Source organism: Curtobacterium sp. Curtsp22 (assembly GCF_059492135.1).
Genome location: NZ_CP168519.1, coordinates 1 through 112,440, shown reverse-complemented (window position 1 = coordinate 112,440; position 112,440 = coordinate 1). Strand labels below are relative to the sequence as shown.

Genomic DNA, 112,440 nt, shown 5'->3' with positions numbered 1-112,440 from the left:
TGCAGGGACTCATCGAGGTCGCGGCGGACATCGTCTCGGGCGACTCGGGCGGTCCGGTGCTCGACAGCGAGGGCGAGGTCGTCGGCATGGCCACCGCGGCGTCCTCGGGCACGGCGGACGTCACCGGGTACGCGATCCCGATCACCACGGCGAAGTCGATCGCGGACAAGATCCTCGCGGGTGAGTCGTCGTCGACGATCACCATCGGACTGCCGGCGTTCCTCGGGGTCGAGGTCAGCGGGACGGCCTCGACGGGCGGCGTCGCGGTCGCCGGCACGGTCGAGGGCTCCGGCGCCGCGTCGGCCGGTCTCGCCGCCGGCGACACCATCACGAGCATCGACGGCACGGGCGTGGCGAGCTCGGACGCGCTGACCTCGGCGATCCAGTCGCACTCGGTCGGGGACAAGGTGACGGTCGGGTACACCGACAGCACCGGTGCCGCGAAGACCGTCACGGTCACCCTCACCGCCGGCCCCGCGGCCTAGCAGAGAACGGCTCAGCCGAGCAGCGCCCGCACCACCGACCGGTACACGTTCGCCGGGGAGTCCGTCGCGAAGACGGTCTCCCCGGCTTCCGTGCGTCCGACGCGCGCGAAGCCCTGCCCCGCCGCGTGCACGACGACGATCGGGTTCGGCTTCCCCGGACGACGCAGCGACGACACCGTCCACGGAGCCGCCCAGAAGCGCGCGAGCCGCGGGTCCGCCTCGGCGATCGCCGTCGGCAGGTCGGGGGCGGCGTCCGCCCCGGAGGTCCGACGCCCGAGCAGGTCCGCCCGGAGCGACCCCGTGCGGAACGGGAAGGTCCATGCCGGACCGATGCCGAGCCTCCCGGCCACGAGCGCGACCACGCGCTCGACCGGCAGCTGCGCGATCACCGCGCCCGCCTCGTCCGTCCCGTCCACGACGGTCTCCGACCAGGCCTGGAGGCGCGTGGTGCGCCCGTCGGGCAGCCGCTGTTCCAGGGTGACGGGCTGGGCATCGCCCTCCCACGGCGCGAGGAGCGCCTGCGTCGACTCGGGAAGGGTGCCGAGCCGGCCGACCAGGCCGGACTCGATGAGCTCGCGTCCGGCGGGCGTGCGGAGGAGCGTGGGGTTCCAGCGACGGCCGGCGAGTGAGCGCAGGGTGGCGAGGGCTTCGGAGCCGAGGTGGGTGCCCTCGAGGTCGGCGGCGGGTGCGGGCTCCGGCAGAGCCTCGAGGTCGCGCTGCACCCGCGACGGCGCGGGCTCGGTGGCGCGGACGCTGTCGAGCACGGCGAACACGAGGTCGTCGGTGGCGAGCATCCGGGCGAGGGGCCGCTCGATGGTGAGGTCGACGCGGTGCCGCCCGGTGACGAAGAGCAGGTGCGCTCCCGCGACGTCGCCGCCCTCGTCGGGCCGGACGTACTCGACGAGGCGCGCCGGCGCTCCCGCGGTCCTCCACGGGTCCGAGCCGATGAGTCGGAGCCCCTCGACCGAACCGGGGAGGCGTTCGAGCAGACTCGTGTGCTCCTCTGCGACGGTCCGGTCGCTCGGACGGGATCGGACGGTGAGCACGACGTCGTCGCCGGTGACGCGCAGGTCCGCCTGTGCCGAGTCCTCACGGCGCCACGCGTCGGGGCGGCGGAGGGTCAGGCGGGCGGTGCGGTCCTCGGTGCCGAGTGGGACGGGGACGGCCATGGCACGAGGCTACGTCGGGGCCGGTGCGGGGGCCGTGGCGGCTCGCCGGGCGCGCGCGCTTCCGGTGCGCGCGAGGTCGGACCGGCGGACTCAGGGGCGGCGCGGGCGTGGTGGGGGCGGCGGCGGGACCGGCTTCGCGGCGACGACGTCGGCGAGCGCCACCTCGACCGGGCCCCGGCGGGTGTCGATCGTCACGGACGACGAGGTCCGGGCGACGAGGACCCCGAGCGCGTCCTGCGCTCCCCCGCCGTGGTGCGCCCGCACGACCAAGCGGTCCCCGACCGCGGCGTCCCGGAGGACCCCGAGCGCGAGTGCCCGGGCGATCGCGTCCTGCCCGGTGCCCTCCACGCCCCCAGCGTAGGGCGCGCCTAGAGTGTGGGGATGGCCAAGGCGCGCGTGGACAGCTGGATCTGGGCGGTGCGGATCACGAAGACCCGCTCCGCCGCGACCGCCGCGTGCAAGGCCGGCCACGTCCGGGTCAACGGGGAGCGTGCGAAGCCCGCGCAGCCGATCGGCCCCGGGGACGAGGTCCGGGTCCGGCAGAACGGGTTCGACCGGATCGTCGTCGTCACGGGGATCATCCTCAAGCGGACGAGCGCGCCCGAGGCCGCGAAGCACTTCGAGGACAAGACCCCGCCGCGGCTCCCCAAGGAGGAGGCCGGCTTCGTCCCGATGCGCGACCGCGGTGCCGGACGTCCGAGCAAGCGGGAGCGCCGCGACCTCGAGAAGCTCCGCGGCTACTGACCCCGCCGTCCCGCTTTGCCGTCAGACGAAGCGGACGGTCTGCTGCAGGCGGTCGCGGACCTCGAACACGTCGACGCTCCCCTCGGGCGACCACACGCCACCCAGCACCTGGCCGAGCGCACTGCGCCGGACGACGAGCGCGGTGGGCTTCCGGGGCGAGCCGACGACCTGCACGTCCTCGTCCACCGCGGAGTCCGGCACGACGAGCAGCCGGCCGGTGAACCGCACCCGGGTCTGCTTCTGCACGGCGCGGGCGGCTCGGACGAGCTCCTTCACGGGGCGTTCCCCTGGCGCCAGGGTCTCCCCCGTGATCTCGCCGTGCTCGACGCGGACCGGGGCACCCCAGTCGATCGACTCGACGGCCCACAGGCCGCTCGGGGTGAGGACCGCGTGGTCGAGCTTGCCCTCAGCCCCCGCGTCGAGGTCGTGCCACACCGTCACGCCGATGCCCATCTCGGAGACGATCGACGCGGTCGCCTCCTCGGCGAGCGCCTCGGCCAGCAGCCGTCGGATGTGCCGGGGAGCGGAGCGGATGAGCGTGGGGTCGTAGGGGTCCTCGATGGGGTCCCCGAGGCCGACCCACTCGCGCTCGGCCTGCAGGAAGACCTCGCGCGATCGCCCGCCGGGGTGTCCGTGGGACCGGGCCCGCGGACGTGCATCGCGACGCGCTGCCGGGGGTGCGTAGGCGTCGCGGCCGGTGTCGCTCCTCCAGGCGGAGGAACCGGACGGGCCGGACGCGCTCTGCTGGCTGCCGCGCTGGGATCCCGCGTCGTAGGCGCGGCGTGCGGCGGGGGTGCCGATGCGTTCCCAGGCGATCTGGACCTGGCGGAAGCGGCGGGCGTCGCCGCCGAGGTCGGGGTGGGACTCGCGGGCGGCGCGGCGGTAGGCGCGGCGGAGTTCGTCGTCGTCGGCGGTCGCTCGGACGCCGAGGACTTCGTACGGGGTGGCGTCGGCCGGGCTGTCGGTCATGGCCCTGCGACATTACCCGAGGGAGCGTCGGAGTCCGCCGCGTGGCTGCTGGGTGCTGCCTGGGCCCACGCCGCCGGTTCCGGGGCGACGCGCCAGCGGCGGACCGGCCGTGCCGGTGGGGAGAGGAACGGGTCGGGTCCGGTGCGTCGGCGCCGGGTCTGCGACGAGACACCTGTCGATCGACCGGTGCGGTGTCGCGGGCGGCGTGCGGGACAGGATGGTCAGGCGGCGGCGAAGGTGACGGGGGCCGCGAGGAACGATCCGTACCGGTCGGCGGCGGCTTCGAGGGCGCGGACCGCACCGGCGTCGAGCGGCTCGAAGGGCGTGACGGCGACCCGGACGTCGCGGGTGCGCTCGGTGCGGCTCCAGGTCCCGACGACCCGAGCCCGCACGACGGCCATCGGCAGGAACATGCCGTTGGCGCCGGGGACGACCCGGTCGGCGTGCACGGGGTCGAGCTGGACGGAGCGGTCGGCGTACCCGAGGAGGTACTCGTCGAACCCGGGCAGGAGGTGCCCGGTCGGCACACCCCCGGGGTCGGGTCGGTCGGCGAGGGCGAGGAGTCCGTCGCCGAGGTCCTCCACGGCGTCGCCGGCCACTGATCGGGCACGCCGGACGTCGCCGAGCGGCAACTTCGTCCACGAGGCGGTGTCGGCCTCGGTCACCGGGCCCCTCCCGCGCAGGTGACCGATCAACACCCGCCGCAGGGCCTCGTCGCGGTCGGGCAGGTCGGCCGCCGCAGGTGCCCACTCGTCGAGGAGCACGAGCCCCTGGCCGACGCGGGCGGTGGGCCCCCAGGCGACCATCCCCTCGAGCGCGAGGCGGAGCAGCACGTGGTACCCCAGCCCTCGCGTCGGGTCGATGCCGGCGCCTCGGTAGACGTCGAAGAGGTCGTCGCGCACGAGCGACCGACCGCCGGACAGTGCGTCGGCCGTGGCGTCCCGGGCGGTGCGGAGGACGTCGTCGTCGATGCCGAGCTCGGTCGCACGGCGGGCGATGGAGCGGATCGTCCGATCGGCGGTGAGGGAGAGCAGCAGTCGGAGGTCGTCGGGGCGCATCGCGTGGAGGGTGCCGCGCATCGGCCACGAACGGACGACCTCGCCGCGGTCGAACGCGGCGCGGACGTCGTCTCGGGTGGACCCGGGCGCGCGGACGCCGATGGCCCAGGTGACCTGCCCGAGGTCCTGCCCCTGGACGGCGAGCATGCGTTCCACCACCGCGGTCGGTCCGAGCCCGGGCACGGCGATCCCCTGGGCGGCGAGGCGCATCGCGCGCAGCTGGGCCGGCGTGGTCGTCATGGCACCAGCATCGCCGCCGCGGTCAGGCGACGGCTGCGGTGATCTCGTCGGCGTGCTGCTCGATGTACGCCACGTCGGCCCGGTAGAGGTCGGCGTGCCCGTGCTGCAGGTCGCTGACGAACTTCGGGTTCCCGGCCGCCGCCTCGGTCTCCATGGTCGTGACCAACGCGACGAGGGAGCCGAGGATCGTCTCGGCGAGGACCTCGCGCGACCGGGCGTCCAGCTCGTAGGCGCGGCAGAACTCGGCGGCGCGGTCGAGCCGTTCGTCGAGCGACGGCGCGGTCGACCCCTCGACGACGCCGGTGGTGAACGGTGCGAACCGGTACACGGCACTGGCCACGTCCCAGACCCGTGGCCCGGGGTGCGCGGTGTCGAAGTCGATGAGCCCGACCGCGGCGATGCCGTCGTAGACGCAGTTGTACGGTGCGAAGTCGCCGTGCACGATCGTCTCGGCGGGGTACCGCTCCGCCTGGGACCAGACGTCGCGGTCGTCGTCGCGCGTGAAGGTGGCGGCGGCGTCGTGGTAGTGCCGCAGCAGCCGGGCGGTCGTGACGAGGGCGGCCTCGCTCGCGACGTCCGCCGTCCACGGGTACTCCCCCGCTTCGCCGGGGACGAACGAGACGGTCTCGAGCGTGTGCCCGAGCTCGATCGGTTCCGGTGCTGCGACGAACCCCTGTTCGTGCAGGTGGGCGAGCAGCCGGTGCACGGTCGGCGTCCACGGCCCTGCCGGGCGGTGCACGCGATCGTCGGCCCTGGTGATCCGCTCCATCGGAACCTCCTGTTGTACGTCTCCGTTGACGTGGTGGCCCAGCGTATCCGCCCGTGCACCCCGATGTCGCGGTCCACGTGTGAACAGCGCGTGACACGACCGCATGCATCGTTGCATGCAAGGGGATAGGATCGTCGACCGTGAGCACACCGAGCACGAACACCACCGCCCAGGCAGCGTCCGACCGGGCGTACGACCACGTGAAGCGCGCGATCATCCGCGGCGACCTGCCCGGCGGCACGGCGATCAGCGAGAACGCGCTCTGCCAGGAGATCGGCGTGTCGCGGACGCCCGTCCACGAGGCGTTCCTGCGTCTCGCCGCCGAGGACCTGCTCACCCTCGAGTCCCGGAAGGGCGCCGTCGTCCGGCCGATGTCCCCGAGCGAGGCGGCGGACGTGCTCGAGATGCGGGAGGCGATCGAGTCGACCGCGGCGACCCGCGTCGTCACCGACGGGCGCGTGGCGGACGTCACCCCGTTCCTCCAGGCGATGCTCGCGGAACAGGAGCAGGCGGTCGCGACCGGCGACGTCGACCGGTTCATCGAGGTCGACGCGGAGTTCCACGGTGCCGTCATCGGGGCGTCGCGGAACGCGATCGCCGTCATGTTCGCCCGGACCCTGCGCGACCGGCAGCAGCGGCTGCGGCACCACCTGATGCGGCTCCAGCCGTCCCAGTTGCAGGCGTCCCTCGAGGACCACCGCGCACTGGCCGCCGCGCTCGAGGCCGGCGACGCCCTCCGCTACGCCGAGGTGCTCCGCGCCCACGTCGCGTCGCACCGGGGCGCCCTGTGAGCGCCACCACCGGCAGCGTCCCGACCACCGGCTCGCTCGCGGTCCCGAACGCCCGCGTCCTGCCGTGGGTCGCCATCTGGGGTGCGGTGTTCGTGTGCTCGTGGGGCGGGAACCAGTTCTCGCCCCTGCTGCTCATGTACGAGGAGCGCGCGCACTACTCGTCGCTGCTCGTGAACGTCTTCCTCGGCGTGTACGTGCTCGGGCTCGCGCCGGCGCTCCTCGTCGCCGGGTCCCTGTCCGACCGGCATGGCCGCCGCCCGCTCATGCTCGCCGGGATCGTCTCGGCCGTCGTCGGCAGCGGGCTGCTGGCGTTCGGCCCGCTCGGCGCGGGGTTCCTCATGGCCGGACGCCTGTTCTCCGGGGTCACCGTCGGGATCGCGATGGCGGTCGGCAACAGCTGGGTGAAGGAGCTCTCGCAGGGACGCTTCGACCCCTCGGCCGACGCTGGGTCCGGTGCACGCCGGGCGTCACTGGCGTTCACCCTCGGGTCGGCGTCGGGTGCCCTCGTCGCCGGGCTCATCGCCCAGTGGGGGCCGATCCCGGAGGTCCTGCCCTTCCTCGTGCACATCTGCGTCGCCGTCCCCTTCGCCGTGATCGTCTGGCGCACGCCGGAGACGAGCCGCTCCGGCGGGCTGCCCGGACCCTGGTGGAAGCAGCTCGCCGTGCCGAGCGCCGGGCACCGCCGGTTCACCCGTGTCGTGCTCGTCGCCGCGCCGTGGATCTTCGGGTCCGCCGCGATCGGGTACGGGTACCTGCCGACGAAGCTCGCCGGGGCGACCGGAACATGGGGGCTCGTGTTCGCCACCGCCGCCACCGTCGTCGCCCTCGGGGTGTCGAGTGCCGTGCAGCCCCTCGCCGGGCGGGTCACCTCGCTCCTGTCGGCACGCGGGCTGCTGACCGCCGTGGCGCTCATGACCGCGGGCATCGCCGTGGTCGTCGTGGCGGTCCAGCTGCAGTCCGTCGCGATCGGGCTCGTGGCGAACGTCGTGATCGGCCTCGGCATCGGACTGGCGCTCGTGTCGAGCCTGCTCGAGGTCCAGCGGATCGCGGGGACACGCGACCTGGCCGGACTCACCGGGGTGTTCTACGCGGCGGCGTACGCCGGGTTCCTGGCGCCGGCGGTCATCGCCGCGGTGGCGAACGTCGTGGCGGTGCCGACGATCCTGTGGGTGGTCGTCGGGCTCGGGGTGCTGTCGTGGGTGGCGATCCTCGTGTCGTCGCGGAAGCACATCCCCGCGTAGCTGGAACCGCGCGGTCAGAACTGGTCGCGCAGCCAGCCCGGCCCGTGCACCGCGGCGCCGAGCTCCTCGACACGGGCCCGGAGCTCGCGGTCGGCGGTCACCACGACGACCGGCGTGTGCCCGGCGTCCACCGCGGCCCGGGCAGCCTCGACGATCGCGTCGTCGCCCGGCCCCGGCGCGCGCACGACGGACACCGGCTCGTCCGCGCCCACGGCGTCCCGCGCCGCACCCTCGAGCACCACGGTCCACCGCGGCCACCACCGGTCGAACGGCAGCGCGAGCACCTCGGCCGACACACCCGCCGCGGCGAGCGCCCCCACCGACCCGAGCAGCCGCGACGCAGCCCCCGCGCGGTCCTTCCACCACCCGTCCGGCACACTGCCGACCACGTTCGCCGCGTCCACCACGACGTGCGGTGTCGTCTCGATCCGTGCCCGCAGCGCCGGCCACGACGCCCCGAACCCGGGGTGCAGGGGCAGGTCCTCGACGTCGCCGACGGGCACCCAGGCCAGTTCGAGGCTCTCGCGGTCCGCGATCACCGGTTCGAAGGCCCTGGAGGCGCGCCCCACCACCGTCGTGTACGTCCAGAACCCGAGGTCCAGCACGGCGGTGTGCCGGAGGTCCACGCCGTCCTCGGGTACGCCGGCTTCCTCCGCCGACTCCCGGAGCGCCCCGGTCACGGCGTCCTCGCCGAGGTGGCGGGCTCCGCCCGGGATCCCCCAGGTGCCGCCGTGGTGGCTCCACTCGACGCGGTGCTGCAGGAGCACGCGCCCGGAGCCGTCGTCGACGAGGAGTCCGGCCGCGCCGAACCGCCCCCAGGCCTTGGTGCCGTCGGGGCCGACCGCCCAGGCGTCGCCGGGATCGCGGGGGCCGGGAGGCGGCCCGGGATGCGTGGTGTCTGGCACCCGTCAACCCTGTCACACGGGACCCGTCATGTGACCGGAGACGTCGGAGCCGCTCGTGTACGGTGTCGGTCGAGACACGGGGTGCCGCAACCAGCGGCTGAGATCACACCCGTCGAACCTGCTCGAGCTCGTACTCGCGAAGGGATCGTCCATGCACACTGCTGCGCCCGCCCCCGACTGGGCCCGTCGGACCGCCGAACTCCTCGAGGCCGTCCGCGCCCGGAGTCCCCTGGTGCACTGCATCACGAACACCGTGGTGCAGAACGTCACCGCGAACGTGCTGCTCGCGCTCGGCGCCTCGGCCGCGATGGTCGACGTCGTCACCGAGGCTGGGCCGTTCGCCCGGGTCGCCGACGCCCTGCTGGTGAACACCGGCACGCCGCACGCCGAACCCCGGGCCGCGTCGCTCGAAGCCGCCTCGGCGGCGGTCGACGCCGGCACGCCCTGGGTGCTCGACCCGGTCGCCGTCGGCTCCCTGCCGGTGCGGACGGCCCTCGCCCGGAACCTGCTGGCGCTCGGTCCGACGGTGCTGCGGGGCAACGCCTCAGAGGTGCTCGCGGTGCTCGGTGCCTCGGCCGGTGGTCGTGGCGTCGACAGCACGGTCGGCACCGACGACGCGCGAGCCGCTGCGGTCGACGCAGTGGCCGCCAGGCGCGTGGCCGCGGTGGCCGTGTCGGGTCCGGTCGACCTGCTGGTCGCGCCCGGCATCGGCGTGGTGCGGGTCGCGAACGGCACGGCGCTGCTCACGCGGATCACCGGCGGTGGGTGCGCGCTCGGTGCCGTCGTCGCCGCGTTCACCGCCGTCTCCCCCGAGCACCCAGGCGCGGCCGCCGTCGCCGCGACCGCGGTGCACACGATCGCGGCCGAGCTCGCCGCGCGCGAGGCCGGCGGACCGGGCACGTTCCAGCCGCTGTTCCTCGACCGGCTGGCGACGCTCTCGCCGGACGAGGTCGTGCGCACGGCGCGCATCACCGTGGAGTCCCCGGCGGTGTCGGCGTGAGCGCCGGTGGGTTCGGCGTGTACCTCGTGACCGACCCGGCGCTGTCGGACCGGCACGGCATCGGCGTGCTCGGGGTCGTCCGTGCCGCGGTGCACGGCGGGGTGCGGATCGTGCAGGTGCGCGACAAGGACGCCTCGGCCCGTGACCTGCTGGCGCTGACCGCCGCGGTGGGCGACGCCGTGGGCGACCGCGCGACCGTGGTGGTCGACGACCGGTTGGACGTCGCCCTGGCCGCGCGGCACGCCGGGCACCGGGTCGCGGGCGTGCACCTCGGTCAATCCGACGTCCCCGTCACCGCTGCCCGCGCTCTGCTCGGACCGGACGCGCACGTCGGGCTGACCGCGAACACCCCGGAGCACCTCGCTGCCGTCGCCGCACTCCCCCGCGACACGGTCGACCTGCTCGGGGTCGGCGTGGTGCACCCGACCGCGACGAAGGCGGACCACCCGCCGGCCCTGGGCCACGACGGGTTCGGCCGGCTCGCACGCGCGACGGACGTGCCGTGCGTGGCGATCGGCGGGGTGACGCTCGACGACGTCCTGCCGCTCCGGGCAGCCGGTGCCGCGGGTGTGGCGGTCGTGTCGGGCATCTGCGCGGCTGCCGACCCCGGGTCCGCCGCCGCCGCACTCGTCGCGGCCTGGTCCGGTACCGACGGCCGACGTGCCGGGGGCGACCCGCGCCTCCCGTCAGACGCGAAACACCACGGGGTGGACGCATGAGCATCCCGCGCGTCCTGAGCATCGCCGGGACCGACCCGACGGGTGGGGCGGGGATGCAGGCGGACCTCAAGGCCATCGCGGCGCACGACGGCTACGGCATGGGCGTCGTGACCGCGCTCGTCGCGCAGAACACGCACGGGGTGCGCTCGGTGCACGTGCCGGACGTCGCCTTCCTGCGCGAACAGCTCGACGCGGTCTCGGACGACGTCGTGGTCGACGCCGTGAAGGTCGGGATGCTCGGCACCGCCGAGGTCGTGCGGGTCGTGACCGAGTGGCTCCGCGAGCACCGCCCACCCGTCGTGGTGGTCGACCCCGTGATGGTCGCGACGAGCGGGGACCGGTTGCTCGACGAGGACGCCTCACGGGCGATGACGACGCTGCTCGGGCTCGCCGACCTCGTGACGCCGAACCGGGCGGAACTCGCGGTGCTCGCCGAGCTGGCCACCCTGCACGGACGGGCCCCGGACAGCGCGGAGGACCAGGCGCTCGCCATCGCCCGCACCTGGGACGTGCTCGTGCTCGCGAAGGGCGGCCACGACGACGGCGACACCTCGGACGACGTGCTCGTCGGGCCCGACGGGGTGCTCCGGACGTTCAGCGCGCCACGCGTCCGGACCACGAACACGCACGGCACCGGGTGCTCGCTGTCGAGTGCGATCGCGACCCTCGCGGCCCGCGACGGCGACTGGGAACTGGCCGTCGGCACGGCGAAGCGCTGGCTGACCGCGGCCCTCCGCGGCGCCGACGCCCTGCACGTCGGCACCGGGAACGGTCCGGTCGACCACGGCGCGCTCGTGCGTGCGGAGCGGCCGGAGCCGAGGTGGACCGACCGCTGGTGGGACGACGTCGCCGAGGTCCTGCACGAGACGATCGCGTGCGACTTCCTCGCCGGGATGCGCGCCGGGACGCTCGACCCCGAGGTGTTCGCCGCGTACCTGGCGCAGGACGTCCACTACCTCCGCGCGTACGAGCGGCACCTGGCGCTGCTCGGCTCGTGGACGACCGGGGCCGAGGCCGCGTTCTGGCAGGCATCGGCCCAGGGCTGCGCCGACGAGGCCCGCGACCTGCACCACCGACGCCTCGCCGGCACGCACGCCGAGGACCCCGTCCACCCCGTCTGCGTCGGCTACCTCGCCCACCTGCACGCCGCCGCCGACTCCGGGTCCGTCGGGGTCCTCGCCGCGGCGGTGCTGCCGTGCTTCCGCGTGTACGCGTGGGTCGGGACGCAGATCGGCACGGTCGGGTCGGACCACCCGTTCGCGGACTGGATCGGCGCGTACGGCGACCCGGGGTTCGCCGAGGCCTCCGCGGACGCGACCGCCCGGGTCGAGCGGCTCGCCGCGGCGGCGACGCCGGCCGAGCGCGGCGCGATGACGCGCGCGTTCCGCGCGTCGACGGCGTGGGAGCTCGCGTTCTTCCGGATGCCGACCGCGGTGGCGGACCCGGAGTGTGCCGCCGGAACGACACGCTCCCGCTGAGCGCCGCGGTCCCTGGCGCGGAAGCGACCGGGTGCCGTCACGATTCGACGGCACCCTCTCGCTTTCGCGGGCGGGGGCGGGCGAGGCGCGCGGACGGGCCGACGGGTCGGGCGCGGCGCGCGGACGCGTCGGGCGGGCCGCGCGGACGCGTCGGGCGGGGCGGGCAGCGGCGCGGCCAGGGACGCGGGGCGTCGCGGACGGGAGGCGCGGTGCGGGGCCGACCCGCGCCTCCAGGCCGTCAGCGGGTGGCGGGAGGCAGCCGCACCAGCTCGACCGACAGGTCGCGGCCGTCGACCGCACCGCGCATCCACGTGTGGTCCGGCTGGCGGCGCCGGTCCGTCGGCGAACCCGGGTTGAGCAGCCGCAGCCCCGACGGCGCGACCGTGTCCCACGGGATGTGCGAGTGGCCGAAGACGAGCACGTCGACGTCCGGGTACGCGGCCGTCATGCGACGCTCACGGCCCGTCGCGGCACCGGTCTCGTGCACCAGGGCGACGCGCAGGTCCTCGACGGCGAAGCGCGCCTCGAGCGGCAGGCGGTCGTCGAACTCGGGGCCGTCGTTGTTGCCGCGGACGCCCTCGAACCGCGCCGACCGGGCCTGGACGGCGTCGAGCGTCGCGAGGTCCACCCAGTCACCGGCGTGCACCACGAGGTCCGCGGCGTCAATGTCCGCCCAGAGCCCGGCGGGCAGGTCCTTCGCCCGCTTCGGCAGGTGGGTGTCCGAGAGCAGGACGAACGAGGTCGTCACGGCGTCGTGCGTCCGGGCATCGGCAGCCCCGCCTCGTCCGCGGCGCCGAGCCGTTCGAGGAGCCCGGCGAGGAGCGCGATGTCGTCGTCCGACCAGCTCGCGAGCCGTTCGTCGAGCGCGTCGCGGTGCAGCTGCACGGAGCGTTCGAGTGCGGCACGGCCGGCATCGGTGGCCACGAGGGGCTTGGCGTTGCCGGTCCCGCCGTCGACCGTCCGGATGAGCCCGGCCGCCAGCAGCCCGGACAGCTGCCGCGAGATCGTGGAGCGGTTCAGCCGCAGGTACCGGGCGATGTCGATCGCCATGCAGCCCTCGTGCTGGACGACGAAGTCGACGAGGGACTGGTCGACGACGCTGAGGATCGCCTCCGAGCCGCGTGCCCGGATGCTCGCGCGGCGGGTGATGCGGGCGAGTTCCGTGTACGCGCGTCCGATGTCGCTGTTGCGGACATCGGGCCTCGGTTCGCTCATCGGACGGACTCCAGCCTGTCTGCGCCGGGACCTGCCGGCGGTGTTCGGTCCCGCCACCATACCGGCGGGTACGGATCGCGCCGGCTCAGTGACCCGCCGCGGCGGCCCGCAGGGCGGGGATGTCCAGCTTGACCATCTGCATCATGGCCTCGAAGACGCGGGCGTTGGCCTCGGGGTCGCCCGAGCCGGTCATCAGGTCGCCCATCATCGACGGGGTGACCTGCCACGCCACACCCCAGCGGTCGAAGAGCCACCCGCACCGGCTCGGACGGCCACCGTCGGCGAGCAGGGCGTCCCAGATACGGTCGAGCTCCTCCTGGTCGTCGACGTCCACCTGGAACGAGACCGCGTCGGTGTGCTCGTGCCCCGGACCGCCGTTCATCGCACGATAGGGCTTGCCGAGGAGCGTGAACTCGACGACGAGGGTCTGCCCGTCCGGGGTCTTGCTCACGCTGTCGATGCTGCTGTCGGGGAAGAGCGACACGTAGTGCTCCGCCGCCTGCTCGGCCTGGTCGTCGTACCAGAGGAACGGGGTGATCGTCGGCATGGGCGGGGCCTTCCGGTTCGGCTCAGTCCGCAGCGCCACGGCTGAGCAGGTCTGCCTTCTCGGGGTGTTCGTCGAACCACTTGCCGACGAACCAGCACATCGGGACGATGCGCCGGGTGGAGTTCGCCTCGACGTCGGCGACCGCGAAGTCGACGAGTTCGGCGGCGTACCCGTGCCCGCGGTGCTTCGGCACCGTGTACGTGTGCGGGAACGCGATCGCGTCGCCGTTCTCGCGGTAGTCGAGGACGCTCACGAGTTCGCCGCCGACGTACATCGCGTAGCGGTCCTGGTCGGCTTCGTCGCGGAACTCGTGGTCCATGCCGCCATCATGCACCCTCGGCGCGGGCGCGGGACGCGTCCGGGAATGGGCGGGTCGGGGTCGGGCGTTGCTCGGACACCATGACGACAATCGGCATCATCGGCGCAGGCAACATCGGATCCCAGCTCGCACGGCTGGCGGTGCGGAACGGACACGAGGTGGTGATCGCGAACTCCCGCGGCCCCGAGACCCTGGCGGACCTGGTCGCGGAGCTCGGCGAGGGCGCCCGTGCCGCGACCCGCGACGAGGCGGCCGCCGCTGGCGAGATCGTCGTCGTCACGACCCCGCTCGCCGCGATCGAGACCATCCCGGTCGGCCCCCTCGAGGGCAAGGTCGTGATCGACACGAACAACTACTACCCGCAGCGCGACGGCCACATCGAGGCGCTCGACTCCGAGAGCACCACGACCGCGGAGCTCCTGCAGGACTACCTCCGCGGCGCCCGGGTCGTGAAGGCGTTCAACCACATCGGCGCCGCGGACCTCACCGGCCACGCCTCCGCCGCGGGCACCCCGGACCGTCGTGCGCTCGTGGTGGCCGGGGACGACGCCGACGCCAAGCGGGTCGTGTCGGACCTCATCGACCAGTTCGGGTTCGACGTCGTGGACGCCGGGCCCCTCGCCGAGGGCTGGCGCATCCAGCGCGACACCCCCGGGTACGGCCCGCGGCTGACCGCGGCGGAGCTGCGCGAGGCGCTCGCGTCCGCGGAGCGGTACCGCGACATGTAGGTCGCGACCCCTGCGGGACGGGAGGCGCGGGTCGGCCTGGCACCGCGCCTCCCGTCCCGCACCCGCCCGCCCGCCCGCCCGCCCGCAGCTGCGAGGCGAGACTCGGCCCCACGGACAGTTCCGCGGCCGGTCGGCCACGAAACTGTCCGCCGAGCCGAGACTCGGCGTCGGCGGCGCGCCGGCGCGCCGCCGGCTCAGGCGCCGTCGAAGACCAGCGTCATCTCGGCGAGGTCGTCCTCGGACGGCTCCCACGCCGTCCCGGCCTCGGCGTTCTGCCGGATCTGCTCCGGCTTCGTCGCTCCCGCGATGACGCTCGACAGCCCGGGCTGCGCCAGCAACCACGCGAAGGTCGCCTGCAGCATCGTGACGCCGCGCTCGTCGCAGAACCGCTGGAACTCCTCGAGGATCTCCCACGGCGCGTCCTGCAGCAGCTGCGGCTTCGCCGTGGTGAGCCGCCCGTCCGAGGGGCCGCCGGCCTTCGTGTACTTGCCCGTCAGCAGGCCGTTGTAGAGCGGGAAGTACGGCAGGAACCCGAGCGCGTACGCCCGGACGGCCGGCAGCACCTCGTCCTCGACGCCCCGGGCGAGCGGGCTGTACTCGTTCTGCGCGGACACGAACGCCGTGGTGCCGGCGATGGAGGCGGTGAGCTCGGCCTCGGCGATCTGCCAGCCCGCGAAGTTCGAGTGGCCGATGTAGCGGATCTTGCCCTCGCGGACGAGGTCGTCGAGCACGGACAGCGTCTCCTCGATCGAGGTCACGTCGTCCGGGCCGTGCATCTGGTAGAGGTCGATCCAGTCCGTCCCGAGGCGCTTGAGCGACGACTCGACCGCCAGCCGCACGTACCGCCGGGAGCCCCGCACGCCCCAGTCCGGCCCGTTCACCCCCTGCATGTCCATGCCGAACTTCGTGGCGAGGACGATCTCGTCGCGACGTCCCGCGATGGACCTGCCGAGGAGCTCCTCGGACAGCCCGCGCCGGCCGCCGTAGACGTCCGCGGTGTCGAACAGGGTGATGCCGGCGTCGAGGGCCGCGTGGACGACGGCGTCCGTGCCCTCCTGCGTCTCGGTCAGCGTGCCGGGTCGGCCGAAGTTGTTGCAGCCGATGCCGACGGTGGAGACGACGAGCCCCGACGGCCCGAGTGGACGGTGTTCGATTCCGGTCATGCCCCGACCGTACCGGCGACCCCGGAACTGGGGCTGCGCCAGCCGCACGGGTTGCCGTTAGAACTGACGATGGATCAGCCTACGGAGGGAGCACCGCAGTGGCATCGCATCGCATGCCGGACGAGGACCGGCCGCGTCGCGCCGTCCCCGACTGGGTCACGGCTCCCCCCGAGGGCGCGGCAGACGGCCTGGAGGCGCGACGCGCCCCCGTCGCACCCGCCCCCGCTCCGGAGACGGCCGGCCCCGGCAGCACGCTCCCCGCACCGCCCGCCACACCGGCACTCGTCGACGACGACATCGTGGTGCCCGACTTCCCGCCGGAGGAGCACCTCCTGCCCCCGGCCCCGACCTCGCCCGCGGTGCACACGGTCCCGTTCGACACGGCCTCGGTCGGCCCCGCCCCGGTCTCGCCGATCGACGCCGTCGGTGCCGTCGGTGCCGCGGCCGTCACGCCTGGGGCCGCACCCGCTCCCGCCGCGCCGGCCGTCCCGGCGGGCCCCAGCGTCCCCGTCGTCGGTCAGCCCCGGTTCTCCGTGCCGGGCCTCGAGCACGTCGTCGTCGAGGGGTCGGAACCGGCTCCGTCGGGACCGATCGGGTACCGCACCCCCGCCCGGTTCGCTCACCAGCGCCCCGCCGCTCCGGCCGTCGCGGCTCCGGCGACCGCCGCGCCGGCTGCGGCGCCGGCCTTCGACGCCGTCATCGCTCCGCCAGCGCCCGGGGGCCCGGGATCGACACCGGCTCCCCGTGCGGATGCACTGCCGCCGACCGAAGCACTCCCCCTGATCGACCTGCCGACCCGCGGCTCGGACACGGGACGCGGCCGGTCGACGAGCCCACGAACGCCGAAGGGCACGAAGCCCTCGAAGGGCACGAAGGCCACGAAGGCCGCGAGGCCCGCCCGGCCGTCGCGCACGAGGAAGCCGACCGCGAGGACCGCGACCGACGCGCCCCCGGCGGTGGACGCGACCACCCCGGCTGCCGCGACGGTGCGTGGCGGGGGCGGGCCGCGCCTCCAGGCAGCCGGGACGACGCAGCGGGTGGGGACGACTCCCGGGGCCGTCCTCGGCGCCCTCGCCGGACTCGCCACGCTCGGACTCGGCGCGTGGTGGTTCACCGCCCCCGCGACGGTGCACGGTGTCGGGCTGGTGCTCAGCGTGCTCGCGCTCCTGCTCTCGATCGTGACGCTGCGGCGGCCCGAGGCGACGTGGCAGCGGCCGCTCGCGCTTCTCGGTGCCGTGCTCGGCGGGGTCGGGGTGCTCGTGCTGCTGTGGGCCGTGGCCGCGGCGGTGCTGCCGCTCGTCGGCGTGACCCTGCCGGACCTCACCGGGACGGGGACGGTCCCGACGCTCGCGCCGTAGCGCGCCGCACTGCGCGCGCCCCGCGCCCCGCGCCCCCGCGCCCCCGCGCACTTCGTGAGCAGAAATGGTCGGGTGCGCGCCACCGACCCGACCATTCCTGCTCACGAAACGACCACGGCCGCCCCTCACACCGCGCGGACCACTCCGCGCGACAGGATCGCGTTCGTCAGGGCGTCGATCGGTTCCCGCTGCACCGTCGGGTTCGCGATGAGCACGTAGTCGACCGCCGGGAGGTCCGGCAACGCCAACCGCTGCGACACCTTCACGAGGTCCGCCGGGATGAGCGAGTGCGGGAACACCGCGACCCCGATCCCCGCCCGGACGGCCGCGAGCACCCCGTTCACGTCGCGCGTGTTGCAGGTGATCCGCCACGTGCGACCGGCGGACTCGAGGGCGTCGATCGCCATCTGTCGACTGATGCTCGGCGCCTGGTACGCGATGAGCGGCACGGGCTCCCCCGGCTCCAGCGCGATGCCGTCCTGCGCCATCCAGACCATCTGGTCGGTCGCGACGCGGGTGCCCTCGGCGGACTCCCCCGCGGTCTGCTTGATGAACACGAGGTCGAGCTGCCCCGCGTGCACCCGGCGGAGCAGTGGTGACGACTGGTTCACCGTCAGCTCGAGGTTCACCTGCGGGTGCAGCCGTCGGAAGTCTCGCAGGATCCGGGGCAGCTGCGTGATCGCGAGGTCGTCCGCCGCCCCGAACCGGAGCCGCCCGCGGGTTGCCGCTCCTGAGAAGTACGCGTCGGCGGTGGCGTGCGCCGCGAGGATCGTCCGCGCGAACCCGGCCATCGCGTCCCCGTTGTCGGTGAGCGCCACGCCCCGGGTGTCCCGCGCGACGAGGGTCCGGGAGACGGCCGTCTCGAGCCGCCGCACGTGCTGCGACACCGTGGGCTGGCTGATGCCGAGCCGGGCGCCGGCCTGGGTGAAGCTCCCGGTCTCGGCGACCGCGAGGAACGTCTGCAGCAGAACCGGATCCAGCACCGGACACCCTTCGTCGTGACGACCCCATTCGACTTCGCAATGGAGTGATAGCCACCATAGGGGTATCGAATGGGCCGTGCGCAGTTAGTTTCGAGTGGGTACAGTCCCGCCTGCTCCACCTCGACCTCCGGAGACCCCCACTCGTGAGTGCGTCATCGACGACCCTCCCCCCGCCCACCGAACCGCTGCCGATCCAGGCCACCAGGCCGCCGTGGCGCCACACCCTCATCGCCCTGTCGGTGCCGAACTTCCGGCTCTTCACCGCCACGAACCTCGTCGCGATGACCGCCGGCTGGATGCAGCGCATCGCGCAGGACTGGCTCGTCCTGCAGCTCACCGGGTCGGTCGCGCAGGTCGGCATCACGGTCGCGTGCCAGTTCGCGCCGATGCTGCTGTTCGGGCTCCTCGGCGGAGTGCTCGTCGACCGGTTCTCCAAGCGCGCCCTGATGATGATCACGCAGGGCTCGTTCGCCGTGTTGTCGGCCCTGCTCGCCGTCCTGACGCTGTCCGGGGTGGTGCAGGCGTGGCACATCTGGGCGATCGCGTTCGTCGTCGGCATGGTCACCGTCATCGACAACCCCGCGCGCCAGGTGTTCGTCACCGAGATCGTCGGCCACGAGCACCTGCGCAACGCCATCAGCGTGAACTCGTCGGTCTTCCAGCTCGGCGGCATGATCGGCCCGGCCCTCTCCGGAGCGCTCCTCGTCGCGGTCGGCGCCGGCTGGTCGTTCGGCGTCAACGCGATCGCCTGCGTCGCCGTGGTGGTGACGCTCGGGTTCCTGAAGGTGTCGGAGCTCCACCGCACACCCCCGGCACCACGCGGGAAGGGGCAGCTCGTCGAGGGCCTCCGCTACGCCGTCCGGAAGCCGACCATCATCGTGCCGGTCATCCTCGTGGCGTTCTTCTCGGTGTTCGCGCTCACGATGCCGGTGCTGCTGTCGGCGTTCGCGTCCGAGGTGTACGACGTCGGCGCTGGTGGCTACGGCGTGTTCAACTCCGCGGTCGCGATCGGCGCCCTGGCCGGCGCACTGCTCTCGACGCGACGCGCCACCGTCCGGCTCCGCACCATCGTCGGCGGGGTGTTCTGGACGGGGATCCTGCTCGTGGTCTCCGGCTCGATCCCGGTCATCGCGCCGTTCACCGTCGCGCTCGTCGCCGTCGGGATGTCGCAGCTGCTCTTCCAGACCGCGTCGAACTCGCTCGTGCAGCTGTCCTCGAACGTCGCGATCCGAGGCCGGGTGATGTCGCTCTACGTCCTCGTGCTGCTCGGAGGGCAGGCGATCGGCGGCCCCCTCATGGGCCAGGTGGTCGACCACTTCGGTGCCCACGTCGGGATGGTCGTCGCCGGAGGCGTGCCGGCCGCGGCAGCGGCCGTCGTCGGGCTGGTGCTCGCCCGCCGCGGCGGGCTTCACCTGGCGGTGCGGATGCGGCACCACATGCCGGTGCCGTCGATCGTCGGGCACCGCTGACGCGTCGGACGGGAGGCGCGGTGCGGGCGGGCGCCGCGCCTCCCGTCCGACGCGTGGTCGCGCTGGGCGCGCGCGCTCGCTGCTGCCGTCGGCTGCGCGGGCGCGTCGCCCCGCCCGCGCGCTGCCGCCGCGCCCCCGCCGCACCGCCGCCGCGCCTTCGCGCCGCCGCGTGGCGTCGAACCACGAAACCGACGTGGAACCAGGCGGGCCGCCTGGTTCCATGTCGGTTTCGTGGTTCCGCACCGAACGCGCGCTGCGCGCCCGCACGCACACCGCCCCCGCGCCGCCGCGTGGCGCCGCGCGCCGCACAAGCACAGTCACCCGGAACCGCGCGGCGGCGCGGTTCCGGGTGACTTTGGTTGTGCGGAAGCGAACCGAACCGCCTAGTACGCGACCCCGAAGCGCGCCTGGTGGTGTGCCGGCGAAGCGATCTCGTCGACGAAGGCGATCGCGAAGTCCTCGCCGGAGATGTCCGAGTTGCCGTCGGCGTCGGTGAGCAGGACGTCGTCGGTGGTGCGGTAGGTGCCACGACGCTCGCCGGGGTTGTAGCCACCGAAGGCAGCGGCCGGGCTCACGTAGAACCAGTCGACCTCGGTGTCCGACGCGCGGAGGGCCTCGAGGACCTGGCCGTGGCTCTTCGCCTCGCCCTTGAACGCGTCGGGGAACTCAGCCGTGTCGTACAGCGCCGGGCCTCCCTCGGCGACGAGCAGTGAACCGGCACCCCCGACGATGCCGAGGCGCGCACCGGCTGCAGCGGCGGCGTCGACGAACGGCTGGAACTTGTCCTTGAGCTCACTGCCGTCGGCCTGCACGGCGTGGAGTGCGACGACGATGACGTCGGCGCCCTTCGTGACCTCGGCGACGAAGTCGGTGTCGAAGGCGTCACCCTGCGCGAGGGTGAGCCCCTCGGCCGGCTCGAGCTTCGAGGTGTCACGGGCGACGGCGGTGACGGCGATGCCGCGGGAGAGGGCCTCGCGGGTGATGGCGGAGCCGGCGTAGCCGGTGCCACCGAAGACGACGATGCTGGTCATGGAGCAGTCCTTTCGTGGAACGTTGACACTCACCGTACAAGCGTTACTCTCTTTGAGTAAGTAGGCACCTCACGGTGCGTAACGGAGGTCGTCGTGTCAGCACTCGAGTACAGCCCCTACGCCGCCGAGTGTCCCTCGCGACAGCTGCTCGACCGCATCGGCGACCGGTGGAGCGTCCTGACGATCGGCACCCTCGCCGACGGTCCGGCACGCTACTCGGCGATCGCCACCCGCGTGCAGGGCGTCTCGCAGAAGATGCTCACGCAGACGCTCCGGGCGCTCGAGCGCGACGGACTCGTCACCCGCACGGTCTTCCCCAAGATCCCGCCGCACGTCGAGTACGAGCTGACCGATCGCGGCCGGTCGCTGCGCGAGGTGCTGAAGCCGCTCGAGGACTGGGCGACCTCACACATGGACGACGTCGCGGTCTCCCGCGAGCAGTACGACACCCGGCCTCGCTGAGCGCACCCGGAATCCCCACGCGACCGCCGTGGTTGCCTGGGGACATGCGATCAGTCGTCTACTCGAAGCCCGGTGACTCGTCCGTCCTGACCCTCGAGGAGCGTCCGCTCCCGGATCCCGGTCCCGGCGAGGTGCGTGTCCGTGTCGTCGTCTCTGGTGTCAACCCGACCGACTGGAAGGCCCGCGCCGGCGGCACGTACGGCGACGGCTTGCCGTTCCCCGAGATTACGCCGAACCAGGACGGCGCCGGAGTCGTGGACGCGGTCGGCGAGGGTGTCGACGGACTGTCCGTCGGCGACCACGTCTGGCTGTACATGGCGGCTGCGAGTCGCCCGACCGGCACCGCCCAGGAGTACACCGTCGTGCCCGCTGCCCGTGCCGTCCCGCTGCCGGAGGGCACGAGCTTCGACGTCGGTGCCTCACTCGGGGTCCCGGCGATGACCGCGCACCGTGCCCTCACGACGCACGAGCACGGTCCGGACCGGCTCGCTCCGGGTGCCCTCGACGGCAAGACGGTGCTCGTCGCCGGCGGTGCAGGAGCCGTCGGACACGCGGCGATCCAGCTCGCACGCTGGGCCGGCGCGACCGTGCTCACCACCATCAGCTCGGACGCGAAGGCCGCGCTCGCCACCGCCGCCGGGGCGCACCACACGGTGAACTACCGCGACGAGGACGCCGGCGCGCGGATCCGCGAGATCGCCCCCGACGGTGTGGACATCGTCGTCGAGGTCTCGATCCCGCAGAACGCCGGGCTCGTCGCCGAGGTCCTGGCGAACCACGGCGTCGTGTCGATCTACGCGAACAACGGGGGCGACGAGGCCACCCTGCCGATCCGCCCGAACATGAGCGTCAACGCCCGCTACCAGTTCCTGCTGCTGTACACGATCGGCGACGAAGCCCTCGCGGCAGCGGCCGAGGACGTCACCGCGGCGCTGCGCGACGGCGTGCTCCCCGTCGGCGAGGACGCGGGCCTGCCGCTCGTGCGGTTCGCCCTGGAGGACACCGCGGCAGCGCACGACGCCGTCGAGCAGGACACCGTCGGCAAGGTGCTGATCGACGTCAGCGCGGAGTGACGAAGCGCTGCGTCCGCCCGGGTCGGGTGGACGCAGCGCTCCGGTCGTCGGCGCCGCGGGGCTGGTTCAGCGGGCGAGCGCAGCGGCGAGGCGTGCCTCGAAACGGCGGCGGGCAGCGACCCGCTCCCGCTCGATGTTGGCGGCGATGACCTCGAGGTCTTCGTAGTCGGCGTCGGTCGTGTCGTCGGTCCAGTTCGGGGTGTACACCCGGGACCGACCGAAGGGCTTCGGTTCGGGGGTCACGATGGTCATGTGGGGATGGTACGTCGAGCGTCCGACAAATCGTGTGCGCATCACGGGCCTTTCCTGCGGTTGCGGTCGCGGTCCGGGAACGGGGTCGCGAGCGAGAACGCGATGGCCATGAACGAGGCCATCAGCGCGACATACTTGGCGTCGAGGTCGGTGAACGCGTCCGGCGCCGGCGAGTCCACGGTGAGCATGCCGAACGAGTACTCCTCCGACCGGATCACGACCGAGACGTACGAGCGGTAGCGGGGTTCGAACCCCGGCAGGTCCTCGTCGGCGTCGACGTCGGTGGCACGGTCGCCGACCACCCGCGGACCGCCGCCGACCAACACCCAGTCGAGGTTCCGGTCGCCGTACGGGGTCCCCGCCCGGAACACGCCGGCGGTGTCCTCCGCACCCCCGTGCCCGATCGGTTCGAGGCCCCGCAGGTCCTCCGACAGCTGGTAGACGTTCGCACGGACGTCGGGCACGCCGGGGAGCAGGTAGAACGCGAGCGCCACGGCGACCCGGTCCGCGAACGCCGGCAACTCCTGCCGGCGGTCCCGCCGATGCAGCTCGGCGAACCGGGCGAGCCGCGTGGCGAGCTGCCCGAACGCGTACCGGACGGCCGTCCCCTGCTCGAGCTCGGTCGACCGCGCCACCGCCGCCGCAGCCGTGACCGACGCCTCGGCCCGTCGGGCGCGGACGACCTGCACGACCACCGCGGCAGCGAGCACGACCAGCCCGAACACGACGAGCGAGACCTTCACCCCTGGAGCCACGACGAGGTTCGGCAGCTGGAAGGCAGCGGTCGGCGCAGTCGCGACCACGATCGGCCACACGACCGCTCCGGCCCGGCGTCGCCCACGACCCGTCGTGGCCTGGTCCCCTGTCATGTCGACGACGCTAGGACACCCCACCGACGCTGACGGAGTTGTCCACAGGGTGACATTGTTGTCCCCTGCAACGCGGACTTGACCCCCGAACAGGGGGCGAGCACGATCGGGCCATGAAGCAGCGAACGAACCTCAGAGGCCTCGCCCTCGCAGCAGCCGCGGCCATGACCCTGCTCGGCGGTGGCCTCGGCGCGACCGCGGCGAGCGCCGCCACCGTCTCACCGCAGGTCATCGGCGGCGAGCAGGCACCGAGCACCCCGTGGGAGGTGCAGCTCGTCTTCCAGCAGGGCGGCACCGGCACGTACGGGTGCACCGGCGAACAGCTCAACGCCTCGTGGGTGCTCACCGCCGAGCACTGCGTCGACGGCACCACGGCGATGAACGTCTACCACTCGAACAGCACGACGAACCGGGGCGCGGCGACCGCGGCGGACCGGCTCTACTCCGCGCCGTCCGGGGACATCGCGCTCGTGCACCTCAGCACGCCGAAGACCCTCTCCTCGTACGCCCAGCTCGACCTCGCGTACACCACGAAGAGCTCCGGCACCGGCACGATCCTCGGCTACGGCAACCGTGCGAACAGCGTGCCGACGACCGGGCTCTACCAGGCGACCGTGAACCTCACCGGCAGCTCGACGGACGCGTACGGCGGACGCGCGCAGCACGTCACGGGTGTGACCGGCGCCTCCAACCACGGCGACTCCGGCGGCGCGCTCGTCGTGAACGGCAAGGTCGTCGGCGTCTGCTCGACCGGCGACGTGGCCGACCCCGGCGCGAACACCCACGCCGGCTCGAACTACGCCGTCCTCACCCAGTCCGCCAGCTGGATCCGCTCGACCGCGGGCGTCTGACCCAGCGCACCCACCACGGGATGGGAGGCGCGGTGCGGGCCCGCACCGCGCCTCCCGTCCTCCCGTGCGCACGACCCATGCCGCGCCCGGTCGCTCTCCACAGGTCGCGTTGCGTGCCCCTGCGCGTCGTCTGCACCTGGTAAGCAGGACGCATGACCGACGTCTCCACGCCTGCGCCCGGAACCAGAGCACTCGTCCTCGGCGGTGGTGGCGTCGCCGGCATCGCCTGGGAACTCGGGGTGCTGTCCGCCCTGCAGGACGCCGGGGTGGACCTCGACGCCGCGGACCTCGTCGTCGGGTCCAGCGCCGGCAGCGTCGTCGGCACCTTCGTCCGGTACGGCGCGGTGCAGCAGGCGTACGACCAGCAGCACGCAGCCGTCCCGACGACCTACGAGGAACCCGTCCCCATCGACGGCGAGGACTTCCAGCAGCGCATCGGCGCCGTGCTCGAGGGAGCCTCGTCCGACCAGGACGCCCGCGCCCGACTGGGCCTCCTCGCCCAGCGCACCACCGACGGGCAGACCGACGACGAGCGCACGGCCACCTTCGCCGAGACCCTCCCGTCGACGGAGTGGCCGGCGAAGCCGCTCGCCCTCACCGCGATCGACGCGACCGACGGCACCTTCCGCGTGCTCACCGCGGCCGACGCCGTGCCGCTCCCCCGCGCCGTCGCCGCGAGCTGCTCGGTGCCGCTCGTCTGGTCACCGGTCGGGATCGAAGGCCGTCCCTACGTCGACGGGGGCATGCGCTCCGCCACGAACGCCGACGTCGCCGCCGGGTACGAACGCGTCCTCGTGATCGCGTGCGGTCCCGAGGGTCCGTCGCCGCTCGGGCCGTGGCTCGACGTCGCGGTCGAGGGGCTCCGGGCTGCCGGCAGCTCGGTCGAGGTCGTCGTCGCGGACAGCACCTCGCAGCAGGCGTTCGGCACGAACTCGCTCTCGCTGTCGACTCAGGCACCCGCCGCCGATGCCGGACGGACGCAGGGCGCTGCCGTGGCCGAGGGCATCGCCGCGTTCTGGGCGTGAGTTCTCCACAGACCGCCGGGTGACCGTGTCGGGTTCCGGGAGCGCCGCTAGCGTGGGTGCATGACGACGCCGTTCTCGGACCTCGACCAGTACACAGCCCTCCCCCGCGTGGACGGGATCGCGGTGAGTCCGGACGGCTCCCGGGTCGCGCTGACCGTCAGCGTGCTCGATGCCGACGGCACGGGCTACCGACGGTCGGTCTGGGCGGTTCCCGGAACGGCGGACGCTGCGGCCGCTCCGGTGCGCCTGACGCGCTCGGCCAAGGGCGAAGGCGGCGTCTCGTTCACGCGCACCGGTGACCTGCTGTTCGTCTCCGGCCGCCCCGACGGCGACGGCGACAAGGACAGCGACGCCGCACAGCTCTGGGTCCTGCCCGCCGCCGGTGGTGAGGCACGACCGGTCACGAAGCTCCCGGGCGGGGTCGGTGGCGTCCTCGGCACCGCGTCGCACGCGGACACGGTCGCGGTCACGGCCGGGCTGCTGCCGGGTGCCGGCACGGACCGGACCGGTGTGGTCGCCGTCGACGCCGAGCTGCGCGGACGCCGGAAGGACCGGAAGGTGCAGGCGATCCTGCACGAGACGTACCCGGTCCGGTTCTGGGACCACGACCTCGGCCCCGACGAGACGCACGTGCTGACGCTCGACCTCCGGACGCTGCAGGAGCAGGCGACCACACCGTCAGCGACCGCCGCCGATCCCTCCGATGACGATGCCGGACCGTCCTACCCGGCGCACCTCCCCGCGCTCACCGACCTCACCCCCGCTCCGGGGCGATCGCTCGAACACGTCGACGGGGTCCTCACGCCCGACGGCTCGGTCGTCGTCGCCACGGTCGGCGTGCAGGAAGCCCGCGGGTCCCGTTCGACGATCGTCGCGTTCGACGTCGCGACGGGCACGCGCACCGTTCTGCTCGACGACCCCGATGTCGACCACGAGATGCCGACGATCAGCCACGACGGCCGGACGCTGGCATGGGTCCGGACCGAGCGGTTCACACCCCGCGGTGCGACCGAGCAGGAGATCTGGATCGCCCGGCTCGACGGGTCCACGCTGTCCGACGCACGGCGGATCGCGGCCGAGTGGGACCGTTGGCCGAACGAGCTCGTGTTCGCGCACGACGACGGTGCGCTCCTGGCGACGGCGGACCACGACGGTCGCGCACCGGTGTTCCGGCTCCCGCTCGACGGCGGCGCCGTCGAACAGCTCACCCACGACGACTGGGCGTACTCGAGCCTGCGCGTGGCGGCGGTGAGCGGGACCGTGGTGGCGCTCCGTGCCTCCTGGGCCGCGCCGCTGCACCCCGTCCGGATCGAGGCCGACGGCACCGTGACGACCCTGGCGACCCCGGCGCCGCTGCCCGAGGTGCCCGGCCACCTCGAAGAGGTCGAGACGACCGCGGCCGACGGCTCCCGCGTCCGCGGCTGGCTCCTCCTGCCGAACGACGATGCCGGCACCGCCCCGCATCCGCTGCTGCTCTGGATCCACGGCGGTCCGCTCAACTCGTGGAACCAGTGGTCCTGGCGGTGGAACCCGCAGCTCGCGGCGGCCCGCGGGTACGCCGTGCTGCTGCCGGACCCGGCACTGTCGACCGGGTACGGACTCGACTTCATCAACCGCGGCTGGAACGCGTGGGGGCAGGCGCCGTTCACCGACCTCATGGCGATCACCGACGCGGTCGTCGCCCGTGACGACGTCGACGAGACCCGGACGGCTGCGATGGGCGGGTCCTTCGGCGGCTACATGGCGAACTGGGTCGCCGGGCACACCGACCGGTTCCGGGCGATCGTCACGCACGCGAGCCTGTGGGCGCTCGACCAGTTCAACGGCACGACGGACATGTCCCAGTACTGGCAGTCGATCTTCGACGAGACCGGGCTGCACGAGAACGACCCGCACCGGTTCGTCGCGGACATCACGTCACCGATGCTCGTGATCCACGGCGACAAGGACTACCGGGTGCCGATCGGCGAGGGGCTGCGTCTCTGGTCGGAGTTGGCGGAGCACCACGCGGCGGCCGACGGGACGATGCCGCACCGGTTCCTGTACTTCCCGGACGAGAACCACTGGGTGCTCAAGCCGCAGCACTCGGTGGTCTGGTACGAGACGGTGTTCGCGTTCCTCGAGCAGCACGTGCTCGGGGGCGAGTGGCGGCGGCCGGAGTTGCTCGGGTAGCGCGCCGGCGCGCGGCGTCAGTGGGAGGGCGCCGAGCCGGAACGACATCGTCGCTGTCGTACGACATCGGCGATGTCGCCCCCGCGCGCCCGCAACCGTTGCACGCGCAACGAGCGACATCGTCGCTGTCGTACGACAACGATCGTGTCGTTCCGCAGCGGCACCCGAACGCTCCCGCCGCCGCCCAACCCCGCCGCGGCCCAGCCCGGCCCGCCCTTCAGACGAACGCAGCCTGCCCCGTGATCGCCCGCCCCACGATGAGCGTGTTCACCTCGCGCGTCCCCTCGTACGAGTAGATCGCCTCGGCGTCGGCGAAGAACCGCGCGACACCCTTCTCGAGCACGATCCCGTTGCCGCCCTGCACCTCGCGGCACCACCCCACGGTCTCGCGCATCTTCGCCGTCGCGAACGCCTTCGCCATCGCCGAGTGCTCGTCTGCCCCGGTGCCGGCGTCCTGCATCGCCGACGCCTGCGTGCACAGTGCGATCGACGCGGTGATGTTCGCGAGGGACTTCACGAGCAGGTCCTGCACCATCTGGTGCGCTGCGATCGGCTTGCCGAACTGCACGCGGGAACGGGCGTAGTCGAGCGCGGCCTCGTAGGCACCGACCGCGATGCCGATCGCCTGCCACGCCACCTCGGTGCGGGTCAGGCGGAGCACTTCGGCGGTCGCGCGGAACGAGTCGGCGTGCTGCAGCCGTCGGGACTCCGGCACCCGGACGCCGGTCATGACGATGTCGGCGTTCTGCACCCCGCGGAGTGCGATCTTGTCCTCGATCTTCGTCGCCGTGAACCCCGGCGTGTCCGTCGTGACGAGGAAGCCCTTCACCTGACCGTCGGCGACGTCCTTCGCCCAGATCACGACGACGTCCGCGAAGGTCGCGTTGCCGATCCAGCGCTTCTCGCCGTCGAGCACCCACGTGTCGCCCTCGCGCCGGGCCGTCGTACGGAGCCCCCGAGCCGAGTCGCTGCCGGACAGCGGCTCGGTCAGCCCGAACGCCCCGACGAGCTCGCCGGAGGCCATCCGCGGCAACCACTCCTGCTGCTGCTCGTCGCTGCCCGCCACCGCGATCGAGTTCATCGCCAGGCCGGACTGCACGCCGATGAACGTCGCGACGCTGGCGTCCACACGCCCGAGCTCGAGCGCCGCCCACCCGCGGTACACGGCCGAGTTCTCGAACTGCCGGACGAGCGAGATTCCCGGCCCGTACATGCCGAGCTCGGACAGCGGCTTGATCACCTGCATCGGGAACTCGGCGCGCGCCCAGTACTCGTCCGCGATCGGGCGCACGTCGGACTCGAGGTACGTGCGCAGCCGTCCGAGTGACTCGCGCTCCTGGTCGGTCAACCCCTCCTGGAACCGGTAGAAGTCGGACTCGAGGAGCGCGGGGATGGCCGTCGTCAGTGACATACACTGATCGTGCATCATTCTGGGAAACGTTGCAAGGGAGGCGCGCGTGTACACATCGGATTCTGCGCTGCGCGCGTTCCGGGAGGCGCGACACACCTTCATCGCCGGCTCACGCATCGACATGGGCGCGCTCGCCACCTCGCTCGGCGTGGACCGCACATCGCTGTTCCGGTGGGTGGGCAACCGTGACCGGTTGCTGTCCGAGATCCTCTGGTCACTGGCCGTGCCGACGTTCGACGCCGCCGCCGCAGCGGCTGCTCCCGCCGGAGCGGCGCGCATCGTCGACGTCCTCGACCGGTTCACGGCGGACCTGATCGACGCGCCCTACTTCCGGTCGTTCCTCACCCGCGAACCAGCACGGGCGCTCCGGCTGCTGACCACCTCCGAGAGCGACGTGCAGAGCCGCTTCGTCTGCCGGGTCACCGCCCTCGTCGAGGAGCAACGCGTCGCCGGTGCGTTCGACCCGACGCCACTCTCCGCCGAGGAGCTGGCACGGCTGCTCGTCCGGATCTCGGAGTCCTTCACGTACGCCGACCTCATCTCCGGCGAGACGCCGGACCCCGAGCGCGCCCGAGCGACGTTCGAGTACGTCCTCCGACCGACCATGACAGGAGCCCGATGACCATCGCCGACTACCCCTTCGTCCGGCTCTACCCCACCCGGTGGAACGACAACGACATGTTCGGGCACGTGAACAACACGATCTACTACAGCGCGATGGACAACGCGGCCACCTACTGGTTCCGCGAGGAAGCCGGCCTCGACCCGTTTGCGTCCGAGTGGATCGCGGTGCTCGTGTCGTCGAGCTGCCGGTTCGTCGAGTCGGCGGTGTGGCCCGACGTCATCGAGGTCGGGATGCGGTCGAAGCACCTCGGGAACACGAGCCTGTCGTGGGAGTTCGGCCTGTTCCGGCAGTCCGACGGCGCGCTGCTCGCGACCGGGGAGTTCGCGCACGTCATCATCGACCGCGAGGGCGCCCGTCGGCCGATCCCCCTCCCGGACGACCTGCGCGAGCTCGTCACCGCCACGATGACCATGGCGGCGAACGAGCCTCAGGGGCGGTAGTCCTCGCGGCGGGGGTTGTTGAGCCGCACCGCGAGGTCGTCACCGGCCGAGTCGTGGCCGTTGCGCGTGCCGATCACCTTCACGATGGTCGACAGCACGAAGCCGATCCCCCGGCCGATGACCCGCACGATGCGCATGCGTCGAGGATAGCTCGCGTCAGCCCTTCAGAGCCGCCAGCTCGAGGTTGATGTCGTCGGGGTCCTGCACCGACAGGATGACCATGCCCGCGTCACCGAGGTCAGTCACCTCGCCGTGCTCCACCCCGGCCGCGTCGAGTCGCGCGGCCGCCTCGTGGAGTTCGTCCACCGACCCGACGACGAAGCTCACGTGGTCGAGGCCGACCGTCTCCGAGTCGAACCGCTGCCCCGCCGGCGCCACTGGACGGAGCCCGAACACCTGGTCGCCGAGACGGAAGACGCTGCCGCCATAGAAGCGCTCCCGGTCCTCGCGGACGCCCGGCTCGTCGACCTGGTCGCTGAAGTCGATCGCCGGGTCGGTGCCGAGCAGCTGCTGGTAGAAGGCCTTGCTGCGGTGGATGTCGGTCACGGTCACGCGGACGTGGGCGAGTGCGGTGGGTCGGGCGAACGGTTCGGTCACGGGAGTGCTCCTCAGGCAAGGCGCCGGCATGGTCCGGCACCACCCTGACGCAACGCGCCCCACCTGACCGGACGCCCCGGCCGTGCGGCCACCGGACAGCCGTAGGGTCGACCCGTGGGCTCATGGTTCTGGATCTCGATCGTCCTCATGGCGTACGGCGTCGTGCTGCTCGTGTTCCCGAAGCAGTTCGCCGGGTGGGGCCGGAAGCTGGAACAGCTGCAGGGCGACCGCTGGGCGGCCTCGATCATCACGCCGGGCTTCATCCGGGTGATCGGCTGCCTCTTCATCGTGGGTCCCGGCCTGACCCTGATCGAGCTGCTCCTGCACCGGGGCCCGTGACCGCCTGACGCCGCCCGGCGCGGATCGTCCCTGAACAACCGAAGCGCTCCCGAACCGAGGTTTCGCGTAGTTCGGGAGCGCTTTGGTTGTGCGCCGCAGTCGACGCGCCGCCGGGCCGACGCACCGCGCCCCACCTGACCGGACGCCCCGGCCGTGCGGCCACCGGACAGCGCGCCGCGTCGAACCACGAATCCGACATCGAAGCAGGCCGGTGCCCTGGTTCGATGTCGGTTCCGTGGTTCGAAGCGAGATCGCCCGCACGACGACCGAGTGCGGCGGCGGCGCGCTAGATCAGGTCGTCCGTCAGGTGGTTCGGGGTGCCGAAGCGGTGCGCCGTGATCGACACCGCCTGCTCCCGCACGAACGGCAGGACCTCGAGGCGCCCGGCCTCGGTCACCGGCTCCCCGTACACGGCCACGTCAGGCCGCCCACCGATCGCCGTGTACAGCGCCGACGTGTCGCCGCCGATGAGCCGCACGCGCCCGGACGGACCACTCGCCACCGCCGAGGCGAACGCCGCGTCGGAGTGCGACTGCGTCAGCGACCGGACGTTCGGCAGCGCCCGGACGGCCGATGCGACACCGGACGGCAGGGTCGACACGGTCGAGACGTCGATCGTGGTGCCGGCGCGGACGGACGCCGCGACGACGCGGACCAGATCGGCGACCCCGTCATCGGAGGCAGAGGCAGCCAGGCGCACCCGAACCGCCGGGTACGGCAGGTACCGCGCGATGTTCCGTTCCGCCGTCAGCGCGGACACGTCGTTCGCAGTGCCGAACAGCGACGCCCACGCCTGTTCGTCGGACGCCACGGCCCGGTCGAGCGACGGCGACGTCACACCCGCGGCACGGACGAACGCGGCGACCGCAGACGACGGAGACGAACCGGACACGGCCGGAGCAGGCGCCCACGAACCGAGCCCGAGCAGGTAGTTCAGTCCACCGGCCTTCGTCCCGGCACCGACGGCCGACTTCTTCCACCCGCCGAACGGCTGGCGGCGGACGATCGCGCCCGTGATGCCACGGTTGACGTAGAGGTTGCCCGCCTCGATGCGCCCGAGCCAGGTGCCGATCTCGGCGCGGTCGAGGGAGTGCAGGCCCGAGGTCAGGCCGTAGTCGACCTCGTTGACGATGTCGATCGCCTCGTCCAGCGTGCGAGCGGTCATGATGCCGAGGATCGGCCCGAAGTACTCCGTGCGGTGGAAGGCCGACCCGCGGCGGACACCGTCACGGACGCCGGGGCTCCAGAGCATGCCGGAGTCGTCGAGCTTCGCGGGCTGCACGGCCCACGACTCCCCCGCTCCGAGCGTCGTCAGGCCGTCGAGGAGCTTGCCGGCGGCGGGTTCGATGACCGGGCCCATCTGCGTGGTGGGGTCGGTCGGGTAACCGACGGTCAGCGACGACACCGCGTCGATGAGCTGCGACCGGAAGCGCCGCGAGGTGGCGACGGAGCCGACGAGCACGACGAGGGACGCGGCCGAGCACTTCTGCCCCGCGTGCCCGAAGGCCGAGGCGACGACGTCCTTCACGGCCAGGTCGAGGTCGGCGGACGGGGTGACGATGATCGCGTTCTTGCCCGAGGTCTCGGCGAGCAGCGGCAGGTCGGGCCGGAAGGACCGGAACAGCGAAGCGGTCTCGTACGCCCCGGTGAGGATCACCCGGTCGACGAGCGGGGACGCGACGAGCTGCTGCCCGAGGTCGTTCTCCGACACCTGCAGGAACGCGAGCACGTCGGCCGGGGCGCCCATGGCGTCGAGCGCGGTCTCGATGATCGACGCGAGGACGGCACCGGAGCGCTCGGCGGGCGGCGCGGGCTTCAGCACGACGGCGGACCCGGCGGCGAGCGCGGCGAGGGTGGACCCGGCGGGGATCGCGACCGGGAAGTTCCACGGCGGCGCGACGAGCGTGAGGGCGGCGGGGGTGAAGGACGCGCCGTCGACCTCGTCGAGCTCGGACGCGAGCGAACCGTAGAAGTGCGCGAAGTCGATCGCCTCGGACACCTCGGGGTCGGCCTGGTCGATGGTCTTGCCGGTCTCCGACGCCATCACCTCGACGAGGGCTGCGCGGTTCGCCTCGAGTGCGTCGCCGACGGCGTGGAGTACCGCGCCACGCGCGGCACCGGACCAGGTCCCCCAGACGGCACCGGCTTCCCGGACGCGACCGAGCGCGGTGTCGAGCGCCGTGGCGGAGTCGACCCGCGCCTCCTGGACGGCACGGACGCCGAGCGTCGACGACGCGACCCGGTCCGTGATCGCCGCACCCCACGACCGCACCGCGGCGACCGACGGGTCGCTGTCCGGCGTGTTCTCGAAGTGCCCCGGGCCGGGGCGACCGACGGCTGCGTAGCGGTCCGCGACGCGGTGCGATGCGGGGGCGTCGAGCCCACCGGGCAGTGCGAGGGGGGCGAGCGACGTGCGGAAACGCTCCTCCTCGCGGGCGAACAGGGCGGGCGAGGACACGAGGGAGAACACCGCGGACATGAAGTTCTCCTGCGACGCGCCTTCCTCGAGGCGGCGGATCAGGTAGGCGATCGCAACGTCGAACTCCTGCGGGTGCACGACGGGCGTGTAGAGCAGGAGCGATCCGACGGTGTTCTTGACCGCAGAAGCCTGCCCCTGCGCCATGCCGAGCAGCATCTCGAACTCGATGCCGTCCCGGACGCCGCGCTCCCCGGCGAGCAGCCAGGCGTGCGCGACGTCGAAGAGGTTGTGGCCGGCGACCCCGACGCGGACGTTCTCGATGCGCGACGGCGTCAGCGCCCAGTCGAGCACGCGCTTGTAGTTGGTGTCGGAGTCCTGCTTGGTGTGCCAGGTGGCGAGCGGCCAGCCGTGCACCGACGCCTCGACCTGCTCCATCGGCAGGTTGGCGCCCTTGACGAGGCGGACCTTGATGCCGGCACCGCCGCGGGCACGGCGGGCGGCGGACCACTCCTGCAGGTGCTCCATCGCGGCGAGCGCGTCGGGCAGGTACGCCTGGAGCACGATGCCGGCTTCGAGGCCGAGGAACTCCGGCTCGTCGAGGAGCTTCGTGAAGACCGCGATGGTGAGGTCGAGGTCCTTGTACTCCTCCATGTCGAGGTTGATGAACTTCGCCGGGGACGCCGACGCGGCCCGGCGGAACAGCGGGCGGAGCTTGGCGATGATGTCCTCGACCGCGTGGTCGAACGCCCACGGGGAGTGCGGGTGCACGGTGGAGGAGACCTTGATCGACACGTAGTCGACGTCGCCGCGGGCGAGGAGCTTGTGCGTGCCCTCGAGGCGGCGGGCTGCTTCGCCCTCGCCGAGGACGGCCTCGCCGAGCAGGTTGACGTTGAGTCGGACGCCGTCGCGCTTGATCTTCGCGATCGCCGGCCCGAGCTTGGCGTCGGTCGCATCGACGATGAGGTGGCCGACCATGTCGCGGAGCACGCGGCGGGCGATCGGGACGACGACGCCGGGCAGTGCCGGTGCCATCCCGCCGCCGAGTCGGACGAGCCCGCGGAGCGCGGCGGGGAGGAAGCCGGGCGCACCGGGCGCGATCGCACGGAGCTTGCGTGCGGCGACGCCGAGGTCCTCGGGGCGGACGACGCCGTCGACGAAGCCGACGGCGAAGTCGAGGCCGGCGGGGTCGGCGAGCACTCCGGCGAGTTGCTTCGCCGAGCCGTCGACCGGGTAGGTCTCGGCTTCGGCGAGCCACTGTCGCACGAGCGCGACGGACTGGTCCGCGAGGGCGTCGTGGTCGGTGGCGGGGTGCTCGTGCAGGGTCGTCATGGCATCAGTGTGGAGCCCGCCATGCTGAAGCGGAAGCAACGTTTCGTGACGGATACCCATCAGCGACACTAAAGTGTCAGCATGCTCGACGTCCGCCGCCTGGTCCTCCTCCGGGAGCTCTCGATCCGTGGCACGATCGCCGCCGTGGCCGAGGCCGTGAACTTCACGCCGTCGGCCGTCTCGCAGCAGCTCTCCGCCCTGGAACGCGAGGCCGGCGTGCCCCTGCTCCGCAAGGCCGGACGGCGGCTCCAGCTCACCCCGCAGGCCGAGGTGCTCGTCCAGGCCGCGGGGCATGTGCTCGACGTCCTCGAGCGGGCGCAGTCCGAGGTCGAGGAGACCATGCCGACCGTGCAGGGTCGGATCCGGGTGGCGGTGTTCCAGTCCGCGGCGCTCGCCCTGATGCCGAACGCCCTGCACGCGATGGCGACCGAGCACCCGGACGTCCGCATCGAGATGGTGCAGCGCGAGCCGGAGACCGCACTGCACGAGACGTGGATCCGGGACTTCGACATGGTCATCGCCGAGCAGTACCCGGCGCACGCGGCACCGCGGCTCCCCGGACTGCAGCGCGAGGACCTCACGACCGACGCCGTCCGGTTGGCGCTGCCCCCGGTCGACACGGCCCTCGCGCCGGTGTCGTCGATCGAGGACGCCGCGGCGCTGCCGTGGGTTATGGAGCCTCGAGGGACCGCGTCGCGGCACTTCGCCGAGCAGGTCTGCCGTCGCTGGGGCTTCGAGCCCGACGTGCGGTACGAGACCGCCGACCTGCAGACGCAGATCCGGCTCGTCGAGTCCGGCAACGCCGCGAGCCTCATGCCGGACCTCATGTGGACGGGCCGGACCACGACGTGCCGGTTGGTCGAGCTGCCGGAGCACCCGCGGCGGACGATCTTCACGGTGGTCCGCGCGGCCGGGTCCTCGTCGCCGGCGGTCCGCGCCCTCCGCTCGGCCCTCGAGCGCGCTGCCGCGACCGTCGGCGACTGACCGTCGGCGACTCACCCGAGCGCGACTGACCCGAGCGCGACCGACTCGAGCGCGGCCGACCCGAGCGCGACCGACCGGTCGCTCCGTCGTCGTTACCGGACCGAGACGTACCGGGACGTCAGGATCGTCGGCGCCGCGACACCTCCAGGATGAGGGCACCTCCCGGTGCCCCGCACAGCATCCAGGGGGATCCCATGAAGCAGTCCTGCACCGCCAGTGTCCGACGCGGCGCCGCCATCGGCGCAGCCGTCGCCATCGTCACCGCCTCCTCGGCGTTCGGCATCGGCGCGACGAGCGCGATGGCCGACGAGGCTCCGACACCGCTCACGCCCGCCACCACCGTCACGACCGGCACGTCCGACGGCTCGGGAGGCGCGGCGAGCGACCCGACGTCGGCCACCGCCGACGAGACGGGGACGACTCCCCCCGTGGTCACCGACGACCCCGCCGAGTCGCCCGAGCCGGCCCCGACGTCCGACCCGACCACGGACCCGACAGCAGCACCGGAGCCGTCCGCTCCCGCCATCGCACCCGCGGCGAGCGCGCCGGCCGAGGAGGCTCCGGAGCAGTCCGCCGCCGCGGCCCTCGCCTTCCCCGAGGGCACGAGCGCCGACGCCCCGCTGGTCCTCACCGCGACGGTGGGCGACACCGTGTCCCGGACGTTCACCGCGAAGGGCGGGGCGGGCACCGTGACGTACAAGGTGCGCGGCGCGAACGGCAGCCCGGTGATCGGCCAGGGCGACTTCAACAGCGACTTCTCGTTCGACGGGACCACCGGCACGCTGTCCGGGTCACCTCGGTACGCCCTGCGGACCTACACGTTCCAGGTCATCGCCACGAGCGGCTCCGAGACCGCCGTCGAGTACGTCGAGCTCACGGTGAAGCCCGGTGCCCCGGTCGGCGTCACCTTCTCGGTCTCCGCGCAGCAGTCCTCCGGCCTGTGGCAGGTCGAGCCGGACGGCACGATCTGGGAGGAAGCAGTCGGCAAGGGACGAGTCCGCGTCGTCTCCGACGTCCCCGTCGCGACCGGGACGACCCTCTCCCTGGCTGGTCTCGCGGTCGACGCCTACGGCAACCGCGTGACCGGGAGCGACCAGGACGACGACTACCCCCGGTCGACCGTCACGAGCACCGTGGCGTCCGACCGTGCGGTGTGGGACCCGGCGGGTGCGAACCTCGTGACCTTCACCGAGGCGGGCACCCGCACGGTGACCGTCTCCGAGGGCGGCGTGTCCACGTCCTTCACGGTCGTGGTCACCGACGAGCCGTTCGCGTTCGTCGACCCGTCGTCCGCCGACGCCCCGATCGCCATCGCCCCGACCGCGGGCGAGCAGTTCACGCGGACGTTCGACGTGTCGGGAGCGACCGACCCGTCGGACCTCCGCTACGAGCTCCGCGGGGTCCAGGGCGAGCCCTTCGACGACACGTACGCCCGGAACGGGCTCGACCTCGCCATCGACCCGACCACGGGCGTGCTGACCGGGACCGGCACGGCGGCGACGTCGTTCCGCTTCCAGGTCGTCGCGACGAGCGGCGGGCAGGAGGCCGTCGCGAACGTCGAGGTCACCGTCTCGCCCGCGGCCTTCGCGAAGCTCGTCGTCGCGGTCCTGCCGTCCGACCGGGACCCGGAGTCGGAGACCTGGTCGGTCGACGGCGACACGATCACGCACATCACCCCGAACGGCGGTTCCGAGGTCGTCGACGCGGTCCCCGCACGACAGGGGCAGCGCATGCTCGTGCTCGCGGTGCCGGTGGACGCCTACGGGAACGCGGTCGCCGACCACGACGACCTGACCATCACGAGCGACGTCGCGAGTGACCGGATCACCTACGACCCGAGCACCGCCGCGACCTGGGTCACGTTCGAGCACGCCTCGCCGCACATCGTGACCGTCGCGTACCAGAACCGCACGCAGGACATCCGGTTCGACGTCACCCCGACCGCGGCGACGGCGGGAGCCACCACGAACACCGGCTCCGGCCGTCTCGCCTACACCGGCGCGGAGACCTCGGGTCCCCTCGCCTGGGCGCTCGGACTGCTCACCGCCGGCGGCGGTCTGCTGGTGCACCGGCTGCGTCGCCGTCGCGCCTGAGCCGCGACCACCTGATGGACGGGAGGCGCGGTGCCAGATGGCACCGCGCCTCCCGTCACCCCCGGCCCGCCTGAGTGAACCGGAATGCCCCGGGGACGCCTGCGGTCGTACCGTCGTCGCTGACAGGAGCGGATCGCCGCCCTGCACAGAACGACCAGGGGATCTCATGAACACCACCACTTCGTCGCGCCGTCGCGCGGCCCTCGTCACCGCCGTCGCGGTCGCCGTCGCCGCAGCCGGTTCGACCGCCGTCCTCGGCGTCGACGCCGCATCCGCCAGCACTGCGGTCACGAGCCAGCACGCCGCGGCGACGCCCGCGCCGCTCGCCTTCACGCAGAGCTCGTCCGCCGCCCACCCGATCGCGCTGACCGCGACCGCGGGGAAGGCGTTCGCGTACACCTTCACCACCAACGCGAAGGCGGGGTCGGTCGCCTACGCGATGGACGAGCCGGCCGGGCTGACACCGGACTCGCCGCGCGCGTCCGACCACTTCTCGGTGAACACGAACACCGGCGTCCTGTCCGGCACGGGGGTCGAGAGCGGTATCTGGGACTTCCAGGTCGTCGCCCTCCGCAACGGCGTCGAGGCCCACGCGTACGTGCAGCTCACCGTGCGCCCGGGGGCGGCAGTCGGCGTGCGGACGTACGTCTCGCAGCCGAACACGACCGCGCCGATCTGGTACATCGCGCCGAACGGTGTCATCCGGCAGCGGCTGACCCCCACGAGCAAGGCGACGGTCGTCAAGACCGTCCCGGCGGTCCGGCTCGAGCAGCTCATCGTCACCGGGGTCGCGGTCGACGCCGAGGGCAACGTCATCAAGGCTCCCGACGAGGGCGGCGACGTGTCCACGGTCACGAGCAACGTCACGTCGGACCACGTCACCCGGACCGGCGCCCAGGACACGATCACGATCAGCGGTGCGTGGTCGCACCGCCTCACCGTGACCCAGGAGCACGCGCACACGTCGTTCACGGTCTCGGTGGCGCACGCCGCGCACTGAGTCGACCACGGGGAGCCGCGGGTGGCGCGCTGAGCAGCACGCCACCCGCGGTTTCCCGCACGCACCCCCAACCCAGGTCACATTTCGTGCTCGGTGCTCCCGATCACGCGCGCGTACCCCTACGATCCGATCAGGCCGAGGATTCTCGGCAGATTCTTACGATCCGGCACCCGACCGGACCTGAACACCTGGGGGAACACGTGCGCCGCAGCACTTCCACCGTCCGACGCGCCTGCGCGCTCGGGACCACCGCCGCGCTCATCGCGCTGACGACCGGTCTCGGCATCGCGACCGCGACGGCAGCACACGCCGAGGGCGCCGACACGTCGGTCCCGACGCAGACCGCGCCGGCCGACCCGACGCCGACCGACGCGCCGACGGACACCACGCCGACGAACGCGCCGACCGACCCGGCACCGACGGACGCGCCGACCGACACCGCGACGGACGCGCCGACGAGCACGCCGACGAGCACCACGGCACCGTCCGCTCCCGCACGGAACCAGACGCCGTCGGCCGCGTCGACGGACGCACCGGTCACGCCGCTGGCCGCCGACCCCACCGTCACCGTCTCCGGCGACACCAAGGTGGGCTCGCAGCTCACGGCGGACACGACCGGGTTCGACGAGGACGGCTCGTTCAAGTACGTCTGGACCGAGGCCGACGCCGGCCCGACGCCGACGACGATCGCCAAGACCAAGACCTTCACGGTCGACCAGACCGAGGCGGGCAAGCAGCTCGTCGTGACCGTGACCGGCGACCTGCCGGGCGGCGGCAAGGAGACCGTGACCTCGGACCCCTCCGCGGTCATCACGCAGGACCCGGTGTTCGTCGACGCGGACGGCAAGCCCATCACCGAGGGCACCGAGGCGGACGTCGACGTGCTGCCCCTCGAGGCCACCGCTGGTGACCCGTTCTCGTACACGTTCCGCGCCCAGGGGTACCCGGCGCCGACGTACAAGCTGGACTGGTACTACGGCGACGAGGAGGACTCCGCCGACTCGATCGTCGAGTCGAAGTCCCAGGCCGACTCCATCGCCATCGGGTACGGCTTCGAGGAGGACGACGACTTCACCGTCGACGACCAGCTCCCCGAGGGCATCACGTTCGACCCGACCACGGGCGAGCTGAGCGGCACCGCCACCCTCGCGTCGTTCTACGACTTCGCCGTCACGGCCACGAGCGGTGACGTCTCGACCACGCAGTACGTCGAGCTGACCGTCGACCACGCCGCCGCGTTCGGCATCACCGCGTTCACGACCGACGAGAAGTCGATCACCGCGCGGGACAAGCGCATCTGGCTCATCCAGCCCGACGGCTCGATCTACACCGTCGACCTGTCGACCGACGAGGACGGCTTCCCCGAGGAGCTCACCCTCACGCCGACCGGCCGTCCCACCGTGGCGCAGGGCGGCACGCTCATCGTGTCCGGCTCGCCCGTCGACCGCTTCGGCAACGACGCGTCGGACTTCGACGACGAGGGCAACCCGACGTTCGTCCCGACGGTGACCTCGGACGTCGCCACCGACGTGGTCGCGCCGTACGAGGAGAACGGTGCCGAGGGGCAGGGCGTCTTCGGCGTCACGTTCCCGCACGCGTCGATCCACACCCTCACGGTCGCGAGCGGCGCACTGCAGCCGCTCTCGTTCGCGGTCGACGTGCGTCCGACCACCCCGACGGTGGCCGTCGTCACGCCCACCACCGCGAAGGGCCAGCTCGCCTACACCGGTTCCGACGCGACGGGTGCCCTCCCCTGGGCCCTCGGGCTCGTCCTCGCCGGCGCCGGTCTGATCGGTGTGCGCACGCTGCGCCGCCGTCACGCCCAGCGCTGACGCCAGACGCCTCCCGCCAGTCGCGTGCCCGCGTGACTGACGGGAGGCCCACCTCGGCCCCGTCCCGCCCCTCACCGGCGCGGCGGGGCCGTTCCCGTCATGCGGCGGGTGTCGGTCGGTAGCGTGGGGACCATGCCCACGCTCCTGCACATCGACTCCTCGGCCGACCTCGCGCACTCCCGCTCCCGCGCCCTCACCGCGGCCTTCGCGGATGCCTGGCGCGCACGTGGCCCGGAGTACACGGTCGTCCGCCGCGACCTGCACGTCGACCAGCTCCCCCACCTCGAGACCTCGGCGCTGCACTGGGCCGCCGCCGACCGCACGGACGACGAGGTCGTGGCCCCCGAGGCCGACGCGCTCCGGCAGGAGGTGATCGACGAACTCCTCGGCGCCGACGTCGTCGTGGTCGGCGCGCCGCTGTACAACTACACCGTGCCGTCGACGCTCAAGGCGTGGATCGACCGCATCCACGTGCCGGGTGTCCTCGCCGGTGCCGTGCCGCCGCTCGCCGGGCGTCCGGTCGTCACCGTCGTCAGCCGGGGAGCCACGTACGACGCCGGCACCCCGACGGAGGGCTGGGACCACGGCTCACCGGTCCTGCAGCTCATCCTCGGGACCGCGCTCGGCATGAAGCCGTACCCGATCACCGTGAGTGCGACCCTGGCGGACCGGCTGCCCGACCTCGCGCCGCTCGCCGACCACGCCGCCGCCGAGTTCGCCGACGCGAAGACGACGCTGGAGCGCCTCGCCGCGACGCTCGGCTGACGCGAGCCGCGGCGCCCGCGGCGGCCCGCACAACCGAAGTGCATCCGCGCCGCGGCGATCCACGGCGCGGATGCACTTGCGTTGTGCGACGGCGGTGCGAACCACCGCGGCGCAACCGGCGAGGCCGGCGACGCCGGCCGGGTCAGGCGGGGCGGACCTCGTCCGCGCGACCGAGCAGCGCCGTGTGGAACGCCGTCTGCGTCAGCGCGCTGGCGAGCAGGAACCCCGTCATCGACTCGATGCCCCCGCTGAACGGCACCCGGGACGCCACCTCGTAGAGCGTCGGCGAGGACAGAGCGTCGAGCGCGTCGGCGACGTGCCGCGACCGTTCCTCGCGGTGCCGAGCCAGGGTGCGGGCGCGGCCGACGACGTCGCGGAAGCGGTACTCGTGGCCGGGGCAGACCTCGAGGTCCGCGTAGCCGTCGAGCCGTCCGAGTGAAGCCAGGTAATCGCCGAGCGGGTTCGTGGCGGTTCGGCCGCCGAGCCCGATCCCGGAGTTGATGCGGGGCAGGACGTGGTCGCCGGTGAACAGCAGGCCGTCCTCCGCGTCGACGAAGCAGCAGTGCCCGGCGGTGTGCCCAGGGGTCCACAGCGTCCGGATCGTCCGACCGGCGACCGGCAGCACGTCGCCGTCCTCGAGCAGGAGGTCCGCGAAGGGCTCCACCGTCCGACCGAGCCCGATCCGTCGTCCGCTCCCCCAGGCCTCGACCACGCCGGCGCGCAGGTGCTCCGGCAGTCCCCACGTCGCGATGTCGGCGTCGTTCGCCGCGGCGTCCGCCCGCTCCCGGTGCAGCGCCTCGACCTCGAGCCGGTGCATGGCGACCCGGGCGCCGGTGGCCCGTCGGATCGCCGCCGCGGCACCGAGGTGGTCCGCGTGCAGGTGGGTCACGACGACCGATCCGACGTCGTCGAGCGACCGCCCGATCGCAGCGAGGGCGTCGCGGAGCACGTCGAGACCGTCGTCGGCGGTCCACCCGGGGTCGATCAGCGCGAGCGAGCCGTCGGAGCCCTCGACGACGTACACGAGCGTCGCGTCGGGCACCCCGAAGCGGAACGGCACGGCGAGGGTCCAGATGCCCGGCCGGACCTCCTCCACGGGCGGCAGGAGGCCGTCGCGGAGCGCGGCGGCCTGCACGGGGCTGATCGGTTCCGGTGCCGGCGCTGCCGGCGGGGGCACGGTCGTCACGCGACCACCCTACCGAGGTGCCCGTCGCGACCGGGCCGAGCCGCGCCTCCAGGGCCACGGCCACCGGACGACGGACCGACACCTGCCGGACGGACGCGGCCGCCCGAGTAGACAGGACCCATGGAGATCGCACCGATGCTCGCCAAGGCCGTCCCCACCGTCCCCGAACCCGACAGCGTGCGCGGAGGACTCCGGTACGAGCCGAAGTGGGACGGGTTCCGCGGCATCGTGACCATCGACGGCGACGACGTGGAGATCGGCAGCCGCGGTGCGAAGCCCCTCACCCGGTACTTCCCCGAACTCGTCGAGGCCTTCCGCGCACAGTTCGGTGGCCGCGAGCACCCCGTGGTCCTCGACGGCGAGGTGATCCTGCGCTCCGGGGACGCCGGCGCGGAACGGCTCGACTGGGAGGCGCTGTCGCAGCGGATCCACCCCGCGGCCTCGCGGATCGCGAAGCTCAGCGCCGAGACCCCCGCGCAGTTCGTGGCGTTCGACCTGCTCGCGGTGGACGGCACGGAGCTCCTGGACCTGCCGTTCGACGAGCGTCGGTCGCGCCTGGACGCGCTGTCGCAGGACATGTCCGACCCGCTGTTCGTCACGCGCACCACGCTCGACGTCGACCTCGCCCGCGAGTGGCTGACCACGTTCGAGGGCGCCGGGCTCGACGGTGTCGTCGCGAAGCCCCGGGCGAAGCCGTACGAGCCGAACAAGCGCACCATGCTCAAGGTCAAGCACCACCGGACGGCCGACGTCGTCGCGATCGGGTACCGCGTGCACAAGAGCGGGACCGGCGTCGGCTCGCTGCTCGTCGGCTTGTACGGCGACGACGGCGAGCTCCGGCAGGTGGGCGGCGTGTCCGCCTTCTCGGACAAGCGACGGGTCGAGTTGGTGGACGAGCTCGACCGGGCGGTCCTCCGGGATGCGGACGGGAGGCCCGTCACCGGTGACGGGGAACGCTCGCGGTTCTCGTCGGGTCGCGACACGTCGTTCGTCCGGCTGACGCCGTCGCTGGTCCTGGAGGTGCGGTACGACCAGATGGAGGGCGACCGGTTCCGGCACACGGTCCAGTTCGAACGGTGGCGTCCCGACCGCGAGGCCGCCTCGTGCGGCTTCGACCAGCTCGAGGTCCCGGCGGCGTACGACCTCGACGCCGTGCTGCTGTCCGATTGACGCTCGACGATTGATGTAGTTAGGCTAACTAGGTAACTTCTTCCATGCGGATGCATCCGCATCGAGCAGACGGGAGCGGGACATGATCATCGACGGCATCAGCGACGCCCACCGCGGGACCTGGTCCCGGCTGACGCGCCTGCACACGGCGAGCGTCTCGCTCCCGACACACACCACGCGCGTCGCCGAGCCCGAGGGCCGCGCCGAGGACTGCGCCGCCGTCTGACCCGTTCAGGCCTTCTTCGCGCGTGACGGCTGCACGCGCGGCGGCTCCCCCGGCATCTTCGGGAAGTCCGGCGGGAAGGGCAGCTCGCCCTCGCCGTTCTCGAGGTCGCGCTCCCACCACGCCAGGAGCGGTGTGATGCTCGCGGGCTCGTCGTGCATGGCCTGCCACGGGTCGCCCGCTGTCCGCAGCCGTTCGGGCACCGACCGGATCGTGAACGCCGTGGGATCGGCGTCGTCGAGTTCGTCCCACGCGATCGGCGTCGACACGGCCGCGTGCGCGAGGGCACGGGGACTGTAGGCACCGGCCATCGTCCGGTCGCGGTTCGCCTGGTTGAAGTCGACGAAGACGTGCTCCCCGCGCTCCTCCTTCCACCACGCCGTCGTCACCCGGTCCGGCATCCGTCGCTCGAGTTCGCGTGCGGCGGCGATCACCGCGTGCCGGACGTCGAGGAACTCGTACTCGGGCAGGATCGGCGCGAAGACGTGCAGCCCGCGGTTCCCGCTCGTCTTGATCCACGCCGTCAGCCCGACCTCGTCGAGCACCTTCCGGAGCTCGTGCGCCACGGGGACGGTGTCGTGGAAGTCGGTACCGGGCTGCGGGTCGAGGTCGATGCGGAGCTGATCCGGGTGGTCGGGGTCCCCGGCGCGCGAGGCCCACGGGTGGAACACGACGGTGTTCATCTGCGCGGCCCACACCGCGACGGCCGGCTCGTCCACCACGAGTTGCGGGTGCTGCCGGCCGCTCGGGTACGTGACGGTGACCGCGCGGACGTACTCGGGCGCGCCCTTCGGTGGGTTCTTCGAGAAGAACTGCTCGCCGTCGACGCCGCCCGGGAACCGCTGCAGCGAGATCGGGCGGTCGCCGTTGGCCCGGACGAACGCGTCGCCGACGGCGACGAGGTACTCCGCCAGGTCGAGCTTCGTGATGCCGGGCTCGGGCCAGAGCACGCGGGAGGGGCTGCTGATCCGGACCTCCCGGTCGCCGTCCGGCCCCGGGACCGTCAGCGTCGTCGCTTCGCTCGCCATGCAGCGGACCGTACACGGGCCGCTGGTAGGGCGCGCCAGGTCCGGCTACATCGTGTTCCAGTGCAGATGGCCGTTCGCGTCCGGCCCCTTGCCGCCGCACTGGTACGAACGCCCGTTCGCCGCCTGGGCCACAGCGCCGTTCTGCGCGTCGGCGCAGAACGCGCCCGGCGTGATCAGGCCCTGCTGCTGGGTCGACGGTGCTGGTGCGGCCGGAGCCTGCTGGGCAGGCACCGGAGCGGTCACAGGGGCGGGCGCGACGTACGTGCCGACTGTCGTGACCTCGGTGACGGGAGCCCGGTTCAGTGCTTCGCGAACCTGCTCCCGCTTCGTTTCGACACCGTCGACCGTCGTGACCCGGTAGACGGTGGTCTTCGCACCCATGACCCCGGCGGTCGTGACGTGCGACTCGCCCTTCGGCAGCGTCGCGTCCTCGACTGTCGTCCGCGCGAACGGGACGTCCGTCCGTTCGGAGACTTCGGTGACGACGGTCTCCGGCGTCGGGGTGGCGGTCGGCGTCCGGGTCGGCTCGGTCGTGCGGCTCGGCGCGGGCGTCTGCACGAAGCGCTGCGCCTCGGCCGTCGCAGACGGACCGGCAGCGGGCGCGTTCGACACCGCCGCGCTCACCAGCGCTCCGGCGGAACCCACCCCGCCCACCCACACGACTGCAGCGATCGCCACCACCAGGGTGGCCTTCGCCTTGGTCGTCATCGTTCCCCAACGCATCTCGAGTCCCTCTCCGATCGATCCGACGTCCGAGTTTGCGGGAAGGGGACACGCCACCCGTACCCCCAGAACGGGATCGCCGCGCTGCGGGGACACCATGCCGGCGGGTGCACGATGGACGGGTGAACGCGTACCTCGGGGTGGACCTGGCATGGGGACTCGGCACCGCGACCCGCGCACCGAACGAGACCGGACTCGTCGCGATGGACCCCGACGGAGCGATCACCGACGCCGGCTGGGCCCGGGGCGTGGACACCGTCACCGACTGGATCGCCGGACACCTCGGCGAGCGCTCCCTCATCGCCGTGGACGCCTCGCTCGTCGTGACGAACCCGACTGGCATCCGCGAAGCCGAGCGGCAGGTGGGCCAGCGCTACGGCCGGTGGAAGGTCGCGGCGAACCCGACGAACCTCGCGTCCGCGGCGAGCGCCGGGGCCCGACTGCTCGAGCGGCTGACGGCCCTGGGCGTCGGGTACGTGTCGTCGACCGCGGCGATGCGGGAGCGCACCGGTCCGGCGGTGTTCGAGTGCTACCCGTACACGACCCTCGTCGGGGTCGAGGAGCTCGGCTACGACGTCGAGCGGCCGCGGTACAAGCGTCTCGACCTGCACGTCCCGCCGGCGACGGCCCGGGCACGACGGGCGGAGGCGTTCGACGAGCTCGTGCGTCGGCTGCGCGAGACGCCGCTGGACCCTCCGCTCCGGCTCGACACGCATCCGCTCACCCAGGCGCTCGCCGAGCCCTCCGGGATCCACGGGCCGACGCACAAGCACCGGGAGGACCTGCTCGACGGGGCCCTCTGCGCCTGGACGGCCGCGTTCTGGGAGCGGCACGGCGACGACCGCGTGCAGATCCTGGGAGGCGATCCGTGCCTCCCGTCCGACGCCGTGGACGAGGCGGGGCGTCGGCCCGTCGTGGTGGCGCCCGCGCGCCCGTCGCAGCGGCCGACGCGCGGATAGGCTTGCGCGGTGAGCACCACCACCGAACCCCTGCGCATCGGGCTGGTGTCGCTGCACACCTCCCCCGGCGACGAACCCGGCTCCGGCGAGGTCGGCGGCATGAACGTCGTCGTCCGCCACCAGGCCGAGGCCCTCGCGGACCGCGGCCACCACGTCGACATCATCACGCGCCGCTCGTCGCCCACGCAGCCGGACTCGGTGTCGCTCGTGCCGGGCGTCTGCCTGCGGTTCCTGTCGGCAGGGCCGGCCGAGCCGGTGCCGAAGGGCGAGCACGACGCGTTCATCGAGCCGTTCCGCCACGAGCTCGAGCACCTCGGCCCGTTCGACGTGCTCCACTCGCACCACTGGTTCTCCGGCGCGGCCGCACTCCCCGTGGCCCGCGAGCGGGGCGTCCCCCACGTGCAGTCCTTCCACTCGATCGCCGCCGACAGCGACACGCCGCTGTCCGAGGGCGAGCGTCCGGAGTCCGACGGGCGGATGGCCGGCGAGCGCATGCTCGCGCACGAGTCCGACGCGGTCGTCGTCGTGTCCTCGGCCGAGGCGGACACCGTCCGCACGCGGCTCGGCGGCGAGACCGGGCGCATCTGGATCGTCCCGCCGGGCGTCGACGGGTCGGTGTTCCGTCCGTCCGCCGCCGGCGCCCGCCGCGCGGACGTCCCGTACGTGGTCGCCGCGGCGCGGGTGCAGCCGTTGAAGGGGCTGGACCTCGCGATCGAGGCGATCGCCGGCATCAGCCAGGAGGCGCGACCCACCCTCGTCATCGCCGGGGACGCCTCGAGCGAGGCGGGCGACTACGTGGACGAACTGCGTCGGCTCGCGGCCCGCCTCGGGATCGCCGACCGCGTGACGTTCGTCGGTCCGCAGTCGCGGGCCGACCTGGCGTTCCTGTTCCGCGGCGCGGCAGCCGTGCTGGTCCCGTCGCACTCGGAGACGTACGGCCTCGTCGCGCTCGAGGGCTCCGCGTCCGGGGTGCCCGTCGTGGCCGCCGCTGCCGGAGGACTGCGGGAGGCCGTGGTCGACGGCGAGACCGGGGTCGTGCTCGAGTCCCGCGACCCGGCCGTCTGGGCGGCGGAGACGGAGCGGATCCTGACGGACGCGTCGTACGCGGCGTCGCTGGCCGCGGCCGGCCGGGAGCACGCGGAGCGCCTCAGCTGGGAGCGCTCGGCCGCCGGGCTCGAGGACGTGTACCGCCGGGTGCTGGGACGCGCGTGACCGGGGGCGGGCGGTTCGACGCGTTCTGGGCAGCGCTCGACGCCGTGCCGGTCGCGGACGACGCCGAGGCGCTGTACGACGTGTCGACCGCCGCCGGACGGCTGCGTCGGGCGAACCTCGAGCGGTACCTCACGACCGTCGGGGCCCGGGCGGACACGCTCCTCGTCGCCGAGGCCCCGGGCTGGCGCGGCATGACGAACACCGGCGTGCCGTTCACGAGCATGCGGGAGCTCGGGCCGGACTACCTCGTCCCACCCGAACCGACCGCGCCGTGGGAGGCCTCCTCCCGCGTCGTGCAGGCTGCCCTGGCGTCGTGGCACGGTGCGCTCCCGATGGCCTGGGCGATCTTCCCGCACCACCCGTTCGCGGCCCCGGACCGGCTGACGAACCGGACGCCGCGGCCGGCCGAGGTCCGGGAGGGGGCTCCTGTCGCGCTCGCGCTGCTCGATGCGATGCGGGCGGGTCGGGGCGGGGATGACGTACGTGTCGTCGCCGTGGGTCGGAAGGCGCAGGGCGCGTTGGCGCTGGCGGGTATCGACGCCGTGGCGGTGCGGCACCCGGCGCAGGGTGGGGCCGCGCAGTTCACGGAGCAGGTGCTGGCGCTCCGCCGCTGACCGCGCGGGCGGGAGCGGGTGCGGGTGCGGGCGCTGCGCGGGCGCTGCGCGGCGCGGCCGCTCGGCGCGCTCGCACAACGCAAGTGCATCGGAACCGGGGATCGGCGTGGTTCGGACGCACTTACGTTGTGCGACGACGAACGGAACCGGCAGCGCAGCGGGGCGCGGCGCGGCTCAGGCGGAGCGGACCTCGACGCCCTTCGCGGCGAGCCGCTCGACCACGTGCGCGGGCAGCGGTGCCGCGGCGTACACGGTGCCGAGGGCCGGCAGGTCGAGGACGTCGTCCCAGTTCTGCGGGTCGTACCGGTCGTCGGAGCCGTCCCATCCCGGGTGCACGTCCTGCAGGACCTCGAGGTCCGAGTCGACCGTCAGCTCCGTGACGAGCGACAGCTGCGACGGCAGGAGGTCGAGGTCGTCGTAGTACTCGCGTGCCCGGTCGTCCTGCCCTTCGACGTCGAGGTCCTCGTCGCTCTCGTCGTCGTCCCCGGCGTAGGGCTGGAGGACGTCGAGGTCGTAGCAGAGCACGTCGAGCACGAGGAGCTTCGCGTTGAAGTCGGCGAACTCCACGGGTTCCTCGGTCGTGTTCGTCTCGTCGTGCATGGCTGGGAGCGTAGCCGTCGCCACCCGAGAGCGCCCGGGGGCGGTGGCACGTGTCCGACGGAGCACGAGCATGTTGCGATCTGCGGCGATTTGCCTGTGAGACTGGACAGGATGACCCGAAGCGGAACAGGCTGACGCATGGCCACCACCAACACAGAGCGCCCGCAACAGGAGCAGCCAGAGCTCCGGCGGGTCATCGGTCCCAAACTCCTCCTGCTCTTCATCGTCGGGGACATCCTCGGCACGGGCGTCTACGCGCTCACGGGTCAGGTCGCGGCAGAGGTCGGCGGAGCAGCGTGGCTCCCCTTCCTCATCGCGTTCGCCGTGGCGCTGCTGACGGCGTTCTCGTACCTCGAGCTCGTCACGAAGTACCCGCAGACGGCCGGCGCGGCGCTGTACGTCCACAAGGCGTTCGGCATCCACTTCGTCACCTTCATCGTGACGTTCATCGTGATGTGCTCGGGGATCACCTCGGCATCGACGGCCTCGCGGGCGTTCGCGGCGAACCTCGGCGCCGGCTTCGGGTTGGAGCTGCCGAACGCGGTCGTGATGCTCATCGCGATGGGCTTCATGCTCGCGGTGATGGCGATCAACTTCCGGGGCGTCAGCGAGAGCGTGAAGACGAACGTCGTCCTCACCCTGGTCGAGCTGTCCGGTCTCGTGATGGTGATCCTCATCGGGTTCTGGGCGATCGCCGGCGGCAACGCGGACTTCTCCCGCGTGGTCATGTTCGACACGCCGGAGGACAAGTCGCTCCTGCTCTCGGTGTCGACCGCCACGTCGCTGGCCTTCTTCGCCATGGTCGGGTTCGAGGACTCGGTGAACATGGCCGAGGAGACCAAGGACCCCTCCCGCATCTTCCCGAAGGTCATGCTCACGGGTCTCGGCATCACGGCCGTGATCTACGTGCTCGTGTCCATCTGCGCCGTGGCGGTCGTGCCGATCGGTGAGCTCGCCGGCAACGAGACGCCGCTCGTCACCGTCGTGCAGACCGCGGCCCCGGACTTCCCGATCGCCGACCTGCTGCCGTTCATCTCGATGTTCGCCGTGGCCAACACCGCGCTGATCAACATGATGATGGCGTCGCGACTGCTGTACGGCATGAGCAAGCAGGGCGTCCTGCCCGGCTTCCTCGGCAAGGTCTCCCCGGCCCGCCGCACCCCGTCCACCGCGATCGTCTTCACCACGCTCATCTCGCTGCTGCTGATCGGGTGGGTCTCGCTCGACCCCGACTCCCCCATCGTCGTCGTGCTCGGCGGCACCACCTCGCTCCTGCTGCTGTCGGTGTTCGCGGTCGTGAACGCGTCGGTGCTGGTGCTGCGCCGCGACAAGGTCGACCACAAGCACTTCCGGGCGGGCGTCATCGTGCCGATCATCGGTGTCGTCACCTGCCTGTGGCTCGTGCTGCCCTTCTCGTCCGGCCGCGACCCGCAGCAGTACCAGATCGCGGGCGCGCTGCTCGCGCTCGGCATCCTGCTGTGGATCGTGACGTGGTTCACCCACGGGCGGAAGCAGACCGAGAAGGCGCCCACCGGCCTCGTCACCGAACCGACGAAGGTGCAACGCCCGAACGAGCCGGCGCAGACGCACGACCACGACCACCGCGACGTCTGACCCACGGACGACCGAGCTGGTCCTGCGACACCCCCGATCGGGCGGGTGCGGTTCCCAGGCGGCGCACGTAGCCTCTTCGTGCTCCGCCTGCCCCGCCCCGCTCGAGAGGACCCGCCATGCGCCGCGTCGGCATCACCCTCGCGTCGGTGTTCGGCGCGGGCGTCGTCGCGATCGGCATCGGCGTCGTGGTGGTCATCGTCATCGCGGTGAACTCGCTGACGGGTGCCGCCAAGGGTGTCGTCGCGGACCCGACCCCGACCTGCCCGGACGTCGCGACGAGGACGATCGGCGGCATCGTCGTCCCCGCGGGCCCCGTCGGCGGGTTCTGCCAGGACCGCCTGGTCAACGCCGCGTACGTCATCAGCGCCGCACAGGCCATGGGCATCGGACCGCACACCCAGGCGGTCGGCGTGATGACCGCCATCGGGGAGTCGAGCCTGGTGAACCTCGACCACGGGGACGCCGCCGGACCCGACAGCCGCGGGCTCTTCCAGCAGCGGGACAACGGCGCCTGGGGCACGTACGAGCAGCGGATGGACCCGTACACCGCGGCGTCGATGTTCTACGCGAAGCTCGTGAAGATCCCCGGCTGGAAGACCATGAGCCCGACGCAGATGGCGCACGCGGTCCAGATCAACTCGGACCCCGACCACTACGCGAAGTTCTGGCCCGAGGCGAAGTCCGTCGTCGAGGGGCTCACCGGGCAGACCGTGCCCGACACCGCACCCCAGGGCTGACGAGCACGTCACGAGGCGAGCGGGAGCGGACCGTCGTCCGCCGGCTCGACCGGCTCGACCTCGTCGAGCGACACGATCGCGACGCCGCCGGTGTGCACCGCCACCTGCGCACGGAGCCGGACGTGGTGCTCCTCGAACGCGCAGGCGCACGCGTCGACCCACTCCCAGTCGACCGGGAACAGCCGGGACTCCCCCGGGCGCTCCCAGACGAGCACGACCTCGGCGGCGCCGACCTGCACGAGGACGTCCCCGACCAGCGCGGCGAAGTCCTCGACGTGTTCGTCGGGTTGCCACGGCAGGTCGGAGATCGGCATGACGAACGACACCGGCACGGCCCGTTCGTCGAGGAAGAGCACCCAGCACTGCCGGGTGATCGGGCGTTCGACGAGGGCGGTCACGAGGTCCACCACGTCGTCGTCGGTGCGGGCAGGGGTGCGGATGAGGCGGTCGAGCATGTCGGTGTCTGGCATGCCCTCAGCGTCGCCGAGACCACCGCACCGCACGGCGACCAGACGCTCATCTGTGGACGACCGCCGCCCGGGGCCGCCCTGTGGAGGAACGACCCTCAGATGCCGTGGGTGATCGCGCTGTCGACGAGCAGGATCGCGCCGAAGAACACCGCCACGACGGCCGCGATGCCGACGAGGGCGAACGGCCACGAGAGCCGCCGCCGCACGAGTCGCAGCACGCACACCACGAGCGCCGCGACGAGCACGAGGGCGACGAGCACCGGCCCGACGTAGACGACCGCACCGCCGAGCGTCTCGTCGCAGGAGTTGCCGGGAGCGCCGCACGAGCTGAACGCCAGCGACAGGAACACGATGCCGCCACCGGCGACCACCGACTCCGCTGCCAACAGCACCAGCAGCACGACCGTGGCGACCACGTCCGCGACGCGACGGCCGCCTGCCAGGGGGTGTCGCGCCTCCCGTCCGAAGGCCGCCGGACCGGACCCGAGCGGATCCGCGACCACGGGGGCTTCCATCACCCTCGCCGCCCGCGCGTGGACCAGAGGGCCCAGGCGATGAGGACCGGCTGGCCGAACAGGCGGCCGATGCGCTTGACGTCCGTGTCGAGCCCGAAGGCGTCGCGACGGTTCAGCCACTGGGAGATGTTCCCGGGGAAGATCGCGGTGAAGAAGAGCGCGGCGACCGTGCCGACGAAGCGACGCGAGCGACGGGGTGCGAGCACGAGGGCGCTGCCGAGGCCGATCTCCGCGATGCCGGAGGCCAGGACGGTGGTGTCCTCGTCGAGCGGGACGAAGTCGGGCACCTGGGCGCGGAAGTCCTGCCGCGCGAAGGTGAGGTGGCTCGTGCCGGCGAAGACGAGCGCGAGGCCGAGCAGGACGCGGAGGAAGGATCGCATGCCTCCATCGTGCCCGTGCCGGACGTCCACCGCACGCGCCGCACGGCGTGCCCGACGGCCACTGCCCCGCTAGGTTCGGACGCATGGGAACAGCCTCCCGCGACCACGAGCCACCCGCAGCACCCGCCGTCGTGGCCGCGCTGCTCGGTCCGATGGCGCTCTACATGGGGTTCATCGTCCCCGCGGCCTCGATGGGGCGGCACGTCGTGCTCGGCGCGGTGTTCGGCATCGTGTGCATCGCCAGCGGCTGGCGCGCCCTGTCGATCGCACGACGGACCCAACGAGGCGTGCGGGTCTGGTCGTGGATCGGGCTCGTCCTCGGCGTGCTCGGGCTCGTGATGCTCGTGTGGCAGCTGCTCGTCATCGTGACCGGGGGCGCCTTCCCCTCCCCGTTCTGGACGCCCTACGCGCACCGCTGACGCGGCCCCTCACCACCCGAGCGTGCCCGGCGCCCCCTTGAACGGTCCGACCACCCGCGAGGTGATCCACCCTCCGTAGAAGTCCCCCTCCTGCGCCTGGACCACCTCACCGCCGACCTCGCACGAGTCCATCGCCGAGGGGTAGATCGCCACCCGGTCGCGCAGCTGCTCGTAGCCCGGCTCGGGCGTCGGGTAGTTCCACGCCGCCCGCGGAGCGACCACGTCCCCGCCCACCACGTCGAAGTACCGCGCGCGCCCCTTGAACTCGCACATGCTCGACCCCTCGGCCGGCCGCAGGTCGAGGTCGACCATCGGCACGTAGTACACCGGCGGGTGCGAGGTCTCGAGCACCCGCACCGCGTCGGTCGTGTCCACGACCACCTCGCCGCCGAGCCGCACGACCACGCGTTCGGGCACCGGCTCCACGGCGGGAGGCCTCGGGTAGTCCCACACGGACTCCTGGCCGGGGGCGGGCTCGGTACGGTTCGGTCGACGCATGGGTCACGTCTACGCCGCCTCCCTGCCCGCGGGCCTGGAGGCGTGGCTCGCCCCCGCCCCGCCGGCCCGGCCCGTCCGTGGTCGCCCGGGGCGCGGGGCGCGGGGCGCGGCGGACGCGCGGCGCCCGCAGGGTGCAGAGTGGGCGCGTGACGACGACGACACGCACCCTCTTCCGACGGAAGCCGATCGAGACGATCGACGACGAGACCGGCGGCGACGGCGGCCTGAAACGGCACCTCGGCCTCTGGCAGCTCACCGCGATCGGCATCGGCGGCATCATCGGCGCGGGCATCTTCACCCTCGCCGGCACGGTCGCGCACGGCGTCGCCGGCCCCGCGGTCCTCATCAGCTTCCTCGTCGCCGGTGTCGCGAGCGCCGCCGCTGCCCTGTCGTACGCGGAGTTCGCCGGCCTCATCCCGAAGGCCGGCAGCGCGTACACGTACGGCTACGCGGTCCTCGGCGAGATCGTCGGCTGGTTCATCGGCTGGGATCTGCTGCTCGAGTACACCGCGATCGTGGCGGTGGTCGCGATCGGGATCTCCGGCTACGTCGGGTTCCTCGTCGGCCAGTTCGGCATCGACCTGCCCGCCTGGATGCTCGGCGCACCGGGCACGGGCGACGGCCACGTGATCGACGTGTTCGCGATCATCCTGTGCCTGCTCACCGCGTTCGTCCTCACCCGCGGCATCCGCAGCGCCGCACGGTTCGAGTTCGTGGCCGTCGGCATCAAGGTCGCCCTCGTCGTGCTCATCGTCGTGCTCGGTGTGTTCCACATCAACAGCGCCAACTACTCGCCGTACTTCCCGTTCGGCTTCGGCGGCGTGATGACCGGTGCCGCGACGGTGTTCTTCGCGGTGTTCGGCTACGACGCGATGTCCACCGCCGCCGAGGAGTCCACCGACGCCCGCAAGCACATGCCGAAGGCGATCCTGCTGTCGCTCGGCATCTCGATGGTCCTCTACGTCCTCGCGACCCTGGTGCTCACCGGGATGCAGAAGTACACCGACATCGACCCTGCCTCGGGCTTCTCGTCCGCGTTCGCCTCGGTCGGCCTCGGCGGCGTGGCCAACATCATCGCGGTCGGCGCCATCGTCGGCATCGTCACCGTGCTCGTGACGTTCATGCTCGGTGCGAGCCGCGTCTGGTTCTCGATGAGCCGCGACGGCCTCATGCCGAAGTGGTTCGCGAAGACCGACCCGAAGCGCCACGTGCCGACCCGCGTCACGTGGATCCTGGGCATCGCGTCGGCGATCCTGGCCGGCGTGCTCCCGATCGGGGTCGTGGCCGAGCTGACGAACATCGGCATCCTGCTCGCCTTCGTGGTGGTCTGCTCCGCCGTGATCGTGCTGCGCTACCGCCAGCCCGACCTCGACCGGCAGTTCCGGCTGCCGTTCATGCCGGTGATCCCGATCATCGGCGTCATCGCGTCGCTGTGGCTCGTGACGTTCCTGCAGTGGGAGACGTGGGTGCGCTTCGCGGTCTGGTTCGCGATCGGCCTCGGCGTGTACTTCGGCTACTCCCGTCGGCACAGCAAGCTGGCGACCGGCGAGTCGACGGGCAAGCCGATCGTCTGACCGGACGCGCTACACGTCCCGGCGGTGCTTCCCCTTCGCCGCCGTCGGGTCGGCCATCGGGTGGTTGCGGAACCACCGCAGCAGCTCCCGGGACCGGCCGGTGTCGGCGCTCTGGTCCCCGGAGGTCAGGAAGTCGCTGAAGCCCTCCGGCGTCGCGGCGCCCTCGACGTCGCGGTCGTACGCCATCGACCACTCCGGGAAGCGCCGGGTGTGGATGGACTCCTCGGCGAGGAGCCGCACCTCGTCGTGGCGCTCGTCCGCGAGGATCCGCTGGTACGTCGACAACACCTGCTCGTACGGTCCCTCGAGCAGCTGCATGAACCGCCCGTTGCGGTGGACGAGCAGCCCGGTCAGACCGTCGGCGGTGTTCCGGGCACGGGCGTGGGCGAGCACCTCGTCGAGGGCGTCGTCGTCGAACGGCTCCGTGGCCGCGCTCATGTAGACGAGTGACTGCAGCATGCCGTCGATCCTGCCCGCTCCGGCGCGCCCGCGACTCCCCCAGAACGGGACGCCGGACGCCCTACGACCGGATCTCGCGCACGTTCTGGGCCTGCCACCCCTCGGGGATCGACGCGCGGAAGGCCTGCAGGGCCTCCTCGTAGGTCTGCCCGGTCGCCTCGTGCGGCCTGGTCTCCTTGGAACGGGCGATCGCACGCACGGTGGTCTCGCCGGTGGCCTTGCTCGTGACCGCGTTCACCTGCTGCAGCTCGAACCCGTGCAGGTCCAGGGCCTCGACCGCCGCCGTGCGCGCCGCCTCGATGTTCTCGCCGCTGCCCTCGGCTTCCGTCGTCGCGGTCGAGCGCAGTTCTCCTCGCAGTGTCGTCACCCACCCAGTATCGCGGCCCCCGGACAGGGTCTGTCGCACGCGGGCGCCGCACGCCATCATCGGGAACGCCGATCCGGAGGAGTTCCATGCGCCGCACCACCCTCACCGCCGCACTCGTCGTCAGCGTCGCCGCCGTGGTGTCGTCCCTCGTCGGTGTCGCGCCCGCGCAGGCCGTCGGGATGCCCGCAGCGATGAAGGCGCAGTACGACCACCAGTACGGCACGTTCACCCCGTTCACGAAGTCGGGCAGCCGGAACGCCACGATCGTGCTCCCGCAGAACGCCCGCAGCGGGATCATCGTCGCGACGTTCACCCCGACGACGACGGACACGACCTCGGCCGACGCGGACTTCGAGGTGGACGAGCTGAACAGCAGGGGCGGCCCGACCGGCTCGAACCCGATCGGATTGGCGGGCAAGTACGCGGGGCGTGTGGCGTACGGCACCGACTCGTGGCGGAAGCCGGCGGCGCTCAGGGTGACGGCCAAGGGCCAGTGGACCCTGCGGTTCAGCCAGGTCTCGAGCGCCCCCGCCCTGACGACGTCGGGGCACGGCGACAACGTGATGCTCTACTGGGGCTCCTCCGCCACCCGGCAGTTCCGGTGCACGACGACTCGTGTCGCGACGTGCATGCTCCGCGAAACCCTGCTCCGCAACGACTACGAGACCATCCCCGCCAGCGACAACGGCTCCGGCAAGGACCTCTCGAAGCGGATCACCCTGTCGAAGGGCCCGTCCGTCCTGCAGCTGAACGCCGGCAGCACCTGGTCGATCCGCTGACCCGGCGAGCGCCGGAGGTCGGTGGCACCTGGCACGATTGACCCGTGCCAGCCGCCCCGATGATCGACGCCGTCGACGTCATCCGTTTCGTCGGGCCGCAGGCGTTCGGCCGCGCGCGGGACCTCGTCCGGGCGGGCCTGGTCGACGACGTCGTCTGGCACGACGACGACGGCACCGTCACCGCCTCGGTGTCCGGCTCCGCCGACGACCCGTACGAACTCCGCATCGAGACCACCCCGGCCCGCGGCGAGTTCGTCCGTCCGGTCCGCAGCACCTGCACCTGCCCGTTGGGCGGCGACTGCAAGCACGTCGCCGCCGCCCTGCTCACCGTCAACGCCCGCGCACTCGCCGCAGCCGCCGGCCCGAAGCCGGAACAGCCGGCTCCGCCGCCCTCGGACTGGAGGCACGACCTCGCCCGCCTCGCCGGCGACGACGCGCAGGTGGCCGAGCCGCAGGGCACCCCCATGGGACTGCAGTTCGAGTTGCGTGACGCGGTCTCCGCCCGGCTCGCCTCGCGTGCGCGAGCCGCCGGGCGCGCGCTGCCGACGGCCTCGCGGTCGGTGCGGCTCGGCGTCCGCCCGGTGACCCGCAGCGACGCCGGCAACTGGGTGCGGGGGCAGCTGACGTGGGGCACGCTCCCCTACTCGATGAACCGGCTCGGCCTCTCCCCCGGGCAGCACGCCTGGTTCGTCCAGTTCGCCGCGCTCCACCGCGCCGGGCAGCTCGCCGGGCTCCCGGGCGAGGCCGACTGGATCCACCTCGACGACTTCGGCAGTCCGCTGCTCTGGCCGCTCCTCGCGCAGGCACCGGCCCTCGGCATCGCGTTCGTCACCGGCAAGCGCGAGGGCGGTGCCGTCCTCGGTGCCGAGGCTCGGGTCCTCCTCGACGTCGCCCGGCAGGACGGCGGACTCGTGATCGGTGCGAGCGCGGTCCTCGACGGCCGACCGGCGGCTCCGGGCACGGCCCGGATGATCGGCGACCACGGCGTCTACGTCTTCCGCGAGAGCCCCGAGTTCCACGTCGCGTTCGCCCCGACGGTCACCTCCGTGCCGGAGGACCAGCGGCGCATGCTCGTCGACGGTGCCCGGATCGCGGTTCCGGAGCCCGAGGTCGCCGAGTTCCTCGCCGACTGGTCCCCACGGCTCCGTGGCGCGCTCGGCCTCGTCAGCGCGGACGGCTCCGTCGAGCTGCCCGAGCGCACGCCGCCCGAACTCGTGCTGACGACGACGTTCGAACCGGCCCGGGCGCCCCGGACGGACGACCGCGTCCACCTGCAGTGGCGCTGGCACGTCGACGGGCGGAAGGACCCCGTCGCGCTGCACGGACCCCTCCCGGACCTCGCCGGGCTGCGCGCGGCCGACGACACGGGCGGCCCGACCGGACCCGGCGGCGCACTCGCGTGGTTCGAGGACGGCACGATCGACGGCGCCGACGTCGCGGTGTTCGCGAACGAGCTGCTGCCGGCGCTGCCGGCGCTCGGCGTCCGCACCGTCGTGCAGGGCGAACGCGTCGACTACGAACGGCTGACCGGTCGGCCGCACATCCGCGTGACGACCATGCCGTCGGACAAGCACGACTGGTTCGACCTCGGCATCTTCGTGTCGGTGAACGGCAAGCAGGTGCCGTTCACGCCGCTGCTCCGGGCGCTCGCGAAGCGGGACCGGCGGATGAAGCTCATCGACAACTCGTACCTGTCGTTGTCCGACCCCGCGTTCGACCGGCTGAAGGAGCTCATCGACGAGGCGCGCGACCTCGACGAGTGGGAGCCCGACCAGCCGATGACCGTCACGCCGCTGCAGGCCGGGCTGTGGTCCGAGTTCGACCAGCTGGCCGACGAGACCTCGCACGACGAGCGGTGGGAGGCGATCGCGGCGGGGCTGCTCGGCGCGACGCCGCCGGAGTCGGTGTCCGTGCCGGACTCGGTGCACGCCGAGCTCCGGCCGTACCAGCACACCGGGTACGCCTGGCTGTCGTTCCTGCTGTCGCACGGGGTCGGCGGGGTGCTCGCGGACGACATGGGTCTCGGCAAGACGCTGCAGGTCCTCACGACGATCGCCGCCGCGCGCGAGTCCTCGCCGGACGCGCCGCCGTTCCTCGTCGTCGCGCCGACCTCGGTCGTCGGCAACTGGGCGGCGGAGGCGACCCGGTTCACGCCGTCGCTGAGCGTCACCACGGTCGGCGCGACGACGCTGAAGGACCCCGGGCTCGTCGCACGCGCTGCTGCCGCGTCGGACATCGTCGTGACGTCGTACGCGCTGCTCCGGCTCGACGCGCAGGCGTACACCGACCTCCCGTGGGCGGCCCTCGTCCTCGACGAGGCGCAGTTCGTGAAGAACCCGCAGTCGCAGACGCACCGGGTGGCGGTGGACCTCCGCGCGCCGGTGAAGTTCGCGATCACGGGGACGCCGCTCGAGAACGGGCTGACGGACCTCTGGGCGCTGTTCCACATCGTCGCGCCCGGGCTGCTGTCGTCGTGGTCGCGGTTCGGGGACGACTACGTGAAGCCGCTCGGTTCGCCGGACCTCCGTGGGGCCGCCCGCCAGGAGCTCACCGCGCGGCTCCGACGGCGGATCCGGCCGCTCATGCTCCGCCGGACGAAGGAGAGCGTCGCCGCCGACCTGCCGCCGAAGCAGGAGCAGGTCGTCCGGGTGACGCTCGACCCCGCGCACCGGACCCTGTACGAGACGACGTTGAACCGGGAGCGCCTGAAGGTCCTCGACCTCATCGACGACCTCGCGAAGAACCGGATGATCGTGTTCCGGTCGCTGACCCTGCTGCGGATGCTCGCGCTGTCGCCGGCGCTGGTCGACGGTTCGCGAGAGGACCTGTCCTCCGCGAAGCTCGACCTGCTGCTCGACGAACTCGAACAGCTCGCCGCCGAGGGGCGCCGCGCCCTGGTGTTCAGCCAGTTCACGTCGTTCCTCCGCATGGTGGCCACCGCCCTCGACGACCGGGGGGTCGGCTACGAGTACCTCGACGGCTCGACGAGGCGCCGCCCCGAGGTCATCGACCGCTTCCGGAACGGCACCGCCCCGGCGTTCCTCATCTCGCTCAAGGCCGGTGGCTTCGGGCTGACCCTGACCGAGGCGGACACCGTGTTCGTGCTCGACCCGTGGTGGAACCCGGCCGCCGAGAACCAGGCGGTCGACCGGACGCACCGCATCGGCCAGACCCGGTCGGTGAACGTGCAGCGGTTCATCGCCGAGGACACCATCGAGGAGAAGGTCCTCGCGCTCGCGGCGAAGAAGGCCGAGCTGTTCGCGACGATGATCGACGACGACGCCCTCTTCGCCGAGGACCTCACGGCCGACGACATCCGCTCCCTGCTGGCCTGACGCGGCCGAGGGTCAGCGGGCGAGGGCGTCGATCGCGGCGACCTCGTCGGCGGACAGCTCGATCCGGGCACCGGCGGCGTTCGACCGGATGCGCTCGGGGTTCGACGACTTCGGGATGACGACGAACCCGTGCGCGACGTGCCAGGCGACGAGGATCTGCGCGCTGTCCGCATCGTGTGCGGCCGCGATGTCGACGAGCGTCGGGTCCTGCAGGTTGCTCGCCTTGAAGGGGCTGTAGCCCTCGAGGACGACCCCGCGGGACGCGAGCCCGTCGGCCACGGCGCGGTCGAACTCGACGGGGCTCCACTTGATCTGGTTCACGGCCGGGGTGACCCCGGTGGCGCTGACGAGCTCGTCGATCTGCGCGAGGGAGTAGTTGCTCACCCCGACCGCGCGGGTGAGGCCGTCCGACTGCGCCTGGACGACCTGCTCCCACACGTCCGGGCGTGCCTCGCCGTTCGGCGGCCAGTGCACGAGCCAGAGGTCGAGGTGGTCGAGACCGAGCTGGTCGAGGCTCTCCTCGATGGTCTCCCGCACGCGGTCGGCGTTGTCCGGCGGCAGCTTGGTCGTCACGAAGACGTCGTCGCGGGCGAGTCCGGACTCGGCGACGGCCTTCCCGACGCCGCGCTGGTTGCGGTACCCGGTGGCGGTGTCGATGTGGCGGTACCCGGCCGCCAGTGCTTCGCCGACGGCGGCGGGCGCCTCGGCGTCGGGGATCTGCCAGGTGCCGAAGCCGAGGAGCGGCATCGACCCACCGGTGACGGACACGGACGGGTTCGCGTAATCGGTCATGCACCCGTGTCTACGCCGTGCCCGCGGAACGGTTCAGAGCGAGGCGGTCCACTCGGCGACGGTGACGACGTCGGCCTGTCGCGGGAAGACCTTCTCGGTGAGGACGCGGTGGACCTCCGCGTCGCCGTCGGCACACGCGTCCGAGAGGACCGTCAGCCCGAAGTCGAGGTCGGCCGCCTGGCGCAGCGTCGAGAGGACGACGCCGCTCGTGGCGATCCCGGCGAGCACGAGGTCGCGGACCTCGAGGCCGCGGAGCAGCACCTCGAGGTCCGACCCGGCGAAGGCACTGACGCGGAGCTTCGTCACGACGAGGTCGTCGTCCCCGACCCCGAACGCGCTGTGCACGTCGGTCGATCCCGGGGTCTGGGACCCGATGCGCTCCCGCATCCCGCCGAACATCTTGTTCGTGCGCGCGGCCTCGGGTGCGCCCGGCCGGAACGCCACGCGGACGAAGACCACGGGGATGCCGCGCTCCCGGGCGGCCGAGACCGCTGCCGTCGCCGCAGCCAGGGCCTCGTCCGTGCCGAGTCGTTCGACGATGCTGTTCTGGTAGTCCATGACGAGGAGTGCGGTGCCCACCTCGTGGACGCTACTCCGGCGGGCCGGGCGGCCGACCCTCCGCCGGGGTCCGGGGCGATGTCCGACGTGTCCGGCATCATCGTCGGTGCACTGCACCACCGCACCACCGCTCGCCGCACCACCAGGAGCTCCACCCTCGCATGACGTCCCGCCGACGCCGCACCCGCACCAGCCTCACGTCCGTCCTCGTCGTCCTCGCGCTCGCCGTCGGCGGGTACGCCCTGCACACCGCGGGCATCATCGCGCCCGACGCCGAAGCCGCACCGGCGTCGACCGCCGTGCCGACGGGGACCGACGCCCCCATCATCGAGACGGAACCGGGCGCGCCGGGGACGACCCGCGCCTCCCGAGCCGACGCCGATGCCGCACGGGCGGAACTCGCCGCCCTGCCGGTCAAGGGCAAGGCCCCCGCCACCGGGTACGACCGGGTCGGTGACTTCGGCACCGCGTGGCTCGACGTCGACCGGAACGGCTGCGACACGCGGAACGACGTGCTGGCGCGCGACCTCTCGGCGATCACCCGCCAGGGCCCCTGCCGGGTGCTCACCGGGACGCTCGTGTCGCCGTACACCGGGGCGACGATCGACTTCGTGCGCGGCGAGACGACCTCCACCCTCGTGCAGATCGACCACGTCGTCGCGCTCGAGAACGCCTGGCGGACCGGGGCCCAGCAGCTCTCGCAGCGGGAGCGGGAGTCGCTCGCCAACGATCCGGCGAACCTGTTCGCGGTGGACCAGCACTCGAACGCGCAGAAGCGCTCCGGCGACGCCGCGACCTGGCTGCCGGCGGACAAGTCGTTCCGGTGCACGTACATCGAACACCAAGTGGCGGTGAAGACGAAGTACCGCCTGTGGGTGGCCCCCGCCGAGCACGACGCGATGGTGCGGATCCTGCGGACCTGCTGAGCGCGGCCGCAAGACAACAGGTGTAGCCTATCTCCCGTCGATGCGAATGCATCGTTCGGACTCGCTGCTCCACCGCGGACCCCGAGCCCTTCACCGTCGAAGACCTCAGGAGGCCTCCCATGACCGCAACCAGCTCCCCCACGACCCGCTTCACCGACCGTGTCGTGCTCATCACCGGCGGCGGCTCCGGCCTCGGCCGTGCGACCGCCGTCCGTCTCGCCGCCGAGGGCGCGAAGCTCTCCCTCGTCGACGTCTCCTCCGAGGGACTCGAGGCCTCGAAGGCCGCCGTGCTCGAGACCGCCCCCGGCGCCGAGGTCCTCACCACCGTCGCCGACGTCTCGGACGAGGCCCAGGTCGAGGCCTACGTCACCGCCACCACCGAGCGCTTCGGCCGCATCGACGGCTTCTTCAACAACGCCGGCATCGAGGGCAAGCAGAACCCGACCGAGTCGTTCACCGCCGCCGAGTTCGACAAGGTCGTCTCGATCAACCTGCGCGGCGTGTTCCTCGGCCTCGAGAAGGTCCTGAAGATCATGCGCGAGCAGGGCTCCGGCATGGTCGTCAACACGGCGAGCGTCGGCGGCATCCGCGGCATCGGCAACCAGTCCGGCTACGCCGCCGCCAAGCACGGTGTCGTCGGCCTCACCCGCAACTCGGCCGTCGAGTACGGCCGCTACGGCATCCGCATCAACGCCATCGCCCCCGGCGCCATCTGGACGCCGATGGTCGAGAACTCGATGAAGCAGCTCGACCCGGAGAACCCCCGCAAGGCCGCCGAGGAGTTCATCCAGGTCAACCCCTCCAAGCGCTACGGCGAGGCGCCCGAGATCGCCGCCGTCGTCGCCTTCCTGCTGTCCGACGACGCCTCGTACGTCAACGCCACGGTCGTCCCGATCGACGGCGGGCAGTCCGCCGCGTACTGAGTCACGCAGCCCGGCGCGCGGCCACCTCGGCGTGCGCTGGGCATCGGCCTGGAGGCGCGGCGTACCCCCGCCCCGCGTGGCAGGCTGCGGACATGGCTGAGCAACTCACGGTCCCGCAGGCGTTCGCGCTCCTCCAGATCGAGTCCGACGGGCGGAAGTCCACGGACGTGCAGACCCTCGACGCCGGGCTCGCCGGTGCCGTCCTCGCGGACCTCGCCCTGCGCGGCGTCGTCTCGCTGCAGGACGGCTTCGTCACCGTCGTGAACGGTGCGGCCACCGGCGACGCGGTCCTCGACGGCGTCGTCGGCACCATCGCGGCCGCCGACAAGCCCCGCAAGGCGAAGTGGTGGATCACCCGCATCGGCAAGCGACCGCTGCGCGACGACGTGTTCGCCGGGCTCATCGCACGTGGCCTCATCACGCTCGAACAGGGCAAGACGCTCGGCATCTTCCCCACGACGAAGTACCCGGAGCGCGACGGTGGCCCCGAGGCGCTCCTCCGCGCCGGCATCGGCGACGTCCTCGCCGGGCGTGCCGAACCCACGCCGTTCGCCGCCGCCGTCATCGGCCTGCTCGACGCGACCAGCACGCTCCGCAAGCAGTTCGGCAAGGTCGACCGGGCGCTCGTGAAGCAGGTCACCTCGGGCGGCTGGGCCAGCCCCGCGGTCAAGGCCGTGCTCGAGGACATCCAGACCGCGGCGATCATGGCGACGGTGGCAGCGAGCACCGCGGCGACGACGGCGACGATCTCCTCGAGCTGAGCCCGACCGCCGGCGTCGGCGCCGCGCGAGCACATTTCATTCCGGGCCCGTGACCGTTCCGGTTCGCGATCCCCGGCTCCTCCGAACCAGAACGGCAACCAGTGGGCGCGGTCCACGGTCGCCGTGCTGCGACGTCGTGACGACCCCGTCGACCGTGACAGCATGGTCGATGACCCCCGGGAGGGAACCGCATGAGCACCAACGACCAGACCGGATCCGCCTTCGGCCGCGGCGTCGACAAGACCCCACCGACCGCCGCCGCCGAACTCCGGCGGCGCATGGCGACCTCGCCGGCCGGCTTCCTCCGCAGCGCCGCGTGGGTGCCGTGGCGACCCGCGGACGCTCCGGACGGCGGAAGCGTCGCGCACGTGGTCATCCGCGAGAAGCCGTTCGTCCCCGTGTTCACCGACCCCGCCGAACTCGCCGCTGGCCTGCCCGAGACCGAGGGCCGTCCGGTGTCGATGTCCGAGCTCGTGACGGCGCTGCCGGAGGAATTCGGCATCGTGGTCGACCCGACGAGTGCCGCCGAGGCGAACTTCCTACACGCCGACGTCCTCGCGACGATGCGCGCGCAGATGCAGAGCGGTGTCCACCTCGACGAGGACCCCGACCAGGGCTGACCCCGTCGCCTAGCGGCCGCTCGGACCGGGCTCGACGAGCTCGATGAACCGGGACAGCAGCGACAGCCCGGCGATCGAGGGCGGCAAGCCCGTCGCCAGCGCCGGCGAGTACACGAGGTACGCCGCCCACTTCGCCCGTGACAGCGCCACGTTCAACCGGTTCGGCATGAGCAGGAAGTCGAGCCCGCGCGGGATGTCGGCGGCGCTCGACCCCGCGAGCGACACGATCGACACGACGGCCTCGCGCCCCTGGAACAGGTCCACCGTGCCGACCTGCGTCCCCCGCAGTCCTGCGCGGTCGAGGGCGTCACGGATCACCGCACCCTGGGCGTTGTACGGCGCGACGACGATCACGTCCTCGTCCGTGAGCACGCGTTCGGTGTCACCGTCCACCCATCGTCGACCGACGACGTCCCGCGCGAGGGCGACGACCCGAGCCGCTTCCTCCACCGAGGACGTGGTGTTGCCCGCGTGCACGATCGGCTCCGGGTGGACGCCCGCGTCGATGCCGTCGAGGTGTCGCCCGGACACCATCGACGCGAGCTGCCCGTCGTAGGACAGCGCCGACACCGACGCCGTGAGTGCCGGCTCCATCCGCCGGGTCCGCGCCAGGAAGTACCCGAACGCGTCCGGCAGCACGTGCTGGCCGTCGGCGAGCCAGCCGAGGGCCGACTCGTCGACGGGCTCCGGGTGGGACCCCTGCGACACCTGCGGCAGCTGCTGCGGGTCCCCGAGGAGGAGCAGGCGCGCTGCCGCGATCGAGGACGCGATCGTCGGCGCGAGGGAGAACTGCCCGGCCTCGTCCACCACGAGCAGGTCGAGGGAGCGGCGCGGGATCGTGCCCTCGTTCGCGAATGTCCACGCGGTCCCGCCGACGACCCCGCCCCTGCCGGTCTCGGCGCAGGACGACAGGAACGCAGCCACGGCGGCGTTGTTCTTCACGGGCGTCCACGGTGCCGACTCGACGTCGTCCGGGTCCGCTCCCGCCCGGGGCACCTTCACCACGCGGTCGGCGGGCACCCCGGCCTGCACGACCGACGACAGGAAGTTCTCCGAGGTCGCGTGCGACTGCCCGACGACCCCGACGCGCCAGCCGTACTCACGCACCAGCCGCGCGACGACGTTCGACCCGACGTACGTCTTGCCCGTTCCCGGAGGGCCTTGGATCGCCAAGTACGACCGGTCGAGGCCGAGCAGCGTCGCGACCACGGCCGACACCGTGTCGTCCCCCTGCACGGGCACGATCGGCCCCCGCGGCGGGACCCGGCGGAGCAGGTCGAGCGCCGGATCGGGCAGCATCGCGGGCAGGGCGTCGAGGACCGCTTGTCCCCACTCCGCGATCGCCTCGGGCTGGGGCTTCGCCCGCGGTGGTGCTGCCGGCGCGAGGGCGACCGGGAAGTCCTCGTGCGGCGAGCCGCCGACCGGCAGGCTCTCCTTCACGATCACCTCGAAGCCGTCACCCTCCGCGAACGCGTCCAGCACGACGGCGCGAGCCGACGCGCCCTTCGAACCCGGGGCCGGAGCGGCGATCGACGGCGGGAGCGGGTCGTCGTAGACGAGGTGGGGCGTGCCTCCTGGACGGAGCCGCGAACCGGGCGCGAGCGTCCCCGACAACCGGATCTCTCGGGACTGCGACCGGGCACGCGGCAGCGTGTCCCAGTCGCGCTCGACCGACGCCCGCTCGACGACCAGCACGTCGCGGGTGTCCGCCCACTCGTCCACCGGGTTCCGCAGGCGGTCGAAGTGGTCCTGCCAGAACGTCTTCGCTTCGCGCCGGTGGTAGTCGATCGCGGCTGCGGCGAGCGCCAACGCCGTCTGGTCGGGCGTCCGGTCGAGGGCATCGACCCCGTCGAGCTGTGCGGCGAGCGCCGTGTGCACGGGGTTCGGTTCGCGGTCGACCGGGATCGGCGGGAGGAGCTCGTCCGGTTCGGCAGCGACGGGCGCGGACGAGGTCGCGCGCGCTGTCGCTCGGAGCGACAGGAGCCAGTCGCGCAGACGGAGGGTCGACCGGCAGTCGTAGGCGTTGTAGTCGGCGACCTCGTCGAGCATGTGCTGCCCGGCGGTGGCGTCGCCGTTCCGGAGCTCCTCGACCGCGTCGACGTACGCCGTGATGCTGTCCGCCGCGTTCGTGACGTCGCTCTCGCGGAGATCGTCCCCCATGTACAGCGGCTCGAGCTTCTTGATGGAGTAGCTGCGGCTGCCGACCACGAGCGCCTTGCGCACGATCGGGTACAGGTCGACGAGGACCCCGGCGCGGAGCAGGTCGTCGACGGCTTCCTCCCCGACGCCGTGCCGGGCGGCGAGGGACAGCAGGTGCGTCCGCTCGTACGCCGCGTAGTGGTAGATGTGCATCCCTGGGTACTGCTGCCGCCGCGCCTCGATGAAGGCGAGGAAGTCCAGCAGCGCCTGGCGCTCGTCGCGGATCGTGTGCGCCCAGAACGCCGTGAAGCGCGCCTCGGGGTCGACGAGCCCGAACAGGTAGTCGAGTCCCCAGTGGACGCCGTCCTCGGTGTGGAGCGGGTCCCCCTCGAAGTCGAAGAACACGTCGCCCGGGTCCGGCGTCGGGATCGCGTCGAGCGCGCGGGCGTCGAGCACCTCGAATAGCGGTTTGGTCGGTCCGGTCGCCTGGGCACCGTCGGCTGCGGTCCGCGCGTGCTCGGTGTCGACCTGGAGGCGCGCCTGACGCACCAGCCGCGCTTGCGTCCCGCGCGGGAGACCGGGCACGGCCGTGGTCCGGTCCGCCAGCTCGTCGATCGTCCGCACCCCCTGCCGGATGAGCTTCGTCCGCTGGTCGAGTCGCATGCCCGCGACGAGGACCAGGTCACGGTGCTCGGCGACCTGTGTCGTGCACACGTCGCACCGGCCGCACGACGAGTACCGCGGGTCAGCCCACTGCAGCGGCTCGGTCTCGGCCATCCGCTCGGCGATCACCCGCTGCAGCTCAGCGTGCTGCGTCCGGTACACCGGTGCGATGTCGGCGAGGTCGTGCGTGGTGGTCGTCCGGTCGCCGAGCACGAGGTGGACCTGCTCGCCGGTGGGGATGCCGTGCGCCTGCATCTGCTCGGCGTACGCGGCCAGCTGCAGCAGGGCGCTGATCTTGGCGTGGCGGGCGAGCTTGGTGTCGTACACCTCGTACTGGCCCCGGTCGTTCCGCATGATGAAGTCCGCGAAGCCGATGAAGCCCGGCGCCCCTGCCGTCGGCGGAGCGAAGAAGGTCGGTTGGTAGAGGACGTCCGCACCGGTGCGCATCGCGTCCAGCGCGGCCGCCGCTGCCGACGGGTACTCGGCCGGCGCCGGTCGGTCGAACTCGACGACGTCCCGCGTGTCCTTCAGGATGGCGAGGTAGTCGAGCTCGTGCTGGTCCCCCAGGCGTGCCGTGCGCTCGAGCATGTCGTCGTGCGACTCGGGCAGCGGTTCGCCCCGGCCGAGCTTGACGTCCATGCGCCGGAGGAACGCCCACTCGCAGGCCGCCCACGTCGAGAGGTCGCTCGGGCTGAGCAGGACCTGCCCGTCGCCGCCGATCTGCATCCGTCTCCCCCGTCTCCTCGGTGCCCTGCGAGCCTAGGCCCGCCCGCCGACACCGTCCGTCCGGACGAAGCGCAGCCCCTCGTAGCCGTCCCGGGACACCCACGCCGTGAAGTCCGCGAGCGCCCGCACCCAGTGCCCGTGCTCCCCGTAGAGCGCCTGGTACACGACCACCGGCTCCTCGGTCTCGACGTCCCGCGCCACGAGCACCACCTCGTACTCGCCGCCCTTGAAGTGCCGGTACCGTCCAGGCGTCACGTCGTCGACCATGCTCCCGATGCTAGGGCCGCCGCGGTCCCTAGACTCGGCTCCATGACCGAGCCGGCACGCACCGAACGTGGCTTCGACCGGCTCGTGGACCTCCGACGCGACCGTCGCGATCACGATCACGATCAGGATCCTCCCGCTCGTCGACCTGGCCGGCGCTCCTCGAGTTCTTCATCACGTTCTGGGTCATCGCCCGCTTCTGGACGCTGCACCACCAGGTGTTCGAGCACGTCCGCTCGTACAACATCCGCGTGATGCAGCTCAACTTCGTGTGGCTCGTGAGCATCGCGTTCCTGCCCTTCGCCGCGAACCTGCTCAACACCGAGGTCGAGGGCGACCGGGTCGCACACGCCCTCTAGCTGGGCAGCATGGTCGTGACGAGCCTCACGCTGACCGCGATCGAGTGGGAGCTCCGCCGCTCCCCGGAGCTGCTGTCCTCGCCGCTCGGCGACTGGCGGAAGGGCCCGATCGCCGCCGTGCTGCTCGCCCTCGCGCTCGTCCTCTCGATGATCTTCCCGTCGATCGGCCTGTACCGGGTGCTCCTCCTGGTCCTGCAGGGCACGCTGGGCCGACTGCTGCCGAAGCCCCGCACCTGACCCGACCGAACCGGACGCCGCCCGGATGCCGCGGCCCGTCACACGCGGTCATGTCGATGCTCCCGAGCACCTGAGGACGTACCGTCACGACATGACCGTCGCCGCAGCAGTCGCCGTCCTCGTGGGAGTCCTCGCACTCGCCACGGCCCTCGGCCTGCTCCTGCGCGCGCGGACCGGCCGGGCCCGCCCCACGGGGACGAACGACACCCGCACCAGCACCACCGCCGATCCGACGACCGCCGACCTCGCCCCCGCCGAGGCCTTCGGCACCGAGGCCACCCTCGTCCAGTTCTCCACGCCCACCTGTGCCCGCTGCCCGGCCACCCGTCGCCAGCTCGACGCCGTCGCCGCCGAGCACCCCGGCGTCACCCGTCTCGAGATCGACCTCGCGGAACGCCCCGAGCTCGCCGGACGCTTCGCGGTCATGCAGACCCCCACGGTCCTGCTCCTCGACCGAGGACGCGCGGTGCACACCCGGTTCGGCGGCCCGCCACGACCCGCCGAGCTCACCGCAGCCCTCGACGCCGTCCTGCCAGCACCAACAGCAGCAGCACCAGCAACGACCCCCGGAGACGAGTCCCCATGACCGCCACGAACGACCCCGACCGCGGCATCGACCCCCGTTCCCCGAGGTTCGGCGCCGCCATCACGACCGTCCTCCTCGCGGCGACGATCGTCCTCACCCTGATCCCCGCGACGGGGCCGATCGGCATCGCACTGCTCGCCGTCATCGTCGTGTTCTTCGCCATCGGCGGCATCGCCGGCATCCGTCGCCACCCCTACGGCGCGCTGTTCCGCCGGCTCGTCCGCCCGAGGCTCGGCCCGCCCGCCGAGCTCGAGGCCCCGGAACCCCCGACCTTCGCCCAGCAGGTCGGCCTCGTCATCACGGCCCTCGCCCTCGTGCTCGCGCTCGTCGGCGTCCCGTTCGCGGCCCCCGTCGGTGCCGCGATCGCGCTCGTCGCCGCGTTCCTCAACGCCGTCTTCGACGTCTGCATCGGCTGCCTCCTCTACGTGTGGCTGGTCCGCGCAGGCGTCTTCCGCCGGCGGTCCGCGGTCTGACCGCGGGCCTGGAGGCGCGACCCGCCCCCGCGACGCAGGTCGCGTCGTCGAGGTGACCCGCGCCTCCTGGCACGCGTGCCCCGTCTCGTAGGCTGACCGCATGGGGGACCACACCACACCACTGCTCAAGAAGGTCGCGACCTACCTCGCCGATAACGAGAACTCCGGCGCGGCCGACATCATCCTCGGCTACTCGCCCCCGACCAGCTCCCGCCCGAGCCGCCGGATCGAGGTCGGCGGACGCCTCACCCTCACGCCCGAGGTCATCTGGTTCCACGCCCACCCGCTCAACTTCGCCCGCTCCGACTTCGGGATCCCCGTCGAGGAGATCGCCCGACTCGACGACGTGTCGAGCGGCCTGCGGAAGAAGGTCCGGATCACCCTGCGGAGCGGGATCGAGCCGACCTTCCTGATGTGGGGCATCCCCCGGTTCATCGAGGCGGTCGAGCAGGCGCGCAGCGCGCTCTGAACGGACGGACTGGAGGCGCGGCTCGCCTCCGCCCCACAGGTGGCGGCGGAGGATCCCCCCACGACATCCTCCGCCGCCACGACTCGAGCGCGCGTCGGCTCAGTGCGTCGCGAGCGCCTGCTCGCTCAGCGCGACCAGGTCGTCCGCGCGGAGACGCGGCCACCCGTGCAGGAGCTCGCGCCACTCGGCCGGCAGCGCGGCCGCGCCGTACAGCGCACCCGCGAGCCCGCCGGCGATCGCAGCCACGGTGTCGGTGTCGTTCCCGGTCCGGACCGCGCGGACGAGGGCGTCCTCGAGCGACGAACTCCGCTTGACCGCCGAGTACGCGGCCTGCATCGCGGACACGACCCACCCGTTCGAGTCCGTGAAGTCGACCGGCTCGGAGTGCTCTGCCGTGACGAGCCGGTCCACCCACAGCCGACGCTTCTCGAGGTCGAGCAGGTCGAGGCCCCGCAGCACGTCGAGCTCGCCGGTGAGCACCGCGTGCCGGATCGCCACGCACCAGAGCACGCACGCGTCCCCGGCGTCCGACTCGTAGTGCGTGAGGTCGCTGATCGCCCGGGCGGCCTCGGCGAGCCGGAGTTCCTCGTCGGCCGCGTCGGTCAGGTACCCGAGCACGAGCGGTGCCGTCCGCATGAGCGATCCGTTGCCGGCCGACTGCCCCTTGTACTCGTGTTCCTGCCGGGCCGCAGCGCGTGCGTGGGAGGCGACCCGCGCCTCCAGGCCGGTGAGGACGTTGCGTGTCTGGATGCCGACGTCGGGCGCGGTGACCGCCCACGCTGCCCAGGCCGCGACGAGGCCGTCGAGCGCTTCCTCGGATGCCGGGTCGCCGCCGCGCGCGAGCGTGCGGAGGATCGGGACGGCCATGCTCGTGTCGTCCGTCCACTCCCCCGGAGCCCAGCCGAACGAGCCGCCGCCGGCCATCCGGATCGGGGTGGGTTCGGGGACGGCGGGGCGGAACTCGTAGCCGGCGCCGAGCGCGTCGCCCGCGGCGGAGCCGATGACGGCGCCGATCGCCCGGTCGGTCTGTTCGGTGGTCAGCATGGCCGTCTCCTCAGGTTTGCGCGGAATTGCGTAAATCCGAGTCTGCACGATCGTCGCAGTTTGCGCAAGTGTGCGTAAACTCGCTGTCGTGAGTTCATCGGAGTACCGCGATCCTTCCGGCAAGCGCCTGGTCGACTACCCGCGACCGTCCGTCGCTGTGGACACAGCGGTCCTGAGCGTGCCTGTGGGGGGATCGCTGTCCGTCCTGCAGGTGTGCGACGCGACCGACGGCGACTGGCGGCTGCCGGGGACGTTCGTGCACGAGGGCGAGCGGTTGGCGGCGGCGGTCCTGCGGTCACTGTCCGACAAGGCCGGCGTGACGGGGCTGGCGCCGACGCAGCTGCACGTGTTCGACGACCCTGCGCGGGACGACCGGGGATGGGTGCTGTCGGTGGCGCACCTCGACGTGGTGCCCTTCTCAGCGCTGTCGTCGTCGCTGAATCCGTCACAGGCGCGGCTGGTCCCGGTCGACACCGCGACGGGGATGGTGCACGGGCACGACGACATCGTGGCGTTCGCGGTGGCCTCCTTGCGGGCGTCGTACGCTGCGGCACCCGATCCGCGAGGCCTCCTGGCCGAGCCGTTCACGATGTCGGAACTGCGGCACGTGCACGAGGCCGTCCGTGGCGAGCGGCTCCTGCCCGACTCGTTCCGCCGGGCGATGCTGCCGCTGCTCGTCGACACGGGGTCGCGCGCTGCCGCGGGCCCGGGCAAGCCGGCGACCCGGTACCGGCGCGCCTGAGGTCCCCTTGGTGAGCAGAAACGGTCGGGTCCGAGGCGCCGACCCGACACTTTCTGCTCACGGAACGCGCCGACGAAACACGAAAGTAACTTGCAGCACTGGCGAGTGTCGGTGCAATGCGCTTTCATGGAGCGCATGACGATCGCTGACCGTACCGACCGCGCCGACGCGTTCGCCCTCGTCCGGACCCAGTCCGGCGCGATGCCGACGAGCATGCGCGCGATCGCCGACGCCGTCCTCGACGACCCCGGCACCGCGGCCACCACGAGCGCCGCCGAGCTCGCCGACCGCGCCGGGGTGTCCCCCGCGACCGTCTCCCGCTTCGCCCAGCACCTCGGGTTCGCGAACTTCGCCGCACTCCAGCGCAGCATGACCCGGGCCGTCGAGCGGGGCATCCACGAGCGCCGCGAGACCGAGATCCACGCGGGCGTCAGCGTCGACGACGACGTCACCACCGTGATCGCGAAGGTCACCGAGGACGTCCGCGCCGTGATGAGCGACACCCGCGCCACGCTCGACCCGTTCGCCCTCGAAGCCGCAGCGGTCCGCATCAGCGAGGCCCGACGGGTCGTCCTGTACGGCGTGGGCGCGAGCGGCATCGTCGCCCGCGACCTCCACCTCAAGCTCGAACGCATCGGCATCGCGAGCTCGATCGCGGACGACCCGCACAACGCCCTGACCCTCGCGAGCGTCCTCGGCCCGAAGGACGTCCTCGTCATCACGAGCCACTCCGGCACCACGGTCGAGGCGCTCGAGGTCGCCACCGTCGCGCGCGGGAGCGGCGCCGCCGTCGTCGCGATCACCGGCCACGCCACTTCGCCGCTGACCCACCACACCGACCACGTCCTGCTGGGCGTCGCCGGTGCCGAGAGCGACCTCCGTCCTGCCGCGATGGGCAGCCGGATGAGCCAGCTCGCCATCGTCGACGCCCTGTTCATCGTCGTCGCCCAGCGCACCGACGAACGCTCCCGCCCGCTCCTCGCACGCAGCCGCCACGCGGTCCGCACGCACCACCGTTCCTGAATCGAGCACCATGCACCACCACGACGACCTCCGCGAGGAGCTGCAGCACCTCGCGACCGAGGCCACCGATTCGTCCCTCGACGACATCGACCTCGTCTCCACCCTCGAGGCTGCCCAGCGCATGAACGCGCTCGACCGCAGCGTGCCCGCGGCACTCGAGCCGTGCCTCCCGGCCATCGCCCTCGCCGCCGACTCGATCGCCGCAGCGTTCTCGCGCGGCGGCCGCCTGATCTACGTCGGTGCCGGCACGCCGGGCCGGCTCGGCGTCCTCGACGCGAGCGAGTGCCCGCCCACCTTCGGTACGGACCCCGCGCAGGTCGTCGGCGTCATCGCCGGCGGTTCCGTCGCCCTCACCACCGCCGTCGAAGGCGCGGAAGACGACGAAGCAGCCGCCGTCCGCGACCTCGACGCGCTCGGCCTGACGGCCGACGACGTGGTCGTCGGGATCAGCGCGTCCGGCAGGACCCCCTACGTCATCGCGGCCATCCTGGAGGCGCGGCGCAGGTCCGCCTTGTCCGTCTCCGTCGCGTGCAACCCCGACTCGGCCGCGGGGCGGGAAGCCGACATCGCCATCGACGTGGTCGTCGGTCCCGAATTCATCGCCGGGTCGACCCGCCTGAAGGCGGGGACCGCGCAGAAGCTCGTGCTGAACATGCTCACGACGCTGGCGATGGTGCGCAGCAACAAGACGTACGGCAACCGGATGGTCGACGTGCGGGCGACGAACGAGAAGCTCGTCGCGCGGTCGTTCTCGCTCGTACAGGACGTGACCGAGGCTGCTCCGGCCGAGGTCGCTGCTGCCCTCGATGCTGCGGACGGCGAGGTCAAGACGGCCATCGCGATGATCCTCACCGGGTCGCCAGCATCCGTCGTCCGTTCTCGGCTCGCTGCTGCCGACGGCTCCTTGCGCGCCGTCATTTCCTGATCTTTCCCGTTCGTCCTTCCTTCCCCCGAGGAGCACCATCAATGACCGATGCACAGCAACTCGCACAACAGATCCTCGACACCGTCGGTGGGTCCTCGAACATCGCCGACGTCGAGAACTGCATGACCCGGCTGCGGGTCGAGGTGGCTTCTCCTTCCTCTGTTGATCTGCCCGCTCTCCAGGCCACCGAGGGCGTCATGGCCGCCATCGCGGCCGGCTCGAACCTGCAGATCGTGCTCGGGCCGGGGTTGGTGGACCGGGTGGCTGATTCGCTCGAGTCGTTGCGTGCTGCTCCTGGTCCGGGTGCGTCCCCGGCTTCGGTGTCGCCCGAGGAGCTGGCGGCGCGGGGCGCGTCGATCAAGGCATCCGCCCGTGCCCGTTCCGACGGCCGCACCATGCGTGCCATCCGTCGCATCTCGGCCATCTTCATCCCGCTCATCCCCGCGCTGATCGCCTGCGGGCTCATCGCCGGGATCAACGGCATCCTGACGAACCTCGGGTGGCTGCCCGGGGTGACACCGTTCCTCGGCGTGCTGTCCTCCGGGTTCCTGTCCCTGCTCGCCGTGTTCGTCGGGATGAACGCCGCGAAGGAGTTCGGCGGGACGCCCATCCTCGGCGGTGCCGTCGGCGGCATCATCGTCGCTGCCGGTGTCGCGAACGTCACCGTGTTCGGCGAAACTCTGGCGCCCGGGCAGGGCGGTGTGCTCGGAGCGCTGGCGGGCGGCATCCTCGCGGCGTACGTGGAGCGCTTCATGCGGAAGGTCACGCCCGACGTCATCGCGCTCATCGTCGTGCCGACCGTGACCGTGCTCGTCGCCGGGTCCGTGACGCTCGGCATCCTGATGTCCGTCGCCGGCGTCGTCTCCGTCGCCATCGGCACCGCGGCGACCTGGCTGCTCGCGAACGGCGGGGCCTTCGCCGGCTTCATCCTCGGCGGGCTCTTCCTGCCGCTCGTCATGACCGGCATGCACCAGGGACTCATCCCGATCCACGCCACACTCATCGAGCAGACCGGGTGGACCGTGTTGCTCCCCGTGCTGGCCATGGGCGGTGCCGGGCAGATCGGTGCGTGCATCGCGCTGTGGGTACGGTTCCGGTCGAACGCCTCACTCGTGCGGACGATCCGCGGTGCACTGCCAGCCGGGTTCCTCGGGGTCGGCGAGCCGCTGATCTACGGTGTGACGCTCCCCCTCGGGCGGCCGTTCATCACCGCATGCATCGGTGGGGCGTTCGGTGGCGGGGTCGTCGGGCTGTTCGATCAGCTCGGGCACTCCGTCGGGGCGATCGCCATCGGGGCGTCGGACTTGTCGCTCATCCCGCTGTTGAACGGGTCCTCCGGCTACGGCTGGGCGTTGCTCGGGTACGGCTCGGGGCTCGTGGTGGCGTACGTCGTGGGGTTCGTGGCGACGATGGTGTTCGGCGTGTCGGAGTCGGTGAAAGCCGACCTCGAGGCGGAGTCAGCGGCACCTGTCAGCGAGGTGGCACCGCAAGGAACCACGCTCGAACTCCCCGTCGCCCAGTACCGGAACTGAGAAAGTGAACCGCAGAAGACTGCGCCTTTGCAATATTCGCATAGTCGGCTCGACTCCAATCCTATCGGAGCGCCAGTTCTCCGGGTTCACTCACGTCGCCGACGGCAGGGCAGTCTTCGACCCCAACGGGCTCAAGCACAAGGGCGGCGCGCCCACGCCAACGCCACGCCCTCAGCCTTGATCCGTGACTCGACGACCGTAGGTCGCCACTAAATCGCCGATAGGTGAGCGAACCGTACGCAAACGTCTATTGTCCGAGTATCATCTTCGCGACCTGATTCGCGCCGCTAACCGGATTTCCTGAACTAATCAGTCCATCCAGCGAAAGGTTAACTCTGAAGCGCACCGACCCCTCGACAACATGGCGATGCGCCGCAACATGTTGCGCCCATCCACACCGGCGCGTCAGATCTGGGTGATCGCGCGTCGCAGGCGCGCGGTTCTCGGCCTCACGCGCCGAAGAGGTTCTCGCAGCGATGCCCATCCATTTGCCCGCGAGCGACGAAGCGCAGCGGCGGCACCGCCGATCATCCTCCCGGCAGCCGTCCTCCCCGGCGAACCGGCGACGACCCCTGCGCCGACGATCGCCGCGCCGGACGACGAGTTCACGAACCAGTTCCTCGACCGCGTCGAGGCCCCGCCGAGGACTGGATGGCTCTACTCGACTCCGCCCTTACCAAGCTCCTCTGCCGCAGTTTCAACGGTTCGGCGCGCATCCGCGGCCTCGCGGCCACCGGCAAGACCGTCGTCGGACTCCACCGCGCGGCCTACCTCGCACGCTCGAGCGGCGGTCGCGTGCTCTTCAGGACGGGCATCGGCACACTGCCGAACGTCCTCAAGTCACTCCCAGCGCCGGAGATGGTCGGCGCGGACGACCAGTTCTACGACATCGAGGGTGTGGGCGGCATCGGCGATGCGACCTCGGCGAACTCACGCCCGGGTCCAGTTCCGGCGTTCCACCGGTTCGCAAGCCGCGCCGAGCGGACCACGACCGTTCCAAGCTCGAAGGACTGAGCGAGGTCCTCCGGCTGATTGGGACTGGGCGCGGCGACGTAGGGATCCTGCTTGCCGTCATCGGACAGCAGGTCGCAGCTCTTCTCCGAGTTCGGAGCGAGTACCCCACCGTAGGCGCGGAGCGCGATCGTCTCGGCGAGGTCGCCGAGCGGCGCGTTCCGCGTCCGCACGAGCCCGCGCCGGAGAAGCTCGTCGACCACTGCAACCGATGCGGCGAGCAACTGCCGAATCGACAGAGCGGTGGGATCGAACGGCAGGACGGGCGGCTTCACGGTTGCACTGTACGGCCGGCACTATCGGACAGACGTCTCGACCGGCTTCAGCCGGAAGAGGCACTGGGTCGGATTGTAGGCACCGACCGTCGCCGTCACGCCGAGGTTCGTACCCTCGCCGATCGTGTCCGGCACGTCGCCCGTGTAGTGCATGTCGAACGTCGTGTTGACGTCCTCGAACTGGAACGACGGACCACGGTTCGACGTCGTGCTGTAGTCGCCGGCGCCGATGAGCATGTCGTAGCGCGTGGCGTAGCTGCCGTGGTTGTTCATCTTCAGAATCGAACCGTCGAACGCGATCGTGCGTCCTTCGTACTGCTTCGCAAAGGCGTCGATCGACGGGTCGCAGTTGTCGCCGAGCTGCAGCAGCGCGGCGAGCTCCGGCGAGTTCGCTGCAGTGAGGACGGCTGGCTCGGCCTGGGGGTCCGACGTCGGCGTGGCTGACGGCTCCGGCGACTCGACGCGAGATCCGGCCGTCGAGCTGGCGGAGGGCGGATCCGCTACAGCGTCACTTCCACCGTTGCTGTCGTCGCCAAACACCCCCGTCGCACCGAGGACGATCACCACGACGATCGCCGCGGCGACTCCCCCGCCGATCACGATGGTTCGGCGGGAGAGTTTCCGTACCGGTCGCCGGAGGATGAGCTCGGACTGCAGCCGGCCCTGCTTCTGCGAGACGACCTCCCATCCGTCCTGCTCCCAACGTGCTGCCGTGCGCGCTTCCATGCCACGGACGCACTTGACCGTGCGTGTCTCGTACCGAACTGCCTCGTCGGTCATGCGTTCCCCGTTCTGATCCGTCGCCGATGTTCGCGACCGCCGAAGCCTATTGGGAGCGATGTGGACGACCGATACCGAGATCCCCGTCCGGGTGGGAAGTGCGCCTTCCGTTCGGGATCGCGCATCAGCGGTGTGCGTGACGGTCGAGCGCCTCGAGTACCGCTCCGGCAGTTCGCCCGTCAGTGAAGGCGATCACGTAGGTTCGCCCGTCTCGCATCACGAACCGCACGCCTGCGTCGCCGCCGACTGAGTAGAGACGACCTCGGCTCGCTCTCGCCGATCCCTTGATCCCCCACCCGCCGTACTCGGCGTACGCGTCGATCTGGACGAGATCCGCCGTCTGGATGTCTCGACGAACCAGGCGCGTTCTCCAGAACGGTGCCAAACCGACCGTGACGTGGTCGGGTGAGCACGTCACGAACGCGGCGGTCCTGGCTGCAGATGACGTCGCCCACGCCAGACCACCGCTGACGGCTACGAGCACCACGATCGACGGGAGGTCGAACTGTCTGCGCGCGGCCTCGGCGACAGCAATCACGACGACCGGGGCGAGCACGATCACCGTCGCGAAGAACGCTCCGCGACCCGCGAAGCTGCGGAAGGAGCGGTCAACCGCTGACATGCTCAGCCCCCTGCGCGCGTCCGAGGCGCCAATGGATGACTTGCGCGAGACTCGTGGCTTCGTGGGGCCGCACGAGGAGCAGGATGTCCGCGGCGATCATGATCATCGAGAAGCTCCAGAGTCCCATGAGGCAAGCGATCGCGAGGTGGAACACCACGGCGAGGAGCAGGAACAGTCTCCTCGCCCGCTGCGGCAGGAAGACGGCACCGACCAACGCGAGCTGCAGTGCGAGCGTTCCGTAGGTCAACACGACCGTGAACGGCAACCACGCCAGAGCAGATCGAACGACATCACCGATCGGGGCGGGTGGAGCGAACACCGGGTTCTGCATCCAGTACCACAGCGCAGTGCCGTCGGACCACTCGAGTACCGCGAACTTCGCGACGCTCGCTTGGAAGTACACGCCCATCATCTGCAGCACCCACAACCCGACAGCGGCGTAGGCAATGCTCGGGACCCACGGGCTGCGACGCCCGTACCTGCTGTCCCGCGACCAGTGCCAACGGCGCCGATCGAGCAGCAGGATCGGAACGAGGATGAGCGTCAAGTTCGCAGCGAGGTGTTCGCCACCGTCGACGGCGGTGCTCGAGGCCATCAGGCTCCACGTCACCCACCAGTGCGGGAGAGCGGTGACCGCCGGGAGGATCCCCGAGATCACGAGTGCGAGCACGACCACCGCAATCCACCGCGCCGGTTCGAGCTGCCCGTTCGAGGACCCGATGCAGAAGAGTGACATCCACGAGGTCGCATTCGCACAGTTCGTACCGCTCGGGAACGTGGCGCTCCGGAAGAAGAGCTGATCGGTCGGTGTGAGCACGAGCGTCAGCAGCGCTGCCGCCGCGACGATCGAGCGGACGAGTCCCAACACCGGAGAGAACGGGCTGACGGCGGCGATGTACCGTGCCCAAGCAGAGTGTCCGCTGCCTTCTGCGCGTCGGCACGCTGCCGCGATCGTCGTGGCCGTCATGCGGCATCGCCGAGATGGTGGCACCGGACATCTGCACGGATGGCCTTCGTCGGAGCGTCGTACTCGAGGCCGGCGAAGTCGATCGAAATCGGACTGATGTCGAGTAGGAGTACCTCGCCACAGAGTCGGAGGTCGTAGCCGTCCGCGGTCCACCGCTGCACCCCTCGCTCCGACTCCGCTCGCCTCGCACAATCCGTGGCGGAACTTCCGGTGCAGTCGGACCAGAGATCGTCGATGTCCGTTCCACCGACGATCTGCGAGACGTCGTACTCGTCCAGTCGCGACGCGCGATCGAAGCCGAATGCGTTCTCGAGGGTGGCGTTCGGTCCTCGGGAGACCGGCTGCCATCGACCCGTCTCCGCGCGGGCCCATGCCTGCGTGATCGGCTCGCGCGGGTCACGTGTGAAGAAGCCCCACCCTTGCGGCGCGACCTCGCCGACGATCTGGAGTGCGTCCGAGACAAGGCCGGTTGCGTGCGTCTTCACGGGAAGAGATGCGAAGCCGACCGTGGCCACGACGGCGACCGCCGCCGCCGCGGCCACGGCCATCGTGGTGACGCGGGAACTCACGCCGGCAGCGCCTGGCCGACGCGCGTCGCGTTCGCCAGGAACTTCTCGTGCTTCACTCGCTCGGTACCCGTGTCGGCCCCTCGTCCACAGCCGACCCAGGCACCGCACCAGGCGTACACGGACACGAGCACCGCTGCCGCAGCCGTGATCGCGGCGGCATTGTGGACAACCGCTCCGGCGTACACCGCGAACGCCACCGCCGCGACACACGCGGCGACTGCGCCACACATCGGTACGACCGCGCTCGAGCTGTACTTCTGCGTTGCTGCCTCGAGTTCCTCCGCCGAGTAGGTCTCTTCGACGTACGACTCGAAGGCACCGCCGAGCATGCGGAATCCGTCTTCGACCGTGTTCACCGAGCCCGAGCGGATGTCATCGACTGCCTGCTCGACGGCCGAGGCTCGGGACGCGACGAGACCGTCACGTGCGTCACGCGCGTAGGTCTCGATGCGCTGAAGTTCGTCTCCGGAGAACACCGTGTCGATGCTCGTACCGAGTTGCTGAGCGACCGGCCCGACACCGAAGAGCGCGCCGTCGATGAGCAGCAGGTCTTGATCAGAGAGGCCACTCTGCCCAGCCGGCTGATTGGTTTCGCGTTCCGTGGCCACGGCCGGCGGCGCGACGACCAGCGCCGCGACCAACGAACCGACGACGGCCAGCCCGACCGCGCCGGAATGCGCTCCGCGAAATGAGATCGTGATCATGATTCCCTCCCGGCGGAGCAACTGCGCTCCACTCACAGAGGGACGGTACTGATACTTCACTCACCCGGCAAGTGATATTCACATTTCTGCACGCTCGGCCGAGGCCTCACCACGTCAACACGAACCGCCCCCGCGTCCCCCCAGCCTCGAGCCGCTCATGCGCCTCCCCAGCCCGCGAGGCCGGCAGCACCTCCGCAACCCGCGGCGTCACCGTCCCACTCTCCACCGCATGCCGCAGCTGCTCGAGCTTCTCGAACGACCGGTACTCCGCGAACACGGCGATCTGCTCGAACCGGATCCCGCGAGCCCCGTCGCCCTCCCACCCCCGCACGTCGAGGAACACTCCCCCGTCGCGCACGGCATCGACCACCGACGCCCGCTGCACCGCAGCATCGGCGAGCGCATCGACCCCGTCCGGCACGAGCGCACGCACCGCGGCAGCGAACCCATCCCCACGCGCCACGATGTACGCCGGCCCGAGCGACCGGACCAGCGCCTCGTCCGCAGGAGCAGCATCGGCGATGACGGTGAGACCAGCAGCGACACCGAGCTGCACGACGTAGTTCCCGAGCAACCCCGCAGCACCGGTCACGGCGAGCGTCTGCCCCGGAGCGAGCCCCGCCCGCGAGAGGATCTGCAACGCCGTCAGCCCATTCATCGGCACCGTGGACGCGAGCGGAAGCGACGTCCCCCGAGGGATCCGCGTGAACGACCCGACCGGCGCGACGAGCTCCTCGACGTACGCACCCCCGTGCGCGCTGAGCGGCAGCGCGATCGCCATGACCTCGTCGCCGACCTCCCACCCGGAGACATCGGGCCCGACCTCGTCGATGACCCCGGCGGCGTCCATCCCCGGCACGTACGGCGGCGACGCCTGCGAGCTGTCCCGCTGGCCGGCGCGCACACCGGTGTCGGTCGGGTTCACGGCGAACGCCTGCACCCGGATCCGCACGGACCCCGCACCGGCGTGCGGCTCCGGCACCTCGTGGACGGCGAGGGCCTCCGGCCCTCCGAACTGTTCGACTCCTACGACCTTCACCGTTCCGGTCTACCGGACGACGCTCGGCCGCACCCAGCGAGCGGGCTGGTCGCGGTGGTCGGGACGCACCATCCGTCGGACTGGAGGCGCGGATCACCGCCGACCCGCGCCTCCAGTCCGGCACTGGGCCGGCTACACGGCGGGGGCGAGCGCCAGCTGTTCGCGCGCCACCACGGCGTCGGCGGCCGGGGGCCGGCCGTACGCCTCGCGGTAGTCCCGCGAGAAGTGGGAGGCGCTGCGGTAGCCGACGGCGGCCGCGGCGCGGGCGGCGGTGTCGGCGTGCAGGACCATCCGGCGGCGCGCTTCCCCGAGTCGGGAGCGCTTGAGGTACTGCGCGGGTGACATGCCGGTGGCCTGCTTGAAGCGGACGAAGAGGGTGCTCTCGCTGACGCGGAGTTCGCGGGCGAGGCGCTCCATCGTCCACGGTTCGACCATCTGCCCGGTCAGGAGTGCAGTCGCCGCCGCGACCAGTCCGGCGTCAGCTCCGGCTCGGTCAAGCGCGGCGGTGATGCGTGGCGCCTGCGAGGTCTGCAGCAGGCGGAGGACGATCTCGCGCGAGACGAGGGGGAACAGGACGGGGATGTCCTCGGGGGCGTCGAGCAGCGCGAGCAGTCGGCTGAAGGCATCGGCGAGCGGGGTCGTCCACTCGCCGAGTCGTGGGAGGTCCGTGCGGCTCGTGCTGGACATCGTGCTCGACATCGACGCCACGACCTCGCCGACGACGACCGGGTCGAGCTTCCAGACCGCCGAGACGAAGCCGTCGCTCCCTGCCGTGTCGAGCACCCCGGCGACCACGGGCAGGTCCACGGGCGTGATGATGAACCGCTCGCGGCCCCAGACCTGGTCGTCGTCCCCGACGATCGAACGCTTCCGGCCGCGGAGGACGACGGACAACGACGGGACGTACCGCCGGTCGAAGAGTCCGGTCGGCTCGTGGACGCGGGAGACGGTCAGGCCGAGTGCTTCGGCCCGCTGCACCGAGGCGGGACGGGCGACGGTGTCGACGGTGGACGCTCGTTCGAGCACGGCGGCGTGCCGCGAGGCCACTTCCACCGCGCGGTCGAGGTGCTGCGCCGTGCGATCGTCCACGTGCCCACGCTACGCAGTTCCCCTGGCGTGGAGGAACTCGTGCGGGATCCGGCAAGGTTCCCGCTGGATCCGGCAAGGTGCGGGGCTGCCCGGGGATCGAGCATCGATGCATGACCACTGCACCCCGTGACCAGACCACCGTCCACACCGCCCTGGTGACCGGCGCCTCGAGCGGCATCGGGGAGGCCATCGCCCGCGAGCTCGCTGCCGCCGGCATGACCGTCGCGGTGCACGGCCGCGACGCCGTCCGCACGCGTGCCGTCGCCGACGACATCGAGCGCCAGGGTGGCCGAGCCCTCCCGATCGTGGCGGACCTCTCCGCCGGTGCTCCCGACGCCCGGGCGTTCGCCGAGTCGGCCCGGGAGCTGCTCGGCGGGCACGTCGACGTCCTCGTGAACAACGCCGGCGTCTACCCCGGCGGTCCGACGGAGTCCATGTCCGACGACACCGTCGACGCGCTGCTCGCGACGAACATCCGGGCGCCGCACGTCCTCGTGGCCTCGCTCGCTCCGTCGATGGCGACGCGGGTGTCCGGCGTCGTCGTGAACATCGGCTCGTGGATGGCCCGGGTCGGTGTGCCGTTCATGGGGCTCTACCCGGCGACGAAGGCCGCGGTCGAGCAGCTGACCCGGGCGTGGGCGGCCGAGTACGGGCAGCGCGGGGTGCGGGTCGTGACGGTGGCGCCGGGGGCCACGGCGACGCCGGGGAACGCAGACTCGGCGGACGTGCTGGCGGCGATGACGCAGGGGACGCCCGCGGGGGTACCGGTGCAGCCGATCGACATCGCTCGCGCCGTTCGGTGGGTGGTGTCGGACGAGGCGGCGTTCGTGAACGGCGGGACGCTCGACGTCGACGGTGGGATCGCGTCCACGCGGATGCGCTGAGGGCACATCGCTGCCCGTCAGGGCGCCCCGGACGGGATGCAGTCGCTCTCCACCAGCAGCACGTTGTCGGCCCTGAGCCACGAGATCGTGGCGTCGGCGGAGGAGACACTGAGCTCGAGGCGGCCGTTCCGCTCATCGAACCCGGTGCGGTCACCCTCGGTGTCCCACGAAGCCCGGAGCGCCTTCTCCGCACTTGAGCGATCGACCTCGTCCCCGAGCCGGATGCGCTCGTGGAAGGACCGACAGGCGTTGCCGCGACGGTTCGACCGTCAGCCCCTCGGACTTCCACAGGCGCTGGAACGTCTGTGCGACCGATCGGGCATCCGTCTCGGTCTTCACCGGCACGAAGTAGCCGAAGCGGACGCCGCCCGGGCACTTCTCGGCAGACGGTTCCGGTGTCTCCGGCCACGGCACGTCGACTGCGGCCTCGGTCTTCAGCAGCAGTTCCACGGCCGCGGCTCGGGCTTGCTCCGGGGGCTGCAGAGCCGTCCCGGTGCATCCCGTCAGGGAGATCGTCAGACAGCTCACGGAGAGCACCGGCGCGATCCGCTTCCGCTGGGAGCCGATCGTTCTCGACCGCACCGATCAGTCCTCGTAGTCGTCCGGCGAGCCCTCGGCGCACTGGGAGTCGACGTAGAGGCTGATGCCACGCTGACTGAACTGGAACGATCCCCAGGGCTTCCCGTCCGCGCGCGCGGTTGCCGAGTACGCGACGCCGTACTTCCCGAAGTCCTCCTGCGAGGGTCGCACGTCCAGCCCCTTCGTCCTCCAGAACTCCTCGAACGAAGTGGCGAGTTCCTTCGGATCGGTCTTCTGGTCGATCGTCACGAGGTACTGGAACCGGACTCCGTCGTCCCCGTCGGAGCACCGCGTGGCTACCGGATCCGGAACCTCGGGCCATGCGAGCGGCTCGTGGTCCATGGTCTCTCGCAGAAACGCCACCGCGTTCTGCTTCGCCTCATCTGGTTGCATCTTGTCTCCCCCGTTCGAAGCACAGGCCGTCGCCGTCGTGAGCAGGCCGACCACGGCGACGAACCCGAGGAAGGACTTCGACAAGCTGTTCACGGCATCGTCGCTTTCGCAGTTCCCAACAGCGTCTTCGTACCGCTGTCGAGGTACCCGACGTTCCGGGAATCCGGGTCCGCGGCGAGGTCGTGTACGTTCACCGTCCTCGTTCCATCCGTCTGCATCTCCGTCGCGCCGAAGCCCTGTGTCGGGTCTGCACGGTGCGGGTCACTGAACGTGCGCCCGAACGCGGCGATGCCCCACTTCTCGTTGGCCTGCGCAGCATACATGTGGGCAGCGTGGGTCGCTGCGGCGTCGGGGACGGACGAGGGGATGCCCGCCGATCCGAGCGTGACGAAGGAATGGATCTCCAAGGCGCTGTCGCTCGCGAGCGCGAGCGCGGCAGTCGTCGAACCGTACGAGTGGGCCACGACGTTCAATTGGATGTCCGGCCTGGTGGCGCGGACACCAGCCAGGTCTGCGCTGAGCGTCGCAGCACCAGCGCGGGCAGAGTCCTCATGGAGAACGGCCGTGTCACCGGTTGCCAGGAAGTTCGGGGGTGACTCGTAACCGAGCCACGTCACGTACGCGCTGGCATCACCGCTCATCTGCTGTTGCGACTGCTGCACGGTCGATCCGGTCCGCATGTACTGCGTGGTGTCGGCCAGCGAGCTCCCCATACCGGGGACGAGGAAGGTGACGCTGCTCGCGCTGTCCAGATCGCCGACCGAGAACGCGCCCAACGGCGGCTGGCCGTCGCGGAAGGCCACCATCTGTCGCGGCAGGGGATACCGGAGGTTCAGGTCGGTCCTCGCGCCGGCCACGAAGTTGTTCAGCTGGTTGTACCGCAGCAGTGCCGCGTTCAATGCGTGCCCCGCCGCGACCTGCCCATGGCCACCGATCGCCCGCGTGTAACGTCTCCTCGCAACCCGCAGGTCGTCCTGCGCCTGCGCGTAGGCCCGCTGCGCACTCAACCGGTTCGCCTGGTCCCGCGCCCAGTACGGCACGCCGTTCAGGTTCCCGATCACCGCCGGCAACGCCGTGATCAGCGCGTCCTGCGCCACCGAGTGCTCGCCGGCGGACCCCCGACCCCCGAGCCCGTCCCACCATGCCTGCACGGTCTCGGGCGGCATCCCGGCGAGCCGATCGGCGACCGACGGGTCCTGCGCCGCCAGGACCTCGGGCGGCATCGCGGCGACGGCGGCGAGGAAGTCTGCGTCGCTCATCCTGCCGAGCGTCCCCGAGTACGAGGGCGCCACGCCGAGGACCTCGGTGTCGGACAGCCCGGCCGACGCAGCACGGTCCGCGGAGGCGCGCCTTCGGACGAGTGCATCCCACTCGGTATCGAGACGGGACACGGTCGCTGCGAGGTCGTCCGCGTCGGACTGCAGCCGGCGAGCCTGTCGTGCGTCAGCATCGGTGGCGTCCTTCGCCGCGGCGGCCAGCTTCGCCGTGGAGAGGGACAGGGCGGTGACGGCAGTGTCCATGGCGGTGGTCAACTGGGACGCACGGATGCGCTCGGCCTCGTCTTGGATCTGCCGCACTTCGTCGGCGTAGGCGTCGAGCACGTCGATGGCGGCGTCGAGTCGACCGATGATGCGCTGTGCTGCGGGTGCGATCGTGCCGACGGTGGCGGAGAACCGGTCCTTCGACGCGCCCTCCCAGTCGGCTGCGTCATCGGCGGCACGAGCCACCGTCGTGGCTCCGGTGCGGAGGTCGTCCTGGTAGTCGGCGAGTGCGCGGGAGAGCTTCGTGACGGCGGCCGGCTCGCCGGCGAGCGGGTCGGCCGTCATCCCTTGCCCCCGGCCTTGCCCGCGAGGTCGTCGTCGGCGTCCCGCACGAGCGACTTCGTGTCGTGCGCGTACTGCCCGAGCGTGCGGCTGGTGTCACCCAGCCACGCAGCCGATCGCTGCTGCGCGGCACGGAACGTCGCGAAGGCCGCGGCCACGTCGTCGGCGCCGAAGACTCCACCGTCAGCCGGCATCGAGGCCCCGTCGAACGTCTTCGTCGCCGACTCCAGGGCGTGGTACACGCCGTCGAGCGTGCTGTACGAAACCCGCAGGTCGGCCATCGTCTCCCCTTCCGACGTCGCACCCACCGCGACGCCCCCACCGGCAACATATCACGCACGTTGCCGGACGCAACCAGCCTGTGGACGACCGGTGCGCGGCCAGGCCGCACCGCGCCTCCAGTCCGGCGGGCCATCCTCCGATCGGAGGATGCGGGTCGAGCCACCCGGCCGAGCCACCACCGGGCACGACCGGCCAGGCTGGACCCATGCCCGACACCCCCGCCATCGAGGTCCACCACCTCACGAAGCAGTACGCCACCGGCAAACGCGCCGTGGACGACGTCTCCTTCGACATCCCCCGCGGCGAGACCTTCGCGCTCCTCGGCCCGAACGGCGCCGGCAAGACCACCACGGTCGAGATCCTCGAGGGCTACCGCACCCGCACCGACGGCGACGTCCGGGTGCTCGGCCACGACCCCGCCCGCACGAGCCGCAGCCACAACGCACGCATCGGCATCGTCCTGCAGACCAGCGCCGAGTCCCCCAACGTCACCGTCGCGGAACAGCTCCGGCACTTCACGACCTTGTACCCGCGGCACCGCAGCGTCGAGGAACTCCTCGAGAAGACCGGGCTCGAGCCGCAGCGCAACACCCGCATCAGCAGACTGAGCGGCGGCCAACGGCGCCGCGTCGACGTCGCCCTCGGCATCATCGGCCGCCCCGAGGTCCTCTTCCTCGACGAGCCCACGACCGGCTTCGACCCGGAGGCCCGGCGCCGCTTCTGGGACCTCATCGACGAGGTCAAGCGCGAGGGCACGACGATCCTCCTCACCACGCACTACCTCGACGAGGCCGCACACCTCGCCGACCGGGCAGCGGTCATCGCCGACGGCCGGCTGCTCGACATCGCCCCGATCGACGAGATCGGCGGCGCCGAGGCTCGCACCCCACGCGTCAGGTGGCGTGACGACGTCGGCGAACCCCACGAACGGCGGACGAACGAACCGACCGCCCTGATCCGGAGCACCCCGGAACCCATGCACGACCTCGAAGTCATCCGCCCGTCCCTCGAGGACGTCTACCTCGGAATGGTCGGCCACCGATGAGCACCACGACGACGAACACGCGCACCGCGAACGCCGCCAAGAACGCCGCCACGATCGGCGCGCACCGCATCGGCTACGAACTCCGCTCGTACTTCCGAGCCCCCGACGCCGTCTTCTTCACCTTCCTCTTCCCCATCGTGATGCTGGCGCTCTTCTCGGTCGCGTTCAGCAGCGCGCCGGACATCCAGGCGGGCCCGAACGTCAGCGTCGACTACGCCACGTACTACCTGCCCGGCCTGGTCGCGACGGGCATCCTGCTGTCGGGCACGCAGTCCCTCGGCGTCGACATAGCGGGCGAACGCAGCGACGGCACGTTGAAGCGTCTGGGCGGCACACCCCTGCCGGTGGTGAGCTACTTCATCGGCAAGATCGGCATGGTCCTCGTCACGACGGTCGTGCAGACCGCCCTGCTGCTGGCGATCGCGAGCCTCGTGTTCGGCGTGGACCTCCCCACCGACGGCGGCGCGTGGGCGCACTTCGCGGGCATCATGCTCCTCGGGGTCGCGACGAGCTGCGTCCTCGGCATCGCGATCTCGGCGCTCCCCCGTGAGGGCCGCCGCGCCACCGCCACGATCGTCCCCATCGTCCTGGTCCTCCAGTTCATCTCCGGCGTCTACCTCCCCTTCACGCAACTCCCAGACTGGCTGCAGAACGTCGCGTCCGTCTTCCCCCTGCGGTGGATGGCCTCCGGCATGCGGTCGGTCTTCCTGCCCGACGCGTTCGCGTCCGCCGAGCCAGGAGGCGCGTGGCACCTCGGCCTCGGAGCCCTCGTCCTGACAGCGTGGCTGGTCGTGGGCGCGGTGGCCTGCCTGCTGACGTTCCGGTGGAATCGCAAGGACGCGTGATCCGGCCTGTGGAAAACCGCTCGGCAGCATCCGGGCGATGGGATGCTGAGGCCATGGACCGCATCACGGCGCACCGCAACTGGGGCCTGCACGTGGCGTTCGGCGTCACGATCGCCCTCGTCGCGGTGATCACCGTGCTCGGGTGGTCCCCGTGGGCGGACCGCTGGCCGGCGTTCGCGATGCTCGGCGTCCTCGCCGTGGCCTACGCGGCGTACGGCTGGCGCGGCTACGAGGTCCCCCGCGCTGCCGCCGGCTTCGTGCCGCTGCTGGTGTTCGCGGCGCTCGTGCTCCCCGCGGTCGTCCCGAGCACCGCCCTCGTGCAGTGCATCCTCTTCCCCGTCGCGTGGTGCCAGATCGACCGGACACGGACGGCGCTCGCGGTCTCGGTCGCGATCGGCGTCGCCGCGGGGGTCGGTCTCCAGATCGCGAGCGGCCCGGACAGCCTCGTCAGCACGGTCCTCATCGAGGGCGTCAGCATCGCGGGTGCCTGCGCGCTCGGACTCTGGATCACCCGGATCGCCGAACTCTCCGACGAACGACGCCGCCTGCTCGACGAACTCCGCGCGACGCAGGACTCCCTCGCCGAGGCCCACCGCAGCGCCGGCGTGACGAGCGAACGCGAACGCCTCGCCCGCGAGATCCACGACACCGTCGCACAGAACCTCGCCGGCATCGTCATGCTCACCGAGCGCGCCCGCGGGGACCTCGCGGCCGAACGCATCGATCGACTCGACGAGCGACTCACCATCCTCGAGGAGTCGGCGCGCGCAGCACTCGAAGAGTCCCGCACCCTCGTCGCGGCGGGTGCTGCCGGAGTGGCGGGCGACGGACTCGGCGCCGCCCTGCACCGCCTCGGCGAACGGTTCACGCGCGAGACCGGCGTACCGGTCACGGTCGAGGCAGCGGACTGCGCGCTGGACCGCGACACGCAGGTGGTGCTGCTCCGCGCCGCCCAGGAGGCACTGGCCAACGTCCGCGCGCACGCCCACGCCGCCACGGCGCGGGTCGCACTGCACGTGGCAGCCGACCGGGTCGGCCTGCGAGTCTCGGACGACGGCGTCGGCTTCGACGCGTCCCTCCCGACCGCCGGCCGCGGGTTGCGGGGCCTGCGCGAGCGGCTCGCCCTCGCCGGCGGCACCTGCGCGATCACGAGCGACGCCGGACGTGGCACCGTCGTCGAGGTGACGCTGCCCGCCGGGGCCGAGCCGCGCCTCCCGGCAGTCGACGCACCACTGACGGAGGTGCACCGGTGATCCGCGTCGTCGTGGCGGACGACCACCCCATCGTCCGCGCCGGCATCGTCGCGCTGCTCCAGGACGCCGACGACGTCGAGGTGGTCGGGCAGGCGAGCGACGGCGAGGCGGCGGTCGCGATCACGCTCGCTGAACGACCCGACGTCGTCCTGATGGACCTCCGCATGCCCGGCCTCGACGGCGACGACGCGACCGCGCGGATCCTCGCCCGCGAGCCGGGCGTCCGCGTGCTCATCCTGACGACCTACGAGTCGGACGACCAGATCCTCGCCGCGATCGAGGCCGGTGCCGCGGGGTACCTGCTCAAGGCGGCGCCGGAATCGGAGATCCTCGCGGGCCTCCGCGCGACGGCACGGGGTGGGACGGCACTCGCACCCTCGGCCGCAGCTGCCCTCGTCCGCCGGGCGACCGGCAAGCCCACGACCGGGCCGACACTGTCACCGCGCGAGCTCGAGGTCCTGCAGCTCGTCGCGCAGGGCAACTCGAACCCGGCGATCGGCCGCACGCTCTTCCTCAGTGAAACCACCGTCAAGACGCACCTCGGGCACGTGTTCGAGAAGCTCGGCGTGAACGACCGGACGCGCGCCGTGACCCGCGCGATGGAGCTCGGCCTGCTGCGCTGACCCCGCCCCGACGGTCCCGCGGTCGCCCAGGAGCTCGCCGCCCTCCGGACGAACCGTCATCGACGGCGTCCACCAGGAGTCACCGCGGGACCACTGGCAGTTCCAGCTCGACATCGACGAGGCCCGCCAGAGATGGACGCTCGACCGATCGGAGCAGCCTGAGCGCGTGACCGTTCCGGTTCGCGTTCTCCGGGGATCCCGAACCAGAACGGTCAGAGGCGACCACACGATCCCGTCCGCGCCGCACCGAACCGCACCACGGCACGCCGCGATCCCGCCTCCGCCCCACCGGACGGGAGGCGCGGCGCCTGCCCGCACCGCGCCTCCCGTCCCGGAACACGCACCGTCTGCCATCCGGCGCGCGCCCCGGTCACCGCCCCGCGCCGGCCCCGCCCGACCGGACGCCCGGGTCCCGCCGGACGCGGAACACCCGGGCCGTTGGGGTGGCCCCGCCGTGGTCGACGTGCAGCACCCCCGCGTCGGCGTCCCACGAGACCTCCCAGGCCCCGATCGCCGTCGGGAAGAGCGGCGACACCGCCACCGGCTGCCCCACGAGCGCCGGCAGCGGCAACGACACCGACGACGAGGCCCCCGGCAACGCCCACACCGACAGGTACAGGTCCCCGTCCGGCACGTCGAGGCCGAGCGCGACCCAGGTGTCCTCCCACCCGGGCAGCCCGAGCGGCCACACCGGCAGCGCCGCCGACACGTCCGCGAGCACGGTCCGGTGCGCCGCGATCGCCGCGGCCACGACCGCCAGCTGCGCGGACGACATCTCGTTGAGGTACCCCGACAGGTACATCCGCCCGAGCACCCCGTTCACCAGCGCGAGGTTGAACAGATCGGGCGACATCGACGGCGCCGGGTACGCCCAGTTCCCCGCCTGCTCGGGGAGCATCGCGGCGGGAGCTGCGGCGGCGATCGTGGCGGACAGCACCGGGTCCTGCTGGTCCGAGGTCGACTGCATGTGCAAGCGGGACAGCATCGCGAAGTCGGCGCGCATCGCTCCCGAGGCGCAGTTCTCGATGAGGAGCGACGGGTAGCGGGCCTGCACGTCGTCGAGCCAGTCCAGCAGCGCCCGCTGGTGCTCGAGCTGCCCGTCGAACGACCCCGTCATCGTGTTGTCGTCCATCTTGAAGAACGTCACGCCGAGCGTCCCGACGAGCCGATCGACGACGGCGTCGAGGTGCGCCCGGGCATCCGGCGAGCGCAGGTCGAGCAGGTGCCGGCCGTGCTCCGCGACACGCACCCCGCGGTGGTGCACGAAGGCGGACGACGGCAACGACGACGCCAACGGCGAGTGGATCCCGATGACCTCGGGTTCGAGCCAGAGCCCGGCCTGCATGCCGCGTGAACGGATGTGGTCGATGACGGACCCGAGCCCGGTCGGGAACCGCGACGCCGCGGGCTCCCACGCGCCGACGGTGTCCCACCAGTGCCCCTCGGCGTACCAGCCGGCGTCGATGCAGAATAGGTCGGCACCGGCGTCGGCGGCCGCGTCGATGAGCGGCAGGAGCTTCTCGGTCGTCGGGTCGCCCATGAGCGTGTTCATGTAGTCGTTGAAGACCAGCGGTAGGGCACGATCGGCGTCGCGCACGTGCCGGAACGCCCGACGCTGCCGGGTGAGCACCGCGAACGCGTCGCCGACCGAGCCGGCGATCCCGACCGACACCGGCACGGACACGAACGGCTCTCCCGGAGCGACGACGGCGCTCCACTGGTGCTCCTGGTCGGTCGGTCCGCTCAGCAGCACGTACGCGTGCCGCCGGGTCTCCCCCAGCTCGTACAGCCACGGCCCGTTGTGCTCGACCTGCCACACGAGCGCGAAGTCGGCAGCGTGCAGCACGCCGATCGGCAGCGCCTCACCGGTGGACCACGAGCCGCGGTTCTGCACGACGGCACGGCTGCGGGGCGGGTGGTGCTGCGCCTCGCGATCGATGCGGGCGAGCCCGATCGACCGCAGCGCATCGGTGCGCCACCGGCTCTCGGCTGCCCAGTCGTTCTCGGCGTGCGTCAACGACAGCTCGTCGACCGTCGCACCGGAGTCGGTCAGGAACGCCCCGGTCGCGAAGGACGAAACGAAGTCGACGACGTGCTCGCCCTCCGGCGCCGACACCTCGGTCCACGTCCGGAACGCTCCGACGCCGGCGCGCGCACGGAACACGGACACGACCTGGAGGCGCGTGGCCGCGTCCTCCTGCACGATCCGGAACCACGGGTCGGTCCCGTCCACCGCCCCGGTCGTGTCCGCGGGCCCTGATCCGGTCCCGCCCACGGACACGGGGGCGTCGTCGTGCGACACGTACCGGAGCCGTGCGCCGATGGTGGAGTCGACGTGCCGGAACCCGCCGGGGAACCTGCCGTGGCCGACGGTGGTCAGCTCGACGAGCGGCTGCGGGTCGTCGGGGCCGTCGGCGAGCGCCCCGCCGGTCGGCACGAACGACACCAGGGCGACCGGACGGTCCGACGCGATCCGGAACCGTGCCGAGAACCCGGGCGTGACCCAGTCGACGAACGCACTCACGGCGTCCCGGCCCGGACCGCCCCGACCGGTGCCGGCGAACTCGTGACCCACTCCCCCAGGGTGTGGTCGTAGCAGGTGGTGATGTCGATCGTGGAGCGGTCGAGTGCCGGTCCCGAGGTCACCCGGCGGTCGGTGCGCTCCGGGTCGGGGGCGGCCTCGGCGAGCAGCCGGGTGTAGTCGTGCTGCGGGTCGAGGATGACCGCGTCCGAGGGTCCCCGTTCGACGACCCGGCCGCGGTACAGCACCAGGATCTCGTCCGAGAAGTGCCGCGCGGTCGCGAGGTCGTGCGTGATGTACAGCACGGCGAGGTGGTCCTCGCGCTGCAGCCGGCCCATGAGGTTGAGCACGCTGAGCCGGATCGACACGTCGAGCATCGACACGGGCTCGTCGGCGATGAGCACCTGCGCGCCGGGTGCGAGGGCCCGGGCGATCGCGACGCGCTGTCGTTGCCCGCCGGAGAGCTCGTGCGGGCGGCGGGACGCGAAGTCCTCGTCGAGGTTCACGCGGCCGAGCAGTTCCCGGACGCGTTCGGCGGTCTCCTCGGCACCGCGTGCACGGTGGTGGAGCTGCAGCGGGCGGGCGATGTGGTGCTCGATGGAGTGGAACGGGTTGAGCGACGCGAAGGGGTCCTGGAACACCATCTGCACGTGCCGCCGGTACATGCTGCCGACGACGGGGGTGCCGTCCTCGAGCCGGACGTCGATCGAGCCGCGCGTGGTGCTCTCCAGCTTCGCGAGCATCCGGGCGATCGTCGACTTGCCCGAACCGGACTCCCCGACGAGGGCGACGGTGCGTCCGGGCAGGAGCTCGAACGAGACGTCGTCGACGGCGCGGAGGGTGGTCCGGCGCAGGCCCTTCCGGGTGTGGAAGTCCTTGCCGAGGTGGCTGACGGTCACACTGGTCATCGGACGACCTCCTGGGTGTCGAGGTCCGAGCCGTCGATGCTCGCCCCGGTGCGGATGAAGTCGCCGCGGGCGCCGGACAGGCTCGGGAAGGACTGCAGCAGCCGCCGGGTGTAGGGGTGCTGCGGGTCGTGCTGGATGGTGTCGGCGGTCGCGCACTCGACGACCTCGCCGCGGAGCATGATCGCGATCCGGTCGCTGATCTCGAGCAGCAGCGGGAGGTCGTGCGTGATGAACACGACCGCGAAGCCGAGCTCGTCGCGCAGGCGGACGATCTCGCGGAGGATCTCTCGCTGCACGACGACGTCGAGCGCGGTGGTCGGCTCGTCCATGATCATGACCTGCGGCTCGAGCAGCATCGCCATCGCGATCATCACGCGCTGCCGCATGCCGCCGGAGAGTTCGTGCGGGTACGCCGTGATGCGGGCCGGGTCGACCCCGACCCGTCGGAGCGCGTCCTCCGCGATCGCCCGACGCTCCTTGCGGGGCATGCCGCGGCGGTGCTCGACGAGCGCGTCGTCGAGCTGTGCCCGGATCGTGGTGACCGGGTTGAGCGCGTTCATCGCCCCTTGGAACACCATCGACAGCTTCGACCAGCGGACGGCACGGAGCTGCTCGTCGCCGAGGCCGAGCAGGTCGACGTCGCTGCCGTTCCGGTCGTGGAAGGTGATGCTGCCGGACGTCACCTTCGCCGGCGGCTTGTGCAGCCGGGTGATGGCGTAGGCGAGCGTCGTCTTGCCGCAGCCGGACTCCCCGGCCAGCCCGAGGATCTCCCCCGGCGCGAGCGTCAGCGAGACGTCCTTGACGGCGTGCACCGGGTGCTCGGTCTCGTAGACGACGTCGAGGTGGTCGATGGTGAGGACGGCGTCCCGGGTCATCGGGCGACCCCCTTCCGGTCGGTGGTGGTCTCGGTGCGGCGAGCCGCGCCTCCTGGGCCGGGACGGCGGGCCGCACGACGGGCGCGACGTTCACGCCGTCGCTGCGCCCGCACGTTCGCCAGTCGCGGGTTGATGACCTCGTCGATCGAGAAGTTGACGAGGGAGAGGCCCATGCCGAGCAGCGCGATGAGGAGCCCCGGCGGGACGAACCACCACCAGGCGCCCTGGGCGAGCGCGAAGCCGTTCTGCGCGTAGAAGAGCATCGTGCCGAGCGTCGACGAGTTCGAGGCGCCGAGGCCGAGGAAGGACAGCCCGGCCTCGCCGAGGATCGCGGCGATGACGGCGAACACGAACTGCGACGCGAGCACCGGCAGCAGGTTCGGCAGGATCTCCACCGCGATGACCCGCCACGGTCGTTCCCCGGCGACCCGCGCAGCGGACACGTAGTCCCGGTTCCGGATCGACATCGTCTGCGCGCGGAGGACCCGGGCGGACCCGGCCCACGACGTGATCGCGAGGACGATGGCGATGGTCCACAGGCCTCGGGCCTCCTGCGGGACGAGGCCCGAGATGACGATGACGAGCGGCAGGCCCGGGATCACGAGGAACACGTTCGAGAAGAGCGAGAACGCCTCGTCCATGATCCCGCCGAGGTACGCGCCGAGGATGCCGAAGAACGCCGACAGCACCGTGGCGAGGACACCGACGATGAGGCCGATCTGCAGGCTGCCCCGGGTGGCGAACGCGAGCTGGGCGAGGACGTCCTGCCCGGTCTGGGTCGTCCCGAGCAGGTTGTCGGCGCTCGGCGGCTGCATGCCCGAGTCACGGATGGCGCTCGGGTCGCCGACGAGCAGCGGGCCGAGCAGCCCGAACAGGGCGACGCCGACGATGAGCACGATGCCCGTGACGAGCCACGGCGTCAGCGTGGGGAGGAACCGGCGGACGCCGCCCTTCGGCCGGCCACGACGAGCGGTCGCGATGCTCCGGGTGGAACCGGCCTCGGCCTCCTCGGTGAGGGCCCCGATGGTGGGTTCGGTCTCCTGTTGGATGTTGGTCATGGTCGTGTCCTCCTAGCTCCGGGCCCGGGTGCGCGGGTCGATGAGCCCGTAGAGCAGGTCGACGACGAGGTTCGCGCCGAGGACCGCCAGGGTGATGAACAGGAAGATGCCCTGCATGAGCGCGTAGTCGTTGTTCGTCACCGCGGACAGGAGCTTCGACCCGATGCCGGGGTACGAGAACACCTGCTCGGTGACGACGGACCCGGACACGATGAACCCGAGGGAGATCGCGAACCCGGCGACCGACGGCAGCACGGCGTTGCGGGCGGCGTAGTTGCGGAGGACCTTGCCGTGCGGCAGGCCCTTCGCGAGCGCCGTGGTGATGTAGTCCTCGGACAGCGTGGACACCATCATGTTGCGCATCCCGAGCAACCAGCCGCCGAGCGAGGCGAGCACGATCGTCGCGGCGGGCAGCACGCCGTACTTGAGCGCCGACATGAGGAACTCGCCGTTGAACCCCGGTGTGAGGACGACGTCGTAGCCGCCCTGGGCCGGGAAGAGGTGCAGTCCGGTCGCGAAGAAGTACACGAGGATCAGCGCGAGCCAGAAGTACGGCACCGCGGCGAGCAGCGTGGTGGCCGGCACGAACGAGTCGAGCCAGGTGCCCGGTCGCCACCCGACGAAGGCGCCGAGGGCGACCCCGATGACGGCGGCGAGCACGGTGGCGATGCCGACGAGGGCGATCGTCCACGGCAGGGAGCTCCCGATGACCTCGGTCACCGGTGCCGGGAAGTAGCTCACCGACACCCCGAGGTCACCGCGGAACACGTTGCCCAGGTACTGGCCGTACTGGGCGAGGATCGGTTCCGAGGAGTTGCCACCGAGGAGCAGCTCGTACGCCTGCCGGGTCGCCGGGGTCACCTGCCCGCCGCGCTGCTGGAGCTTGGCGAGCAGGATGTCCACGGGGTTCCCGGGCAGGAGCCTGGGGATGATGAAGTTCAGCGTCAACGCCGCCCAGAGGGCCACGATGTAGAAGCCGATCTTGCGCAGGAAGTAGTGCATACGAGCGCTCCTCGGTCGCAGTCCTCGCCTCAGCCCTTGGCGGGCTTGAGGGCCTTGAAGATCTCGGCGTTGTCCGGGCTCGCCCAGACCGCCGGGAACGCGTACAGGTCGTCCTTCGTCGGCCAGCCGGTGAACTTCGCGGCGTGGAACTCGCTCGTCGTGCCGCCGGTCATGATCGGGATGTACGGCATGTCCTCGACGACGTGCTGCTGGATGACGTCGAGTTCGGGCTGGGTCGCCGCGGTGTCCTCCGGGTTGATCGTCGCGAGCTTCTGCAGCGCGGCGTCGACCTCGGGGTTGCTGTAGCGGGCGATGTTCATCGGGGCCGCCTCGCCGACCTTCGCGGTGTTCGCGGTCGAGTAGTAGTTGTTGTACAGGTAGTACGGGTTCGCGGTCGGGCCCTGGCCGAGCGAGTCGATCGCGAGCTGGTAGTTGCCCTTGGTCTTCTTGTCGGTCCACTCGTTCCACGACGACTGCTGTGCCTTGAGCTCGATGCCGGCAGCCTTGAGCTGCTGCGTCATCGTGTCGATCGCGGTGATGTAGTCGGTCCAGCCGGTGACGACCTCCACCGTCAGGGACAGCTTCTTGCCGTCCTTCGCGTAGATGCCGTCGGCACCCTTGGCGTACCCGGCGTCCTCGAGCGTCGAGGCCGCGGCGTCGGTGTCGGCACCGGACGGCATCACGGCCGGCGAGACGTCCTTCGAGATCATGTCTTCCTGCGTCGTCGTCAGGGCGAAGGTCGGCGAGATCTCGCTGGCGGTGTTCGAGAACGCGAGGGAGTTGAGCTGCTTGCGGTTGATCGCGTCGGCGATCGCGTGCCGCACGGCGGGGTCGGTCTGCGGGCCGGAGCAGCCGAGCGCCGTCGACGAGCAGGTCAGCAGGGCCATCTGGTTCTGGCCGACGGTGATGCCGTCGTAGCCCTGGTAGTGGCCGGGGATGTCGTCCATGTTCGGGACCGGGCCGGTCTGCCAGTCGATCGAACCCTGCGACAGGGCGTCGGCACCCGCGGTGTTGCCGGAGAGCGACAGGTAGCGGATCGTCTTCACGGCCGGGGCACCGCCCCAGTAGTCCTTGTTCGCCTCGAGGGTGAAGGCCTGCGCCTTGAACGTGCCGAGCGTGTACGGGCCGGTCCCGACGGGCTTGCGCACGACGTCGGTGGTCGGGTCGATGTCCTTCCAGAGGTGCTCCGGCACGATCCAGGTCTTGCCGAGCAGGTTCGGGCCGAGCACGAAGGACGGCTTCGCGAAGGACACGACGACCTTGTCGTCCCCCTCGGCCTTCGCCGTGCCGTCGTACCCGATGGAGTTGAGCGCCTTGTACTTCTTGAGCATGTCGAGGGTGAACACGACGTCCTTCGCCGTGAAGGGCTTCCCGTCGCTCCACTTCGCGTCGTCGCGGAGCGTGATGCTCAGCTGGGTGCCGTCGGCGTTCCATTCGTAGCTCGTGCCGAGCAGCGGCTTCGGGTCCTTCGTGTTCACGTTCGTGATGAAGAACAGGCCCTCGTAGATCGTCCCGACGCCACCGATGTTCGACGGCGACCAGGGGTTGTAGTTGATCTGGTAGTCGCCGGACTGTCCGGTGTACGCGATCAGAGTCGATGCGGAGTCGGACGACGCCGCGGTCCCGCTCGAGCTGCAGCCGGTGAGGGCGAGTCCCGCGGTGGTGAGGATGGCCGCGGCCGCGATGGCGAGCCGCCGGGAACGGTTTGGTGTTGACATCGTTGTCCTCTCGGTCTGCTCCGTCGCAGGCCTGGTCGTTGTGACCGCGATTGTTACACGGCTAAACTAACCCGGTCAAGAGCTTGCACGACGACGTGAGGAGGCGCGATGGAGCGCACGACACTGGACGGCCACTGGACCCTCGAGGCGGTGGCCGGTCCACCGGAGGTCGATGCCCACCGCGACCCGGTGCAGGCGGTGGTGCCCGGCTGCGTGCACACCGACCTGCTGCGCGCCGGCAGGATCCCCGATCCCTTCGACGGTGACGGCGAGGCCGCGACGCAGTGGATCGGCGACACGGTCTGGCGGTACCGGCGGACGTTCGACTGGGCCGGCGGCACCGGGGAGCGCCGACACGACCTCGTCGCGGACGGACTCGACACACTCGCGACGATCGAGCTCAACGGCATCGTCGTCGGCACCACCGCGAACCAGCACCGCTCGTACCGGTTCCCGGTCGGACACCTGCTCCGACCGGGCGCGAACGAGCTCGTCGTCACGTTCGACGCACCCGTGCCCGCGGCCGTCCGGCTCTCCGAGCTGCACGGCGGCGAGCTCCCGCACGTCAACCACCACCCGTACAACGCGCTCCGGAAGAACGCGTCGAACTTCGGCTGGGACTGGGGCGTCGACGTCGCGACGAGCGGCATCTGGAAGTCGATCGGCATCGAGTCCTGGAGCGGCGTCCGCATCGCGGCCGTCCGCCCCCTCGTCGACGTCGACGGCACCACCGGCGTGCTCACGGCGCACGTCGACGTCGAGTTCGCCGGCACCTCCGGCGCCTTCTCGCAGGCCATCGGCAGCGCGCCCGTCGCGTCCGCGGGTGGTGACGCGGGTGCCGGACTGGAGGCCCGGATCACCCTGGCCCCGCACCACGCGTCCGCAGCGCACCCCGGTTCCGACACCGCGCCTCCAGGCCGCGACACGGACACCGAGGACACCGCCGGCCGGATCGTCGGCGCGCGCCCCGTCGCGACCGGCCCGGACCGCACGACCGGCTCCGCCGTCGTGCGGCTCGAGGTCCCCGACGTCGCCGTCTGGTGGCCGCGCGGCCACGGTGACCAGCCCCTGTACGACGTCCGGGTCGAGGTCGGCGACGACGTCTGGACCGGCCGGGTGGGGTTCCGGACCGTCACCCTCGACACGGCTGCCGACGCCGGTGGCGCGCCGTTCCTCCTGCGCGTCAACGACCGGCCCGTCATCGTGCGCGGGGCGAACTGGATCCCGGACCACGCGTACCTCACCGAGATGACGGCCGAGCGCTACGCCGAACGGATCGACGACGCGGTCGAGGCGAACGTCAACCTGCTCCGGATCTGGGGCGGCGGGGTCTACGAATCCGACGACCTGTACGACCGGTGCGACGAGCTCGGGATCCTCGTCTGGCAGGACTTCCTGTTCGCCTGCGCCGCCTACGCCGAGGAACCCTGGCTGGCCGACGAGGTCGAGCCCGAGGTCCGCGAGGCCGTCACCCGCCTCAGTCCCCACCCCTCGCTCGTGGTGTGGAACGGCAACAACGAGAACCTCGTGGCGTACGCCGAGTGGGGGTGGCGGCCGTCGCTCGTCGGTCGCACCTGGGGCAACGGGTACTACCGTTCCCTGCTGCCCGCGATCGTCGCGGAACTCGATCCGACCCGGCCGTACACCCCCGGGAGCCCGTTCTCGTTCGACGAGTACCTGACGCCGAACGACGAGCGGAACGGCAGCGTGCACATCTGGGACGTCTGGAACACGAAGGACTACACCGCCTACGCCGACTGGCAGCCGCGGTTCGTCGCCGAGTTCGGGTTCCAGGGACCGCCCGCGTGGTCGACCCTCACCGCGGTGGTGCACGACGAGCCGCTCGACCCGGACGGCCACGAGATGCTCGTGCACCAGAAGGCGCACGAGGGCAACCGGAAGCTCGCCGACGGCATGCGCGGGCACCTCCCGGCGCCGACGACCATCGAGGACTGGCACTGGGCCGCGCAGCTCAACCAGGCGCACGCGATCCGCTTCGGCATGGAGTGGTTCCGGTCCCGCACGCCGGACAACACCGGCATGGTCGTCTGGCAGCTCAACGACGACTGGCCCGTGGTGTCCTGGGCACTCGTCGACCACGCCGGGCACCGGAAGCCGGTCTGGTACGCGGTCCGACAGGCCTACCGGCCCGTCCTCTCGACCGTGCAGCCGACGCCCGTGCCGGAACCGCACCCGTGGGCTCCGGCCGACGAGGTCGCCGCTGCCGCAGCCGCCCGGGACGCCGCGGGGCTGGACGTCGTGGTCGTGAACGCCGGCGGTGCGCCCGTCACCGACGAGGTCGTCGTCGAGCGCCGCGCGTTCGACGGCACCGTCCTCGCCGGGACCACGGCGACCGTCTCGGTCGACCCGGCGGACGCGGTCCGGATCACGCTGCCCGTCGAGGTCGCGGTGCCGCAGGACCGCACGGGTGAGGTGCTCGTGGTGACCGGGTCGGCCTCGGGGCGGCGGGTGCACGACTTCGCGGAGGTCGTCGACCAGCGCCTCGGGCGTCGACCGTTCTCGGTCGACGTCGCGGCGACGCCGGAGGGAGCGCGGGTCACGGTCTCGGCGACGGCGTACGTGCGGGACCTCGCGCTGTTCCCGGACCGGGTGGTCGCCACGGCCCGGGTCGACGAGGGGCTGGTGTCGCTGCTGCCCGGCGAGTCGGCGGTGTTCGAGGTCGCGCGCGCGGCGGGCATCGACGTGGAGGCGTTGGCCGGGCCCCTGGTGCTCCGGCACGCGGGCGACCTCCTGCCCTGAGGCGTGGACGGGCCGGGCGCGTGCCCGGCCCGTCCGCCCCGGTCAGCCGGTCGCCTGCACCTCGAGCACGAGCGCGGTCCCTGGGGCCAGCGCGGGCAGCCGCACCCCCACGTCCTCGAGCACCGCGCCGGACAGCTCCACGCTCCCCCGCTCGATCCACGGCGTCCGGGTCACGTCGACCCCCTTCGGCACCCGCAGCCCGGTCACCGGCGCGACCCGGTACCGGCGCTCCCGGTCGAGTCCGCGCAGGCGCAGCGGCACGGCCAGGGACCGCGGACCCGTCACGGTCCGGGCGACCCGCACGAGGGCTCGCGACCGATCGCGCGCGACGACCGCCGTCGTCGCGAGCCCGGGGTCCCCGAGCTCGACGTGGTGCAGCCGCCCGGAGTGCAGCAGTCCCCGCTCCCGCTTGTAGAGCGCGGTCCACTCCCGCAGCCGGTCGAGCTCCGCGGGGCTGCACCGGGTGACGTCGGTCTCGATGCCGGCGCTGCCGAAGAGCGACACCGCCATCCGGAAGTCGAGGTCGAGGTGCCGCCCGGTGGTGTGCGACACCTCGGGGCCGACGTGCGACCCGATGAGCTCGAGCGGCAGCAGGAGCTCGGTCCACCGCTGGATCGGCAGCCGTTCCATCGCGTCGTTCGAGTCCGAGGCCCACACCCGGTCGGCGCGTTCGAGGACGCCCAGGTCGACCCGGGCGCCGCCGGACGCGCACGCCTCGATCTCGAGCCAGGGGTGTCGGCGACGGAGCTCGTCCATCACCGCGTAGGCGCCGCGGGTGTGCGCGTCGAGCCCGACCCGGCCGGCGTGCACGGTCTGCACGACGTCGCGGTTCTGGTCCCACTTCACGAAGTCGACGTGGTGCGCGCCGATCACCGCCGCCATCCGGTCGAGCACGTGCTCGCGGACGTCCGCGCGGGCGAGGTCGAGCACGTACTGGTGCCGCCAGGTCCGGGTGCGCCCGGGGTCCTGCAGGAGCCAGTCCGGGTGGTCGACCGCGAGATCGGACACCGGGCTCACCATCTCCGGCTCGAACCACAGCCCGAAGTCCATGCCGAGCGCTCGGACACCGGCGACGAGCGGGCCGAGGCCCTGCGGCCAGACGTCGGCGTCGACCGTCCAGTCGCCGAGGGCCGTGGTGTCGGAGCGGCGTCCGCTGAACCAGCCGTCGTCGAGGACGAACCGTTCGACACCGACGTCCGCAGCGACCCGCGCGAGTGCGAGCAGCGGCTCCAGCTCCTGCCGGTAGTAGACGGCCTCCCAGGTGTTCAGCACGACGGGACGCGGGGTCCGTGGGTGCCCGGGGCGCGCGCGGAGGGAGTCGTGGAGGCGGGCGGCGACCCCGTCGAGCCCGCCGTCGGTCCAGACGAAGACGGTGTCGGGCGTGGTGAACGTCTCGCCCGGACGGAGCACGACCTCGCCCGCGCGCAGGAGCTCCCCCGCGCCGAGCACGGGACGGGCCTCGGCGAGCTGGTCGTACCGGTGCACGGAGTCCGCGCTCCACGCCGGGTGCACCGCCCACAGCTCGCCGGTGGTGTCGTCGAAACCAGGGGTCCCGAGCACCGTGAGGGTCGGGGCGTCGTGCCCGGTCCGCCCCCGACGGCTCTCGCGCACGTGCACCCCGTCGGTCATCGCCCGCCGCTGCGGGGTCCGCTCGCGGGTCCACCGTCCGGCGAGGTCGAGCACCTCGGCGGCACGCTCCCCCACCGGCAGCACCGCTTCGAGCGCCTGCACCTCGACATCGGCCGTGCCGCTGTTCGTCAGCGCGTGCCGCACCCGCAGCACCCCGGCGTCGTCGAGGGCGAACTCGCTGTGCAGCGCCACCTCGTCCGACGCGGCGTCGACCACGAGCAGCTGCCCCTCGACGTACACGACGACGTCGCGCCAGACCGGTACGAGCGGACGGCCGCCGACCTGTCCGGCGATCCCGGGCCGCCCCTCCCACCCGTCCTGCTCGGTGGGCAGGATCGTCACCGGCCACGGGGCGTCGAACGCACTCGGTGAGACCGCCCGCGCGACGGCGAGCACGAGGTCGTCCGCGTCCTCCGGCACGACCTCGCCGACGTCCCGCCCCCAGTGCAGCACCTCGGGCAGGCCGTCGACACGGGTCGCGACGACGACACCCACGCCGGCTGCGCGCAGCGCGTGGACGCGCGTCACCGCCGCGGGCACGGCTGCCCGCGCCTCCTCGCCGTCCACGACGGTCATGCCGTCGCCTCCTCGAGGAGCACACGGACGCCGCCGGCGGGCACGACGGTCTCCGGGCCGTGCCCGGAGCCGTCGAGCAGGTCGGTCCCGGCAGCCGACAGGACGACGTCTTCGGAGCGGTGGTTCAGGAGGAACAGGATCCCGGTGCCGTCCCGCCGGACGCGACGCACTGCCTCCAGGCCTGGAGGCGCGGTGACGGTCCGCGCGATCGCTCGCTCCTCGACGATCCGGTCCACGATCCGTTGCACCCCGTCCGCGTCGAGCATCGCCGAGACGTACCAGGCGCCGCCGCCGGCGGCGCGGCGTGTGACCGCGGGGCGGCCCGCGAGCGGCCCGTCGACGTGCCGGAGGACGACGTCGGCGTCCTCGACGACCACGTCCTCCGCCCAGTCGGTGACGACCGTGCCGTCGTCGAGCAGGACGCGCTCGTCGCGCTGCAGCGGGGTGAACTCCTCCGACCACACGCCGAGCACGTCGCGGAACGCACCCGGGTAGCCACCGGTGCGGACCCGCGCGGTCTCGTCCACGATCCCCGAGGCGTAGGTCACCAGGAGCGTCGCGCCGTGCTCCACGACGGCGCTGATCCGCGCCGCGGCCGCGTCGTCGACGACGAAGAGGGTCGGGAGCACCACGACGTCGTACCCGGACAGGTCGGCGTCGAGCGGGACGACGTCGGTCAGGACCTGGCGGCGCCAGAACGCGGCGTGCCAGGCACGGAGCTCGTGCCCGTACCGGAGTCCCCGGTGCGGCTTCAGCCCGGACTGGAGCGCCCAGCCGGACGCCTCGTCCACGACGATCGCGACGCGGGCACGTTCGACCGGGGCGCCCTGGACCGGCCCGAGGGCGCGGAGTGCGCGGCCGAGGGCGCAGACCTCGCGCCAGACGCGGCTCCGGGTGCCGGCGTGCGGGACCATCGCGGAGTGGAACTGCTCGGCGCCGGCGGTCGACGCGCGCCACTGGAAGAAGAGCGCACCGTCCGACCCGCGTGCCACGTGGGCGAGCGAGTTGCGGAGGATCTCGCCGGGTTCCTTCGCGCGGTTCCGCTGCTGCCAGCTCGGGCCCCCGGTCGAGTGCTCCATGAGCAGCCACGGACCGCCGTCGCGGGTCATCCCGCGCATGCGGTCGGCCGCGGCCGCGAGGTCCTCGGCGCGGTCGGGGTCGTCGACCAGCGTGTAGTGGTCGTTCGCGGGGATCGCGACGTGGCGGGCCCACTCGGCGTAGTCGACGACCTGGGAACCGGCGCCCACCATGAAGTTCGTCGTGACGGGTGCGGCGGAGTGCTGCTCGATGACGGCCTTCTCGGCCTCGTAGTGGGCGAGGAGCGCGTCCGACGAGTAGCGCTCGAAGTCGAGGGCGAGCCCCGGGTTCGGCGCCCCACCGACGCCACGCGGCGGGGAGACCTCGTCGAACGACGTGTAGGTGTGCCCCCAGAAGGCGGTGCCCCACGCGGCGTTCGCTGCGTCGACGTCGTCGTACCGCGCGCGGAGCCAGCGCCGGAAGTCGGCTGCCGACACCTCGCAGTAGCAGCGGCCGTTCCCGCCGCCGAGCTCGTTGCTCACGTGCCAGAGCCGGACCGCGGGGTGCTCCCCGTACCGTTCGGCCAGGGCGCCGGCGATCCGGAGCGCGTGCTCGCGGAACACCGGCGAGGCCGGGCACCAGCCGAGTCGGCCACCGGGCCGCTCGCGGCGTTCGGTCGCGTCGACGGGCAGGATCTCGGGGTGCGCCGTGAGCAGCCAGTTCGGCGGGGCGGCGGTCGGTGTCGCGAGGTCCACCGCGATGCCGTTGTCGTGCAGCAGGTCGAGCACGTCGTCCAGCCAGTCCCAGGTGTACTCCCCCGGTGACCGCTCGAGGAGCCCCCACGAGAAGACCCCGACCGTGACGAGGTTCACACCGGCCTCGCGCATGAGTCGGACGTCCTCGTCCCACACCGAGCGCGGCCACTGCTCGGGGCTGTAGTCACCACCGAACGACAGGTCCTCGGTGGGCCAGGGCACGGAACGAGCAGGGGTCACGACATCTCCTTCGACGGGTGGACCGGACCAGCATCCCGCCCGCCGAAGGCGTTTGTCAACTCGGGTAACTAAGTCAGAAGCGGAGGAGTCGGCGGACCGCGAGGACCGCAGCCGCACGCGCCCACTCGGAGAACTCGAACGGTTGCACGGCGATGGTCACGGCGGGCTCGTACGGGCGGAGGCCCTGCCGGAACGCCGCGTCCACCTCGGCCCGGGCGAGGTCGTACACGGGTAGGCCGTCGCCGGTCAGCACGATGGACTCCGGGTCCACCAACGTCACCACCGTCGACAGGAGCACACCCAGGGCCGTGCCGGCGTCGCGGAGGGCCTGGAGCGCTCGCTCGTCCCCCGCGCGGGCCAGGTCGACCACCGCGTCGTACCCGGCGTCCTCGTGGCCGGCGTTCCGCGCGACGATGGAGCTCGGCAGGTAGCTCGACACGCAGCCCGCGTGCCCGACCCCGCAGTCCGGACCGCCGCCGTAGACGGGCAGGTGCCCGACGCGACCGAACCGACCGTGGGCGCCCTCCGACACCTCGCCGTTCGTGACGAGCCCGAACCCGACGCCCGCCCCGACCGTGACGAGTGCCATCGAGGTGACGCCCGCGCCGGCGCCGATCCAGTGCTCCTTGGCCGTGAGCGCGTCGACGTCGTTCACCGTGAAGGTCACGAGCCCCGTCCGGCGCTCGAGCATGTCCGACAGTGGGACGTCGCGCCATCCGAGGAACTGCGACACCTCGACCAGGGTCACGCCGTCACGGGTGACCACGTCGCCGGGCACCGAGACGCCCAGCGAGCAGATCGCCGGCGACGACGCCCGAAGCCGGTCGACGACCTCGCCGACCTGGGCCACGAGCGCGTCGGGCGATGCGTCGCGCAGCACTTCCTCGTGCAGGGCGAGCACCCGTCCCGCGAGGTCCGTGACCGCCGCGTACAGGCGGTCCTGCGTGAGCTTGACGCCCAGGAACTCCCACACGCCCTCGCTCGTCCGGAGGAGCTCCGACGGCCGACCGGTGGCGCCACGCACCCCCGTACCGACCTCGATCACGAACCCGTGCTCCTGGAGCGTCCGCACGGCCCGCGTGAGGCTCGCCCGCGACAGGCCGAGCGACCGAGCGATCTCCGCACGGGAGAGCACACCGTGCACGAGGATCTCGCGCAGGGCGGACCTCGTCGCGTCGGTCAACACCGGCCACACCGGACCCGGGTCGATCGCTGCTCGATCGAGCTGCTCGGTCATCGGTTCCCTTCGTTCGTCGGCCGATCATAACGCGCCAGGAAACGCAGAAAACCCCTGACCACGTGGTGGTCAGGGGTTCCCTGGTATTCGTAACGTTGAGTCCGGCGGCGTCCTACTCTCCCACAAGGTCCCCCTTGCAGTACCATCGGCGCTGAGAGGCTTAGCTTCCGGGTTCGGAATGTGACCGGGCGTTTCCCTCTCGCTATGACCACCGGAACACCTTCGACCCAGATCCTGGATCAAAACCGTTCCTTCAGTACAAGCTGAAGTATTCAGTTTGATTCCCGATCGTCTGTCGGGAACCACAAAGTGGACGCGAGCCCCACACCGAAGTGTGGGAAATAGTTGTGTTGTCAAGTCTTCGGCTTATTAGTACCGGTCAGCTCCACGGGTCGTTAGTCCCCGCTTCCACATCCGGCCTATCAACCCAGTAGTCTGCTGGGAGCCTCTCACACTCAAGGTGCATGGAAATCTCATCTCGAAGACGGCTTCCCGCTTAGATGCTTTCAGCGGTTATCCGGTCCGAACGTAGCTAATCAGCGGTGCCCTTGGCAGAACAACTGACACACCAGAGGTTCGTCCATCCCGGTCCTCTCGTACTAGGGATAGATCTTCTCAAATTTCCAACGCGCGCAGCGGATAGGGACCGAACTGTCTCACGACGTTCTAAACCCAGCTCGCGTACCGCTTTAATGGGCGAACAGCCCAACCCTTGGGACCTACTCCAGCCCCAGGATGCGACGAGCCGACATCGAGGTGCCAAACCATGCCGTCGATATGGACTCTTGGGCAAGATCAGCCTGTTATCCCCGAGGTACCTTTTATCCGTTGAGCGACAGCGCTTCCACAAGCCACTGCCGGATCACTAGTCCCGACTTTCGTCCCTGCTCGACCTGTCAGTCTCACAGTCAAGCTCCCTTGTGCACTTACACTCGCCACCTGATTGCCAACCAGGTTGAGGGAACCTTTGGGCGCCTCCGTTACTCTTTGGGAGGCAACCGCCCCAGTTAAACTACCCACCAGGCACTGTCCATGAACCCGATCAGGGTCCTACGTTAGACATCCAGAGTGACCAGAGTGGTATTTCAACAACGACTCCACGAACACTAGCGTGCCCGCTTCACAGTCTCCCACCTATCCTACACAAGCCACACCGAACACCAATACCAAGCTGTAGTAAAGGTCACGGGGTCTTTCCGTCCTGCTGCGCGTAACGAGCATCTTTACTCGTAGTGCAATTTCGCCGAGTTCGCGGTTGAGACAGCTGGGAAGTCGTTACGCCATTCGTGCAGGTCGGAACTTACCCGACAAGGAATTTCGCTACCTTAGGATGGTTATAGTTACCACCGCCGTTTACTGGGGCTTAAATTCAGAGCTTCGCCCAAAGGCTAACCCTTCCTCTTAACCTTCCAGCACCGGGCAGGCGTCAGTCCGTATACATCGTCTTGCGACTTCGCACGGACCTGTGTTTTTAGTAAACAGTCGCTTCCCACTGGTCTCTGCGGCCTTCAACGCTCAGCGGAGCAAGTCCGCATCACGTGTCCGGCCCCCCTTCTCCCGAAGTTACGGGGGCATTTTGCCGAGTTCCTTAACCACGATTCTCTCGATCTCCTTGGTATTCTCTACCTGACCACCTGAGTCGGTTTCGGGTACGGGCGGCTGCAACCTCGCGTCGATGCTTTTCTCGGCAGCATAGGATCACTGATTTCCCCTTACGGGTACGCGTCGGATCTCAGGCATCTAGACGACGGATTTGCCTATCGTCAGCCCTACATCCTTACACCAGGATCACCTTACGGATACCATCGCCTGGCTCAGCTACCTTCCTGCGTCACACCTGTTCATACGCTAACCGCACCAGCATGGGGTCGAGCGTTAGACCGCACGCCATCACCCCGAAGGGATCCGGTCAATGCGGGTTAGGACTCTTAGCACCACTGGATTAGCTTGGGCGGTTGTTCGCCGGTACGGGAATATCAACCCGTTGTCCATCGACTACGCCTGTCGGCCTCGCCTTAGGTCCCGACTTACCCAGGGCGGATTAACCTGGCCCTGGAACCCTTGGTCTTTCGGAGGACGGGTTTCTCACCCGTCTTTCGCTACTCATGCCTGCATTCTCACTCGTGTAGCGTCCACGGCTGGATCACTCCGCCGCTTCACTCGCCACACGACGCTCTCCTACCACTCCGCACGACTGAACCACGAAGGCTTATCGAGTGTGCGAAATCTACAACTTCGGCGGTGTGCTTGAGCCCCGTTACATTGTCGGCGCGGAATCACTTGACCAGTGAGCTATTACGCACTCTTTCAAGGGTGGCTGCTTCTAAGCCAACCTCCTGGTTGTCTATGCAACTCCACATCCTTTCCCACTTAGCACACGCTTAGGGGCCTTAGTTGGTAGTCTGGGTTGTTTCCCTCTCGACGATGAAGCTTATCCCCCACCGTCTCACTGCTGCGCTCTCACTCACCGGCATTCGGAGTTTGGCTGACGTCAGTAACCTGTTGAGGCCCATCGGCCATCCAGTAGCTCTACCTCCGGCGAGAAACACGCAACGCTGCACCTAAATGCATTTCGGAGAGAACCAGCTATCACGAAGTTTGATTGGCCTTTCACCCCTATCCACAGCTCATCCCCTCCATTTTCAACTGAAGTGGGTTCGGTCCTCCACGACGTCTTACCGTCGCTTCAACCTGGCCATGGATAGATCACTTCGCTTCGGGTCTAGGACATGCGACTGAATCGCCCTATTCAGACTCGCTTTCGCTACGGCTGCCCCACACGGGTTAACCTCGCCACATATCACTAACTCGCAGGCTCATTCTTCAAAAGGCACGCCGTCACCCCTACAAGGAGGCTCCGACGGTTTGTAAGCAAACGGTTTCAGGTACTATTTCACTCCCCTCCCGGGGTACTTTTCACCTTTCCCTCACGGTACTTGTCCGCTATCGGTCATCTGGGAGTATTTAGGCTTATCAGGTGGTCCTGACAGATTCACACGGGATTTCTCGGGCCCCGTGCTACTTGGGATACACATCCGGCCATAACACCATTTCGTCTACGGGGCTGGCACCCACTACGGCCCGGCTTTCAAACCGGTTCGACTATGATGCGCTGTAACCGCCCCAGTCCGGCAGAACTGAGCGACGTGTCCCACAACCCCGACCATGCAACGCCCGCCGGCTATCACACATGATCGGTTTAGCCTCATCCGCTTTCGCTCGCCACTACTCACGGAATCACATGTTGTTTTCTCTTCCTGTGGGTACTGAGATGTTTCACTTCCCCACGTTCCCTCTACCCGCCCTATATATTCAGGCGGGAGTCACCAGGTCACAAAAGCGCCCAGCGGGGTTTCCCCATTCGGAAATCCTCGGCTCACAGCTCGATTATCAGCTCCCCGAGGCTTATCGCAGATTTCTACGTCCTTCTTCGGCTCCAGATGCCAAGGCATCCACCGTTTGCTCTTAGAAACTTGACCACAAAGATTAAAATTGCGATCGACTCACAACAACGACAACCCGAAAGTCATCATCGTTCCGAGCGATCTAAGATGCTCGCGTCCACTGTGTAGTTCTCAACATACGATCGGCACCACACTCCCCCAGAAGCAACGCTCCCAGCATCATGCGGCCCACCGAAGAACCCAACCAGAACCCAAAGGCCCCAGTCACGGCTCAACCCCCGACCATCACGGTCAGGAAGCCTGGTCCCTCAGGACCCAACAACGTGCACCAGCCGACCCGCTCACCCCCAACCCGTTCCAACCCGAACCACGAAGGCCCCGGCGTACTGAGATCAGAAGCTGCGCTCCCGACTGCACTGTCAATGTTCCACCCATGAGCTACCGGCGAGAACGTTCGTCTCGATCCGGCGCCTGGACCCACCGTCCCCCGAAGGACACGACGAGCCAGATGCTCCTTAGAAAGGAGGTGATCCAGCCGCACCTTCCGGTACGGCTACCTTGTTACGACTTAGTCCTAATCACCGATCCCACCTTCGACGGCTCCTTCCACAAGGGTTAGGCCACCGGCTTCGGGTGTTACCGACTTTCATGACTTGACGGGCGGTGTGTACAAGGCCCGGGAACGTATTCACCGCAGCGTTGCTGATCTGCGATTACTAGCGACTCCGACTTCATGAGGTCGAGTTGCAGACCTCAATCCGAACTGAGACCGGCTTTTTGGGATTCGCTCCACCTTACGGTATCGCAGCCCTTTGTACCGGCCATTGTAGCATGCGTGAAGCCCAAGACATAAGGGGCATGATGATTTGACGTCATCCCCACCTTCCTCCGAGTTGACCCCGGCAGTCTCCTATGAGTCCCCGCCATAACGCGCTGGCAACATAGAACGAGGGTTGCGCTCGTTGCGGGACTTAACCCAACATCTCACGACACGAGCTGACGACAACCATGCACCACCTGTACACCGACCACAAGGGGGCGACCATCTCTGGCCGTTTCCGGTGTATGTCAAGCCTTGGTAAGGTTCTTCGCGTTGCATCGAATTAATCCGCATGCTCCGCCGCTTGTGCGGGCCCCCGTCAATTCCTTTGAGTTTTAGCCTTGCGGCCGTACTCCCCAGGCGGGGCGCTTAATGCGTTAGCTACGACACAGAAACCGTGGAAAGGTCCCTACATCTAGCGCCCAACGTTTACGGCGTGGACTACCAGGGTATCTAATCCTGTTCGCTCCCCACGCTTTCGCTCCTCAGCGTCAGTTACGGCCCAGAGATCTGCCTTCGCCATCGGTGTTCCTCCTGATATCTGCGCATTCCACCGCTACACCAGGAATTCCAATCTCCCCTACCGCACTCTAGTCTGCCCGTACCCACTGCAAGCCCGAGGTTGAGCCTCGGGATTTCACAGCAGACGCGACAAACCGCCTACGAGCTCTTTACGCCCAATAATTCCGGACAACGCTTGCACCCTACGTATTACCGCGGCTGCTGGCACGTAGTTAGCCGGTGCTTTTTCTGCAGGTACCGTCACTTTCGCTTCTTCCCTACTAAAAGAGGTTTACAACCCGAAGGCCGTCATCCCTCACGCGGCGTTGCTGCATCAGGCTTTCGCCCATTGTGCAATATTCCCCACTGCTGCCTCCCGTAGGAGTCTGGGCCGTGTCTCAGTCCCAGTGTGGCCGGTCACCCTCTCAGGCCGGCTACCCGTCGTCGCCTTGGTGAGCCATTACCTCACCAACAAGCTGATAGGCCGCGAGTCCATCCCCAACCAAAAAATCTTTCCACCACCAGACCATGCGGCCGGCAGTCATATCCAGTATTAGACGTCGTTTCCAACGCTTATCCCAGAGTCAGGGGCAGGTTACTCACGTGTTACTCACCCGTTCGCCACTAATCCACCCAGCAAGCTGGGCATCATCGTTCGACTTGCATGTGTTAAGCACGCCGCCAGCGTTCGTCCTGAGCCAGGATCAAACTCTCCGTAAAAAATTACAACCAACACCCGAAGATGTCAGCGAGTTGATTCTGACTGTTGACTGTCTACTGACAATCTTCAATCCAAAAGGAATTGCCTCCGAACCCACCAGCAAGCTGATGAGTCACGGGGTCAATAAATTGGCATTGACAATGTGCACGCTGTTGAGTTCTCAAGGACCAGACGCACTCCCCACTCGACCCGTGGAACACGAGCGTCGCCAGAGAGGCATTTCGTCTCACCCCGAACAGACCACTTCGAGAGTGGATCGTCATCGGGATTCGTTGCCTGAGCGGGACCCCGTCCGGACTGCATCTCCGGGGCATTCGCTCCGGTGACCGTCTCGGCCGTTCCGTTCTCCGCCTCAGCGGCAACGAGTGATTA

General features: G+C 71.3%; 108 protein-coding genes, 3 rRNA genes and 1 riboswitch (1 of these 112 only partly in view). Of the genes, 53 read left to right on the top strand and 58 right to left on the bottom strand.

All coding sequences use genetic code 11. The features are described from left to right. Positions 1–485, top strand: the 3' portion of a protein-coding gene (locus ACEN8D_RS00555) for a S1C family serine protease (RefSeq protein ID WP_413398880.1). Its footprint begins 982 nt before the window's first position; 485 of the gene's 1,467 nt are visible here — the last part of the coding sequence; the start codon falls outside the window, past its left edge; the stop codon is at positions 483–485. A gap of 11 nt (positions 486–496) precedes the next feature. Here the strand turns inward: ACEN8D_RS00555 and ACEN8D_RS00550 are convergent, their stop codons facing one another. Beyond that, entirely contained in the window at positions 497–1,654 is a 1,158-nt protein-coding gene (locus tag ACEN8D_RS00550; RefSeq protein WP_495601113.1) for a hypothetical protein, read from the bottom strand. A gap of 90 nt (positions 1,655–1,744) precedes the next feature. Next, on the bottom strand, positions 1,745–2,002 hold the full coding sequence (locus tag ACEN8D_RS00545; RefSeq protein ID WP_309886806.1) for a hypothetical protein: 258 nt from the start codon (positions 2,000–2,002) through the stop codon (positions 1,745–1,747). Positions 2,003–2,035: 33 nt separating this feature from the next. Between ACEN8D_RS00545 and ACEN8D_RS00540 the strand changes: the two genes are divergently transcribed. Next, a complete protein-coding gene (locus ACEN8D_RS00540; RefSeq protein ID WP_070418630.1) occupies positions 2,036–2,398 on the top strand; it encodes an RNA-binding S4 domain-containing protein in 363 nt (120 codons plus the stop codon). 21 nt (positions 2,399–2,419) lie between these two features. On the opposite strand, the gene ACEN8D_RS00535 is transcribed toward ACEN8D_RS00540, so the two are convergent. From ACEN8D_RS00535 to ACEN8D_RS00525, 3 genes are all read right to left on the bottom strand, one after another. Further along, on the bottom strand, positions 2,420–3,367 hold the full coding sequence (locus ACEN8D_RS00535; RefSeq protein ID WP_070418629.1) for a J domain-containing protein: 948 nt from the start codon (positions 3,365–3,367) through the stop codon (positions 2,420–2,422). Between the two features lie 221 nt (positions 3,368–3,588). Continuing rightward, positions 3,589–4,665 carry a winged helix DNA-binding domain-containing protein gene (locus ACEN8D_RS00530; RefSeq protein ID WP_413399401.1) on the bottom strand — a complete coding sequence of 359 codons (1,077 nt, stop codon included), beginning with the start codon at positions 4,663–4,665 and terminating at the stop codon, positions 3,589–3,591. A 22-nt stretch (positions 4,666–4,687) separates the two neighbouring features. Further along, the gene (locus tag ACEN8D_RS00525; protein ID WP_070418627.1) at positions 4,688–5,434 is read right to left on the bottom strand and encodes a phosphotransferase enzyme family protein; all 747 of its coding nucleotides are present in this window, start codon (positions 5,432–5,434) and stop codon (positions 4,688–4,690) included. 140 nt (positions 5,435–5,574) lie between these two features. On the opposite strand from ACEN8D_RS00525, the gene ACEN8D_RS00520 reads away from it, so the two are divergent. Further along, complete coding sequence (locus tag ACEN8D_RS00520; RefSeq protein WP_217637344.1) at positions 5,575–6,225, top strand: GntR family transcriptional regulator; 651 nt, start codon at positions 5,575–5,577, stop codon at positions 6,223–6,225. Then, positions 6,222–7,466: an MFS transporter gene (locus tag ACEN8D_RS00515; RefSeq protein ID WP_413399400.1), complete on the top strand. Its 1,245-nt coding sequence runs from the start codon at positions 6,222–6,224 to the stop codon at positions 7,464–7,466. Before ACEN8D_RS00520 ends, ACEN8D_RS00515 begins: the two co-directional genes overlap by 4 nt. 14 nt (positions 7,467–7,480) lie before the next feature. Here ACEN8D_RS00515 and ACEN8D_RS00510 read toward each other — a convergent pair whose 3' ends face one another. Beyond that, positions 7,481–8,371, bottom strand: a complete 891-nt coding sequence (locus tag ACEN8D_RS00510) for an NUDIX domain-containing protein (protein WP_413461548.1) — start codon at positions 8,369–8,371, stop codon at positions 7,481–7,483. Positions 8,372–8,438: 67 nt separating this feature from the next. Next, positions 8,439–8,534, top strand: a riboswitch (TPP riboswitch). Between ACEN8D_RS00510 and thiM the strand changes: the two genes are divergently transcribed. The 3 genes from thiM (at position 8,523) to thiD (ending at position 11,568) form a co-directional block, all read left to right on the top strand. Next, positions 8,523–9,371 (top strand): hydroxyethylthiazole kinase, encoded by an 849-nt coding sequence (gene thiM / locus ACEN8D_RS00505; protein WP_413400183.1) that lies wholly within the window; start codon positions 8,523–8,525, stop codon positions 9,369–9,371. Its footprint overlaps the riboswitch before it by 12 nt. After that, positions 9,368–10,090: a thiamine phosphate synthase gene (thiE, locus tag ACEN8D_RS00500; protein ID WP_495601112.1), complete on the top strand. Its 723-nt coding sequence runs from the start codon at positions 9,368–9,370 to the stop codon at positions 10,088–10,090. Before thiM ends, thiE begins: the two co-directional genes overlap by 4 nt. Next, entirely contained in the window at positions 10,087–11,568 is a 1,482-nt protein-coding gene (thiD, locus tag ACEN8D_RS00495; protein ID WP_495601111.1) for a bifunctional hydroxymethylpyrimidine kinase/phosphomethylpyrimidine kinase, read from the top strand. The genes thiE and thiD overlap by 4 nt, the downstream gene beginning before the upstream one ends. A gap of 238 nt (positions 11,569–11,806) precedes the next feature. Here the strand turns inward: thiD and ACEN8D_RS00490 are convergent, their stop codons facing one another. The 4 genes from ACEN8D_RS00490 to ACEN8D_RS00475 all read right to left on the bottom strand — a co-directional run bounded on the left by ACEN8D_RS00490 (position 11,807) and on the right by ACEN8D_RS00475 (position 13,649). Further along, entirely contained in the window at positions 11,807–12,316 is a 510-nt protein-coding gene (locus tag ACEN8D_RS00490) for a metallophosphoesterase family protein (protein ID WP_070418621.1), read from the bottom strand. Then, positions 12,313–12,783, bottom strand: coding sequence for a MarR family winged helix-turn-helix transcriptional regulator (locus tag ACEN8D_RS00485; protein ID WP_070418620.1), 471 nt, complete (start codon positions 12,781–12,783; stop codon positions 12,313–12,315). Before ACEN8D_RS00485 ends, ACEN8D_RS00490 begins: the two co-directional genes overlap by 4 nt. Positions 12,784–12,868: 85 nt before the next feature. Next, on the bottom strand, positions 12,869–13,330 hold the full coding sequence (locus tag ACEN8D_RS00480) for a VOC family protein (RefSeq protein WP_070418619.1): 462 nt from the start codon (positions 13,328–13,330) through the stop codon (positions 12,869–12,871). A 22-nt stretch (positions 13,331–13,352) separates the two neighbouring features. Further along, entirely contained in the window at positions 13,353–13,649 is a 297-nt protein-coding gene (locus tag ACEN8D_RS00475) for a GNAT family N-acetyltransferase (RefSeq protein WP_070418618.1), read from the bottom strand. 80 nt (positions 13,650–13,729) lie between these two features. On the opposite strand from ACEN8D_RS00475, the gene ACEN8D_RS00470 reads away from it, so the two are divergent. Further along, entirely contained in the window at positions 13,730–14,377 is a 648-nt protein-coding gene (locus ACEN8D_RS00470; protein WP_413400002.1) for an NADPH-dependent F420 reductase, read from the top strand. A gap of 194 nt (positions 14,378–14,571) precedes the next feature. On the opposite strand, the gene ACEN8D_RS00465 is transcribed toward ACEN8D_RS00470, so the two are convergent. After that, entirely contained in the window at positions 14,572–15,540 is a 969-nt protein-coding gene (locus tag ACEN8D_RS00465) for an aldo/keto reductase (protein ID WP_413461937.1), read from the bottom strand. 98 nt (positions 15,541–15,638) lie between these two features. Between ACEN8D_RS00465 and ACEN8D_RS00460 the strand changes: the two genes are divergently transcribed. Next, positions 15,639–16,898 (top strand): hypothetical protein, encoded by a 1,260-nt coding sequence (locus ACEN8D_RS00460; RefSeq protein ID WP_495601110.1) that lies wholly within the window; start codon positions 15,639–15,641, stop codon positions 16,896–16,898. Positions 16,899–17,023: 125 nt separating this feature from the next. Here the strand turns inward: ACEN8D_RS00460 and ACEN8D_RS00455 are convergent, their stop codons facing one another. Beyond that, positions 17,024–17,881 (bottom strand): LysR substrate-binding domain-containing protein, encoded by an 858-nt coding sequence (locus ACEN8D_RS00455; RefSeq protein WP_070418614.1) that lies wholly within the window; start codon positions 17,879–17,881, stop codon positions 17,024–17,026. A gap of 143 nt (positions 17,882–18,024) precedes the next feature. On the opposite strand from ACEN8D_RS00455, the gene ACEN8D_RS00450 reads away from it, so the two are divergent. After that, positions 18,025–19,350, top strand: a complete 1,326-nt coding sequence (locus tag ACEN8D_RS00450) for an MFS transporter (protein ID WP_083403507.1) — start codon at positions 18,025–18,027, stop codon at positions 19,348–19,350. Positions 19,351–19,733: 383 nt separating this feature from the next. Here the strand turns inward: ACEN8D_RS00450 and ACEN8D_RS00445 are convergent, their stop codons facing one another. Continuing rightward, positions 19,734–20,381: an NAD(P)-dependent oxidoreductase gene (locus ACEN8D_RS00445; protein WP_309779241.1), complete on the bottom strand. Its 648-nt coding sequence runs from the start codon at positions 20,379–20,381 to the stop codon at positions 19,734–19,736. 93 nt (positions 20,382–20,474) lie between these two features. Here ACEN8D_RS00445 and ACEN8D_RS00440 point away from each other — a divergent pair, with 93 nt between their 5' ends. Both ACEN8D_RS00440 and ACEN8D_RS00435 read left to right on the top strand, forming a co-directional pair. Then, positions 20,475–20,843 (top strand): winged helix-turn-helix transcriptional regulator, encoded by a 369-nt coding sequence (locus ACEN8D_RS00440; protein ID WP_309779240.1) that lies wholly within the window; start codon positions 20,475–20,477, stop codon positions 20,841–20,843. A gap of 44 nt (positions 20,844–20,887) precedes the next feature. Beyond that, complete coding sequence (locus tag ACEN8D_RS00435; RefSeq protein ID WP_413400067.1) at positions 20,888–21,916, top strand: NADPH:quinone reductase; 1,029 nt, start codon at positions 20,888–20,890, stop codon at positions 21,914–21,916. Positions 21,917–21,982: 66 nt separating this feature from the next. Here the strand turns inward: ACEN8D_RS00435 and ACEN8D_RS00430 are convergent, their stop codons facing one another. Next, positions 21,983–22,168 carry a hypothetical protein gene (locus ACEN8D_RS00430; RefSeq protein WP_022907754.1) on the bottom strand — a complete coding sequence of 62 codons (186 nt, stop codon included), beginning with the start codon at positions 22,166–22,168 and terminating at the stop codon, positions 21,983–21,985. 41 nt (positions 22,169–22,209) lie between these two features. Further along, positions 22,210–23,037, bottom strand: a complete 828-nt coding sequence (locus ACEN8D_RS00425; protein WP_309779237.1) for a GAF domain-containing protein — start codon at positions 23,035–23,037, stop codon at positions 22,210–22,212. Positions 23,038–23,150: 113 nt separating this feature from the next. Between ACEN8D_RS00425 and ACEN8D_RS00420 the strand changes: the two genes are divergently transcribed. The 3 genes from ACEN8D_RS00420 to ACEN8D_RS00410 all read left to right on the top strand — a co-directional run bounded on the left by ACEN8D_RS00420 (position 23,151) and on the right by ACEN8D_RS00410 (position 27,085). Further along, entirely contained in the window at positions 23,151–23,888 is a 738-nt protein-coding gene (locus ACEN8D_RS00420; RefSeq protein WP_309886791.1) for a trypsin-like serine protease, read from the top strand. A 152-nt stretch (positions 23,889–24,040) separates the two neighbouring features. Continuing rightward, complete coding sequence (locus ACEN8D_RS00415) at positions 24,041–24,913, top strand: patatin-like phospholipase family protein (RefSeq protein WP_309886790.1); 873 nt, start codon at positions 24,041–24,043, stop codon at positions 24,911–24,913. Between the two features lie 60 nt (positions 24,914–24,973). Next, positions 24,974–27,085 (top strand): S9 family peptidase, encoded by a 2,112-nt coding sequence (locus ACEN8D_RS00410; protein ID WP_413398424.1) that lies wholly within the window; start codon positions 24,974–24,976, stop codon positions 27,083–27,085. Positions 27,086–27,302: 217 nt separating this feature from the next. Here the strand turns inward: ACEN8D_RS00410 and ACEN8D_RS00405 are convergent, their stop codons facing one another. Beyond that, complete coding sequence (locus ACEN8D_RS00405; RefSeq protein ID WP_413398425.1) at positions 27,303–28,496, bottom strand: acyl-CoA dehydrogenase family protein; 1,194 nt, start codon at positions 28,494–28,496, stop codon at positions 27,303–27,305. Between the two features lie 46 nt (positions 28,497–28,542). Here ACEN8D_RS00405 and ACEN8D_RS00400 point away from each other — a divergent pair, with 46 nt between their 5' ends. After that, positions 28,543–29,118 carry a QsdR family transcriptional regulator gene (locus ACEN8D_RS00400; RefSeq protein WP_413398426.1) on the top strand — a complete coding sequence of 192 codons (576 nt, stop codon included), beginning with the start codon at positions 28,543–28,545 and terminating at the stop codon, positions 29,116–29,118. Next, a complete protein-coding gene (locus tag ACEN8D_RS00395; protein WP_309779232.1) occupies positions 29,115–29,561 on the top strand; it encodes an acyl-CoA thioesterase in 447 nt (148 codons plus the stop codon). Before ACEN8D_RS00400 ends, ACEN8D_RS00395 begins: the two co-directional genes overlap by 4 nt. On the opposite strand, the gene ACEN8D_RS00390 is transcribed toward ACEN8D_RS00395, so the two are convergent. Next, the gene (locus tag ACEN8D_RS00390; protein WP_309779231.1) at positions 29,549–29,698 is read right to left on the bottom strand and encodes a hypothetical protein; all 150 of its coding nucleotides are present in this window, start codon (positions 29,696–29,698) and stop codon (positions 29,549–29,551) included. The two genes, ACEN8D_RS00395 and ACEN8D_RS00390, sit on opposite strands and share 13 nt — an antisense overlap. 19 nt (positions 29,699–29,717) lie before the next feature. Beyond that, complete coding sequence (locus ACEN8D_RS00385) at positions 29,718–30,158, bottom strand: VOC family protein (protein ID WP_070418603.1); 441 nt, start codon at positions 30,156–30,158, stop codon at positions 29,718–29,720. A gap of 114 nt (positions 30,159–30,272) precedes the next feature. Between ACEN8D_RS00385 and ACEN8D_RS00380 the strand changes: the two genes are divergently transcribed. After that, complete coding sequence (locus ACEN8D_RS00380) at positions 30,273–30,497, top strand: hypothetical protein (RefSeq protein WP_413398427.1); 225 nt, start codon at positions 30,273–30,275, stop codon at positions 30,495–30,497. A 286-nt stretch (positions 30,498–30,783) separates the two neighbouring features. Here ACEN8D_RS00380 and ACEN8D_RS00375 read toward each other — a convergent pair whose 3' ends face one another. Further along, complete coding sequence (locus tag ACEN8D_RS00375) at positions 30,784–34,245, bottom strand: proline dehydrogenase family protein (protein WP_413398428.1); 3,462 nt, start codon at positions 34,243–34,245, stop codon at positions 30,784–30,786. Between the two features lie 81 nt (positions 34,246–34,326). Between ACEN8D_RS00375 and ACEN8D_RS00370 the strand changes: the two genes are divergently transcribed. From ACEN8D_RS00370 to ACEN8D_RS00350, 5 genes are all read left to right on the top strand, one after another. Next, positions 34,327–35,229 carry a LysR family transcriptional regulator gene (locus ACEN8D_RS00370; RefSeq protein WP_070418601.1) on the top strand — a complete coding sequence of 301 codons (903 nt, stop codon included), beginning with the start codon at positions 34,327–34,329 and terminating at the stop codon, positions 35,227–35,229. A gap of 194 nt (positions 35,230–35,423) precedes the next feature. Further along, positions 35,424–37,322 (top strand): hypothetical protein, encoded by a 1,899-nt coding sequence (locus ACEN8D_RS00365; RefSeq protein WP_413398429.1) that lies wholly within the window; start codon positions 35,424–35,426, stop codon positions 37,320–37,322. 166 nt (positions 37,323–37,488) lie between these two features. Continuing rightward, on the top strand, positions 37,489–38,322 hold the full coding sequence (locus ACEN8D_RS00360) for a hypothetical protein (protein ID WP_413399408.1): 834 nt from the start codon (positions 37,489–37,491) through the stop codon (positions 38,320–38,322). A gap of 200 nt (positions 38,323–38,522) precedes the next feature. Next, on the top strand, positions 38,523–40,154 hold the full coding sequence (locus tag ACEN8D_RS00355) for a putative Ig domain-containing protein (RefSeq protein ID WP_413461517.1): 1,632 nt from the start codon (positions 38,523–38,525) through the stop codon (positions 40,152–40,154). Between the two features lie 132 nt (positions 40,155–40,286). After that, positions 40,287–40,919 carry an FMN-dependent NADH-azoreductase gene (locus ACEN8D_RS00350; RefSeq protein WP_495601109.1) on the top strand — a complete coding sequence of 211 codons (633 nt, stop codon included), beginning with the start codon at positions 40,287–40,289 and terminating at the stop codon, positions 40,917–40,919. Between the two features lie 142 nt (positions 40,920–41,061). On the opposite strand, the gene ACEN8D_RS00345 is transcribed toward ACEN8D_RS00350, so the two are convergent. Next, positions 41,062–42,105, bottom strand: a complete 1,044-nt coding sequence (locus ACEN8D_RS00345) for an MBL fold metallo-hydrolase (RefSeq protein ID WP_413399407.1) — start codon at positions 42,103–42,105, stop codon at positions 41,062–41,064. Between the two features lie 120 nt (positions 42,106–42,225). Between ACEN8D_RS00345 and ACEN8D_RS00340 the strand changes: the two genes are divergently transcribed. Both ACEN8D_RS00340 and ACEN8D_RS00335 read left to right on the top strand, forming a co-directional pair. Next, positions 42,226–43,275, top strand: coding sequence for an ATP-dependent DNA ligase (locus tag ACEN8D_RS00340; protein WP_413399406.1), 1,050 nt, complete (start codon positions 42,226–42,228; stop codon positions 43,273–43,275). A gap of 82 nt (positions 43,276–43,357) precedes the next feature. Continuing rightward, positions 43,358–43,501 (top strand): hypothetical protein, encoded by a 144-nt coding sequence (locus tag ACEN8D_RS00335; protein WP_175473622.1) that lies wholly within the window; start codon positions 43,358–43,360, stop codon positions 43,499–43,501. 5 nt (positions 43,502–43,506) lie between these two features. Here the strand turns inward: ACEN8D_RS00335 and ligD are convergent, their stop codons facing one another. Both ligD and ACEN8D_RS00325 read right to left on the bottom strand, forming a co-directional pair. Continuing rightward, on the bottom strand, positions 43,507–44,526 hold the full coding sequence (gene ligD, locus ACEN8D_RS00330) for a non-homologous end-joining DNA ligase (RefSeq protein WP_413399405.1): 1,020 nt from the start codon (positions 44,524–44,526) through the stop codon (positions 43,507–43,509). Between the two features lie 45 nt (positions 44,527–44,571). Then, entirely contained in the window at positions 44,572–45,348 is a 777-nt protein-coding gene (locus tag ACEN8D_RS00325) for a G5 domain-containing protein (protein WP_495601108.1), read from the bottom strand. A 23-nt stretch (positions 45,349–45,371) separates the two neighbouring features. On the opposite strand from ACEN8D_RS00325, the gene ACEN8D_RS00320 reads away from it, so the two are divergent. Genes ACEN8D_RS00320 through ACEN8D_RS00310 form a run of 3 tightly spaced genes read left to right on the top strand, consistent with a single transcriptional unit; the run spans position 45,372 to position 48,034 of the window. After that, positions 45,372–46,208, top strand: coding sequence for a DUF429 domain-containing protein (locus tag ACEN8D_RS00320; protein WP_413400041.1), 837 nt, complete (start codon positions 45,372–45,374; stop codon positions 46,206–46,208). 9 nt (positions 46,209–46,217) lie between these two features. Next, positions 46,218–47,420, top strand: a complete 1,203-nt coding sequence (locus ACEN8D_RS00315) for a glycosyltransferase (RefSeq protein ID WP_413461878.1) — start codon at positions 46,218–46,220, stop codon at positions 47,418–47,420. Next, positions 47,417–48,034, top strand: a complete 618-nt coding sequence (locus ACEN8D_RS00310; RefSeq protein ID WP_495601107.1) for a uracil-DNA glycosylase — start codon at positions 47,417–47,419, stop codon at positions 48,032–48,034. Before ACEN8D_RS00315 ends, ACEN8D_RS00310 begins: the two co-directional genes overlap by 4 nt. Positions 48,035–48,208: 174 nt before the next feature. Here the strand turns inward: ACEN8D_RS00310 and ACEN8D_RS00305 are convergent, their stop codons facing one another. Beyond that, positions 48,209–48,634 (bottom strand): DUF6892 domain-containing protein, encoded by a 426-nt coding sequence (locus tag ACEN8D_RS00305; RefSeq protein WP_071296665.1) that lies wholly within the window; start codon positions 48,632–48,634, stop codon positions 48,209–48,211. A 138-nt stretch (positions 48,635–48,772) separates the two neighbouring features. Here ACEN8D_RS00305 and ACEN8D_RS00300 point away from each other — a divergent pair, with 138 nt between their 5' ends. Both ACEN8D_RS00300 and ACEN8D_RS00295 read left to right on the top strand, forming a co-directional pair. Then, a complete protein-coding gene (locus tag ACEN8D_RS00300) occupies positions 48,773–50,248 on the top strand; it encodes an APC family permease (protein ID WP_071301823.1) in 1,476 nt (491 codons plus the stop codon). 116 nt (positions 50,249–50,364) lie between these two features. Then, positions 50,365–50,985: a hypothetical protein gene (locus ACEN8D_RS00295; RefSeq protein WP_413399254.1), complete on the top strand. Its 621-nt coding sequence runs from the start codon at positions 50,365–50,367 to the stop codon at positions 50,983–50,985. A gap of 8 nt (positions 50,986–50,993) precedes the next feature. On the opposite strand, the gene ACEN8D_RS00290 is transcribed toward ACEN8D_RS00295, so the two are convergent. From ACEN8D_RS00290 to ACEN8D_RS00280, 3 genes are all read right to left on the bottom strand, one after another. Then, positions 50,994–51,455 carry a hypothetical protein gene (locus ACEN8D_RS00290; protein WP_413399256.1) on the bottom strand — a complete coding sequence of 154 codons (462 nt, stop codon included), beginning with the start codon at positions 51,453–51,455 and terminating at the stop codon, positions 50,994–50,996. Between the two features lie 95 nt (positions 51,456–51,550). Beyond that, complete coding sequence (locus tag ACEN8D_RS00285; protein ID WP_139219841.1) at positions 51,551–51,871, bottom strand: hypothetical protein; 321 nt, start codon at positions 51,869–51,871, stop codon at positions 51,551–51,553. A 98-nt stretch (positions 51,872–51,969) separates the two neighbouring features. Next, entirely contained in the window at positions 51,970–52,350 is a 381-nt protein-coding gene (locus ACEN8D_RS00280; protein WP_070418584.1) for a DoxX family protein, read from the bottom strand. A gap of 83 nt (positions 52,351–52,433) precedes the next feature. Between ACEN8D_RS00280 and ACEN8D_RS00275 the strand changes: the two genes are divergently transcribed. Further along, positions 52,434–52,769: a hypothetical protein gene (locus ACEN8D_RS00275; protein ID WP_413399257.1), complete on the top strand. Its 336-nt coding sequence runs from the start codon at positions 52,434–52,436 to the stop codon at positions 52,767–52,769. A 9-nt stretch (positions 52,770–52,778) separates the two neighbouring features. Here ACEN8D_RS00275 and ACEN8D_RS00270 read toward each other — a convergent pair whose 3' ends face one another. Further along, a complete protein-coding gene (locus ACEN8D_RS00270; RefSeq protein ID WP_413399258.1) occupies positions 52,779–53,267 on the bottom strand; it encodes a DUF427 domain-containing protein in 489 nt (162 codons plus the stop codon). A gap of 146 nt (positions 53,268–53,413) precedes the next feature. On the opposite strand from ACEN8D_RS00270, the gene ACEN8D_RS00265 reads away from it, so the two are divergent. Then, positions 53,414–54,841, top strand: coding sequence for an amino acid permease (locus ACEN8D_RS00265; RefSeq protein ID WP_413400145.1), 1,428 nt, complete (start codon positions 53,414–53,416; stop codon positions 54,839–54,841). Positions 54,842–54,850: 9 nt separating this feature from the next. Here ACEN8D_RS00265 and ACEN8D_RS00260 read toward each other — a convergent pair whose 3' ends face one another. Together ACEN8D_RS00260 and ACEN8D_RS00255 are read right to left on the bottom strand one after the other, a co-directional pair. Continuing rightward, positions 54,851–55,300 (bottom strand): BLUF domain-containing protein, encoded by a 450-nt coding sequence (locus ACEN8D_RS00260; RefSeq protein ID WP_413400146.1) that lies wholly within the window; start codon positions 55,298–55,300, stop codon positions 54,851–54,853. A gap of 61 nt (positions 55,301–55,361) precedes the next feature. Continuing rightward, positions 55,362–55,667, bottom strand: a complete 306-nt coding sequence (locus tag ACEN8D_RS00255; RefSeq protein WP_413461857.1) for a hypothetical protein — start codon at positions 55,665–55,667, stop codon at positions 55,362–55,364. An 86-nt stretch (positions 55,668–55,753) separates the two neighbouring features. Here ACEN8D_RS00255 and ACEN8D_RS00250 point away from each other — a divergent pair, with 86 nt between their 5' ends. Continuing rightward, positions 55,754–56,446, top strand: coding sequence for a hypothetical protein (locus tag ACEN8D_RS00250; protein WP_413400325.1), 693 nt, complete (start codon positions 55,754–55,756; stop codon positions 56,444–56,446). A gap of 44 nt (positions 56,447–56,490) precedes the next feature. After that, positions 56,491–59,781, top strand: a complete 3,291-nt coding sequence (locus ACEN8D_RS00245) for a DEAD/DEAH box helicase (protein ID WP_495601106.1) — start codon at positions 56,491–56,493, stop codon at positions 59,779–59,781. Positions 59,782–59,793: 12 nt separating this feature from the next. Here ACEN8D_RS00245 and ACEN8D_RS00240 read toward each other — a convergent pair whose 3' ends face one another. Both ACEN8D_RS00240 and ACEN8D_RS00235 read right to left on the bottom strand, forming a co-directional pair. Then, complete coding sequence (locus tag ACEN8D_RS00240; protein ID WP_413398576.1) at positions 59,794–60,573, bottom strand: aldo/keto reductase; 780 nt, start codon at positions 60,571–60,573, stop codon at positions 59,794–59,796. Positions 60,574–60,606: 33 nt separating this feature from the next. Beyond that, entirely contained in the window at positions 60,607–61,152 is a 546-nt protein-coding gene (locus tag ACEN8D_RS00235; RefSeq protein WP_413398577.1) for a cysteine hydrolase family protein, read from the bottom strand. A gap of 140 nt (positions 61,153–61,292) precedes the next feature. On the opposite strand from ACEN8D_RS00235, the gene ACEN8D_RS00230 reads away from it, so the two are divergent. The 4 genes from ACEN8D_RS00230 (at position 61,293) to ACEN8D_RS00215 (ending at position 64,361) form a co-directional block, all read left to right on the top strand. Continuing rightward, positions 61,293–62,057, top strand: a complete 765-nt coding sequence (locus tag ACEN8D_RS00230) for an HNH endonuclease family protein (protein ID WP_413398579.1) — start codon at positions 61,293–61,295, stop codon at positions 62,055–62,057. 119 nt (positions 62,058–62,176) lie between these two features. Continuing rightward, entirely contained in the window at positions 62,177–62,980 is an 804-nt protein-coding gene (locus tag ACEN8D_RS00225; protein ID WP_413398580.1) for an SDR family oxidoreductase, read from the top strand. A 92-nt stretch (positions 62,981–63,072) separates the two neighbouring features. Further along, positions 63,073–63,741, top strand: coding sequence for a GOLPH3/VPS74 family protein (locus ACEN8D_RS00220; protein ID WP_413398581.1), 669 nt, complete (start codon positions 63,073–63,075; stop codon positions 63,739–63,741). A gap of 191 nt (positions 63,742–63,932) precedes the next feature. Then, a complete protein-coding gene (locus ACEN8D_RS00215; protein WP_309886758.1) occupies positions 63,933–64,361 on the top strand; it encodes an SseB family protein in 429 nt (142 codons plus the stop codon). A 9-nt stretch (positions 64,362–64,370) separates the two neighbouring features. Here the strand turns inward: ACEN8D_RS00215 and ACEN8D_RS00210 are convergent, their stop codons facing one another. Together ACEN8D_RS00210 and ACEN8D_RS00205 are read right to left on the bottom strand one after the other, a co-directional pair. Further along, positions 64,371–67,889 carry a TM0106 family RecB-like putative nuclease gene (locus tag ACEN8D_RS00210; protein ID WP_413398583.1) on the bottom strand — a complete coding sequence of 1,173 codons (3,519 nt, stop codon included), beginning with the start codon at positions 67,887–67,889 and terminating at the stop codon, positions 64,371–64,373. 33 nt (positions 67,890–67,922) lie between these two features. Next, positions 67,923–68,156, bottom strand: a complete 234-nt coding sequence (locus ACEN8D_RS00205; protein WP_413398585.1) for a DUF1653 domain-containing protein — start codon at positions 68,154–68,156, stop codon at positions 67,923–67,925. Between the two features lie 170 nt (positions 68,157–68,326). On the opposite strand from ACEN8D_RS00205, the gene ACEN8D_RS00200 reads away from it, so the two are divergent. The 5 genes from ACEN8D_RS00200 to ACEN8D_RS00180 all read left to right on the top strand — a co-directional run bounded on the left by ACEN8D_RS00200 (position 68,327) and on the right by ACEN8D_RS00180 (position 70,277). Further along, on the top strand, positions 68,327–68,512 hold the full coding sequence (locus ACEN8D_RS00200) for a TMEM175 family protein (protein WP_413461375.1): 186 nt from the start codon (positions 68,327–68,329) through the stop codon (positions 68,510–68,512). 9 nt (positions 68,513–68,521) lie between these two features. Beyond that, on the top strand, positions 68,522–68,749 hold the full coding sequence (locus ACEN8D_RS00195) for a hypothetical protein (protein ID WP_413398587.1): 228 nt from the start codon (positions 68,522–68,524) through the stop codon (positions 68,747–68,749). A gap of 91 nt (positions 68,750–68,840) precedes the next feature. Further along, positions 68,841–69,335 (top strand): thioredoxin family protein, encoded by a 495-nt coding sequence (locus ACEN8D_RS00190; protein WP_413398589.1) that lies wholly within the window; start codon positions 68,841–68,843, stop codon positions 69,333–69,335. Next, the gene (locus ACEN8D_RS00185) at positions 69,332–69,808 is read left to right on the top strand and encodes a DUF4395 domain-containing protein (RefSeq protein WP_413461373.1); all 477 of its coding nucleotides are present in this window, start codon (positions 69,332–69,334) and stop codon (positions 69,806–69,808) included. Before ACEN8D_RS00190 ends, ACEN8D_RS00185 begins: the two co-directional genes overlap by 4 nt. 100 nt (positions 69,809–69,908) lie before the next feature. Beyond that, positions 69,909–70,277 carry a hypothetical protein gene (locus tag ACEN8D_RS00180; protein ID WP_413398593.1) on the top strand — a complete coding sequence of 123 codons (369 nt, stop codon included), beginning with the start codon at positions 69,909–69,911 and terminating at the stop codon, positions 70,275–70,277. A gap of 99 nt (positions 70,278–70,376) precedes the next feature. Here ACEN8D_RS00180 and ACEN8D_RS00175 read toward each other — a convergent pair whose 3' ends face one another. Next, the gene (locus ACEN8D_RS00175) at positions 70,377–71,321 is read right to left on the bottom strand and encodes an ADP-ribosylglycohydrolase family protein (protein ID WP_413398858.1); all 945 of its coding nucleotides are present in this window, start codon (positions 71,319–71,321) and stop codon (positions 70,377–70,379) included. Positions 71,322–71,409: 88 nt separating this feature from the next. Here ACEN8D_RS00175 and ACEN8D_RS00170 point away from each other — a divergent pair, with 88 nt between their 5' ends. The 4 genes from ACEN8D_RS00170 (at position 71,410) to ACEN8D_RS00155 (ending at position 75,543) form a co-directional block, all read left to right on the top strand. Continuing rightward, positions 71,410–72,063, top strand: coding sequence for an NUDIX hydrolase (locus tag ACEN8D_RS00170; protein WP_413398857.1), 654 nt, complete (start codon positions 71,410–71,412; stop codon positions 72,061–72,063). 135 nt (positions 72,064–72,198) lie between these two features. Further along, a complete protein-coding gene (locus ACEN8D_RS00165; RefSeq protein ID WP_413398856.1) occupies positions 72,199–73,086 on the top strand; it encodes a MurR/RpiR family transcriptional regulator in 888 nt (295 codons plus the stop codon). A gap of 10 nt (positions 73,087–73,096) precedes the next feature. Continuing rightward, complete coding sequence (gene murQ, locus ACEN8D_RS00160) at positions 73,097–74,011, top strand: N-acetylmuramic acid 6-phosphate etherase (RefSeq protein ID WP_261646278.1); 915 nt, start codon at positions 73,097–73,099, stop codon at positions 74,009–74,011. Between the two features lie 41 nt (positions 74,012–74,052). After that, positions 74,053–75,543 (top strand): PTS transporter subunit EIIC, encoded by a 1,491-nt coding sequence (locus tag ACEN8D_RS00155; protein ID WP_413398855.1) that lies wholly within the window; start codon positions 74,053–74,055, stop codon positions 75,541–75,543. 881 nt (positions 75,544–76,424) lie between these two features. Here the strand turns inward: ACEN8D_RS00155 and ACEN8D_RS00150 are convergent. The 8 genes from ACEN8D_RS00150 to ACEN8D_RS00115 all read right to left on the bottom strand — a co-directional run bounded on the left by ACEN8D_RS00150 (position 76,425) and on the right by ACEN8D_RS00115 (position 82,599). Beyond that, the gene (locus ACEN8D_RS00150) at positions 76,425–76,829 is read right to left on the bottom strand and encodes a hypothetical protein (RefSeq protein WP_495601105.1); all 405 of its coding nucleotides are present in this window, start codon (positions 76,827–76,829) and stop codon (positions 76,425–76,427) included. 21 nt (positions 76,830–76,850) lie between these two features. Further along, positions 76,851–77,609: a DUF4839 domain-containing protein gene (locus ACEN8D_RS00145; RefSeq protein ID WP_413398853.1), complete on the bottom strand. Its 759-nt coding sequence runs from the start codon at positions 77,607–77,609 to the stop codon at positions 76,851–76,853. Between the two features lie 124 nt (positions 77,610–77,733). Beyond that, positions 77,734–78,231, bottom strand: coding sequence for a hypothetical protein (locus ACEN8D_RS00140; RefSeq protein WP_413461372.1), 498 nt, complete (start codon positions 78,229–78,231; stop codon positions 77,734–77,736). After that, complete coding sequence (locus ACEN8D_RS00135; RefSeq protein ID WP_413398851.1) at positions 78,218–79,198, bottom strand: sporulation-delaying protein SdpB family protein; 981 nt, start codon at positions 79,196–79,198, stop codon at positions 78,218–78,220. Before ACEN8D_RS00135 ends, ACEN8D_RS00140 begins: the two co-directional genes overlap by 14 nt. Beyond that, a complete protein-coding gene (locus ACEN8D_RS00130) occupies positions 79,195–79,767 on the bottom strand; it encodes an SdpA family antimicrobial peptide system protein (RefSeq protein ID WP_413398850.1) in 573 nt (190 codons plus the stop codon). Before ACEN8D_RS00130 ends, ACEN8D_RS00135 begins: the two co-directional genes overlap by 4 nt. Beyond that, on the bottom strand, positions 79,764–80,471 hold the full coding sequence (locus tag ACEN8D_RS00125) for a sporulation delaying protein family toxin (RefSeq protein WP_413398849.1): 708 nt from the start codon (positions 80,469–80,471) through the stop codon (positions 79,764–79,766). Before ACEN8D_RS00125 ends, ACEN8D_RS00130 begins: the two co-directional genes overlap by 4 nt. A 106-nt stretch (positions 80,472–80,577) precedes the next feature. Beyond that, positions 80,578–81,510, bottom strand: coding sequence for an NADP-dependent oxidoreductase (locus tag ACEN8D_RS00120; protein WP_495601104.1), 933 nt, complete (start codon positions 81,508–81,510; stop codon positions 80,578–80,580). Between the two features lie 132 nt (positions 81,511–81,642). Continuing rightward, complete coding sequence (locus ACEN8D_RS00115) at positions 81,643–82,599, bottom strand: AraC family transcriptional regulator (RefSeq protein WP_413461615.1); 957 nt, start codon at positions 82,597–82,599, stop codon at positions 81,643–81,645. Positions 82,600–82,709: 110 nt separating this feature from the next. Here ACEN8D_RS00115 and ACEN8D_RS00110 point away from each other — a divergent pair, with 110 nt between their 5' ends. Further along, complete coding sequence (locus ACEN8D_RS00110) at positions 82,710–83,483, top strand: SDR family NAD(P)-dependent oxidoreductase (protein WP_413461616.1); 774 nt, start codon at positions 82,710–82,712, stop codon at positions 83,481–83,483. A gap of 150 nt (positions 83,484–83,633) precedes the next feature. Here the strand turns inward: ACEN8D_RS00110 and ACEN8D_RS00105 are convergent, their stop codons facing one another. From ACEN8D_RS00105 to ACEN8D_RS00090, 4 genes are all read right to left on the bottom strand, one after another. Next, positions 83,634–83,933: a hypothetical protein gene (locus tag ACEN8D_RS00105; protein WP_495601103.1), complete on the bottom strand. Its 300-nt coding sequence runs from the start codon at positions 83,931–83,933 to the stop codon at positions 83,634–83,636. A gap of 135 nt (positions 83,934–84,068) precedes the next feature. Continuing rightward, positions 84,069–84,539: a hypothetical protein gene (locus ACEN8D_RS00100; RefSeq protein WP_495601102.1), complete on the bottom strand. Its 471-nt coding sequence runs from the start codon at positions 84,537–84,539 to the stop codon at positions 84,069–84,071. Positions 84,540–84,544: 5 nt separating this feature from the next. Beyond that, complete coding sequence (locus ACEN8D_RS00095; RefSeq protein ID WP_413399097.1) at positions 84,545–86,281, bottom strand: alpha/beta hydrolase; 1,737 nt, start codon at positions 86,279–86,281, stop codon at positions 84,545–84,547. Further along, positions 86,278–86,559, bottom strand: coding sequence for a hypothetical protein (locus ACEN8D_RS00090; RefSeq protein WP_413399098.1), 282 nt, complete (start codon positions 86,557–86,559; stop codon positions 86,278–86,280). The genes ACEN8D_RS00095 and ACEN8D_RS00090 overlap by 4 nt, the downstream gene beginning before the upstream one ends. A 206-nt stretch (positions 86,560–86,765) precedes the next feature. On the opposite strand from ACEN8D_RS00090, the gene ACEN8D_RS00085 reads away from it, so the two are divergent. From ACEN8D_RS00085 to ACEN8D_RS00070, 4 genes are read left to right on the top strand one after another with little or no spacing between them, the layout of a single operon-like run. Next, the gene (locus tag ACEN8D_RS00085) at positions 86,766–87,605 is read left to right on the top strand and encodes an ABC transporter ATP-binding protein (RefSeq protein WP_309886721.1); all 840 of its coding nucleotides are present in this window, start codon (positions 86,766–86,768) and stop codon (positions 87,603–87,605) included. Continuing rightward, entirely contained in the window at positions 87,602–88,450 is an 849-nt protein-coding gene (locus ACEN8D_RS00080; RefSeq protein WP_413399099.1) for an ABC transporter permease, read from the top strand. The genes ACEN8D_RS00085 and ACEN8D_RS00080 overlap by 4 nt, the downstream gene beginning before the upstream one ends. Before the next feature lie 53 nt (positions 88,451–88,503). Next, positions 88,504–89,703: a sensor histidine kinase gene (locus ACEN8D_RS00075; RefSeq protein ID WP_413461617.1), complete on the top strand. Its 1,200-nt coding sequence runs from the start codon at positions 88,504–88,506 to the stop codon at positions 89,701–89,703. Then, entirely contained in the window at positions 89,700–90,326 is a 627-nt protein-coding gene (locus tag ACEN8D_RS00070; RefSeq protein ID WP_070418542.1) for a response regulator transcription factor, read from the top strand. The genes ACEN8D_RS00075 and ACEN8D_RS00070 overlap by 4 nt, the downstream gene beginning before the upstream one ends. Before the next feature lie 370 nt (positions 90,327–90,696). Here the strand turns inward: ACEN8D_RS00070 and ACEN8D_RS00065 are convergent, their stop codons facing one another. The 6 genes from ACEN8D_RS00065 to ACEN8D_RS00040 are packed head-to-tail and all read right to left on the bottom strand — an operon-like array spanning position 90,697 to position 98,408. Beyond that, positions 90,697–92,901 carry a glycoside hydrolase family 36 protein gene (locus ACEN8D_RS00065; RefSeq protein ID WP_495601101.1) on the bottom strand — a complete coding sequence of 735 codons (2,205 nt, stop codon included), beginning with the start codon at positions 92,899–92,901 and terminating at the stop codon, positions 90,697–90,699. Then, positions 92,847–93,755, bottom strand: a complete 909-nt coding sequence (locus ACEN8D_RS00060) for an ABC transporter ATP-binding protein (RefSeq protein ID WP_413399015.1) — start codon at positions 93,753–93,755, stop codon at positions 92,847–92,849. Before ACEN8D_RS00060 ends, ACEN8D_RS00065 begins: the two co-directional genes overlap by 55 nt. Further along, entirely contained in the window at positions 93,752–94,630 is an 879-nt protein-coding gene (locus ACEN8D_RS00055) for an ABC transporter ATP-binding protein (protein WP_413399014.1), read from the bottom strand. The genes ACEN8D_RS00060 and ACEN8D_RS00055 overlap by 4 nt, the downstream gene beginning before the upstream one ends. Continuing rightward, complete coding sequence (locus ACEN8D_RS00050; RefSeq protein ID WP_413399013.1) at positions 94,627–95,688, bottom strand: ABC transporter permease; 1,062 nt, start codon at positions 95,686–95,688, stop codon at positions 94,627–94,629. Before ACEN8D_RS00050 ends, ACEN8D_RS00055 begins: the two co-directional genes overlap by 4 nt. A 12-nt stretch (positions 95,689–95,700) precedes the next feature. After that, positions 95,701–96,690: an ABC transporter permease gene (locus tag ACEN8D_RS00045; RefSeq protein ID WP_070418539.1), complete on the bottom strand. Its 990-nt coding sequence runs from the start codon at positions 96,688–96,690 to the stop codon at positions 95,701–95,703. A 29-nt stretch (positions 96,691–96,719) separates the two neighbouring features. Further along, complete coding sequence (locus tag ACEN8D_RS00040; protein ID WP_261646302.1) at positions 96,720–98,408, bottom strand: ABC transporter substrate-binding protein; 1,689 nt, start codon at positions 98,406–98,408, stop codon at positions 96,720–96,722. A gap of 108 nt (positions 98,409–98,516) precedes the next feature. On the opposite strand from ACEN8D_RS00040, the gene ACEN8D_RS00035 reads away from it, so the two are divergent. Next, a complete protein-coding gene (locus ACEN8D_RS00035) occupies positions 98,517–101,168 on the top strand; it encodes a glycoside hydrolase family 2 protein (RefSeq protein ID WP_413461590.1) in 2,652 nt (883 codons plus the stop codon). Positions 101,169–101,210: 42 nt separating this feature from the next. Here the strand turns inward: ACEN8D_RS00035 and ACEN8D_RS00030 are convergent, their stop codons facing one another. The 6 genes from ACEN8D_RS00030 to ACEN8D_RS00005 all read right to left on the bottom strand — a co-directional run bounded on the left by ACEN8D_RS00030 (position 101,211) and on the right by ACEN8D_RS00005 (position 112,067). Next, positions 101,211–103,373, bottom strand: coding sequence for an alpha-galactosidase (locus ACEN8D_RS00030; protein WP_495601100.1), 2,163 nt, complete (start codon positions 103,371–103,373; stop codon positions 101,211–101,213). Continuing rightward, positions 103,370–105,385, bottom strand: coding sequence for a beta-galactosidase (locus ACEN8D_RS00025; RefSeq protein WP_413399453.1), 2,016 nt, complete (start codon positions 105,383–105,385; stop codon positions 103,370–103,372). The genes ACEN8D_RS00030 and ACEN8D_RS00025 overlap by 4 nt, the downstream gene beginning before the upstream one ends. Positions 105,386–105,458: 73 nt before the next feature. Then, positions 105,459–106,622: an ROK family transcriptional regulator gene (locus tag ACEN8D_RS00020; RefSeq protein WP_413399452.1), complete on the bottom strand. Its 1,164-nt coding sequence runs from the start codon at positions 106,620–106,622 to the stop codon at positions 105,459–105,461. Between the two features lie 99 nt (positions 106,623–106,721). Beyond that, positions 106,722–106,838, bottom strand: a 5S ribosomal RNA gene (rrf, locus tag ACEN8D_RS00015). 133 nt (positions 106,839–106,971) lie between these two features. Further along, positions 106,972–110,101 (bottom strand): 23S ribosomal RNA (locus ACEN8D_RS00010). Between the two features lie 444 nt (positions 110,102–110,545). Continuing rightward, positions 110,546–112,067: ribosomal RNA gene (locus ACEN8D_RS00005) — 16S ribosomal RNA — on the bottom strand. Together the 16S, 23S and 5S rRNA genes form the textbook arrangement of a ribosomal RNA operon. Positions 112,068–112,440 lie beyond the last annotated feature (373 nt).

What these genes read in the sequence shown, in the direction of transcription:
- ACEN8D_RS00420 (WP_309886791.1), top strand. Translation starts at nt 23,151, where the DNA reads ATGAAGCAGCGAACGAACCTCAGAGGCCTCGCCCTCGCAGCAGCCGCG.
- thiD (WP_495601111.1), top strand. Translation starts at nt 10,087, where the DNA reads ATGAGCATCCCGCGCGTCCTGAGCATCGCCGGGACCGACCCGACGGGT.
- ACEN8D_RS00475 (WP_070418618.1), bottom strand. Translation starts at nt 13,649, where the DNA reads ATGGACCACGAGTTCCGCGACGAAGCCGACCAGGACCGCTACGCGATG.
- ACEN8D_RS00405 (WP_413398425.1), bottom strand. Translation starts at nt 28,496, where the DNA reads ATGTCACTGACGACGGCCATCCCCGCGCTCCTCGAGTCCGACTTCTAC.
- ACEN8D_RS00445 (WP_309779241.1), bottom strand. Translation starts at nt 20,381, where the DNA reads ATGACCAGCATCGTCGTCTTCGGTGGCACCGGCTACGCCGGCTCCGCC.
- ACEN8D_RS00030 (WP_495601100.1), bottom strand. Translation starts at nt 103,373, where the DNA reads ATGACCGTCGTGGACGGCGAGGAGGCGCGGGCAGCCGTGCCCGCGGCG.
- ACEN8D_RS00470 (WP_413400002.1), top strand. Translation starts at nt 13,730, where the DNA reads ATGACGACAATCGGCATCATCGGCGCAGGCAACATCGGATCCCAGCTC.
- ACEN8D_RS00465 (WP_413461937.1), bottom strand. Translation starts at nt 15,540, where the DNA reads ATGACCGGAATCGAACACCGTCCACTCGGGCCGTCGGGGCTCGTCGTC.
- ACEN8D_RS00135 (WP_413398851.1), bottom strand. Translation starts at nt 79,198, where the DNA reads ATGACGGCCACGACGATCGCGGCAGCGTGCCGACGCGCAGAAGGCAGC.
- ACEN8D_RS00305 (WP_071296665.1), bottom strand. Translation starts at nt 48,634, where the DNA reads ATGCACGACGAGACGAACACGACCGAGGAACCCGTGGAGTTCGCCGAC.
- ACEN8D_RS00040 (WP_261646302.1), bottom strand. Translation starts at nt 98,408, where the DNA reads ATGTCAACACCAAACCGTTCCCGGCGGCTCGCCATCGCGGCCGCGGCC.
- ACEN8D_RS00410 (WP_413398424.1), top strand. Translation starts at nt 24,974, where the DNA reads ATGACGACGCCGTTCTCGGACCTCGACCAGTACACAGCCCTCCCCCGC.
- ACEN8D_RS00110 (WP_413461616.1), top strand. Translation starts at nt 82,710, where the DNA reads ATGACCACTGCACCCCGTGACCAGACCACCGTCCACACCGCCCTGGTG.
- ACEN8D_RS00350 (WP_495601109.1), top strand. Translation starts at nt 40,287, where the DNA reads ATGCCCACGCTCCTGCACATCGACTCCTCGGCCGACCTCGCGCACTCC.
- ACEN8D_RS00280 (WP_070418584.1), bottom strand. Translation starts at nt 52,350, where the DNA reads ATGCGATCCTTCCTCCGCGTCCTGCTCGGCCTCGCGCTCGTCTTCGCC.
- ACEN8D_RS00125 (WP_413398849.1), bottom strand. Translation starts at nt 80,471, where the DNA reads ATGATCACGATCTCATTTCGCGGAGCGCATTCCGGCGCGGTCGGGCTG.
- ACEN8D_RS00325 (WP_495601108.1), bottom strand. Translation starts at nt 45,348, where the DNA reads ATGGTGTCCCCGCAGCGCGGCGATCCCGTTCTGGGGGTACGGGTGGCG.
- ACEN8D_RS00430 (WP_022907754.1), bottom strand. Translation starts at nt 22,168, where the DNA reads ATGACCATCGTGACCCCCGAACCGAAGCCCTTCGGTCGGTCCCGGGTG.
- ACEN8D_RS00250 (WP_413400325.1), top strand. Translation starts at nt 55,754, where the DNA reads ATGCGCCGCACCACCCTCACCGCCGCACTCGTCGTCAGCGTCGCCGCC.
- ACEN8D_RS00210 (WP_413398583.1), bottom strand. Translation starts at nt 67,889, where the DNA reads ATGCAGATCGGCGGCGACGGGCAGGTCCTGCTCAGCCCGAGCGACCTC.
- ACEN8D_RS00195 (WP_413398587.1), top strand. Translation starts at nt 68,522, where the DNA reads ATGGTCGTGACGAGCCTCACGCTGACCGCGATCGAGTGGGAGCTCCGC.
- ACEN8D_RS00525 (WP_070418627.1), bottom strand. Translation starts at nt 5,434, where the DNA reads ATGGAGCGGATCACCAGGGCCGACGATCGCGTGCACCGCCCGGCAGGG.
- ACEN8D_RS00240 (WP_413398576.1), bottom strand. Translation starts at nt 60,573, where the DNA reads ATGACCGATTACGCGAACCCGTCCGTGTCCGTCACCGGTGGGTCGATG.
- ACEN8D_RS00395 (WP_309779232.1), top strand. Translation starts at nt 29,115, where the DNA reads ATGACCATCGCCGACTACCCCTTCGTCCGGCTCTACCCCACCCGGTGG.
- ACEN8D_RS00175 (WP_413398858.1), bottom strand. Translation starts at nt 71,321, where the DNA reads ATGCTGACCACCGAACAGACCGACCGGGCGATCGGCGCCGTCATCGGC.
- ACEN8D_RS00540 (WP_070418630.1), top strand. Translation starts at nt 2,036, where the DNA reads ATGGCCAAGGCGCGCGTGGACAGCTGGATCTGGGCGGTGCGGATCACG.
- ACEN8D_RS00075 (WP_413461617.1), top strand. Translation starts at nt 88,504, where the DNA reads ATGGACCGCATCACGGCGCACCGCAACTGGGGCCTGCACGTGGCGTTC.
- ACEN8D_RS00415 (WP_309886790.1), top strand. Translation starts at nt 24,041, where the DNA reads ATGACCGACGTCTCCACGCCTGCGCCCGGAACCAGAGCACTCGTCCTC.
- ACEN8D_RS00535 (WP_070418629.1), bottom strand. Translation starts at nt 3,367, where the DNA reads ATGACCGACAGCCCGGCCGACGCCACCCCGTACGAAGTCCTCGGCGTC.
- ACEN8D_RS00530 (WP_413399401.1), bottom strand. Translation starts at nt 4,665, where the DNA reads ATGACGACCACGCCGGCCCAGCTGCGCGCGATGCGCCTCGCCGCCCAG.
- ACEN8D_RS00085 (WP_309886721.1), top strand. Translation starts at nt 86,766, where the DNA reads ATGCCCGACACCCCCGCCATCGAGGTCCACCACCTCACGAAGCAGTAC.
- ACEN8D_RS00295 (WP_413399254.1), top strand. Translation starts at nt 50,365, where the DNA reads ATGCGCCGCGTCGGCATCACCCTCGCGTCGGTGTTCGGCGCGGGCGTC.
- ACEN8D_RS00145 (WP_413398853.1), bottom strand. Translation starts at nt 77,609, where the DNA reads ATGACCGACGAGGCAGTTCGGTACGAGACACGCACGGTCAAGTGCGTC.
- ACEN8D_RS00035 (WP_413461590.1), top strand. Translation starts at nt 98,517, where the DNA reads ATGGAGCGCACGACACTGGACGGCCACTGGACCCTCGAGGCGGTGGCC.
- ACEN8D_RS00300 (WP_071301823.1), top strand. Translation starts at nt 48,773, where the DNA reads ATGGCCACCACCAACACAGAGCGCCCGCAACAGGAGCAGCCAGAGCTC.
- ACEN8D_RS00340 (WP_413399406.1), top strand. Translation starts at nt 42,226, where the DNA reads ATGGAGATCGCACCGATGCTCGCCAAGGCCGTCCCCACCGTCCCCGAA.
- ACEN8D_RS00550 (WP_495601113.1), bottom strand. Translation starts at nt 1,654, where the DNA reads ATGGCCGTCCCCGTCCCACTCGGCACCGAGGACCGCACCGCCCGCCTG.
- ligD (WP_413399405.1), bottom strand. Translation starts at nt 44,526, where the DNA reads ATGGCGAGCGAAGCGACGACGCTGACGGTCCCGGGGCCGGACGGCGAC.
- ACEN8D_RS00050 (WP_413399013.1), bottom strand. Translation starts at nt 95,688, where the DNA reads ATGACCAACATCCAACAGGAGACCGAACCCACCATCGGGGCCCTCACC.
- ACEN8D_RS00185 (WP_413461373.1), top strand. Translation starts at nt 69,332, where the DNA reads ATGACCGCCACGAACGACCCCGACCGCGGCATCGACCCCCGTTCCCCG.
- ACEN8D_RS00215 (WP_309886758.1), top strand. Translation starts at nt 63,933, where the DNA reads ATGAGCACCAACGACCAGACCGGATCCGCCTTCGGCCGCGGCGTCGAC.
- ACEN8D_RS00290 (WP_413399256.1), bottom strand. Translation starts at nt 51,455, where the DNA reads ATGCCAGACACCGACATGCTCGACCGCCTCATCCGCACCCCTGCCCGC.
- ACEN8D_RS00220 (WP_413398581.1), top strand. Translation starts at nt 63,073, where the DNA reads ATGGCTGAGCAACTCACGGTCCCGCAGGCGTTCGCGCTCCTCCAGATC.
- ACEN8D_RS00435 (WP_413400067.1), top strand. Translation starts at nt 20,888, where the DNA reads ATGCGATCAGTCGTCTACTCGAAGCCCGGTGACTCGTCCGTCCTGACC.
- ACEN8D_RS00275 (WP_413399257.1), top strand. Translation starts at nt 52,434, where the DNA reads ATGGGAACAGCCTCCCGCGACCACGAGCCACCCGCAGCACCCGCCGTC.
- ACEN8D_RS00230 (WP_413398579.1), top strand. Translation starts at nt 61,293, where the DNA reads ATGACGTCCCGCCGACGCCGCACCCGCACCAGCCTCACGTCCGTCCTC.
- ACEN8D_RS00090 (WP_413399098.1), bottom strand. Translation starts at nt 86,559, where the DNA reads ATGGCCGACCTGCGGGTTTCGTACAGCACGCTCGACGGCGTGTACCAC.
- ACEN8D_RS00055 (WP_413399014.1), bottom strand. Translation starts at nt 94,630, where the DNA reads ATGACCCGGGACGCCGTCCTCACCATCGACCACCTCGACGTCGTCTAC.
- ACEN8D_RS00360 (WP_413399408.1), top strand. Translation starts at nt 37,489, where the DNA reads ATGAACACCACCACTTCGTCGCGCCGTCGCGCGGCCCTCGTCACCGCC.
- ACEN8D_RS00225 (WP_413398580.1), top strand. Translation starts at nt 62,177, where the DNA reads ATGACCGCAACCAGCTCCCCCACGACCCGCTTCACCGACCGTGTCGTG.
- ACEN8D_RS00045 (WP_070418539.1), bottom strand. Translation starts at nt 96,690, where the DNA reads ATGCACTACTTCCTGCGCAAGATCGGCTTCTACATCGTGGCCCTCTGG.
- ACEN8D_RS00390 (WP_309779231.1), bottom strand. Translation starts at nt 29,698, where the DNA reads ATGCGCATCGTGCGGGTCATCGGCCGGGGGATCGGCTTCGTGCTGTCG.
- murQ (WP_261646278.1), top strand. Translation starts at nt 73,097, where the DNA reads ATGCACCACCACGACGACCTCCGCGAGGAGCTGCAGCACCTCGCGACC.
- ACEN8D_RS00155 (WP_413398855.1), top strand. Translation starts at nt 74,053, where the DNA reads ATGACCGATGCACAGCAACTCGCACAACAGATCCTCGACACCGTCGGT.
- ACEN8D_RS00260 (WP_413400146.1), bottom strand. Translation starts at nt 55,300, where the DNA reads ATGCTGCAGTCACTCGTCTACATGAGCGCGGCCACGGAGCCGTTCGAC.
- ACEN8D_RS00485 (WP_070418620.1), bottom strand. Translation starts at nt 12,783, where the DNA reads ATGAGCGAACCGAGGCCCGATGTCCGCAACAGCGACATCGGACGCGCG.
- ACEN8D_RS00095 (WP_413399097.1), bottom strand. Translation starts at nt 86,281, where the DNA reads ATGACGGCCGACCCGCTCGCCGGCGAGCCGGCCGCCGTCACGAAGCTC.
- thiM (WP_413400183.1), top strand. Translation starts at nt 8,523, where the DNA reads ATGCACACTGCTGCGCCCGCCCCCGACTGGGCCCGTCGGACCGCCGAA.
- ACEN8D_RS00425 (WP_309779237.1), bottom strand. Translation starts at nt 23,037, where the DNA reads ATGACAGGGGACCAGGCCACGACGGGTCGTGGGCGACGCCGGGCCGGA.
- ACEN8D_RS00205 (WP_413398585.1), bottom strand. Translation starts at nt 68,156, where the DNA reads ATGGTCGACGACGTGACGCCTGGACGGTACCGGCACTTCAAGGGCGGC.
- ACEN8D_RS00165 (WP_413398856.1), top strand. Translation starts at nt 72,199, where the DNA reads ATGACGATCGCTGACCGTACCGACCGCGCCGACGCGTTCGCCCTCGTC.
- ACEN8D_RS00270 (WP_413399258.1), bottom strand. Translation starts at nt 53,267, where the DNA reads ATGCGTCGACCGAACCGTACCGAGCCCGCCCCCGGCCAGGAGTCCGTG.
- ACEN8D_RS00140 (WP_413461372.1), bottom strand. Translation starts at nt 78,231, where the DNA reads ATGTCAGCGGTTGACCGCTCCTTCCGCAGCTTCGCGGGTCGCGGAGCG.
- ACEN8D_RS00480 (WP_070418619.1), bottom strand. Translation starts at nt 13,330, where the DNA reads ATGCCGACGATCACCCCGTTCCTCTGGTACGACGACCAGGCCGAGCAG.
- ACEN8D_RS00190 (WP_413398589.1), top strand. Translation starts at nt 68,841, where the DNA reads ATGACCGTCGCCGCAGCAGTCGCCGTCCTCGTGGGAGTCCTCGCACTC.
- ACEN8D_RS00335 (WP_175473622.1), top strand. Translation starts at nt 43,358, where the DNA reads ATGATCATCGACGGCATCAGCGACGCCCACCGCGGGACCTGGTCCCGG.
- ACEN8D_RS00080 (WP_413399099.1), top strand. Translation starts at nt 87,602, where the DNA reads ATGAGCACCACGACGACGAACACGCGCACCGCGAACGCCGCCAAGAAC.
- ACEN8D_RS00180 (WP_413398593.1), top strand. Translation starts at nt 69,909, where the DNA reads ATGGGGGACCACACCACACCACTGCTCAAGAAGGTCGCGACCTACCTC.
- ACEN8D_RS00020 (WP_413399452.1), bottom strand. Translation starts at nt 106,622, where the DNA reads ATGACCGAGCAGCTCGATCGAGCAGCGATCGACCCGGGTCCGGTGTGG.
- ACEN8D_RS00365 (WP_413398429.1), top strand. Translation starts at nt 35,424, where the DNA reads ATGAAGCAGTCCTGCACCGCCAGTGTCCGACGCGGCGCCGCCATCGGC.
- ACEN8D_RS00060 (WP_413399015.1), bottom strand. Translation starts at nt 93,755, where the DNA reads ATGACCAGTGTGACCGTCAGCCACCTCGGCAAGGACTTCCACACCCGG.
- ACEN8D_RS00370 (WP_070418601.1), top strand. Translation starts at nt 34,327, where the DNA reads ATGCTCGACGTCCGCCGCCTGGTCCTCCTCCGGGAGCTCTCGATCCGT.
- ACEN8D_RS00375 (WP_413398428.1), bottom strand. Translation starts at nt 34,245, where the DNA reads ATGACGACCCTGCACGAGCACCCCGCCACCGACCACGACGCCCTCGCG.